This window comes from Alkalihalobacillus phoenicis, assembly GCF_047302405.1.
Lineage (GTDB): Bacteria > Bacillota > Bacilli > Bacillales > Bacillaceae_D > Alkalihalobacillus.
In genome coordinates this window covers 3633299-3748641 of record NZ_CP154853.1, presented here as the reverse complement: position 1 = coordinate 3748641, position 115343 = coordinate 3633299, and the positions used below count along the sequence as shown (strand labels likewise).

Sequence of the window (115343 nt, the reverse complement as noted above, 5' to 3'; positions counted from 1 at the left end):
TTTGATTGGGAAGAATCCTATTATGGAGGAAGTTCTTTAAAGGTTTTTGGAGAGCTTTCTAAAAAGAATGCAACCCATATCCAATTATACAAAACGAACTTATTAGTAGAAAAAGATACGGAAATTGCGGTTACTTATAAAACATTAGCGCAAGATCCTAATTTTAAAGTGGGGATTAGTTTTACTGACGCTCCAGATCAGTTTGAATTTTTTGATGTAAAGAAGAAAAGTAAAGGAAAATGGACGACTGATCATGTGAAGTTGAAGCCATTTAAAGGCAAAAATATCGCTACGATCTCTTTATTTTTTGAGAGTAAAAAGGAACTAAAAGATTATCAGCTAAATATTGGTGAGTTGAAAGTGATGAATAAGAATGAAGGAGGAAATAAACCTGCTAGACCAAGTCAGTTAAAAATTAGTGACGTTACATTTAATGATGGTTTATATGCAAATATTGCTTTGCAATGGCAGTTGAGAGAACGAGATGTTCATCATTACGAAATCTACCGTCACTATGAAACAGGAGAAAAGGAATTTATAGGAGCTATACCGAACTCCGTTTTCTTTATTCCAGATTTGAAGCGAGAAGGGAAGGAAAACCAAACGACACTTGAAGTTGTAACAGTCAATAAGCACTTTGTTCGGAGTGAACGTGGACAAAGAGTTGTCTTGGATTGGCCTGATTATCCTGCCCCAAAGGCTAATTTTTCGGTGAGTAAATCAGTTGCTGCACCAGGAGAAGAAATTCAATTCTTTAATATGTCCTCTGAAGTGACGGAATCAGTTGAGTGGGTTTTTGAAGGAGGATCTCCTTCAGCTAGTACAGAAATGAGCCCGATTGTCACTTATGAGGATGAAGGAACGTTTCCAGTAAAATTGATTGCTAGAAACAGTGAAGGTGAAGATATTCTACTAAAAGAAGATTATATGACGATTTCTGAAGAGGCAAAAAATCTAACCAACCTTGCATTAAATCAAACGGCTACAGCGAGTGGAGAGTGTGCTCCAAGTGAGGGGCCTAGTAACGCTGTGGATGGTAAGGTAACGGATAATAGTAAGTGGTGTGCGATAGGATTAAACCATTGGCTAACGATAGATTTAGGAGAAACTCATCGTTTGGCAGAGTTTATTATTAAGCATGCCGAAGCTGGTGGGGAACCTTCTGCTTTTAATACTCGATCTTATTCAATAGAAGTAAGTGATGATGCAGAAAGTTGGAGGGAAATAGTGGTGATGACAAATAATACTAAAGCGATTAGTGAGCATCGAATCCCTCTTACAGAAGCAAGATATGTTCGATTATCGATTCAACAGCCAACTCAAGGTGGGGATCAAGCTACAAGGATTTATGAGTTTGAAGTTCATGGTTTTTAGAGACGTTTATAAATGGGTGTAGTGAATTTTTTAATGTCAATTTTAAAGTTTTCATGTGTTTATTAAAGGACTTGGATGAAACGTATTCCAAGTCTTTTTTTTCTTTATATGATAGTTGATAAGAGTAATGTAAGCGATTTCTAATTATGGGAGGGGCGAAGTGAATGAAGAAACTTCCAAGTGGATTTCTGTGGGGGGCTGCGTCATCTGCACCTCAGTTTGAAGGAGCAGGAAATGAAGGAGGAAAAGGCAATAACGTTTGGGATTACTGGTTTCAAGAAGAACCAAAAAAGTTTTATCAACAACTAGGGCCAAAAGAGACGTCCAGTTTTTATCATCAATATAAAGAAGATATTTTATTGATGAAGGAAATTGGTTTTAATTCATTTAGAACATCGATTTCATGGTCGAGACTAATCCCAAAGCGAGGGAAGGTAAATCAAGAGGCTATTATTTTCTATCGAGAAGTTTTAAAAAGGCTAATAGAAAATGGGATAGAGCCCATTATTAATTTGTATCACTTTGATATGCCTTATCGACTTCATATAAAAGGTGGCTGGGAGAACCAAGAAGTTGTGGAAGAGTTTATAGAGTATGCGACTGTCGCATTTGAGAATTTTGGCGACTTAGTAAAAAAGTGGGTAACTTTTAACGAGCCGATAGTACCCATTGAAATGGGTTACTTAAATAATATGCATTTACCAGCCATATTTGATTTTACCCGTGCATTTCAAACGGGTTTTCATACACAACTTGCTCATGCTGGAGCTGTTAAGACTTTTAAAGAAGGAAACTTTCAAGGCGAAATAGGCATTATTTTGAATTTAACACCTAGTTACCCTCGTAGTCAGTCTAAAGAGGATCAAGAGGCAGCCTTTTGGGCCGATATTATTTTTAATCGTAGCTTTTTAGATCCGAGTGTACATGGTACATACCCTCCTGAACTTTTACTCTTGATGGAAAATGAGGGAATTAACATTGTTTATACAGAGGAGCAGTTAGAGTTAATAAAAGGACAGCGAGTGGATTTTCTTGGTGTAAATTATTATCAGCCTAGAAGAGTGCAATCAGGAGATGTTCATTCAACATCTGTAAATTTATTTAACAAATACTTTCAACCATACCACTGGGAAGAAGCAAAAATGAATCCACATCGTGGTTGGGAGATTTATGAAAAAGGTTTATATGATATTGCGATAAACATAAGAGATTATTATTTCAACATTCCTTGGTTTGTTGCAGAAAATGGGATAGGGGTGGAGGGTGAAGAAGCTTTTATGAGTGAAGAAAGTGTCGTACAAGATGATTATCGAATTGAATTTATGACCAATCATCTTAATTGGCTTCAACAAGCGATAGAAGAAGGAGCAAATTGTTACGGATATCATGTATGGACCTTCATTGATAATTGGTCTTGGCTCAATGAATATAAAAATAGATATGGTTTAGTGAGGTTAGATTTAGAAACAAAGAAACGTCATAAAAAGAAAAGTGCCTATTGGTTTAAAGCTTTAGCACAATCCAATCAACTACCGGAAACATGGTGATATGATGAAGTATTTATTAACAACTGATATCGGTGGTACTTTTACAAAATTAGCGCTTATTTCAGTTGATGGTCAACTAAGAGAGAAAGTGGAAATCAAAACACCAAGAACTTTTCTGAAGTTTGCTCAATTGCTCATTGATTATTATGAACAGCATAAAAAAGCATATCCGATAATGGGAGTAGCAATAAGTAGTCCTGGCAGTGTTACAAAAGAAGGGGAGGTCTATGGATATAGCTCTGTTCCTTTTATTCATGAACAAAATATGAAGGTTTATTTTGAAACCAAGCTGAGGTTACCTGTCACAATCGAAAATGATGCTAATTGTGCAGCTCTTGCGGAAATGTGGAACGGGGCTGCTGAAGGGGTAAACACATATGCTTGTATCGTATGTGGGACTGGTGTTGGTGGGGCTTTTATTATGGATAAAAAGCTTTATCGAGGTGCTCATTTACATGGTGGAGAATTTGGATACATGATTTTATCACGTAATGAAAAGACAGGGCATCGTCAGACGTGGAGTGAATTAGGTTCTTCATCTGCCATTGTTAGCAGATTACAGCAAGTAGAAACTACAGAGAAATGGACAGGTCCTTTAGTATTTCAACAAGCTGAGAATAATGAAGAGGCTAAGAAGTCGTTAGACGTATTTTTTCAAACACTAGCTATTGGAATCTTTAATATTCAATACATGTTAGATCCAGAGAAAGTATTAATCGGTGGAGGGATTACGAGACAACCTACATTTTTAAGCCGTTTGAACGTTTATTTAAATGAATTATATGTAGAAAAACCTTATGCAGAGGTACGGGCTTCTGTATCCCTATGTCACTATTTAGATCAGGCTCAGTTATTTGGTGCTGCTTATGTATGGTTTGAGGAAGTAGAGGGGGGAATAAAGTGAATCGACTAGGTGGATTTTTTACTGAAGCGAGCTCTTGGATTTGGAAAATTATGCAGCTAAATCTCATCTGGATAGTACATATTTTTTTAGGTGGCATTATTTTGGGGGTATTTCCAGCAACGATAGCGATGTTTTCGATAACGAGAAGATGGCTCAATGATGGTTTAGATGAGCCTCTTTGGCGCAATTTTCATTCTTATTACCGGAAGAACTTCTGGAAGGGAAATGGTTTAGGTTGGATTTACTCTTTTATCGGTGGATTTTTATTATTTGACCTTTACTTAGTGACTCAAATTAGAGGGTTTGTTGCCTTATTTAGTACGATGGTGATTTTACTTTTACTAATCGTCTATCTTTTCTCTTTTCTTTATTTCTTTTCCTACTATGTCCATTTTAAGCATACGTTTAAAAGTTATTTGATTCAGCCTTTTATTATTACGTTAATTAGTCTAAAACAAAACGTACTCATTGCGATTGGCTTAATAACGATCGGTTATTTAATTTATCAACTTCCAGGATTAATTCCATTTGTTGTAGGGGTCATGCCAGCATACTGGGTAATGAAGATTTCATTAAATCATTTTCAAAAGATGGAACTTAAAATGGAATAATTTGAACGGAGGAATATCATTATGGTTAAAAAAACAGCACATATCATCTCCCATTCCCATTGGGATCGTGAGTGGTATATGTCATTAGAAGAACATCGATATTATTTAGTCAAACTCTTTGATGATTTATTAGATACGTTAAAGAAGGATGCTAGTTTTTATAGTTTTCATTTGGATGGCCAAACGATTATGGTAGATGATTATTTGAAAGTCCGTCCACATAAAGAAGAAGAAGTAAAAAAATATATACAAGAAGGAAGGTTAGTTATTGGTCCTTGGTATATTTTACAAGATGCCTTTTTGACGAGTTCTGAAGCGAATGTAAGAAATCTACTCTATGGTATGAAAGAGACGCGGGTTTTAGGGCAAGAAGCAGTGATTGGTTATTTTCCAGATACTTTTGGTATTTATGGTCAAGCACCGCAACTTATGAAACAAGCTAATATTGAGGTTACGGCATTTGGAAGAGGTGTTACGCCTACAGGATTTAATAATCAAGTTTTTCATAGTGATGATTATTCTTCTCCTTATTCTGAAATGATTTGGGAGGCTCCAGATGGCTCGAGTGTGTTAGGGATTTTATTTGCTAATTGGTACTCGAACGGAAATGAGGTGCCCATCGATGCGAAGGAAGCAAAACAGTTCTGGAACCAAAAGTTAGGAGATGCGAGTAAGTTTGCTTCGACTTCCCAACTATTATTTATGAATGGATGTGACCATCAGCCTCTTCAGAAGGATATTACGAAAGCGATAGAGAGAGCAAATGAGTTATTTACTGATGTCACGTTTAAACACTCTAATTTTTATGAGTATATCGAAGCTTTGAAAACTGAATTGCCAAAAGAATTACAAACGATTCAAGGTGAACTTAGGAATCAAAAAACAGATGGTTGGTCTACTTTGGTAAATACAGCTTCGGCTAGAATTTATTTAAAACAAGCGAATGATCGTTGCCAAATTTTATTAGAAAAAGTAGTGGAGCCGCTGGGTCTCTTAACAAAAGATCATGCTTTTCATCGTGATTTTGTCGAGTATTATTGGAAATTATTAATGGAAAATCACCCTCATGATAGTATCTGTGGTTGTAGTGTCGATGAAGTTCATCGTGAAATGGTGACCCGTTTTGAAAAAGTGGAAAAAGGGGCATTGAAGTTTGTTGAAGAACAAGCACGCGAAATAGCGACGAATATTCAGACCGTTCATGAACATAAATCAGCTATACCTCTTGTTATTCTCCATACGAGTGGTAATAGCACAAGCCATGTCATTACAAAAAAGGTGGCGATTAAAAAGATTTATTTCGATGAAGTGAACTTCAAGGATATTCCAGAAACCTTAAAAGCAGATTCGCTTCCTTTTTTTCAGATTGAACTCGCAGATAAAACCACCTTACCAGTGTCAGTAAAGGATCTTGGCGTGAATTTTGGCTATGAGCTGCCAATGGATAAGTTTAGAAAGCCTTATTATGCTCGAGAGATTGAAGTGAGCTTTTTATTAGAGTCTCCTATTCAAATGGGTTATGAAGTTTGTTACTTAGTACCGAATAATAAGCAAGTAAAGGTTGATGGAGAAGGTAAGGGAATTTGGAATGCTCAAGCAAATAAGTTAGAAAATGAGCGACTTAGTGTGATGATTCATGAGGATGGCACGTACTCAATTGATGATAAACAAACGAACTATCAGTATCGTCAGTTAGGTGTTTATGAGGACATAGGTGATATTGGGAATGAGTATATGTTTAAAGCATCTGGTGATGGCAAGAAGGAACGAACAAAAGGCAAAGCGACTTCGATTCAAGTTCTAGAAGATAATATAAACCGAGCATCGATCGTTATTCATTCAACCCTATCTGTTCCAATTGAAGCGGATAAGCAACTAGAGACTGAGCGAGCAAATTTAGTTTGGCACCCGGAACGACAGTCTCAAAGAAAAGAGGAAAAGACGGAGCTTGCTCTTGAGACTATATTGACTTTGGAGCGGAGAGCAACAGGTTTGAAGGTGAAAGTGACGATTCATAATACAGCAAAAGATCATCGCTTGCGGGCTTTGTTTCCAGTAGGTGAAGGGAATCGCGACCATTATGCAGATAGTATATTTGAAATAGTGAAACGACCGAATCAACCTGAAGAAATGTGGTCTAATCCCACTTTTGATCAACATATGCAACGATTTGTCAGTTTAGATGATAAAAAGAAAGGGTTAACGATTGCAACAAAAGGATTACATGAATATGAAATTATCGAAAATGGTACGATCGCCGTCACATTGTTAAGGTCTGTTGGTGAACTAGGTGATTGGGGTGTGTTTGAGACACCAGAAGCTCAGTGTCTGGGAAGGAATGAGGCAGAATTTATGATTATTCCTCATCAAGGTGATGTGCTATCTTCTAACGCATACAAGACAGCTTATCAATATCCATTGTTACCAACAGTGCTTCAAATTGAGCAAAATGAAGGGGGACAACCACCGGAGAAAAGCCTATTTGAATGGACTGGCGAAGGTTTAGTATTAACAACAAATAAGCCTTCAGAAGATTTAAAAGGCACCGTGCTTCGATGGGTCAATGTGCTAGATACGGATCAGGTATTAAACCTAAAAATGAGTGAAGCACAAGGAATCTATCGTTCTACTATTTTAGAAGAAAAAAAGGAGCGAATAGCTCAAAATTCAGTAGATTTAATCATAAAAGCCAAAGAGATTATCACTTTATTTATTGAATACTAGACTAAAAAAAGTGAAGGAGAATGGATGATGAATGTGAACCCGAATAATATTCCTCTTTCTTTTCAAAAAATCATTGCTAGGGTGAATGAAGCTTTTCCCGAGGATAGAGAGATACAAAAACTATTTAAACAGTGTTTTTTAAATACGTATCAAACTACGATTAAACAAGATGAAGAAGGAACGTTTGTCATTACTGGTGATATACCTGCCATGTGGTTACGAGATTCGTCGGCACAAGTAAGACCTTATTTAATTTTAGCGAAAGAAGATCCAAACGTAGCCAAAATGTTAAAGCAAGTAATCGAACGACAATGGAAGTACATTTTACTCGATCCTTATGCGAATGCATTTAATCAAGAAGAGAATGGCAAAGGGCATCAGGATGATCAGACTACTATGAATCCGTGGATTTGGGAAAGAAAATATGAAATTGATTCATTATGTTATCCAATCCAACTGACTTATTTGTATTGGAGGGCGACTGGTGATCAATCAATCTTAAATGAAAAATTAACGGAAGTATTGCAAATGATTTATAACGTATGGAAAGTAGAACAAGAACACGAGGATAAATCCCCATACTCATTTGAACGAGAGAACTGCCGTGTTTCAGATACGCTTTTACGTGAGGGAAAGGGAGGCTACTCGGTCAAAACAGGCATGACATGGTCAGGGTTCCGTCCTAGTGATGATGCATGCTTATATGGGTATCTTGTCCCAGCGAATATGTTTGCTGTAGTCGCACTTAATTACGCTCACGAAATGCTTTTGGAAATGAAGGAAATGGACTTGGCTAATAAAATGAAGCAATTATCGAAAGAGATTCAAACAGGGATTGAAAGTTATGCTAAGGTGAATCATCCTATCTTTGGAGAGATGTATGCCTACGAAACAGACGGTGAGCAGAATTTCAACCTAATGGATGATGCTAATGTGCCGAGCCTTTTATCGATCCCTTACTTGGGTTATACAGATAGGACTGATTTAACCTATCAAAATACGAGGAACTTTATTTTGAGTCGTCATAATCCTTATTATTATGAAGGAACTGAGGCAGAAGGGATTGGGAGTCCACATACACCTGATCATTATATTTGGCCAATTGCCTTAGCTATACAAGGAATGACCTCTACCTCTCAAACAGAAAAGAAAAGAATTTTGGAGTTATTTAAGAAAACCCATGGTGCCACTTATTATATGCATGAAGGCTTTGACGCGGATCGCCCTCATGAGTTTACTCGTTCATGGTTTGCTTGGGCAAATTCCATGTTTAGTGAATTTATTTTAAGTGAAATCGGCATTTATGTACCTGGTAGTCCACTTAAGAAAGAAACAAATGTAGAGTTCTACAGTTAGGGGGCCCTGATGTTTTATCGAATAGAAAAACTAGAAAATAGAATAAACGAACTTGACCGGTTACGTTATCGTGATATAAAAATGGTAAACTCGTTTTCGACTTTTGAGCCAATGAGAGGCGAGGAGAACCTTCTTCCTGAAGGTTATTCTGATCAAAAGATGAGTGTAAATAGTAATTGGTCTGGAAGAGACCGTTATTTATGGCTTCATACGACATTATGTATTCCAGAAAAGTGGCTCGGGAAAAAGAGTGTTTTATTTTTAGATTTAGGACGTACAGGAGGAGGGAATAACTCTGGGTTTGAGTCACTCCTGTATGTGAACAAAAAGCCTTTTCAAGGGGTAGATTCTAATCATCGAGAGGTTATTTTACCGCAGATAGAGAGTGAGAATATAGAGATTGACATTCAGCTATGGTCTGGTTTAGAAGGTGGAGGTCAGCCGAGTGAACAGCATTATCTGATAAAAGAAGCGTGGTATGGGTGGTTAGATGAAAAAATGGATGAGCTCTATTTTAAATCTAAAGCTCTATTAGAATCGATCAAGATTCAGAATCCTCACGATTCAACACGTTCCAAACTTCTTTCTATCCTCAATCGAGCTTTTAATAAATTAGATTGGTCGATGCCAGGGAATAATGCTTTTTATCAAACAGCCTATGACGCATTAGAAGTTCTTCATAATGGATTGAATGAAATTCCGAAGCATTCCGATGTGACTGTGCATACGATCGGTCATTCTCATATTGATTTAGCTTGGTTATGGAGAACAAAGCATACGAAGGAAAAAGCGAAACGGACGTTTTCGACCGTTTTAAGATTAATGGAGCTTTATCCAGACTATGTTTATTTACAAAGCCAACCGCAAATATATGAATGGGTCAAAGACGATGACCCTGAATTATTTGCAGCGATTAAAAAGAAAGTGGCTGAAGGGCAATGGGAAGTCGAAGGAGCGATGTGGGTAGAGGCAGATTGTAATATTCCTTCTGGTGAATCCTTTGTAAGACAATTGTTATATGGTAAGAAGTTTTTTCAGAAGGAATTTGGTAAAACCAATCGGACCCTTTGGCTTCCAGATGTGTTTGGATATAGTTGGTCGCTTCCCCAAATTTTACGTAAGTCAGGAATCGATACGTTTATGACAACGAAAATAAGTTGGAACCAGTATAATAGGATGCCCCATGATACCTTTCAATGGAGAGGGATTGATGGCACCGAAATTCTTACTCATTTTATTACAACTCCAGAGCCAGGGAGGCCGGAAGATTCTTGGTTTTATACTTATAATGGCTTAATCACAGCAGAAACCGTAAATGGGATTTGGGAAAAGTATCGTGATAAAGACCTTAATCAAGATTTGCTGCTAGCTTACGGTTATGGTGATGGCGGTGGTGGCGTCAATAGAGAGATGCTAGAGATGAAAAGACAATTTGATCTCATGCCAAACATGGCCAATGTTCAGTCGACAAATGCAGATGCTTACTTTAATTTGTTACATGAGAATGTATCGGCAACAGATGACTATGTACATACATGGGACGGGGAATTGTATTTAGAATATCACCGCGGAACTTATACAAGCCAAGCTAAAATGAAACAAATGAACCGACGTTTGGAGTGGGGATATCGAGAAGCAGAACTAAGTGCCGTATGGAATGGCATTCTAAATGAATGGACTCAGTACCCATCTAGTTTAATAGAAAAGGGATGGAAGCTCATTTTATTAAATCAATTCCATGACATTATTCCGGGCTCATCGATTACAGAAGTTTATGAGGATGCCCATCAAGATTATGAACAAGCCGATAAAATTAAAGATAAAATATTATTCAAGCACCAAGAGGAAAGTGTTGAGTCATCAGATACAGATTGGACCTATTTCCATCCAAATCAATATGAAACGCCAACTCTTGTCGTTGTTCCACCTAATGATAAAAAACAAGCTGACTTTTATCGCTTGAATGGAGAAGTAGTAAAATCTCAGAAATTAGCTAGTGGAGAAGACCTTGTGCTTGTTGAGAAAAGCCGACCTTTCGCTTACCAATCTTTTGAAGGGGTAAAAGATATAAAGGAGCAAGCTAAGGCATTAAGTGAGGTTCATTTAGAAATGGGAAGTTGGATTACGCCCCATTATGCGATAAAGTGGAATCAAGATGGACAATTAACAAGTATTTATGATAAAGCAGAAAAACGTGAAATGATTAAAGCTGGGCAGCAAGCGAATGTGTTTAAATTGTATGAAGATAAGCCACTTGCTCACGATGCATGGGACATTGATTTATTTTACCAAGAAAAATCTACTACTATTCATACGCTTATGGGGTGTAAAATAGTAGATAATGGACAATTAAGAACAACCATTCAATTTAATTGGAAGAGTGAGCATGTGGAGGTCGAGCAATATATACATTGTTATCTTCATACAAAAAGAATTGACTTTGAAACAAAAGTCAATTGGAAGGCTCGTCAACAGCTATTAAAAGTAGAATTCCCGGTTAATATCCGTTCTACAGAAGCGATTTATGATATCCAATTTGGGAATGTAAAGCGCCCTACACATTGGAATACGTCTTGGGATATGGCCAGATTTGAATCTGTCGGTCATAAGTGGGCCGCATTAGCTGAAACGAATTACGGAATTAGTTTAATGAATGATAGTAAGTATGGTTATTCAATTAAAGATCATACGTTAGCTCTGTCTTTATTAAAAGGAGCACTCCATCCGGATCCATTAGCAGATCTAGGGGTGCATCATTTTGTTTATTCGATTTATCCTTTTGCAGGCGTAGCGAGTAAGCATCAAGTTGAAAAAGAAGCGGTCTATTTAAATACTAAATTAATGGCCTATTCAGGCAAAGTAAAAAAGGAATATGAACCGTTGTTTTTATCTGTTTCAAACGACCAAGTGGTGATTGATACCGTCAAGAAATCAGAAGAACGTGATTCTGTTATTATCCGATTACATGAAATGGAAGGCTCTCAAATCGAGGTAGCACTAGAAAGTTCATTTGAAATAGATAAGTGGAGAGAAGTCAATCTATTAGAAGATGAGTTTTATTCAGCGTTTGCTGTGGAACCTTTAGTCCTTTCTTTTTCTCCTTATGAAATCAAAACAATTGAAATGAAGCTTATGAAATAAAAAAGGCAGAGACTAATTTGATTAGTCTCTGTTGCTGTTATCACGATTGGTAGGAGTGAAATAAATGAAAACGCATTCAATGTTAAAAAAACTAAGTGGAAGAATGTTTTATCGTGTATTTTTAACATACTCTACGATTATATTTGTTGCGATGGCCATCCTATTTGTTTTTCTTTCTGAATATTATTCTGATTTTATTATTCAGCGAGAGGTAGATAAACAAGAGACAATCGTGAATCAGATTAAAAATGAAATAAATGAAAAGCACCAATTTGTGAATCAAGGTATACGCCAGCTGTATTTAGAAGAAAGGTTAATTGAAGACTTGGCTTTTGCTCTACAGCATGATTACCAAGAATACATAGGCTATCGATTAGATAAGTTTTCCAATAGTGATTCATTTGTGCCTTATAATTTTGATATTTATGTAAAAAATTACTTTTCAATCGATCCAGATGTAGTGGCTCTTGAAATCCGAAATGAAAGTCTAGGGACAGAGTATATTTATTTATATAATCATAGTAAATGGCACCAAACAAAATTCAATAGCGATATTGAGATGAACATAATTGAACAGCACCATAATAATGTTTATATTGTTGAGGAACAAATAAATGATCCGGTATCACTAGAAAGACTCGGAAATGTCTCTGTGTATTTTACATATGAAAATTTAAATCGGTTATTATCTTTACGAGAAGATAATGTGCAAGGAATGGTGTTTATAACGGATCAAGATATGAATTTATACTATTCAAATAATCAAATACCAATAGGGATTATAGAGCAGTTAAATTATAGTTCCACCCAGACTCAAATCAAATTAGATGAAGTGTATTATGTTCATTCTTCCATTGAAACGACGAGCGGACTGATGGTTACCGCGATTATTCCTAAAAGTGAAATGGTCCCCTTATTAACGTATAGGTTAACTATTTTATCGCTTATATTGCTTTTAACTTTTTTTGCTATCGCACTACCATATTTTTCATTAAGAGGTTACTCCAAAAGGGTTAATCTAATCGTCGATAAAATGAGAGAGGTTCAAGCTGGAGATTTAAAAGTGAGAATAGAGACAAAAAAGTATGACGATGATCTTACCATTATTTCAGATACATTTAATGAAACATTAGAAGAATTAAATGAATATATAAATAAAGTTTATTTTTCTAAACTAAAGCAAAAAGAAGCGGAACTGGCTAATCTACAAGCACAAATTAATCCTCATTTTTTATATAACACATTAGAGGCAATTAGAATGAAGTCACTAGCAGAAGGCGGGAAAAGTTCGGCTGAAATGATTGTGCAGCTAGCCACACTATTTAGGTATTCATTAAAAGCCGCTGATTTAGTTACGATTAAAGAGGAGCAAAATCATGCTCATCAATATATTGAGTTATTTAAAAGTCGGTTTAAGAATCAATTAAAAAGTGATTTTCATATAGATGACAAACTTAAAAACTATTATGTGCCACCATTTATTTTACAACCACTTATTGAAAATTTCTTGTTACATGGTTTTCGAAGAGGGAGTGAAGAGAATCGGCTAATTGTCACTCTTGATGAAAATGATGGTGTACTTAGTATGGAGATCTCAGATAATGGTAAGGGTATTGAACGAGAAAAGCTACTTGAAATAAGAAAGCGATTGGAAAGGGTCGAAGGTTCATCAAGCTCGATTGGTTTAGGAAATGTCCATCAAAGAATTCGACTGAAATATGGGGCGAGTTATGGTGTTAGTATTGAAAGTACACTTGATATGGGGACAATTGTAAAAGTAAGATTACCAATTGTAAGTGAGGTGTTATTTGATGATAAGAGTGATGTTAGTGGATGACGAGCCTCTTATTCTAGAAGGACTAACCAATATAATAGATTGGGAATCTTTAGGGTATGAGGTTGTAGCGACAGCTAGAGACGGTCAGGAAGCTTTAGAAATGGCAAATGATATAGTGTTTGATGTTCTAATAACAGATATTAGAATGCCTGAATTAACAGGATTAGAGTTGATAGAGGAAATAAATAAAAAAAGAAGATATGTAAAAACGATGATTTTATCAGGGTATCAAGAATTTGACTTGGTCAAGGAAGGTCTAAAGCTAGGGATTGAAAATTACTTACTTAAGCCGATTAAAGAAGAAGAGTTAGTGTCGTCTCTTGCACACATAAAAGAGAAAATAAATAAAGTTGCTCTAGAGGAACAATCAACACTTGTATTGCGGGATCATGTTATTTGGAGATGGATTGTAGGGAAGATAGAGTATGAGGAATTTATAGAGAGAATATCACTTTATCCTGAGCTACAATTAAGGTTACCTTTTCGGTTTGGACTGATTAAGTTAGCGTGGGAAGGGCAAAACGATCACTTTTTGTACTCATTACAAGTGAGAATTGAAAAGGAGACAAAAGCGGTTGCAGTTATTACACCATCAGGAAATATCTTTTTGATTTGGCATGGACAATCGACTCAAGGGGAATGGGAATTTGTTAAAAAGCAACTATTATTATTGTTAAAATCATTATCGGTGAGTGAAACACCCATTTTTGTTTATAGTCGAATAATAGAAGCGATGGAACTCGTGCAACAAGCTTATCGTGATTTAGATATGAGAAGTGAATTGAAAATGCTGCTCCCGGATAAGGAGTATGGTATTACGGATAAACTGTATTTAAATGGAAACGGGGAGGCTCCTTCTAGTCATAATGAATTAGAAAGTTATTTAAAGCCTGAAATGTTGGAGCATTTAGCGAACAGGCGATATGATGTCGTAAGGTTGACAATGGATGAATTATTGATGAGTTTAGAATGCGAAAAAAGTCCATTAGTTATGAAAAGTGTTTTATTAGAATTCTTCTTTCAACTAAAGAATAAATTACTTATTTCTATGGAGTATAATCAGTATATTCAAATGACTTATCAGATTATATATATCCAGTCACGTCAAGAAGCTATGAAAATAATTGACCAATGCTTTCAGCTATTGGATCAAGAATCTTCTCAAGAAAGTGCTGAATTTAGTCCGATCATTCACACGATTGTTACTTATGTTCATCAGAATTATGCGGAAGATATGTCATTAAAAACATTAGGAAATTCGTTTCATATTAATCCTATTTATTTAGGTCAGTTGTTTCAAAAGGAAGTAAATAGTTCATTTACAAAATACTTGAATAAGTTAAGGATTGAGCGTGCGAAAAAGTTATTAATGAATTCCTATGAAAAGGCAGGGCATATTGGGAAAAAAGTAGGTTATACAGACGCCACCTATTTCTATAAGCAATTTAAAAAATTTGAGCATATGACACCCTCTGAATGGCGAAAACAAAATATACATCATTAATGATAGTGGAATAAAAAGCGGCATGATTCTTAGAACGGATTGAATCATGTCGTTTCTTTATGTTTATTACTCAACTTTCGCTGAGTATGATTGACTCTTAACCGTTGATAGAGATTGATTTTAGGGCGATATCATACTCAAATTGACTTTACATGGACGGTTCAATCGTTGACAGTCTGAACACATCTCTTCGTAGGCTGTTGAAGGAAACTGTGCAGTAAAATGAAGAGCTCCGGCTGTCGCTCCCAAAACCATACTCCGCGTCCTGCGGGAACCTTGCGAGCCTCCTCGGCACACCTGCGGGGTCTCGCTCCACGGTTTATTCCCGCGGGAGTCTCCGTATGGTTTTGTCCGCTAAGTGTAGGGGAGATGCTTGATGAGATGGCCATTCTCAATCAGCTATTTTTAACGCAGAAGGACCTTTTTCTTCACTTTGTTGGTTATGGAACTAAATAGGGAGTTACCACCTATTTTTTCCTAAGTCTGTAGTCATCAAAAGACAGGATAAACAAGCTCGATCATCTAGCTAATGTACAGAGCATCCACAGTGATTTGTTTACAACTGTAACGGAATGAGTCATGGAAGGAGAAAAATCATTCTCAAGCTAATGTACGTTGAAGTCATGACTGTTTTTTTGTTCAATGAGAAAACTGAACCTAGATTCGATTCCATGATCTAGCGGACAAACAGACACGGAGACTCCCGCAGGAATAAACCGTCCAATGAGACCCCGCAAGCGTGAACGCTGAGGAGGCTCATGAGGTTCCTGCAGGACGCGGAGTGTCTGTTTGGGAGCGACCGCCGGAGGGCAGCCTATTATTTTTTTCTTGATGCGCAGTTTATCCGTTTTGTGTGATAGTACGTTCTCGCTTTTCAAACGTGTCAAGGGCATTTGTTTAAGAGCTTCCCTTTCGCTCTGCCAACTAGTTGAACGGATTTTCTTGATGCGAAAGTTGAGTTTATTAGTTAAAAAGAAAAGGTGGGAAGTGGGTGACAAAGCTTTAGAGAATACCAATGTTGTGATGATTTCCTCTCGTGTGACAACATGTATTTATTTTGACCAGTAAATCTAAGATATCTCAACTATTCTTGTTGTAAGGGTTTTCATATAATTAGATTAATAAGAGAATAGACAGGTTGGAAGGAGGAGAAGGATGACACGTTTTAAACAATTTGGAAAAAATATTTACAATAACCGTATATGGTTACTGATGGTATTACCGGGACTTATCTGGTTCATTGTCTTAAAATATATCCCTATGTTTGGTCAAGTGATCGCTTTTAAAGACTTTAGGTTTCATCCGGATGGATTTTTTGCCAGTGTCTACCATAGTGAATGGGTTGGCTTTGAGAACTTTAACTTTTTATTTAGTACAAATGATGCGTATGTTATTACGAGAAATACCGTATTGTACAACTTAGTTTTTATTGTTTTAGGTTTAATTTTAGCTGTCGCAGTTGCAATTATATTAAGTGAACTTACGAAACAAAAGCTTGCTAAAATTTATCAAACGGGCATGTTATTCCCACACTTCTTATCATGGGTCGTTGTTAGTTACTTTGTCTTTGCTTTTCTAAGTGTTGATAGAGGTTTATTTAATAGTGTTTTAGAGTTCTTTAATATAGATGCCGTTTCATGGTATAACGAACCATCCTATTGGCCTTATTTTATTGTCGCGATTAGCCAATGGAAAGGTGTGGGTTTTAGTAGCATTGTTTATTTGGCGGCTATCGTCAGTATTGATCGAAACTATTACGAAGCGGCCATGATTGATGGGGCAAATAAATGGCAACAAATTCGCCATGTGACAATCCCAATGATTATGCCACTTATCGTCATTTTAACGATTTTAAATATCGGTAGTATTTTTAGTGCGGATTTTGGTCTGTTTTACCAAATACCGAGAGACTCGGGTCCACTTTATTCTGTGACAAATGTTATTGATACTTATGTATATAGAGGGCTTATGACCATGGGAGACATTGGGATGAGTACAGCTGCGGGACTATATCAGGCGACAGTCGGATTTGTCTTAATCATCGTAACTAATTATGTGGTTAGAAAAATTGATGAGGATAACGCTTTATTTTAGGTGATTGGATCCGGTTTAAGAGTGACAACGATATTTATTGAAAATAGTTTGAACGCTCTTATAAAAAGTTAGATAACGCTTAGTGGAAGGGATGTGATTATATGAAAACTCCACCTAATATACCTAAAAGAAAAGTGAAAAATATAAGTTTTAAGTCAAAAAAAACCCCCACATATAATCCGTTTGGATTTACAGGAAAAACTAGTGTGTTTATGCACTTGCTGTTAGGAACATTTGCTTTCTTATGTGTGTTTCCATTTTTATATGTAATCATAATCTCGCTGACGAACGAGCAGTCGTTAGCTACATATGGCTATCAGATTATTCCAAAAGAATGGAGCTTTGATGCCTATCAATATTTGTGGCAAATTAGGTCGCAGATTTTTCAAGCATATGGGGTCACCATTTTTGTCACCGTTGTCGGAACAATTATTAGTGTGTCTTTAATTGCTTTATATGCCTATGCGATTTCAAGAAAACAATTTATTTATCGAAAGCAGTTTACCTTTATCGCTTTTTTTACGATGTTGTTCAGTGGCGGGATGGTGCCTTTTTATATCGTAATGACCCAGTTTTTGGGATTGAAAAATTCCATTTGGGCACTTATTCTTCCAATGGCTGTTAATGCTTTTTATATCATTATTATGAGAACTTTCTTTATGCGTACTGTGCCTGAGGCGATACTTGATTCAGCTCGTATTGATGGAGCTGGAGAATTTAGAATATTTCTAACGATTGTTTTGCCGCTTTCCGTGCCGGGAATTGCGACTATTGCTCTTTTTAGTACGCTTGCTTATTGGAATGATTGGTTTAATGCCTTGCTGTTTATCGACAGCCCTAATTTAGTTCCATTGCAATCTTTATTAATGAGGATTGAAAGCAACTTAGACTTTATTCGTCAGAACGCGATGATATCCAATCAGAATAGTGCAATATTGGCGTCTATCCCACAAGATTCAGCTAGAATGGCGATGGTTGTGATTGCCACTTTGCCAATTGCTTTATCTTATCCTTTCTTTCAAAAGTATTTTATTAAAGGCTTAACAATAGGAGGCGTCAAAGAATAATATTTTTCAAACAAGGAGGAAAAATGAGTTTATAGAATTATCTATTCTTCCTTTTTTGATATAAAGCATATAACGATAATGAAATGGGGGATGTTCATGAAAAGGTTTTGGTTATTAGTTGTAGTATTCATGATGACTGGTATTTTGCTAGCTTGTAGTAATGAGAACACAGAAGGAAATGCTTCAGATGCTAAAAATGATGGTTCTGAAGTAACAAACGATGAACATGTAACATTAGTTTGGTATTTAATTGGGAGTCCACAACAGGACGTTGATTTGGTTATGGAGAAAGTCAATGAGTATACCACTGAAAAAATTAATGCCTCAATTGATTTGAAACTACTTGATTGGGGGGAATTTGATGAAAGAATGCAAATTATTACAACCTCAGGAGAAGCGTATGATATCGCCTTTACAAGTTCGTGGGCAAATAACTATTCCTTAAATGCTAGACGAGGAGCCTTTTTAAGTTTAAACGAATTGCTTGATGAATACGGGAAGGAAATGAAGGAACTAATTGACCCGGCCTTTTTAGAAGGGGCTCAAATTGATGGAGAACTTTATGCGATTCCAACGAATAAGGAAGTTGGACAACAAGCTGTTCTTTCATTTAATAATGAACTTGTAGAGAAGCACGGTCTAGATATTTCGACAGTCCGATCCCTTGAAGATTTAGAACCGTTATTAGCGGTTATTAAAGAGGAAGAGGCAGACGTTACACCAATCGCAACATTTGATGCTTATCTTCCATTTGATTCAATTCTACAAGAAGAAATGCCGTTTGCTTTTCGTTTAGAAGGAAATACAGAAGAAGTCATTAATAAATATGAAGAAGAAGTCACTTTAAATACTTTAAAAACGATGCATGAATATTATCAAAAAGGATATATTCGCCCAGATGCAGCTACGAGTACAGATTCTTGGCCTTTGGAAACGCCTAATTGGTTTGTGCGAAAAGAACTTTATCAACCATATGCAGAATCTATTTGGACAAGATCAGCTGGTTATGAAATTGTAACAAGTGAGTTACACGAGCCTTATGTATTTAATAATTCAGTTACAGGATCGATGCAAGCTATATCAGCCACATCCAAAAACCCTGAGAGAGCGATGATGTTTTTAGATTTATTAAATTCAGATCCTTATTTAAGAAATTTAATAGATAAAGGAATCGAGGGAGTTCACTACGAGGTAAATGAAGACGGAACCATTACAGATTTGCCTGCTCGAGTAGAAAGTTATAATATGCCTAGCTTTGCGATTGGAAATCAATTAATTTTGAAACTTTACGAAGATGACCCAGCCGATAAATGGGAAGCTTTTGAGGAGTTTAATCAAAATTCAGTTCCATCACCGGTATTAGGATTTTATTTTGATTCTAATCCAGTACGAACTGAAATAGCGGCTATTGCCAATGTTACAAGTGAATTTTCACCAGCATTACTTAAAGGAGCAGTGAATCCAGAGCAGTATATTCCGGCCTTTAATGAAAAGCTATATGAAGCGGGTATGCAAAAAGTGTTAGATGAAATTCAACAACAGTATGATACATGGAAAGAAAGTCAGTAATTAAAATCGCCAGGGTGGAATAACCTTTACAAAATGATGAAGATAAAGGTGTCTCAAAAGGTTGCAGAGCCTTTTGGGCATCTTCTTTTCTTAAAGGGGAGGGAAATTATAGTGCTGTACGGTGCAATTGAGGCTGGAGGAACTAAGTTTGTGTGTGCCATTGTAGATGAAGCAGGTTGCGTTCATTCTGAAGTCAGTTTGCCAACAAGAGACCCTGAATTAACTTTAGCTGATGTAGCTCATTTCTTCCGTGAATTTTCACTTACCTCTATTAGTATTGGTAGCTTTGGTCCAATAGAGTTAGATTTGCATAAAGCCAATTATGGAGAAATATTAAATAGTCCAAAAATGTTATGGAAAAATTTTAATATCTATAGGGCCTTAAAAACTCTCTTTAATATTCCAATTTTTCTAGATACGGATGTTAATATGGCTGCTTTAGGAGAGTATTATTGGGGGGCTGCTAAGAATAAAGACAGCTGCTTGTATATAACGGTTGGAACAGGTATTGGGGCTGGGTTTGTGCAAAGAGGTGAAACGTTTAAAGGAAGATCGCACCCTGAAATGGGACATATCTTTGTACCAAGACATAATAGTGACTTATTTGGAGGAAGTTGTCCGTATCATCAAGATTGCTTAGAAGGTTTAGCGTCAGGTAGTGCGATTGAAGCGAGATATGGAAAGAAAGGCAATGAACTTCAAGACAATGGGGAAGTTTGGGATTTAGAAGCATACTATATGGCCAAGGCAATTGTTAATTATAGTTTAATTCTTGCACCAGAAATCATTATTTTGGGAGGCGGAGTTTTAAAACAATCGACATTGATTCCGTTAATAAGAAGTAATGTAAATAAAATGTTGAACAAGTATATCAGTATTAATTGTATGGAAGAGTATATTGTTTCACCACAATTGAATGATAAGCAAGCGATATTAGGGGCGTTGGCATTGGGGACAAAATAATAGTTTTGATTATTTACTGAATATTCAGTGAAGTGGAGGTAAATTCTTATGAGAGAACCGTTATTTTTAGAACCGATCTTTCATGAACGTATTTGGGGTGGGGAAAAGTTAAAAAGCGAATTTGGATACGCCATTCCTACTAATAAAACAGGTGAATGTTGGGCCATTTCAGCACACCCGAATGGGCCATGTCCAATTAAAAATGGGAAGCTAGAAGGTCATACTCTTAATCAAGTGTGGGAAAGCCATCGGAAATTATTTGGATATGAGGAGGGTGAGCAGTTTCCTTTGCTCGTAAAAATCCTTGATGCTACAGAGGATCTATCAGTCCAAGTTCATCCAAATGACAATTATGCTTCTATTTATGAAAACGGTCAATTAGGAAAGAATGAATGTTGGTATATCATTGATTGTGAAGAAAATGCTGAAATTATATTTGGTCATAATGCGAGTTCAAGAGAAGAGTTAATAGAACTGATTAATCAGGAAGATTGGAATGCGCTGTTGAGGAGAGTAAAAGTAAAGCCTGGAGATTTCTTTGTTGTACCAAGTGGAACGATTCACGCGATTGGAGCAGGAATCACGATTTTAGAAATTCAGCAGAATTCAGATCTGACCTATCGAGTTTATGATTATAACCGTACGGACGATAAGGGCAATAGACGCGAAGTACATATCGACCAATCTATTGTGGTGACAACAGTACCACACCAAGATATGCAACGTAAGCAAGAAGTCATTAGAAAAAATGGACTTACACAAGTTTGTCTTGAGCAAGGAGACTATTTTACAGTCTATCATTGGGAGTTATTCGGAGATTTTTCCGGTAAGATTGATAATAAATATTTACTTGTGAGTGTACTAGACGGAGAAGCTACTTTAATCGTGGAAGGAAGCACATATGAAATAACTAAAGGAGCCCATTTTATCCTGCCAACGACACTATCAAACTATCAATTAAAGGGAGAAGCGGAAATGATTGTTTCACATACTTAATCTGAATGTAGAGGCTGGGACAAAACCCTTAAAAAAGAGTTAGATGACTAGAAATGACGGTCATCTAACTTTTTTAATGGAAATTACTTATTTTATATTACAAAAGGAATGAGAAGACTTATCCTCTTTCTTAGCGGAGCATGATTTTCGGGAGCGGTGAATAGAGTGCTACCCACTACGATCCCAATAAATGTTACCTGTCTTTCGTATCATAGGAGTTTTTTGTCCCTATCTCCACTCAAAGATTTTAATTAAACATTTATTTAACTGCTCAATATCCGAGTTTCGTATTAACCTTCTATCAACTTACTTATTTTTTCATTCCGACTCAGTTGCTCATGACTATCAGCTAAATCATATTTCTTTAACAAATGAAATAATTCATTTAACGCGACTTGGCTCCGTTCCGTTTCCAAATAAGCGGTACACTTTTGATAAAGAGCGGATGGTAAAAACTGTTGCTGAGAAGCTAATTTTGCTTTTACATCTTCTAATGGGTGATCGAGCTTACAAGAACTCATTTTCTCTCCTCCTTTACAGTTTGATTTTCTAAGACAATTCTTTCTGGGTGCGAGTAAATATTAAAAGAGCCGTTCCGTATAAATCCAATGGCGGTGATGTTCAGATCCTCTGCAAGCTTAATCGCTAAATCGGTGGGCGCTGATTTCGATAATACGATTCCAACTCCTATTTTAGCGGCTTTTGTTAAAATTTCAGAAGAGATTCGTCCACTAAACACAAGGATTTTATCCTTGACCGAAATTTGATTTAATAAGGAATAACCAAATAGTTTATCGAGGGCATTGTGACGACCAATGTCGGTGCGACTGACTATTAACTCGTTGCTAGAGCAAAGGGCTGCATTATGAACCCCACCTGTTTGTTTGAAAACAACACTTTCAGATTGCATTTTTTTCATAAGTTGGATACACTGTTCGGCTGTTATCTTCGTTTTTGACATCGATGTTTTAGCTGTTCTGACATCGTTTTGAAAATAAAATTGGCGACTTTTCCCGCAGCATGAGCCAATAAATCGTTTGGAGAATGTCTGTTGGCTAACAAATTTATCTTGAATTAATTCGATGTGAGCGAAGCCAGCCCCAATATCAAGCTTAAAATCTTTAATTTCTTTTCGGAAACGGATGACGCCTTCAGAAGCCAAAAAGCCGATGACGAGTTCTTCTAAATGGAATGGGCTACATACCATCGTTGCAAACTCCTCTCCGTTTATCATAATGGTTAAAGGGAATTCAATGACGATTTCGTCTTCTGTTTCTATAAATTGCTTGTTTTGATATTTGATGATCGACCTTTTGAGACTTAATGACTCCTCCATTTAAATCTACCCACTCTCTGTCAAATGATTGATTTTATCTAAACACAATCTTGTGATGGTGACAAGTGGTATCAAAACGAATGAGATGATTGATAAAAGTTCTTTAAAAAGCGTAAATTATATTGAAAATGGTTACAAAACAAGTTATGATTTAGGGAAGAAGCATTCATAAATTTGTAACATTTAAGTGCAGGAATAGCGACCCTGTTGCCTGGCTTGAATCGTTACATACTGAAAGCGATTTCTATTGGGATTTAAGTAGCGTTCCCTGCTTAAAACTAATCGTCGCCACTTTTAAGGATCTATAGCTTATTTAGCTATATTCTTTAAAAGTGACGACGATTTTTTTATTATGACATGAGGAGGAAAAAGAAAGTGAGTGAACAAGTAAAAAAGACAAAGAATAGGTGGCTGATTGCTCTTGCTGCTGTCGGTATCCATATTTCTATCGGTTCCGTTTATGCTTGGAGTGTCTTTACAAACCCACTACATGACCAGTTTGGTTGGGGGTTGAGCTCTATTTCTTTAACATTTAGTATTGCTATCTTATTTTTAGGTCTTTCAGCAGCATTTATGGGTCATTTTGTAGAGAAGTATGGTCCAAAAATTTCAGGGATTGTATCAGCTAGTTTCTTTGGAGTAGGGATGATAGGATCTGGTTTTGCAACAGCGATGGAATCGTTATGGCTCTTATATGTCTGTTACGGGGTTTTAGGAGGAATTGGTTTAGGTGTTGGTTATATTACACCAGTATCAACCTTAGTAAAGTGGTTCCCAGACCGTCGTGGATTAGCTACAGGTCTTGCGATTATGGGATTTGGTTTTGCCGCAATGATTGCAAGTCCTATTATGGGATCGTTAATTGATTCAGTTGGGATTTCATCGACTTTTTACACATTAGGTGCGGTTTATTTTGTGATTATGATCTGTGCGGCTCTTTACTTAGAGCGTCCACCTGAAGGGTATATGAGCGAGTTTGCAGCAGGGGGAACAAATGTGAAGCCTGACCTTGCCCAGTTAACAGCAAATGAGGCGGTAAAAACAAGACGTTTCTGGTTTTTATGGGTGATGCTTTTTATCAACGTAACCTGTGGAATTGCGATCTTAGCGGTTGCTTCACCAATGGCCCAGGAGCTTGCGGGGTTATCAGCAGCAGCGGCAGCTACAATGGTTGGAGTTATGGGTGTCTTTAATGGTCTTGGTCGTATCGGTTGGGCCACAGTATCTGATTATATCGGTCGTCCGGCCGTTTATACGACATTCTTCGCGATTCAAATTGGAGCATTCTTTATCTTACCAAGCATTACAGCAGCAATCGTGTTCCAAGTGATTTTAATTTTAATCATGACCTGTTATGGTGGAGGATTTGCCTCGATCCCAGCGTATATTGGTGATATTTTCGGTACGAAACAGCTTGGAGCGATTCACGGCTACATTTTAACAGCTTGGGCAGCAGCAGGACTTGTTGGTCCAACAGTTGCCAGCTGGATTCGTGAAACAACCAATAGTTATGCGGGAACACTTTACATTTTCGGTGCCATGTTTATAGTTGCATTAATTGTTTCTCTTGTGATAAGAATTGATATAAAGAAATTAAAAGAGGCGAATAATTCAAAGCAGTTGGCTAGCTAAAAACTGGATGAACGTTTGAATGAGCCATAATCTTTGAGCGAGGGTGAATAATGAATAAATACGAAGCTGAATTCAGTAATCTTGTTCGTGCTTTTCGTAAAAAACATATGGGAAAAGGACCGAGTAAGATAAACACAACGTTCTGTAAACACTGGGCGATCTGTGAAATGGAGGGAAATCTTTCACCTGTGGAGAAGTTTATTGCATCCGCAGATGAAGGTAAACAAATGCTTCGAGCGGCTAGAACTGAAATGGTCAAAGATATGTATCGGAAAAACAGACCATTTGAAATGGAAGAGTTATTACAAAGTAACTTAGTGGACCTCTTTGTTGATATTGATATTGAACGTGACTTTGGAATGTCTATCTTTGTCTTTGACGAGAACATTGAAGAGAAGTTTAACAATAAGAAATAAAATTGGTTCGGGCACTTGGTAGCGCTCCTGCAAAAGGCTAAACCATCGTTTATCTACTAAGGCTCGTTTATTAGTTGAACGGTGGTTTTTTGTCTTTGTAGGAGCATAAGCCAGTACATTATGAATACGAGTCATCATATGCTTGTATTAAGTAGAAATTTTTTTGAGGAGTGATTTGTTATGGGGAAAACAAAACATACAGGCCCAATTAAATTACCGAAAACCCTTACACCTGATTTATGGGTTAGTAAGGTTCCGTTTGGTCTTGGGAAAGTAAAACCACATCATATTCGTGAAACGATGAAGGTCGTTTGGCATAATAAAGATAACTTAAATTACGCAAAGAACATTATTACAAAAGGGGTTTGTGATGGCTGTGCACTAGGTGTTTCTGGACTTTATGACCAAACTCTAGCAGGGCCGCACGTTTGTACGACGAGATTAAATGTTCTACGTTTAAATACAATGCCAGCGATGAAAGAAGAAATCGTTCACGCGGACATTGATGAATTAAGAAAGTATACAAGTGCCGAGCTCCGTGAGTTAGGCCGTATTCCATATCCTCTAATCCGCCGTCCTGGAGAGCGTAAATTCTCTCGTATTGATTGGGATGAAGCGATGGATATGATTGCTGATAAGATGAAAAAATTAGATCCAAAAAATTATAGCTTTTTCTTAACATCAAGAGGAATTACAAATGAATCTTATTATGTAGCAGCAAAAGTATCTCGCTTCCTTGGAACGAATAATATTGATAATGCCTCAAGGATTTGTCACTCTCCGTCCAAAACGGCATTAAAACGGTCGCTTGGGATTGGGGCATCAAGCTGTAACTATAAAGATTGGATTGGCTCTGACGTGATTGTTTTCTGGGGCTCGGTTGCAGCCAATAACCAGCCTGTTTCAACAAAATATATGTACGCAGCTAAACGAAAAGGGACAAAAATTATTTGTATTAACCCATATCGTGAGCCGGCTATGGAAAACTATTGGATTCCATCAGTGGGAGAATCGGCGTTATTCGGAACAAAGCTTGCTGATGACTTCTACCAAGTAAACATTGGTGGCGATATTGCGTTTATGCATGGAATTATGAAGCATTGGTTTGAAATGGAAGAAGAGGAGCACGGTTCAGCGGTTGATCATGACTTCGTTCAAAAGCATGTCAATGGTTATGATGAATTAAAACAAAAGGTAAATGAACAATCTTGGGATGAAATCGTCGAGTCTTCTGGTGTAACAAAAGACCGTATCGGAGAGCTAGCACTGTTACTTGCGAAGAGCAAATCTGGAATTTTTGTTTGGTCTTTAGGTTTAACAATGCATACATTTGCTTCCGATAATATTTCACAAGTAGCTAATCTTGCTCAACTACGTGGTTTCTTAGGGCGTGAGCATACAGGAGTAATGCCAATCCGCGGTCACTCAAGTGTTCAAGGAAGTGGAGAAATGGGAGCTGACCCATTCGTATTACCTGGTGGAGATTTTGATGAGAAAAATATTGAACGGATTGAAAAGCTATGGAATTTTGAGCTTCCTAAATGGCAAGGGGATGTTTTAGGTGTTTCCCTAGAGAACTGTTTATTACCGGAGGATAATGAGCGCAAAGTGAAAATGTATTATTTATCCGGCGGTAATTTCTTAGAAACAATGCCTGATCCAAAGTTTATTGAAAAAGCTCTTTCAGAACTCGAAATCCGTGTCCATCAAGACATTATTTTTAATACATCTACCCTTGTCGATGCAAAAGAAGCGGTCATCGTGTTACCAGCGAAAACACGTTATGAGCAAGATGGTGGTGGAACGTCCACTTCAACAGAGCGTATGGTTTATTTCTCTCCAAAAATTGAGGGAAATAAGCAAGAAATTGAAGAAGCACGTTCGGAGTGGAAAATTTATATCGACTTAGCGAAGCGAGTTAAACCAGAAACAGCTCATCTAGTCGACTTCAAGGATGGCCAAGCGATCCGTGAAGAAATGGCGAAAGCAAACCCGAATTACGAGGGCGTTCAACATTTGAAAAAACAAGGTGATGTCTTCCAATGGGGGGGAGCTTGGTTATGTGAGGATGGCATTTGCCCAACTCCAGATGGAAAAGGAACATTAATTCCTGTTGATATTCCAAACTTAAATAAAGTATCGGGTGATTTCTATGTAACAACGAGACGTGGAAAGCAATTCAACTCAATGGTTTACAGTGAAAAAGATGGTTTTAACGATGCCGAGCGTTATGATGTCTTATTAAATGCAGAGGATGCAAAAGATTTAAGCATCACAGAGCGTGAATTAGTCGTTGTTTACAATCAGCATGGTGTATTTACTGGTAAAGCTCGTTTTGTTGATATTGCCCGTGGCAACCTAGAAGTTCACTTCCCAGAAGGAAACTTCCTATTACCAAAAGGGGTTTATGAGAAGTTGGCTAAAATCCCAAGCTATAATGTCGCCGTTAAATTAGAAAAAGCAGAACGGTTCAATGCCCGTAAAGATATTCAGTATTTAGAGAAAAAAGTAGATGACTTAGAAATGACAGCTGAATAAGGATAAATCTGATGGAGTTACTGATAAGGTTGAATATCTTATCAGTAGCTTTTTTTACATGTTTAAAAAGCAGAGATAAGCTGCGTTTATCAGGTCATTTTTATCACCTGATAGGACACTCTAATCGATGAAATCTCTTAACAAAAAATTTTAATTGACATCCAATAGTCTGAAAATTATAATGAAATCGAAAGCGCTTTCGAAAGTAGGTTTGAATGAATATGACAACAATTTATGATATTGCTAAAAAGACAGGATTTTCGATCACGACTGTATCAAGAGCTTTAAATAATTATACAGATGTCAGTGAAAAAACGAAAAAAATCATCTTAGATGCTGTAGAGGAGATGGGGTATTACCCAAATTCAATTGCTCGATCATTAACGACCAAAAAATCTTGGGCAATTGGAGTTATTTTTGCAGAAGATCTCGGGTTAGGCATAAAGCATCCATTTTTTAATGGCGTCATTGAAGGATTTAAAAAATATGTTGAACGATTTGGTTACGATATTATCTTTTTAAGCAAAAAGGTTGGAGGAGAAACGAAAAGTTATATTGATCATGCTCTCCACCGTGGTGTTGATGGAGTCGTAGTCTTTAGTTCACATTATGATGATCGTGAAGTGAATAAATTAATAGACTCTGCTCTTCCTAGTGTTGTACTTGATTTACACAGTAATAATACGAGTGTTGTTTATAGCAATAATTATCAAGGGAGTGAATTAGTCGTCGATTACTTACATTCACTTGGACATCGAAAAATTGCCCATATTTGTGGACACAAAACTACATTTGCTGGTACTGAAAGATCTAAAGGGTTCTTTAATAGTGTAGAACGATTGCAATTACAAATTCCTAGTGATTATGTTGTTGATGGCGGATTTTTCTCTTATGAAGGAGGCTATCAAGCAATGAAAAAACTCCTTGCTTTAAAAGAGAAGCCGACAGCTGTATATGTTGCAGGAGATACAATGGCAATTGGCGCAATGCGCGCGATTCAAGATGAAGGGTTAAACGTTCCTGATGATATTTCAATTGTTGGTTTTGATGATATTGAATTGGCAAAGTACGTATCACCAGCCTTAACGACGGTGAAACAGGACATGGACTTACTTGGTGAAAGTGCGGCAGAAGTATTAATCAAACAAATGAATGAAAAGAATAAAGCCTATTCCGCTGTTAAGATTCCAGTTGAACTCATTAAGAGACATTCAACAGGACCTGTTAAGCATCATAATCATTAGAGGATTGTATCCATTGTGAGATGGATACAAACTTGTCATTAAGGGTGAAAGCGGTTTAGATTTTAAATCATATTAAAAAAAGGGATGCTTCAAGATTAGGGGAGGTGAGAAATTAAAAGTAAACATTTAGGTTAGAGCATTTGTGAAAGCGTTTTAAATTGATTTCGGACTATTATAATCGGTTACACCATTTTTTTTTACTCCTTATCGAAAGCGGTTTCGGAAAATTATAAAATAGTGGGGGTTTTGTAAAATGAGAAAATTAACCTTATTGTTCATTGCACTTTCCGCTTGCCTTGTATTTGTTGCCTGCAGTAGTTCTAGCGGTGGAAGCAAAGATAAGCTTGTTATTTGGTCCTTTACAGATGAATTAGAAAACCAAGGGGCGATTGCAGCGTACGAAGAGAAGTTTGGAGTTGAAGTGGAATTAACGATTATCCCAATAGAAGATTATCCAACAAGATTAAGACCTGTTTTAGAGAGCGGACAAGGGGCACCAGATGTCTTTACTGGAGAACTTGCGTTTATTAAAGATTGGGTCGAACAAGAATATTGGGAAAATCTCTCTCAAGAGCCTTACAATGTGGAGGATTTTAAAGAAGATTACGTTGAATACGTGTTCGAATTAGGAAGAAATTCACATGGAGAAATAAAAGCGGTATCATGGCAAACGACTCCTGGTGGAATCTTTTATAGAAGGAGTATTGCCCAAGAAGTGCTAGGAACAGATGATCCAAATGAGGTTGGACATATGTTTACGACGATGGATGGTTTATATGAAGTCGGAGACAAAATGAAAGCAGCTGGTTATCGTTTATTTCCAGATGAGGGGGCCATTCGGTGGTTTGCTCAAGGGCAAAACCCTGAAGCATGGGTGAATGAGAATGATGAATTGATTATGACTGAAGGCCGCATGAATCATTTTGATTATGCGAAAGAACTACGTGAAAAGGACTTAACGGCTTTTGCTCCAGAATGGTCACCTGCTTGGTTTGCCGCAATGGATGGACCAATTAATTATAATGCTGGCTGGGATGAAGTCGATGAAAATAATACAAATGAAGTAGAAGTCTTTGCGTATGCATTGCCAACATGGGGTCTTCACAGTGTGTTGAAAGAAAATACAGAAGAAACCATTGGAGATTGGGCTTTAACAAATGGACCTAACCCTTATTTCTGGGGCGGAACATGGTTAGGGATTTATACGAACTCTGATAAAAAAGAAGAGGCGTGGGACTTCATTCAAATGATGACCCATGACGATGAATTTTTAACGGAATGGGCTTTAGAAACTGGGGATGTTTTATCATATTTACCTGTCACAGAAAAGATCAAAGATGACTTTAGCGAAGAGTTTTTAGGAGGACAAAATAACTATACCTTTTTCTTAGAAGAAGCTCAGTCGATCAACCCTGGAATTGTCACTAGATACGATCAACAAATGGATACACTCTTCGGAAACGCAGTGTCTGAATATGTAGAAGGATCAAAAACAAAAGAAGAGGCAATTCAAGAGTTTTATAATTTAGTTCGAAACGCTTATCCACATATTACAACACCGGATCAGCAATAGAGTTTGTATCATTTGGCCTACTCAACCAGCTGCATGCCCTACGCGTTCCGTAGGGCATGCAGCTCACGGAGTAAGCTAACTAATGTAACCATATTTTACTGAGTAGACCGTTTTTCAGTGGCCCCTTTACTAGTATTGCAGGAGTCTCTGTATGCTATTTGAAAGAGCTGCTTTCTTGTTTTTTATACTAGGTTGCACTTAAAAAAGCATGAATGTTTTCTATGAAAGAAATTCTTCTTATTCAAGCATCAGCTTAAATAAGAACGGAGAAGGTGTTTATATGAAAAGAATTGACTACTATGGGTATTTGTTTATATTACCATTCTTTCTTGTTTTTGCGACGTTTAGTATCTACCCTATTGTTCTAACTTTTTATTATAGTTTTACGAATTATTCTGGTATGGGTACACCCGAATTTATTGGAATTGCTAATTATTTAAGGTTGTTTACGGATACGTATTTTGTCCAAGCCTTTTTTAATACGATCTATATTTGGGGAATTAACTTTTTCTTTCAGATTATTATCGCTTTATTACTTGCCATTTTGTTTTCGGATATTCGTTTAAAGTTGAGAGGATTAGGATTATTTAGAGCCGTCTTTTATTTACCTAATTTGATTACGATAGCTTCTGTTGCCCTCTTATTTGGGATTTTACTTGGATGGCATCATGGTACAATCAATCATTTATTGCTTCAGTTAGGCATTATATCTGAACCGATTAATTGGCTTAATAATCCAACGACAGCAAGATGGTCAGTTGCCTTAATCGGTGCATGGATGTGGTTTGGTCATACATTTATTATTTTGATGGCAGGTATTTCAGGTATTTCAAAAGATTATTATGAATCTGCTCTTATTGATGGTGCTAATCGTTTCCAAACGTTTACGAATATCACGATTCCTTTACTGAAACCCATCTTGCTCTACGTTTTGATTACCTCTTTAATTGGTGGATTACAAATCTTTGACCTGCCAATGCTTATTACCGATGGATTAGGCTCACCAGAGGGGTCACTGAATACGATGGTTTTATATTTGTATAATCAAGCTTTCCGTTACAACAATTTTGGGTACGCTGCAGCGGTCGCATATGGATTATTTGTGATAACGGTCTTTTTCTCGTTTGTTACATTTAAATCCATGTATCGTAATAGTACAAAGAAGGGGTGAGAAATAAATGACAAAACAAGTAGTCGTAAAAGGTGTGATTTATGCCGCATTAATATTGCTTGCGATTATAAGTCTCATCCCTTTTTATATGATGATTATTAATGCGACGAGAACGAACGGGGAAATATTGCAGCAAGGATTTACGCTAATACCTAGTGGAGCATTAAAGGAAAATTATGATTTGCTTTTAAGTTATATGAATGTTTGGAGAGGTTTTTCGAATAGTTTGATTGTGGCTGTCAGTGTGACGATTTTGAATTCTTATTTCTCCGCACTAACGGCTTATGGTTTTGCTATTTATAATTTTAAAGGGAAAAACGTCCTCTTTATCACAATATTAGTTTTAATGATGGTTCCAGGCCAATTAGGATTAATCGGATTCTATGATTTAATCAAAACAATGGGATTCTTAGATTCCTATGTTCCATTAATTGTACCCTCTATTGCCGCACCATTTGTTGTCTTCTTCATGAGGCAATTTCTTGTTTCAACATTGCACATATCTCTAATTGAAGCCGCACGAATTGATGGAGCAAGTGAACTGCATATTTTTCATCGAATTGCGATGCCAATAATGATGCCTGCTATTGCGACAATGGCCATCTTTACTTTTATTGGTTCGTGGAATAATTACATTCTTCCACTTGTTGTGTTATTCAGCCCAGAAAAATATACTTTGCCTGTTATGATGGGAGCTTTAAGGGGTTCACAAGTGGCTCAAAATTTAGGGGCTATGTACTTAGGAATTGCCATATCTGTTGTACCTATTATGATCGCATTTCTATTTCTATCAAAATACATTATTAGTAGTATTTCAGCAGGAGCTGTTAAAGAATAATAGAAGAGGTGTTTACAATTGTCACAATTTGAAAAGAACTTTATTTTTGGAACCGCGACTTCCTCCTATCAAATTGAGGGGGCCTTTAATGAAGGAGGGCGAACTCTATCCATTTGGGATACATTTTCGAGAAAAAGAGGAAAGGTATTAAATGGGGATACGGGTGATCGAGCTTGTGAACACTATTATCGTTATGAAGAGGATATAAATCTTATTAAAGAACTTGGGGTTGACTCTTATCGTTTTTCCATCGCTTGGCCAAGAATCTTTCCTGAACAAGGATTGTACAATGAAGAAGGAATGAATTTTTATAAATCATTGTTAAAAAAATTATGCGAGGCTGGGATTAAACCAGTCGCGACTTTATATCATTGGGATTTACCAATGTGGGCACAAGATAAAGGTGGCTGGGTGAATAGAGAATCTGTCGCTTGGTTTTTGGAGTATGCAATGAAATGTTTTGAGGAATTAGATGAATATGTTTTTACTTGGATCACTCATAATGAGCCTTGGTGTGCTAGTTTTTTAAGTTATCATTTAGGAGTTCATGCCCCTGGACATACAAATATAGAAGAAGGATTAAAGGCAGCTCATCATATTTTACTCTCACATGGAGAGGCAGTGAAGGTGTTTAAAAATAAACTTGAGCTGGAAACTCCAATTGGGATTACCCTTAATTTGGCCCCGGTCTATCCAGCATCTGATACATTTAACGATCGAATAGCTGCTAATAATGCGGATGGCTACACAAATCGGTGGTTTTTAGATCCACTCTTTAAAGGTGCTTACCCACTAGATATGGTCAATTTATTCTCTAAACATGTGCATGATTTTCAATTTATTCAAGAAGGAGATTTAGAGACCATTTCTATTGATTGTGACTTTTTCGGCATTAATTATTACGCTCGCGAGTTAGTCGAGTATAATAGTTTATCCACAACCTTATCCTCTTCTGCTTTTTCAGATTTCAAAAAAACAGGAATGGGGTGGGATGTTTCACCTAAAGAGTTTAAAGAACTTATTGGCCGATTAAGAAAAGAGTATACAGACTTACCAATTTATATTACGGAAAATGGGGCTGCCTATGATGATGTTCTCGAGTCTGACGGACGTGTTCATGATAGAGAGCGTACCAATTATATAGAGCAACACTTAATGGCGGTTCAAGAATTAAATGATGAGGGAATGAATATCGCGGGGTACTATCTTTGGTCTTTATTCGATAATTTTGAGTGGGCGTTTGGTTATGAGAAGCGTTTTGGGATTATTTATGTTGACTTTGAAACGCAAAATCGATATTGGAAGGACAGTGCCTTACGTTATAAAGACATCGTAAAAAGGCGTTCATTAATATAAATGTTTGAACGAGGTTTGTCTCAATAGCCTAAAAAATAAAAGTGTACGAGAAGGAAATCCCTTCTCGTACACTTTTTTTAGTTGTGGAAAAATATAGAAGGAAAATATCTACATAAAATGCCAAATGTAGGGGAGATTGAAAACAAGTCATACATTTATTTACTGGAAGGAGTGATTAAATTTGGAAGGGAAAGAACCGAAATCTACGATGTCAAGGAGACGTTTTATTCGTAATTCAGGATTAGTTGCGGGAGGTTTAGTCGGTGGTGGAGTGATTGGTGGATTAATTGGTGCCAATACGAGAACCGGAGAGCAAGCGGTTAATCCTGAAACGGGTGGTGCCCAAACAGGGAAGGTTATTAATTTTCAACAAGCCCCTCTTTATTTTTCAAACATGGAAAGGTTTGCTGTACTTGAAGCCGCTTGTGAACGAATTTTTCCAGAAGATCAAAATGGGCCAGGTGCGATTAGCTTAGGCGTTCCTTTTTTTATTGACCATCAGCTTGCTGGGGCGTGGGGATACAATGCAAAAGAATATATGCAAGGTCCGTTTTACCCTGGTTCAGAATTCCAAGGGTATCAAACCGCTTTGTTGAGACATGAGGTTTTTGATGAGGGCATTACCGCAATTGAAACATACAGTCATACTCACTATGACGGAGCTAAGTTTGTCGATTTAGATGATGAACAAAAAGATGACGTGTTGAGTCAGTTTGCAGATGGAGAAGTGGAAATGCATGGTGTCACTTCGACCACATTTTTTAGATTACTAAGAGCAGCTACACTAGAAGGTGTATACGCAGATCCAGCCTATGGTGGAAATAAGAATATGCAAGGATGGAGAATGAAAGGGTTCCCAGGTCATCAAATGAGTTTTTTAAATCAAATTGAATCTGAGGAATTTATTGAGATTGAACCTAACAGTTTGCGTAATTATACAGACCATCATTAATTAAGTTAGAGGAGGCTTTAGTAAATGGCGACAGAGTTACCGAAAAAAGAGGCAGTTATTGTTGGGATGGGTTGGACGGGTAGTATCATTGCTGCTGAGTTAGCGAAAGCTGGAGTAGAAGTTGTCGGTTTAGAAAGAGGAAAAGAAAGAGGATTAAAAGATTATTATGTTGTCCATGATGAACTACGTTATGCGATTCGTTATGATCTAATGCAGGACTTGTCAAAGGAGACAATCACCTTTAGACATGATTTAGATGAACGAGCCTTGCCAATGCGACAAATGGGTTCTTTCTTATTAGGGGAAGGTTCAGGTGGTTCAGGTGTTCACTGGAATGGGCAGACGTATCGGTTTTTGCCCTATGATTTTCAAATTCGGACCCAAACGATTGAAAAATATGGGGAAGAGAAAGTCAATCAATTAAACTTACAGCTACAAGATTGGGGCATTACCTACGAGGAGCTTGAACCGTATTTTTATGAATTTGAAAAGGCGGCAGGTATTAGTGGTGAAGCAAATCCTATAGGTCCAGAAAGAATGGATGAGTATCCCAATCCTCCCATGAAAGAAACACCGATTACAGCGAAATTTAAACAAGCGACCGAAAATTTAGGCTATCATCCATTCCATGTGCCTTCATCGAATATGAGCCAAACATATGAAAATCAATATGGGGCTACTTTATCTGCTTGCCAATATTGTGGGTATTGTGAACGTTTTGGATGTGAGTATGGAGCGAAAGGGGACCCGACAGTAGCGGTCATTCCTTTTGCTAAAGAGACAGGGAATTTTGAAATTCGTCATTTTGCTAATGTGACAGAGGTTATACATGAAGGTGGAAAGGCAACTGGGGTTCGATACATTGATGTGAAAACGAAAGAGGAATTCATTCAACCAGCAGATATCGTCATATTGTCGGGTTATGTGATGACCAATACAAGACTGCTGCTTACTTCGAATTTAGGACGTCCTTATAATCCGGAAACAGGAGCAGGAGTGATTGGTAAAAATTATTGTTATCAATTATTGCCTGGTGTAACTGGTTTTTTTGATGAAGAAAGGTTTAATACCTTCATGGGAGCTGGTGCATTAGGGGCTTGTATTGATGATTTTAATGGTGATAATTTTGACCATGCAGATTTGGATTTCATTCATGGCGGAAACATCGCCTGTACGCAAACAGGAGCAAGGCCGATTGCTTCGAACAATGTCCCAGCAGGTACTCGTAGCTGGGGAAGTGAGTTTAAAGAATTATCGATTAATTATTACACTAGATCGATCAGTATTTCTGCACAAGGAGCCTCGATGCCTGTTCGTGAAAACTATTTAGACTTAGATCCTACTTATAAGGATGCATATGGATTGCCGTTATTACGGATGACATATAACTTCACGGAGCAAGATCGTAATCTTTATCATTATATTGGTGAAAGATTGGATGAAATTATGCTGGAGATGGGAGCATCCCAAATTTCTGAAAGATCGAATTTAGAAAACTATGATATCGTCCCTTATCAAACGACCCATAATACAGGAGGGGTTATTATGGGGGATGATCCGGATACATCAGCGGTCAATAATTATTTGCAAATGTGGGATGCAGAAAATGTCTTTGTAGTAGGAGCATCCGCTTTTGCACATAATAGTGGGTATAATCCAACAGGGACCGTTGGTGCACTGGCCTATCGTGCAGTGGAGGGAATGTTGAAATACCGTGAAGAGGGCGGAAACTTAGTTTAAAAAAGGAGGAAATAAGATGGGGATTCCTAATATCGGAATACCGGGTTTAATAATCATTTTAGTGATTACATTAATTATCTTTGGGCCTAAAAAGTTACCAGAAATCGGGGCGGCGTTCGGACAAACTTTATCTGAATTCAAACGTTCAGCTAACAGTATTATGTCTGATGACAGTTCATCAACAGAAATGAATAAAGAGAAAGATACAAAGGAAAATCAGTAGCTGGAACAAGATAAAAAAAGGGATGATTTTATGCGGGGTGAACAAGTTGAAGCTCAGCAATCACTTGTTGAACATTTAACAGATTTACGGAAGGCAGTTCTTTATTCGGCTATTTTCTTCGTACTGTGTTTTATTGGGATTTTATTGTATATCAATAAGGTAATCCCTTTCATTACAAATGATCATAAACTAGTGATGCTCGGACCTTTAGATGTGATTCGATTTTATACAGGGATTGCTGGAAGTCTTAGCCTCGGGCTTTCCGCTCCTTTTATCGGTTATCAAATATGGAAATTTGCCAAACCAGCGTTAACGGAGCAAGAGAGCAAAACCGCTTTAACCTTTATTCCAAGTTTATTTATTAGTTTTATTTTAGGGTTATCCTTTGGGGTACTAGTCATTTTCCCAACCGTCTACTCCTTTTTAATGGGGTTAGGAGTAAAAAACTTTGAAATAATGATTACGGCCAAGGAGTATTTCTCTTTTTTGATGATGACAACGATTCCGTTAGGTTTCTTATTTGAAGTTCCATTGTTGATGATGTTTTTAACAGCGATTGGGGTCGTGACACCTGATAAACTAAAAGAAGTAAGGAAGTACGGTTATGTTTTGATGGCTGTCGTTTCGGCTCTCATTACACCACCAGATTTTATCTCACAACTAATCGTGTTAGTCCCGTTAATGTTGCTATATGAAATAGGCGTTATTTTATCAAAAGTGATGTATAAGAAGCGGATGCGAGCAATGGAAAATGAGAAAACATTGGTTGTGGAATAAGGAATTTAAATTTAAGTTAGTAAATCCAACAAGGCCACTCAAAAGGTTAAATAAACTTTTGAGTGGCCTTATTATGGTTAGGGGTACGTCTGACCTCAGTACCTTTTTAAATTCGTTCTTCCTTTTCTATAGTTGGAGCAAGAATATGAACGGTTTCTGGGTATTTGATGCCCATGCCGGTGTTTAAGCATATTACTTTTTCATCGGGTTTGATCCAACCGGAAGAGGTTAGTTTTTTCACTGTTGCAAAAGTAGCGGCCCCCTCAGGACAAACGAAAGCTCCTTCAAGTTTGGCAATTTGGTTTTGTTCAGCTAAAATTTCTTCATCATTAATTGCAACGGCTGTTCCATTTGTCTCATAAATCGCTTCGAGAATAAGAAAATCACCAAGTGCTTTTGGCACGTTAATTCCAAAGGCAGCTGTTTGAGAGTCTGGCCAAAATTCAGCTTCCCTCTTATTTTCTTCAAACGCTTTAACGATGGGGGCACAGCCAGTGGCTTGGGTAGCAACTAGTCGTGGGAATTTATCCTTTTTGACCCAACCAAGTTCCATTAACTCTTTTATAGCTTTGTAAATTCCAATTAATCCAACTCCACCACCGGTTGGGTAAACGATAACATCGGGAAGCTCCCAATTCAGTTGCTCGGCCATTTCTAAGCCCATCGTTTTCTTCCCTTCAATACGGTAAGGCTCCTTAAGAGTGGAGACATCAAACCAGTCTTTTCCTTGAACAGAGTTGGCGACGACTTTTCCGGCATCGCTTATCACGCCATCAATTAAATAAAGGCTGGCTCCAGAGATAAATACCTCGCTACGGGTAATAAGAGGGGCGTCGAGTGGCATGACTACATGACTTTTAATACCAGCTCTTGCTGCATAGAGAGACCAGGCTGCTCCGGCATTACCGTTTGTAGGCATCGCAATTTCTTGAATTCCTAACTCTTTAGCTTTGGAAACTCCAACAGCTGAACCACGTGCTTTAAAGGAACCTGTTGGAATAAGACCTTCATCCTTCATCCAAAGATTTGTTAGACCGTATTTCTCACCAAGCTTGTCCATTTTTATTAATGGAGTCATCCCTTCACCAAGACTAACGATATTCTCCGCAGATTTAACGGGCAGTAGCTCGTGATAACGCCACAGATTTGGTTCCCTTTCTAATAGGTCATCTTTGGTAAGTGAATCTTTTAATTTAGTGTAATCATAACTAACAAGTAGAGGAGAACCGCAAACGCATAAATTTTTTGGCTCATCGACAGAAAAGGTATGAGCACATTTTGGACAAAACAGGTGTGAAACATAACTGAAACTCATAAGGTACCTCCTTTATATAAAGAAAATTCTTACTATTTGTTTTAGGGTAATAAGTAGAATAAAGTATGGATATCACATATTTATAAAAAAAGCATCCCAGTAAAGAGTTAACCTTATGCTAATAGGAAGGGTAAGGTTTGTCAATGAATAAGAATGGAGCTTCTAACAGGCGTAGCTAGATTGATAAAAAGCGAAGCCTGTTTGGTCAGAAGCGAGAAAAAGTGTAGTTGGTGCACTCCGCCAGCTGCATACCCTACGCGTTCCGCGGGTGAGTCGGGAGCCTCCTCGTTAAACTGCGGGGTCTCCCGTTCCTCACAAATCCCGCAGGAGTCTCCGGGTATTCCGCTGGCTCCGTTTTGGTTAACTAAAAACGATAGGTCCAAATAATAATGAACACATTTTGATTGATTTTCTTAATCAGAAGTATGAGCCCTACTTTTTGGTGACCTTCCTAAAGTGTGGTGGCGATTTTTCTCGAGCTTCTAACGGAAGTAGCTAGATTGAATAAAAAGCGAAATCCGTTTGGTCAGAAGCGAGAAAAAATACAGAGCGGCTGTTGAAGACGCTTTTTGTCTTCATAAAGACGACCGATTTTTCTCGAGCTTCTAACGGAAGTAGCTAGATTGAATATGTAGTAAAATAAAAAGACGATACCGATTGGTTGATGAGAAATATGGAAACGTGTTTGCATAAAGAAATAAATATTAAAGAAGAACGTACTCCGATGATTGAGGAAATGGTTAAACTGTTTGTCAAATTGTTGTTAACTATAAATAGAGAAATAAAGCTGTGTTTTTGAGTTTAAATTAAACCACAGTTTTTTCTTACTTAGCCGTATCTAATCGTTATCCTTTTTCGTTTATTACAGTAAGGGGATAAAAGAAAGGAGGTAATGAAATGGCGAAAGCTTGGCTTAAAATGGAGGAAGAAAACAGTACAGGGAAAATAGAAGAATTTGAACGAAAAATTCAATTACTATACCCAAACCTCTTTCAATATTGTTTGCGGTTAACGAATTCAAAATGGGATGCGGAAGAATTATTGCAAAATACACTCGTCAAAGTATTAAAATCGCTTAACGATAAAGAATTAACCTATGCTTATTTAGCAAAAATTGCCTCACATACTTGGATTGATAGTTGGCGAAAGCGAAAAATAGAGGTGGAGCATAATGTAGATCTTACGCAAATCAAACAAACAGAAAAAGTCGATTATATGGAAGTAGAAGCTGCTTTAGAAAAATTAGCGTACGAATTAACGAATAGGCAACAAGCATTAATTCTTTTGGTTGATGTCTTTCAGTGTACGCTCGCTGAAGTTTCTGACATGTTTCAAACGAGTGAAGGAGCAATTAAATCTGCCCTACATCGGGCGAGAAAAAGACTTGATAAACTTTCAAAAAAGGAAGCCGTTCAAAGAAAAACATCGGCTCTAAGAGTTCAAGCACTATTAGAGGCTGTACGGACACAGGATTTAGCCTCCATTGTATTGTTAGGAACAGAAGAAGAAAGTTATTTACAAATGGTTCACAATCATCAACAGCACAAGCGTATGTTTCAAGCGAAACCACAGCTACGAGACCAGCAAGAACCTACATTATTAGCGGCTTAATTTAGGAGGGACAAAGATGAGTTCTTATATTCCACATGTAATAGAGCAAACTCAATCAGGTGAAAGAGGCTATGATATTTACTCACGTTTGTTAAAGGATCGTATCGTATTTCTTGGATCGGCAATTGATGATCAGGTGGCTAACAGTGTTGTCGCCCAGCTCTTATTTCTCGCTTCTGATAATCAAGATAAGGACATTTCCTTATATATCAATAGCCCAGGAGGTTCGATAACAGCAGGGATGGCGATATATGATACGATGCAATATATTAAACCAAATGTCAGTACGATTTGTACGGGAATGGCAGCTTCAATGGGGGCTTTTTTACTCATTGCCGGACAAAAAGGAAAACGGTATGCCCTTCCAAATTCGGAAGTCATGATCCATCAGCCGAGCGGTGGGGCACAAGGGCAAGCTACCGATATCGAAATCTCAGCAAGACGTATATTAAGAGCAAAACAGCAGATGAACGAAATTATCGCGGAAAGAACCGGGCAACCTCTTGAGAAAATAGAGCAAGACAGCGATAGAGATTATTTTATGACGGCGAATGAAGCTTTAACGTACGGAATCGTGGATAAAATTATTGAAGCGAAATGATTTTGTAATATCGGTTAATAAGATTGCTTAAATGAAAGAATATATTTTAAGATAAAGAAACCATTTTCGAGTCTAATGGTTTCTTTATCTAGGTTAAAAAAATTAAAGTTAAAGTTTAATCGGCTTATAGGCCAGAGCTTTATCGACTATTTCTTCTGAGGTTAAGCCATCTTCCCAGAAAATATAATCAGTTATTTTAGGATCCAGCACTGCCTCTGTTAATGTTTCAATCCAAAAGTCCATCTGATGTTCACCAACACTAAGGTTGTTTATAATCTTCTCAACTAATTCAATTAACTCAGTTCTTGATAGCTCACCGGATTTTATCTGTTTGTAGGACATTGCCCTTTTGACAATGTTTTCTGGAGTATTGTCAGTCAAAAACAACACTTCTGCATTTGGATAAGGTACTTTTGTTTGAAACTCTTTCATTAAATCTTCATACGGTTGAGCTGCTTTTTGCCGATACCCAATCTCTTTGGCTAGTTTTAAAATTTGTTTTTTGTTGATTCTCCTACTCATTTCGAATTCATCCTTTCCTTTATCTTAATTAACATAAATCACTTCCAAAGTTACAGTGTATATGGATGGTTCTATCCCATTTTTTAAGATCCCTTTTTTCAAAAAGAAAAAGTTAGGTTTGATATCGTTAGAATTGTACAATAGTGATAAAAAGGTGGTAAAGAGATGGCAAAACATTATGAAGAAACTATCCGTCAACCTAAAAAAATACTAACTCCGGCATCTGGTTTTCTAAAGAATTATACCCATACTCTAAACCCTTATGTTGGTTGTTCTTTTGCTTGCTCTTATTGTTATGTGCGAAAGAGTCCAGTTGGGGTTTTTCGTGGTCAAGAATGGGGGACATGGGTTGATATTAAGGAGGTTTCTAAAGAGAAAATTAAAAGAGAAATTGTAAATCTAAGAAAAAGAGGTAAGGGAGTGACGATTTTTATGTCGTCTAGTACCGACCCATATCAGCCAACTGAATATACACAAGAGGTCACGAGACGTCTGTTAGAGGGGATGGTTGAAGAACCACCTGATTTTTTATTTATTCAAACGAGAAGCCCACTTATTACGAGAGACATCGATCTTTATAAACAGTTAAAGGGAAGGTTTAGAATTAGTATGACGATCGAGACTGATCAAGAAGCCGTTCGCAAACGTTTCACACCGAGTGCTCCACCGATCCAAGCCCGAATGAAGGCGTTAGAAGAATTAAAAGCAAACCAATTACCGATTCAAGTAGCCGTTTCACCTATCCTGCCATTTAGTGAACAATTTCCAGAAAAACTGGCCTCGTTAGTGGAGCAAATTGTTTTAGATGATTATGTAAGTGGTGATGGTAGTGGTGGAAGAAGAACGGAGCTGTTGAAAGTGAAGGAGCTTTACCAAGAGGACGAGCTTAATATTTGGTATCAGAAAGAACTACACAAAGAAGTTTTGAAAAAGATGAAGAATGCTTTTAGTGAAGAGTGCATTTACCTTAGTCAAGACGGTTTTAAACCATTTGTATAAAGGATGATAAACTCAATTAAGAAAATTTGCACTTTGTTTACGATTATTGGAGTGTTTATCACTCCAAATCGGCTTCCCCTAACGGTGTCATTAGTCCATCGATGCTTTTTTGATTTTTCTCTTTTCGATATTTGATTAATCCATCCTCTCCTTTTTGATCGGCCCATTTGACTAAAGTTTCTCTGTCTCCTTCATATCCATAAAATGGGACTCCAAATCCACAAGAAGTTTTAACTAGTTCGATTTTCAATTTAATGATTTGCCTCGCCCCATGTAAGAGGTCAAAATTTGTTGATAAGGTCTCCCAGTCCGGTGAAGTCGGTAAAATGGTTTCTCCTTTTCCGTATAATCTTAAAATCATTGGAGCTCCTTCAAATGCAATGAACATGATCGTCAGCCGACCGTTTTCATTAAGATGAGCACTAGTTTCATTGCCACTACCCGTTAAATCCATATAAGCCACTTCTGATTCAGATAAAATACAAAAGGAATTGTAACCTTTAGGAGATACATTGACATGTCCTTTTGGATCGGTAGGAGCGGAGGCGACAAAAAATAGCTTTTGTTTTTTTATAAAATCTTGATGGGGAGGTAATAAATGTGGAAAATTCTTCGCCATATTCTCATCATCCTTTTAAAAAAATTTATACAGAAACATATTCTTTTTTTAAAGTGAAATCCCTTTGTAAGAGAAATTTTATTTTGTGTGCTACGGGAATCGAGATTGGTTACAGTCGTCTCAAAACACGAAATTCATTACGTATATCACTACGAACGTAATTTATTTCATAATGATATTGTGGTAAGAAGAAAAGTAATTCATCGGAAAAGGTAGAATGATGCAGGAATTATATAAAAGGTGTAGAAAGAAATTAATAGAGAGAAATAAGGAGAAATTCAAACTCAAATAATCTTTTTTTAAATGTTAGTGTATTTAAAACGTTCGTATAAAATACACTAATTAAAAAGAAGGGACTATTACATAAAAGGATTGATTAAAAAGGGGGAGTAAGAAATGGTGAAAGAGGTAGTCATTGTCGATGCAGTTAGGACGCCGATTGGGCGATATAAGGGAGGGCTTAAAAATGTCCGTCCTGATGATTTAGGGGCGATCGTGATTAAAGCGTTAGTAGAAAGGAACCCCGAGTTAAATCCAAATGAGATTGAAGAGGTGATTTTTGGGAATGCCAATGGGGCAGGTGAAGATAATCGAAATGTTGCCAGAATGTCTGCACTATTAGCTGGCTTACCGGTGGAAGTAGGTGGAACGACATTAAACCGTCTGTGCGGTTCTGGCTTAGATGCAGTCAATTATGCGGCCCGTTCGATTGCAGTAGGAGATGGGGATGTTTTCATTGCAGGAGGTACAGAGAGTATGACTCGTGCTCCATTTGTCACTGGGAAGTCTGAAAGCGATTACCCCCGTGGCAATATGACGATGTATGATACGACTATTGGATGGAGATTTATTAACCCTGCCCTAGATGAAATGTATGGGACAGACTCTATGCCGCAAACGGCGGAAAATGTCGCTGAGCAATTTAACATTAGTCGCAAAGAGCAAGATGCCTTTGCTTACCAAAGCCAACAAAGAGCTAAACAAGCAATGGAGGAAGGTAAGTTTGCGAATGAAATCGTACCTGTTTCGATCAAAGACCGTAAAGGAAATGTAACGGTTATTCATCAAGATGAACATCCAAGACCAGAAACGAGCTTAGAAAAGTTAGGCACCTTAAAACCACTTTTTCGTGATGGGACGGTTACTGCCGGGAACGCATCAGGGGTTAATGATGGAGCCGCCGCCTTATTAATGATGAGTGCAGAAAAGGCAAAGGAGCTCGGACTGAAACCTTTAGTGAAATATAAAGCCTCCGCTGTTGCGGGAATTGAACCAAGAATTATGGGTGTTGGTCCAATCTATGCGACGAGAAAAGCATTAAGTCGTGCTCGTCTAACGATCCAAGATTTGGGGTTAGTAGAATTAAATGAAGCCTTTGCATCTCAATCATTAGAATGTATCAAGCAGCTTGAGCTTGACCAAGAGATAGTTAATGTGAACGGAGGAGCAATTGCTTATGGTCACCCATTGGGAGCGAGTGGAGCCCGTATTTTAACGTCTTTAATTTATGAAATGAAAAAACGTCATGTTCAAAATGGACTGGCGACGATGTGTATCGGAGTCGGCCAAGGGATTGCAACGATTGTCGAAAACATCGATTAAATGAGTTTAGAAAGGAGCGTATGCTTTTATGGGAAAAGTGCTTTATGAAGAGAAAAATCAAATAGCTTATGTAACAATAAACCGGCCAGAAGCGTTAAATTGTTTTGACTATGAAACTCTCGTACAGTTGCAGAAGATTGTAGAGGGGCTTCATATTAATAAAGAAGTTCGTGTTGTCATTTTTACAGGTGCGGGGGAAAGGGCTTTTAGTGCCGGGGCTGATCTAAAAGAAAGAAAGACATTAAATCAAACAGAAGTTAAACGTAATGTGAAAGCAATTCGAGATGTTTTTTCAGCGATCGCGGCTCTGCCACAACCAACGATCGCCGGGATTAATGGTTATGCTCTTGGTGGAGGCTTTGAGTTAGCTCTTGCTTGCGATTTTCGTTATGCGGTTCCAGCTGCGAAAATCGGCTTAACAGAAGTGAGCTGGGCCATTATCCCAGGAGCTGGGGGTACTCAACGGCTATCAAGATTAATCGGTCCATCAAAAGCGATGGAACTCATTTTAACAGCTAAAAAAATTGAAGCAAAAGAGGCATATGCTTTAGGTATTCTAAATGGGGTTGCTGAAAGTTCTCAGCTGATTACAACTTGTGAGGAGCTAGCCAGTGCCATTACTGCAAACGGCCCTATAGCTGTTCAACAAGCAAAATATGCGATTTTACATGGCAGTGAAGTTAGCTTACAGTCTGGTTTAGCTCTCGAAGAAAAAGCTTATGAAGTGATTATCCCAACTAAAGATCGAATGGAAGCCTTGGAGGCCTTTATTGAAAAAAGGAAACCGAATTTTAAAGGAGAATAATCAATTTTTGCTGAACAATTTAGCTGAATTTGCCCTATCAAAATTTCAAAATGGCTTTGAGGAATAAGTTCTCAGAGCCATTTTGTTTAGAGTCAAAAGTACATATTTTATTAATTTTCGGATTCTAATTCAGCTTTATATTCTTTTCCTTTATCTTTATACGTATCGATCGTCATTCTAATGACTTCTAAATCTTTGTCGGTGAGCTCACGTACGACTTTCCCAGGTGATCCCATCACCATCGTACGAGGCGGGATTTTCTTGCCTGGTGGAATGAGGGCATTTGCTCCAATAAAAGCTGATTCTCCAATCTCAGCTCCATCCAATACGGTCGCTCCCATCCCAATAAGAGCACCGGTCCGAATCGTGCATCCATGAAGGATAACATTATGACCAATTGAAACCTCGTCTTCTAAAATCGTTGGAAAACCTTCGTAATTATGAACCGTACTATTTTCTTGAATATTACATCGATCACCAATACGGATGGGGGCTTCGTCTCCTCTAATAACTGTATTGAACCAAATACTAGATTCTTTTCCAATTGTGACATCACCAATCACATGGCAACCCGGAGCAATAAAAGCGCTTTCATCAATTGTTGGTTTTGTTCCACGGTAACGATAAATCATAATAACCCTCCTAAACTATTTTATAAGACAATCTTAATATAACATTTTTAAGACGAACGTTGTTATTTCCTATACTAATTTCATCCTTTTTTGCTTATGAAGTTATGAACTATGAATATTTAAATCGGTATGAGGTATGTACACTAGGTATCAACCTCTTTTTGAAGACAATATCTAAGGTACTAAACTATTTCTGCTAAATTCCACAAGTGACGAGGGGGAAATCCCCTGCCGCTTTATAGAATCTCACATATATTGCTAGTACATCGGTAGATTATTTCTATCGATGAAATATTAATATAGAGGGGGAAAAATGATGTGTAAAAATCATTATGGCAGTGGCAGTAAGTGGGATAATGAGCCGATTCGTGTAGAGTTTGATCCATTTACAAGGCAGTATCACCCAAAAGGGAATAGTAATGTTCTTGGAGCAAATATGTCGAAGGTATTAGGTGTTCAAGGTGGTAAACGACCTAATCTTGACTGTACAGAGTTATCTTTTAAATATAAAGAAAAAGAAAGTAGTGGAGCGTTTCGTGCTCTAAACATTGATTATGTCGAATGTACTCCTGTAGCTGATGAATCCGATAATGACAATGATAATGGCAATAACGGTTGGGTTTGCTGTAAACGAGTTTCACCTTCAGTCTAGCAACCTTAATGGAAGAACACGCGAAGCTAAGTGAATATTTTCTGCCAACTAAGTGAATTGGGTATAAAGTATCATCTACAAACTCCGATATAAGTTATAAAGCTTATGATTAGGAGATTTGTCATGAGAAACTTCTATATTATTACACTTTTATTTTCTGTTACTAGTTTAATAGCGTGTTCAAACCAAGAAGTAGTAGAGGTTCAAATAGAAGCATCCCCTGCGACGGTTGCAGCTGAAGTATGGGAATATCAAGCTCAGGTGATAGATTGGTTTCTACCGGTAGAACATTCAAAAGAACGGGTGGAAGAGATTACTCATATTATGCTTCATTTCACGAATAACGCCTCAAGAAATACAGCCAACCCTTATGATTTGGACGAAATTTATCAGTTGTTTATTGAGTATGAAGTATCTGCTCATTATATGATTGATCGAGATGGGGATGTGTATATGTTAGTTCCAGAAGACCGAGTCGCCTTTCATGCGGGACAAGGAACGTTGGAGGCTTATCCTGAATATGAGAATCAACTTAATGAATATTCAATTGGGATTGAGCTATTAGGAATTGGGACAAAGGAAGAAATGGTTTCGATAATGACAGATGAACAATATGAGCAACTCTCTCCTGAAACGATTGGTTTTACGATGTCTCAATATCGTTCATTGAATGAATTATTAGCCGATATTTATCAAAGAAATTCTGAGATTAAGCGCGATCGAATCCACTTAATTGGACATGATGAATACGCACCAGAACGGAAATTTGACCCAGGTTCTTTATTTGAGTGGGAACAAATTCAGTTTTAGACTAGTGATTTAGGGTAGAACCGCCACTATCCTTTTTTGATAGTTTTAAACAAGTGTTTCCTCTTTTAGTTTCACTTAGTAAAGTACAAAAAGCTGGCAGCTTAATATAAGTTGCTAGCTTTTTGTTTTGTTGTTGTGAGGTTGTGAAGCTGAACGAATTGGTAATAAAAAATGAGTTTGTTGAGAATTACGTTGCGAATGGATAAGTAATGAAAAATGCCGAATGACAAGATTAGAGTGCGAATAGTAGAGGATAGGTAATGAAAAAACAGTTTGGCGAGGGTTAGGGTGCGAATAACAGAGAATAAGTAATGAAACTTGAGAATGGTGAGGATTAGGGTACGAATAATAGAGGATAGGTAACGAAAAAGGAGTTTGGTAAGAATTAGGGTGCGAAAAACCGGAGATATGTAATGAAACTCACGTAAATGCAAATTTAGGGTACGAAAAACAAGAGGCTCATAGATTGATAATGACAATTAGTGGTCTATTTAAACAGAGTGAGAGCCAGCAAATTAACTAAGTAATTTGCTGGCTCGTTTCTTTTTCTCTATGCACATCAAAAGAATGTGTTCCAATTTCAGCACCGTTTACAAATAGAGTTAAGCGATGTTTACCTGGATAATGTTTTCTCGTCGAAAGGTCTTTAAAGGAATGTTTGCGGGTATATTTATGCTTCCCGGGTTTGAAGCTTTTTTCGGTTAACTGAAATAGTTTACGGGAGCTCTTGCCAGTCTTTTTAACAAAATCGATAGCAAATTCAATTCTTAATTTTATAGGGTGCTCGGAATGGTTGTTAACATTGAATGAAAACGGAAGAATTTCACCAATATGAACATCATTAGGTACAAAAAAATCAGTTACTTCAATATCGTTGCTCAAATGGAAACCAAAAAGGGTAAGGATGTTTGGGTCTGCTTTTTTTAGTAACGTTCGGCAGCCATGCTTTAAAATCCAATCGGTTCGCTCATTGTGACCGTACCATTCTTTAGCCAGTTTCTTTACTAGTTCCGGATGATCCTTTGAAATGTCATTTAAATGATTCGCTACGCTTTTGCGGACATAGAGACTCTCATCCTCTTTTAATCCCGTTAAAATCGGCAGCACTGGTGTCGGATCGGCTTTTAGCTGATGTAACGGTTTAGCCCAAGGAAGTCTTGGTCTAGCTCCTTCACTGGCAAGCCTACGGACGTGTTCATTTTCATCCAATGCCCATTTGGCCATCACCTCGAGCATTTCCTCTGGTCTTTGCTCAATATAAGGACGTACTGCAAACTCTGAACTTGAGTAAGGAGTAAAGGCTTTTAAGGCTTGAACAGATAAATCCCAATTATTTAAACCATACACTTCAACAAAGTCAGGGAAAAACAAATAACCAAAGCCTTTACATGAAGGGGCTATTTCCATTAAATAATTGATGGCGTCTGCGTATGAGGGGGTTGTATGATCAATTGCTTTTGAGATCTGCCTGATTCTTTGTTTTAATTCAAGCTCGTTCCAATTTGAATCAAAAACAAAATCATAAAAAGTTTGCTCGGAAAAATCAGGATAAATGGATTTTAGTTGCTTTGTAAAAGGAGCTAAATACTCCTTCGTATAAAGGTTCTTTAAAGGTTCCATAGTTACTCCTTTTAGTTAATGTCATTCGTTTTATTATAGAACGTATATTCGTATTAAGCAAATAGGATAGAAAAAAGCTCGAGAATTTTTTCTCGAGCAGTTAAGAATATCGTTTTCTTTTAAAAGGCGCCATTACCGCCCCCACTACCGCCAGCTCCTGAACCGCCCCCAGTATAAGAACTGCTTCCACCACTACTATCAACATTCAATGCATCACTAGAACGTCGGGTCGTTTGGGAGATCATTGCCCCGAGGTAAGCGTAAGCAAGAATGTCGCCATGGCTATAAAGTGTGTTAGAAGTTGCAGTAGTAGTTCCTTGATTTTTGAACGTTTCGACGAGCTTATCATTTGTTTTCATAAATTTTTTATTTTTGGTCCCAAGGTTATAAATAATCGCTTGTTTGAGCTTATCGGGCTCCCAATCTGACCACTGTTCTTGCGGAGTTTGCAAAAATTGTTCCTGGAATTGCTTCCACTCATAGACAATTTCCTCGCCAAGGACGGTTTTTGCTGAATAAAAGATACTAAAGAAGATAAAGTAAAGCGAGAGAAATAATGTGATGATAAAAGCTAATGCCATCCCGTTCATCGGAAACATGACTAATAATGGCAAGGTGCTAAGACCGACAATAAGAGAAAAAATTCGTGTCTTACTTTTGGAATCAATTAATGGATGTACTTTTGTTTCTTCTTTTACGGCTTTTATCCAATTTTGATAATCCTTCATAAACGATTCACGGTTTTTAGTGTTTTTTGAATAGGAATCCATCTCGGAAAGAGCGAAGGTTTCCCCATTACCGATTGTTTTAAATAGCCAATCGACAAAGGCTTTTTCTTGTTTTAATAAGTCTTCCGTCTGAATCAGAGTAAATTGTCCTTCTTTTTCCTCGCGCACGGCCCCTTTTCGAACTAGGTCTAATAATGTAGCCGCAATCGCTTCAGGAGGGAGCTGACTATAGTTCGTAAAGTAGATCGTTGCTGGTAAACTTAAAACTTCTTTCGGATGTTCCTTTGTTTGGGCGTACTGCACATGCATCTCGTTTATGGTTTTCTTTTTAATAATGTACGCATAAAGAAGTAAGCTAATCGCGATCGCTATCATAATCGGTAAATAATAGCTGGAAAAAGCAAAGAGGTTTTCTTGGCTCTCTTTCTTTTTTTCCGCTGCGATCATTAAGGCCTCTTTTTCATTTAGAAAGTCTTCTCTCACTGTGTTTGAAGAGGTTGCAGAAGCTGATGGAAAAAGAGCTGAATCAAAGGCAACGTATACACTACCGTCTTCATTTGCATCAATTGTACCTAATTCAAATAGGACCGAACCATTTGTTTGAATGGTTTCTTTTTCAAATGCTTTATCTGTTCCGTAAGCAAGTACATCGCTTGTCTCATTAGGTGGGTAAACAGAGATGGTAAAATTAGTGTAAGGTGTCTCGTTATGTTCATCAAAAAACGCCCATGCAAATGTCGCCAAATCCGCATAAACATCTACAGCACCGATGATCGTATAAGTTAAAGTGAAAGTAACTGTTTCGTGCTCGCCACTACGATAGATTCGATATTGACTAGCGTCTTGTTCAACTGTTAAAGGTCGTTCCCCCTCGAAGGCTTCAAAATTAGCAATGGTCGTTTCTTTGGCAGGAATAAGCTGACGTATCATTCCATTAAAATCATCATCAAATTCATATATAAACGTTTCTTCTACATAAACTTCACCGTTTTCCTGTAAGTAGACATCGATATGACTATCTGTAATCGTAAAATCAATGGCTAAAGCACTTGTTGGAAAGATTATCATGAGCAAGGGGATTAATAATAATAGCAACCAATTTCTGCGCATTTATGTCACCGTCCTTTGTGTTTCATAATAACTATACGATTTAAGCAACCAAAAAGTTTCATCTGCACTTAAAAAGACGTCCCCTTTAATCGTTAAAAAGAGCTATGCTATAATGTGATTGATGTTCATAGTTTGGGAAGTTTTTCAAAAAAATATGTAACTTTTGGGAGTTTGTTATCGTATGAAAGAAAGAATTTTATTTGAGAAAGAGGAGAGCAGATGTTAGAACGTATTCAAGACCCAAGTCAAAAGATCTCACCTGATGCGGTCAAGGTTTGGAGAATTTCAGCTTTGGTCCAGCATATTATTAGCATTCTCGTGTTAGCTGTTATTCTTTTTTTACAGCAATACTTTGAATGGTTTGATTGGATTGGTTATGTTGCAATTGGTTTATTAGTGATTGATGTGTTATATGGTATTTTTGCTGTGTTTATTAGACCGACATTGCTGCAACGAACGTGGCGTTATGAAGTCGACGAGGATTTTATTCAATTAAAATTTGGAGTGTTTACGAAACGACACTACATCATTCCGATGGTGAAAGTGCAATATGTAAATACAAATCAAGGTCCATTGTTAAGGTATTACCATCTATCAACATTAACAGTTGGGACAACCGCTTCTACTCATGAAATTCCAGCGATTCCAGAGCAAACAGCTCAGGCGTTACGTGGAAAAATTGCTTCATTTGCTGATCTTGGGGAATCCGAGCAAGAGTGGGAAGAAGAGGAGTTGAATCACGATGAGGAGAGATGAACCCTCTCAAGGACAAACAAATCAAGGCCAGCGTTTGCATCCTCTGTGGATTCCGTTTTCTATCTTAAAATCGATTAAAGAATTGTTAATCCCGATTATCCTTTTCTTTTTTGTGAACGCGGGGGAACCCTCTATGTTTACCCGAATTGCTCAAATTGGAGTGGGGTTAATTTTCTTGTATATGCTCATTTCGTTAATTTTTAAATGGATAAATTTTAGATATAGTTTTAGTGGTGATGAATTAAGAGTAAATGAAGGACGATTTATTCGTAAGAAAAGATTTGTTCAATTGGAAAGAATTCAAGGTGTGCAAATGAATACGCATTTTTTGCAGCGTCCGTTTGGTTTAACGACGGTTACCTTGGATACAGCGGCAAGTTCAAGTGACTCTTCAATTAAGCTTGAATGTATCAAACGTGAAGATGCCTTATGGGTGAAAGATTATATTGCCACATATCGTGAAAAGCAGAAAGAAGTTCACGTAGACGAAAGAAGCGATGAATGGTCTGAGGAGCCTATTTTGCAGGATGACAAGAAGCTCCACTATCAAATTAGACCAAAAGAAATAGTGTTTGCGGCCTTTACGTCGATGAGCGTCTTAGCTTTAGTCCCGATTTTATTTGGTTTTTTAGCTCAGTTAAGTGATGTTTTGTCGATTGATGAGTATGTAAGTGAAGCTTATCAATTTATTAGTCAAACGTGGACCTTTATTTTATTTGCCATTTTAGTGTTACTTGTAATTTCTCTGCTCTTCGGTTTAATTACGACTTTTTTAACGTACGGAAATTATCAAGTTGAGACAAATGAGGAACGAATATTTGTAAAAAAAGGGGTACTGTCTCAAACGGAGTGGACGATCGCTAAAAATAAAGTCCAAGCAGTTAAATTTACGAAAACCTTTTTGCGGCGCTGGTTTGGTATTGTCGGGGTGGAGCTCGTCTGTGCCGGTGCATATGGAGATGAAAAGGTAGAATCAACGATGTTATTTCCATTTATCTCAGAAAAACGAGCCAGAGCCATGCTACCGGAAGTGCTTCCTACTTTTAAGATAGAAGAAGGAATGAGGAAGTTACCGAAGCAAGCTTTATTTGTTAAGTTAATGAGACCGAGTTACTTTTGGTTGATTGCAAGTGCTGTGTTGTTTTATTTCTGGATCGAACGTTGGTATTTATCACCGATATTGTTAGTGCTAATTATTTTCTTAAGATATATTGATTATCGTCATAGTGGACATGGGCTGTTCCATCCCTTTATACAAATGAGGTCAGGTGCCTTTTCTGTTGAAATGGTGATTGCTGAAAAGAAAAAGATTGAAGAGGTGGGAATTTCTCAATCCAAATTGCAAAAGTTATTTGGTCTATCTACACTTACAATTGCAACACGCGGAACACCAGTTCATTTTTCATCGATTCAAGATGTTCCCCTTGAGGAGGCATATGAGTATTATGATTGGTATCAAAAAAGGCTAAAAAAGCAAGTTGAGATAGAACAATGCCCGATTCAATCAGAGTAAACCAAAGTAAGTAGTGGGACTTTCCAAAAATGACTTTGGGAAGTCTTTTTTGTTTGAACTTTGATAAGAGCCTTTGGTAAGGTCACTAAAAAACGATCTACATTCTAAAATGTAGTAACATTAGTTAGTCTACTCCGCCAGCTCCATACCCTACGCGTTCCGCGGGTGAATCGGGAGCCTCCTCGCTCGCTGCGGGGTCTCCCGTATTTCACTTATCCCGCAGGAGTCTTCGGGTATTGCGCTGGCTCCGTTTTGGTTCATGAAAAAACGTTTGTTGCTATGGTTGACGCTCTAATGAATAACCTCATTTCCTAGGATGCTTTCTCGTCAAGGATAAGCAGGGGACTTTTTCAGTGGCCACTCCTTTTGTGAATCATAGACATTACTAATGGCTAAAGATAGGCCCTGTAAAATGGCGAATAAGGGAATTCCATTACTAATTCGAAGTAATAGGTAATGAAATTTAGGAAAAGTGGGAATTCCATTACCAATCCGGAGTAATAGGTAATGAAATTTAGGAAAAGTGGGAATTCCATTACCAATTCGAAGTAATAGGTAATGAAATTTAGGAAAAGTGGGGATTCCATTACTAATTCGGAGTAATAGGTAATGGAATATAGAAAAAGCGAGGGTTTTATTACTAATTCGGAGTAATAGGTAATGGAAATTAGGAAAAGAGAGTATTCCATTACGAATCCGAAGTAATAGGTAATGAAATTTAGGAAAAGTGGGGATTCCATTACTAATTCGGAGTAATAGGTAATGAAAAACCGAAAAAGCAAGGATTCCATTACTAATCGCCAGTAATAGGTAATGAAATTCAGAAAAAGCGAGGATTCTATTACTAATGGTCAGCAATAACCAAAGTACACACTTCACTTTGCATTAAAAGTTACCATTAACCTTTCTTATTTGAACTCCATATAATTATTTAATAAAATAGGTGGGTTCAGCCTTAAAGTTGGGCTTTTAAGGCTTCGATTTCGAATTTATGTTAGGATAGAAAAAGATAAAATGAAGATGTTTAAATGAGTGGAAGGCACTTATATAAAATGAAAAAATTTATAAAGGATGATCGGTTATGATTACGTTAAAGTCAAAACGAGAAATGGCTCTTATGCACGAGGCAGGAAAGTTACTCGCTAATTGCCATAAAGAAATTGCTAAACTCATTCAGCCTGGCATCACAACAATGGAAATTGATGAGTTTGTCGAAAAATATTTAGCGGAGCATGGGGCAACGCCTGAACAAAAAGGGTATCAAGGTTATAAGTATGCGACTTGTGCGTCTGTAAATGATGAGATTTGTCATGGCTTTCCTCGCAAAAAAATGCTGAAGAAAGGTGATATTGTTACGATTGATATGGTCGTTAATTTAAATGGAGCTCTAGCTGATTCAGCTTGGACTTATGCAGTCGGTGAAATTACCGAAGAGAACCAAAAGCTCTTAGACGTAACAAGAAAGGCATTGGATTTAGCGATTGAGCAAGCGGTTGTTGGCAATCGGACTGGAGATATTGGTCATGCGATTCAATCCTATGTCGAAGCAGAAGGGTTTTCAGTGGTAAGAGACTTCACAGGACATGGAATCGGGCCGACCTTGCATGAAGAGCCACAAATTCTTCATTACGGACAGCCGGGAAAAGGGTTACGTCTAAAAGAAGGAATGGTTATCACAATCGAACCGATGGTGAATGTAGGAAAATGGCAAAGTAAAATGGATAGCAACGGCTGGACAGCAAGAACAACAGATGGGAAACGTTCAGCCCAGTACGAGCATACCTTAGCGATTACAAAAGAAGGTCCCATTATTTTAACGGAACAATAGTTAAATATATTATAAAGAACCAGCCATTTGAGTCGCATTTGCTACGATTAATGGCTGGTTCTTTGTCGGCGTTTCTAAGTCGGAGTATCTCTTCAAAACAGAACTACCCCTTGCGATTTATTTTTTCAATAATTTCATGTAAATCATCTGGTTTATAAAATTCAACAGGTGAGACCCCTTTTTCAAATTGAATAGCTTCGGCTTCGACTAAAAGCACGTAACGACCATTTAATTTTGCTAGATGGAGGTTCTCGCCAAAATCGGCAAGGAGGGCCTTTATCTCTGTTTCGCCAAGCTTCATCTTAATTTCCGCTTCAGGAGTTTGTTCGACGATATGAGCTGAAGCTTCCATTACCTGATGGGTATCAAGCCTTTCGCTAATTTCTCTTTTTTCACTCGCTTCCCAAATTTCTAATTCATGCTCGAACTTCTGCCGTTCTTCGTGATTGTCGGAAAAACTTTCGGTTACATGCTCTTGAACGATATTTAAAACTTGGGACTTGATAATGGTTGGCATTGCATCACCATATTCAACATACTTTAAAAAATCCTCAAAATAACGAGCGTGTGAAGCTTGATGAATCTTCACCTCTGCTTCTTCAATCATGCCTTCTTCAGGCATAAAAGGATATTGAATCGACTTCATGTTCTTGGTGGTAATGGCATGTTCCACTTTTCGAATGAGAGAGGCTTCATCTGAAATAGTGGCTACTTTTGGTTCAAAATCACATTTCATAATAAAAACGAAAGCATCATCATAAAATTTTCGTGGAACAGCGGTTGCTACTAAAAAGGCACCACCCCGAACGGCACTCGTTTCAAGATAGATTCGGACAAATTTCTCAGAGACTTCTTGAAAGTCCATCTTTGATTCGGCTGTTCGTGCACGATAAAAAAGATTGTAGTTCGGATTGGATGTTAATTCATGACCAGGTTCGGTCACAAAACGACCGATCTTGGTTGGGACTTGGTCTGATTTAGGGTGACGCTCCACTTTTCGATTGACGATTTTTTTGAGTTCGCCATCTAAAAAATCTTTTAACTGACTTTGCTCAAATTCAGCTTTATTTAATGTTTGAAAATGTTTATAAAGCTTATTCGTCTGCTCACCTTGTCCATCAATTTGCACGACATAAAAAGATAAAAATTGTATCTCAAAATCCAAATGAATCCCCATCCTTTATTAGCATAAACGTATCATTTTACGATTTTTTCAGTATAGAAGCTGGGGCGTGTTTCGTCAATTCTTAGTAAAATCGTCTCCCCATTATTTTGACTTTCTCTTATCAATTTTGGTATCTTTTTCTTATTGAGTATTTGCTATGAAGGGGAGGCGTTCGAAATGATGAAGAAATGGATGGTGGCTCTGGCTGCTTGTATGTTAATCATGTTCGTTACAGCTTGTGGACAAGCCGAAAATAATAATGAAGGTGAAGAAGTAACAGGTGAAGGGAACGAAGCCAACGAAGAGGTTTCAACTGTTGTACCTGAAGGCCAACAGCCGATCGTGACAATGGAGATGGAAAATGGCGAGGAAGTGGTCATTGAACTTTACCCAGATGTCGCACCTAAAACAGTCGATAACTTTGTTAACCTTGTACAAGATGGTTTTTATGATGGTCTTACATTTCATCGTGTCATTCCTGGATTTATGATTCAAGGAGGCGATCCTGACGGTAACGGTTCGGGTGGACCTGGTCATACAATCGAAGGAGAATTTAGTAGCAACGGTTTTGAGAACGATTTAAAACATGACCCTGGCGTGCTCTCTATGGCACGTAGTCAGCATCCTGATTCAGCTGGATCGCAATTTTTTATTATGGTTGAAACCTCGCCTCATTTAGACGGTGATTATGCAGGCTTTGGGAGGGTCACTGAAGGTATGGATGTTGTTAATAAAATTGTCGCGGTTGAAACAGACAGTCGCTATATGCCGGTTCAAGGGCAAGAGCAAGTAATTAAGCAAATGACCGTTGAATTTGTTGAAGTGGAATAAAGGCAATAAGTAGTTCCTTGGTACATTTTTTGTAGCAAGGGCTCTTTTTTATATCTTAATAAAAGGAAATATCGCTTGACAGTAATTTGGAAATTATATTATTCTAATGAAGAATAAATATGATGAAAGGGACAGGTACCTTATACGATGAAGTTTTAATCCTATTTTTAGAACATTATTTGTGAGTTTAAAAACAAATTGATGAACTAGATAGGGTTAGTCTGTCCATTTTTAAGGTAATGTCTTTTTATTTGAATGAACTACATAAGTAAGTTTTTTTAAGCTTCTTTGGATTTTGCTGTTCATAAAACCTTGAAAATTTTGGAATTTGAATGATAACCCTCTCTAGAGATCTAGGGAGGTTTTTTGATGTTATTTTTAGAAATAGGTCACTTAGAAAAAAGCTATGGTGAGCGTTTATTGTTAGAGATAGAGCTGCTTCAAGTTTATAAAGGAGATAAAATAGGCGTTGTAGGTAAAAATGGGGAAGGTAAATCGAGTTTATTAAAAATCATTGTTGGGGAGTTGGAACCAGATAAAGGAGCCGTTCAAATGGACCATGCCTTTGCTTATATCCCCCAGCTTGAAGCAGTACCAGAGTTGGAGTCAGAAGTATTTCAGAAAGAAAAAATACGCTGGTCTGTTCCGAACAACCCTTCTGAAACCCTTAGTGGAGGAGAGATAACAAGGAAGAAGATTGCTGAGGCATTCGCCAAGGAACCGAATGTGTTAATTGCAGATGAGCCGACGAGTCATTTAGATATGCAAGGAATCGAGGAATTAGAAAATCATTTTAAAAAATTTAAAGGGGCGTTGATAATCATTTCCCACGATCGACAACTGTTGAACACGATCTGCACAAAAATTTGGGAGATTGCCGATGGAAAGGTACGTGTTTTTGAGGGGAATTACGAGGCCCATTTGGAGCAGAAAGAACAACAGAAAGAGAGAAAACAGTTTGAATATATTGAGTACGAAAAAGAAAAAAGAAGGCTTGAAGATGCGGCTAAAGCTCAAAGTCAGAAGTCAAAATCATTAAAGAAGGCTCCTTCTCGGATGGGTAATTCAGAAGCGAGGCTTCATAAAAGAAGTGTTGGAAAGAAGAAAGCTAAACTGGATAGAGGCGTAAAAGCGATTCAAACAAGATTAGAACAATTAGAGAAAAAGGAAAAGCCAAAGGTGGAGGAGCCTCTCCAATTTGATTTAAGTTCTGTTTCCTTCGTTCATAGTAAAAATGTCATTCAATTTGATGAGGTTGAAGGTAAGGCTGGCGATAGACTGTTATTCAATCGACTTAATGGAACCATAAAACCTGGAGCAAAAGTAGCGATTATAGGTGGAAATGGCTCAGGAAAATCAACCTTATTAAAAATGATATTCGCACGTGAAAATGGGATTCAGCTATCAAAAGTAGCCGAACTCGCCTTTTTTTATCAAAAGCTTGAACATTTAAATCCCAATCAAACGATTTTAGAAAATGTCCAGGAAACGAGTGACTATCCAGAGTCTTTCATTCGGACTGTGCTGGCACGCTTGCTTTTTAAAAGAGACGATGTTCATAAAAAGGTGTATATGTTAAGTGGGGGAGAAAGGGTCAAAACCTCGCTAGCAAAAGTATTCTTAAGCAAGGCGAATGTTCTATTATTAGATGAACCGACCAATTATTTGGATTTACCAACTAAAGAAGCTCTCGCTGAAGTGTTAAAGGCATATCCTGGCACCATTCTTTTTGTCAGTCACGATCGCTATTTTATTAATGAGTTAGCGAGTGACAAATTAACGATAGATAATGGAATCGCTCAGCTAGAATCAAGAAATAAACAAACTCATTCAATAATGAATCAAAGCACTGAAGATAAACTTCGATTGGAATTAGAAATAACGGAAACGCTAAGCAAATTATCGGTTGTGCTTAATGAGGATGAGAAAGCTAAGCTCGAGCAACGCTTTCAACAGCTGCTAAGGCAAAAGAAAGAATGGGGGTAATAGGCTGCGGAGATTCAATTTGGAGCAGACGAGCGTATTGAAAAATTAATCTAGTTGATTCAATTGAATAGCTGTAAAAAACAACCGACAGTAAAGTCTAGAATAGACTGTCGGTTGTTTCATTCTTCACTTAATTCCAATCAATATCGATTTCTTTGACGCCGTTAAATTCGACCTCGAGATCAAAATCAACAACTTGGTCCTCAGTTATGTTAAAGTGCTCTAAAACGAGGCTAATAATGTCTTCATTGCTCATATCTGAATGTAAGGAAAGAGATGTTAACAAATCTTCAATCACAGGCCTAGCTTCTTCTCCCGTTAAATTTTCACCATCGGCTTGATATTTTGCTTCGATGCCATTTCTTTCTTCTTCATATTCAATATCAATCAATTCATTATTTTCGGTTGTATCGATTTCGAGGCTAAAGTCTGTAATTGCTCTGTCAGATTCAGGAGTGGTCTCATTTACTTCTTCATCGGAAGACTGCTCTCCATCAGGTTCGGTCATATCGGTTTCTGGGTCCCCTATTGGCTCATTGGGTATCTCTTCATTTGTTGTATTACAAGCAGCTAAAGTAAGCAGAATAAGTAATAGTGTGGCATAGACTAATCGTTTTAACATATGTATTCCTCCCAAGACTTTGTTTTTTGTTAGCTTGATATGGAAGTATACCCAGTTTTGCTAAAATTAATCTTAAATGGACTCTGTTGAGTTCCTCGTCAATAAAAAAGACCACTCAAAAGGCCGGGTAACCTTGTGAGATAGTCTTAATTCTACTATTATTTAAAGATTAAGAATAAAGAGTGTAAGTCCGTTTTATTGCTTATTAAATCTTGCAGGGTGTATTTTTCTAAAACGTGTAAAAAGGCTTGTAGAGCTTCGGATAAAATTGGTTTTAATTGGCACGCGGGGCTTATAATACATTGGTTTTGCTCATGATTAAAGCATTCAATTAGGTCAAGACTTTCTGTACTTTTAATCACAGCTCCTAAAGTAATTTGTTCGGGTGGGATAGCCAATTTAATGGACCCTTTTTTACGGTCAATGATTTCAAGATATCCAGTCACTTCAAGCTCACGAGCAACCTTTTTAATTTGACTAGTTGGAAGGTTGTAAGTTGTAGCAATTTCTTTCATTGTGACAATGGCCGTTACGTCCATTTGACTGCCTAAATATATTAACGTTCTGAGTGCATAATCAGATTTAGTAGTTAGTTGCATCGTATTCACCTCTATTTTGTAAGCTTTTTGAGAAGGTGACTTAACATAAGGTGTTGCTGTTTGATTGAATCCGATCAAATTGTCTAAAAAGCTTGTTATCATTACTATACTATAATTTCTTTTTTATATGGATATAAAAGTAAAAAATAGGGCTAATTTTTTCTATAAACGAGAATTTTCGAAATATAGATAGTTGGTTGATGGTAATATGTAGGTGGAGGTGGTTTTATATGTCATTTCAATTTACAGCCATTGATCATGTTCAACTTGCAGCCCCTAAAGATTGTGAAGGAGCAGCACGAAAATTTTTTGTCGAACTGCTCGGAATGGAAGAAATCGAAAAGCCAGTAGAATTAAAAAAGAATGGCGGAATTTGGGTCACGGCGGGGAATGTTCAACTTCATATCGGTGTAGAATCAGATTTTAAACCAGCCAAAAAAGCTCATCCAGCCCTTTGTGTCTCCTCGTTATCAGCTTTACAAAAACATCTAGAGCTTCATCATATTCCTTTTCAAAACGATGATAAAATTCCTGGAGTCGCAAGGTGCTTTATCTATGATCCATTTGGTAACCGCATCGAATTAATTGATGAAAAAAAGTAAAGCAAATTCGGAGCTGTTTAATGCAGCTCTTTTGTTTTGTAAATAAAAAGGAGCTTGTAAAATAAAAAAACAGCTTTCTTTCCAATTTATTTAGCAATTGTTAAACTAGGATAAGGGATTATAGATAATGTAAGAAAGACTAGTCTAGTAAGAGTGAAAGGTGTACATAATTTAATGAGACATAAACGAATTTTATTGATGGTATCGGTCGAAGCCGAACGTGAAGCGATAAAAAAAGCAATTGGTGAGCCAACCTTTATTGACGTTGAAGTGATGGGGGTTGGGCCCACTTTAGCAGCTGCTACTACAACAAAGATCTTAATGCAACATACTTATGATTTAGTATTGAATCTAGGGATAGCAGGTGGTTTTAAAGGACGAGCTCCAGTTGGTTCTATTGTTGTATCAACTCAAATGGTCGCTGCTGATCTAGGCTCAGAATCACCAGATGGGTTTCTCCCAGTTGAGCAGCTGAATTTAGGTGTGTCCATCATTGAAGCAGAACAAACGGTAAGTCGAAAACTTTTAGAGGCTCTCACTAAGAAGGGGGTATCCAGTTTTAATGGACAAATTTTGACGTTGAGTACCGTGACTGGGACGAATAAAACAACTGAGCAACTAATGGAACGTTTTCCAGAGGCGAAAGCGGAAGCGATGGAAGGGTTTGGTGTCGCTACAGCAGCTAGGCTCTTTGAGATACCTGTAATCGAAGTCCGGACGATTTCTAATGAGGTGGGTCCAAGAAATCGTGAGGCATGGAAGTTAAAAGAAGCATTGAGCTTATTAGAAGTAGTGAGTGAAACATTATTGGAGGTTGTACAATGACAAAAATTGCATTCTCACCTTGTCCAAATGATACGTTTATTTTTCATGCAGCCGTATTTGGCCATGTCGATGCACCAAAGCTGGAAGTAACCTATGCCGATATTGATAAAACCAATTATTGGGCAGCAAATCATGAAGGCCCGGAAATCATGAAAATTTCTTATGCAGCACTTCCCTGGGTGTTAGAACATTATCGCCTTATTCCATGTGGAGGAGCATTAGGACGTGGCTGTGGCCCTCTTGTGTTATCCAAAGAAAAAGGAAAAAGTCCTAACGAGTTATCAGGAAAAAGTGTAGCGGTTCCTAGTGATCGTTCCACAGCATATTTACTTTTTCGACTTTGGGTGAAGCAACAAGTAGAAGGCGGTGTTGGTGAAATCATCGTAATGCCTTTTGATGAAATTATGCCAGCTGTACAAAAGGGAGAAGTAGATGCTGGTTTAGTTATTCATGAGGCACGTTTTACCTATCAAAATTATGACTTGGAACTTGTTGAAGATTTAGGGAGTTGGTGGGAAGCCGATACAGGGTTACCAATACCACTAGGTGCGATTATTGCTAAAAGAGGATTAAATCATCAAGAGATTAGTAAATGGGTGAGATCCTCAGTTGAATATGCATGGCGAAATCCGGAGGCATCTAAACAATATGTGTTAGAGCATGCTCAGGAAATGTCTGAAGAAGTGGCCCATTCACATATTGAGCTTTATGTGAATGAATTTTCAGCAAGCCTAGGTGAAGATGGATATGCCGCGGTTGAGTCCTTATTAGGAAGGGCGATGGAGGAAGGGCTTGTTCCGGAGTTTGACTTAAAAGAACTACGTGATTAACAGAGCATTATTGAGAAAGGCTGTCTCAAAAGGGTCATTTGACCTTTTTGAGTGGCCTTTTTTTGTTGATAGGGGATTGGTAATGAAGGAAGTTGATTTTGGGGATTACGATACGAATAGAGAGTGATAGGTAATGAAACTGCTGAATTGTGCGGATTAGGGTGTGAAAAGAGGGTAATAAGTAATGAAGTATCTGAATTGTAATGATTAGGGTATGAAAAAAGGATAATAGGTAATGAAACTCCTAAATTGCACGGATTACGGTACGAATAGAGGGTAAAAGTTAATGAAAGCAAAGCGAAAAAAGACTCTCAAAATGGTTTTAGGAGTCTTTTTTCTCACTTCTAGGCAAACGCCCTCCGCTTTTTATTAATCTAGTTACGGAAGGCAGAAGCTCGGGAAAAATCCGCCCATCCTTAGGAAGTCAAAGAGCGACTTCCAAGGCTGTTCTAGATTTTTCCTCGCTTCTAACCGCCTTCCTCCGCTTTTTAAGATTTATGTTCTTGGATGAATGCTTCGACTTTTTCCTTGACGAGTTTAATGTTGTCGATTTTATTTTGATAACAGGCTTCACTTAAATCGACCGGATATTCTTCAGGGTGAAGGGTACGTTTATACTCATCCCACAGTAAGTGTAATTGGCTTTCTGTGTAGCTGCGTATTTTTTGTAGTGATGGCAATTCATATACAAACTTCCCGTCTTTGAAAATAATCTCATGCAAATCAATCGCATCAAAATGACGTACATATTTGCTAATAAACGTATGAACCGGATGGAACATATGCAGGACTTCTTCGTTTTCAGGGTTCTCATGTTCGAGGGCAATATAATCTCCCTCTGATTTTTTCGTATAACGGTTGATAATTCGGTACACTCTTTTTAGTCCTGGTGTCGTTACTTTTTCCGGATTTCCACTAATTTTGATCGTGTCTAACATCGTTTCATTCTCATCTTCTATTGAGACGAGCTTATAAACAGCACCTAAGGCTGGCTGATCGTAGGCAGTAATTAACTTTGTGCCGATTCCCCAAATGTCAATTTGAGCTCCTTGTTGTTTGAGGTTCATAATCGTTGATTCGTCTAAGTCATTTGATGCGACGATTTTGGCATTGGGATAACCGGCTTCATCTAACATTTTCCTTACTTTTTTAGAAAGGAAGGCCAAATCTCCGCTATCGAGTCGAACCCCTTTGAAGTTAATTTTATCACCAAGTTCATTGGCTACTTTGATCGCATTCGGTACGCCTGATTTTAAGGTGTTATATGTATCAACCAAAAAGACACAGTCTTTATGACGACGAGCGTACTTATGGAAAGCGGTATATTCATCACGATACGCTTGGATCATCGAGTGGGCGTGTGTTCCGGCAATAGGAATATTAAACATTTTTCCGGCTCGAACATTTGAAGTAGCATCAAACCCTCCAATAATCGCGGCACGAGTCCCCCAAATGGCGGCATCCATTTCTTGAGCACGTCTTGTGCCGAACTCCATCGCTGTTGCATCACCAAGAACATGTTTAATACGAGCTGCCTTTGTGGCAATCAATGTTTGGTAATTAACGATATTTAAAATCGCTGTTTCAATGAGCTGAGCTTCTACTAAAGGGGCTTCAATACGAATTAAAGGCTCATTGCCAAAGACGATTTCTCCTTCTTTCATGGAACGAACTGTACCAGTGAATCGAACGGTTTTTAAATAATCGAGAAAATCTTCTTTATATCCACAATCATCACGTAAGTAGTTAATATCAAACTCACTAAAGTGAAAGTTTTGAAGGAAATCAACAACTCGTTCCAATCCAGCAAAAACAGCATAACCATTACCGAAAGGAAGCTTACGGAAAAAAAGTTCAAAGACCGCTTTCCTTTCATGAACATTGTCTTCCCAATAGGTTTCGGCCATATTAATTTGGTATAAATCAGTGTGTAAAGCTAAACTATCATCTAAATATTGCTTTTTCATTCTGGAACCTCCATTTGTTTAAACCATTTAAGAAGCTTACGGTTTAATTACCTTTGCTCCTAAACTATTCTCGAAATGGCGCAAGGCCCATTCATGACCTTGTGCATCAAAGCTTGCAACGGCATTTTCATAAATAATGACTTCAAATCCTTTATTATAAGCATCCACTGCCGTATGAAGAACGCAAATATCGGTACAAACTCCAACTAAATGAACCTCTGTAATGCCTCTTTCACGTAAGACAATTTCTAAATTTGTCCCAGCAAAGGCAGAATATCTTGTTTTGTCTATCCATTTAACATGAGGCAATTGTCGAAATTGTTCATATACCTTTGCTAACTTTCCGTATAAAGCTCGTCCTTCTGTCCCTTTTATATTATGGGCAGGAAAAAGTTTGGATTCTGGATGGAACGGATCGTCTTGTTGATGGCAATCAATAGCAAAGATCGTGAAATCACCTTGCTCAATAAATGTTTTGGTTATTTCAGTAATGGCATTTTCAATGGCTTGACCAGGTTCTCCACAAGTAAGAGCCCCGTCTGTTTGCACAAAGTCATTTGTATAATCGATATTAATGAGTGCTTTCGTCATTTATGATACCCCCTTATTGTATGGTTCATTGCCTCCTTTTATTATAATCCCTTTAAGCAAGTAAAATAAAGGAAGAGCTAGTAGGTGGTTTTAAAGCGATAGGGTGAAGGGAATAGTAGAGAATTGGTTACGGAGTGAAGCAAATATAATTAAAAAACTTATGCTTAAAAAAGTTGAGCAACGCTGTCAAACTGGATATGGCCGTGGTAGATGTGTAAAAAAAGCCGAGTAAAGCCGTCGAACCGCAGTTGGATATGAAATAAACAAAAAAGTGATGGCTCCACCTAAATCTGTTTTGAATATATTCTCTCCTTCTTCAACCGAATTAGCTACTTTTTTTATATTTTCTAAAGGGAAGGTTGGGAATCTTGACATCATATTAAAATATGATATTGTAGGTATACGGGGTATATGTATAAAAGAAACGAGGTGGAGCTATGAGCGAACACTCTGCGAAGAAGACGGTACAGCCAAATAAGCAACAATTACTAAATCGGCTTAAGCGCATTGAAGGGCAAGTCCGAGGCATTCATAGTATGGTTGAATCGGATCGTTATTGCGTTGATATTTTAAATCAAATTGCAGCAGTGCAAGCGGCTCTAAATAAAGTCTCTGTTGCTTTGACAGAAGATCATACCCATCATTGTGTATCAAAAGCGATTCAAGAAGGCAATGGTGAAGAAGCAATTGATGAATTAATGACAGTCGTAAAAAGAATGATTCGTTAAAAAGTAGAGGAATTTTTTTTAGAAGTCTGAATAAACATAAAGAGACATAGGAGGAAGATTAGATGAAAGAAGTATTGAATGTTGAAGGCATGTCATGTGGTCATTGTGTAAAAGCGGTGGAAAGCAATGTTGGCGAATTAAGCGGTGTTTCCCAAGTGAGCGTCGATTTATCGAATGGAAAAGTGGAAGTACAGTTTGATGCTGATAAAGTAACGTTGGCTCAAATTACCGAAACAATTGAAGAGCAAGGATATGACGTAAAATAAATCGATGAGGCCTCTTTGTTTATACATACAAAGGGGCCTCATTGTGTAGTTACGGGGGTGTAGTGTTTGTCTGTACAAAAGGAGATGACCCTTCAGATTGAGGGGATGACTTGTGCAGCATGTGCAATTCGAATTGAAAAAGCTCTTTCTCGAATCGAAGGGGTTTTTTCAGCAAATGTGAACTACGCTTTAGAAAGATCGACAGTCACGTATAACCCCAAAGTGGTGGGGAGTCAACGTTTTGCTGAAGTTATCAAAAAGTTAGGTTATCATGCACTTAATAAAGAGGAAGAAAAGGAAAAAGAAGCTCTAAAGTTAAAAGCCTATAAAAATCAATTAAGGTTATTTTCGTTTTCACTTTTTTTAACACTTCCTTTGTTTTGGACAATGATTACCCATTTTCATTTCTTGTCGATTTTGTACATTCCACAAATTTTAACCGATCCTTTTGTCCAGTTTATGTTAGCAACACCTGTCCAATTTATCGTGGGAGCCCCATTCTATGTCGGGGCGTATCATGCATTAAGAAGTAAAAGTGCCAATATGGATGTTCTTGTTGCGCTAGGGACGAGTGCGGCTTATTTGTATAGTGTTTATCTCATGTTTGAAGCAAGAATAAATGGACATGTAGGGATGGTCGAACTATATTTTGAAGCAAGTGCTGTCATTATTACATTAGTGATGCTTGGGAAGCTTTTTGAATTAAAAGCAAAAGGTCGAACAAGTCAAGCGATTAAACAGCTCCTACGTTTACAAGCAAAAAATGCCCTTGTTATACGAAATGGTCAAGAACAAATTGTTAAATTAGAAGAAGTGATCGAAAACGATCTCGTATTAATACGTCCTGGAGAGAAAATACCGGTGGATGGGACGATTGAATCCGGGAGCACGGTTGTTGATGAATCGGTCATTACTGGTGAAAGCTTACCAGTTGAAAAGAAAGTCGGAGATACGGTCATTGGAGCTACTATTAATATCAATGGTGCAATAAAAGTGAGGGCGGTGCGAATTGGCGAGGATTCTGCTTTAGCTCAAATCGTTAAAGTGGTAGAGGAAGCACAAGGTTCAAAAGCAAACATTCAAAGATTAGCGGATCGGATTGCTGGAATTTTTGTCCCAATAGTCATTATGATAGCTTTGCTCGTTTTTACGATTTGGTATTTTTTCGTGATGCCTGGACAGTTAGCTTCTGCTCTTATCCCTGCGATTTCGATTTTAGTGATCGCTTGTCCTTGTGCATTGGGACTAGCAACCCCGACATCGATTATGGCTGGGTCGGGACGCGCAGCTGAGTTTGGACTTTTATTTAAAGGTGGAGAGCATTTAGAAAACACACAATCAATTGATACGGTTGTATTGGACAAGACGGGGACGATAACAAAAGGGGAACCAACTTTAACAGATGTTATCGCTTTTAATCACTATCCGCGAAATCAATTATTAAAAATAGCAGCAGCTGCGGAAAAGAATTCTGAACATCCATTAGCAAAGGCCATTGTCACGGCTGCTAAAGCTCAGAAGCTTCTTATCGAGGAACCGGACTTTTTTGAAGCGATACCAGGTGGTGGGGTTAGAGCAAATCATGGCGGCAAGGAGATTTTAATAGGGACTCGTCGCTTTTTTGATAGGGAAGGTATTGATAGAGAAAAGGCGGAGCTGAAGTTAATAGAGTTAGAAGAACAAGGGAAATCAGCTATTTTATTAGCGTGCAATCGCCGCTTAATTGGGCTATTGGCTGTTGCTGATATTATAAAGCCAGGTTCAAAAGGGGCTATTAACCGTTTACGTAAACGAGGAATAAATGTCCTTATGTTAACGGGCGACAATGAAAAAACAGCTAAAATGATTGCTAAACAAGTAGGGATTGACCAAGTGATTGCCGAGGTTTTACCAGAACAGAAAAGCGAAATAATTAAAAAGCTACAACAGCAAGGTCAAAAGGTGGCGATGGTTGGCGACGGCATTAATGATGCCCCCGCTTTAGTCGTAGCCGATGTTGGAATGGCGATTGGAACTGGAACAGACATTGCCATTGAAGCAGCGGATATTGCTTTAATGAAAGATGATTTACACTCAGTGGCTGATGCCCTTTCCATTAGTCATATAACGATGCGAAACATTAAACAAAATTTGTTTTTTGCTTTTATTTATAATTTTATTGGGATTCCAATCGCAGCTTTTGGTTTACTAGCTCCTTGGTTAGCGGGAGCAGCGATGGCATTTAGCTCTGTCTCGGTTGTATTAAATGCTTTAAGACTACAAAAGCTCCGTATTCATAAGTGAGACTTCTAAGAAGCTGATGATTTGTAAAAATTTGTTTTTAAAGTCTAGCGATTTTCGTTATAATAAAAGAAATATCGAGCGTACTAGAGGTGAGTGGATTGAGAGAGGAACAAGAGGATACCGTCTTACTTGAACAAGAAAGCTTGGATGCAATCAAAAAAGAACACGTTCAAAAATCGAGTGAGCCCAAAAAAGGGTTCAATCATTTTCTTCTCCATAAAACCCCGTACATCCTCTTTGCTTTAGCCATCTTATTATTCGGAGGCTATCACTTTCTAGTAAAATAAATCAGAAAGGAGTTGTACCTATATAAGTCAAATAGACTTTGTAGGTGGCAACTCTTTTTTTACATGTGAAAAGAGTATTCAAAATGACATATGGGCTTATGCCCATGAATGGTTTCACTGTTTTCTTTTAGAGTTCTCATAGATATTCACCATGTTCATGAGCGATTTTGAGATTGCCCTTTCTTCTCTTGACAGAAAACTAGGTGATAAATTATGGTTATGAACAATGTAGTGGCGAAAGGGGTAGTACGTATGAGTGATTTATTTTTAAAAGCAGTAGAACAAAGACGAACGGTTCGAGTTGTCGAAAAGGATTCACCGATTTCGGACGAAAGAATTATTGAGGTTGTTTCAACAGTTGTTAAGCATTCACCGACAGCTTTTAACTCTCAAAGTAGCACTGTGGCGATTTTATTTGGGGAACAGCACGATACATTTTGGCAAATGATCAAAGACATATTAGAATCAAGTCTTTCGCGAGAACAATTTGAAATAACAGAAAAGAAATTAAATGGAATTCAATCAGGTTATGGCACGGTCCTCTTTTTTGATGATGAAGAAATAACAAATGCCTATGAAAAAGAAAAGCCGAAATTTAAAGGGAAATTTACTGCTTGGTCTGAACAATCATCTGGAATGCAACAATTGGCTGTCTGGACAGCATTAGAGCAAGAAGGTTTAGCTGCATCGATTCAGCATTATAATCCGCTTGTTGATGAAAAAATGAAAGAGAAATGGGACATTCCAACAAATTGGCGGCTGATTGCCCAAATGCCATTTGGAGTCGCAGCCGAGAACCTAGTGGAAAAAAGGTTCTTACCCATTGAAGAGCGAGTGAAAGTTTTTAGGTAATGTAGCTTAAGTACGGCTAACGGGAAACTCGAACTTAACATCAGAGCCGGATCCAATCTAATTTTAGATAAGCATAGCTTTTAATTGACAATAATAATCTTTCTCAATTATGATAGGGAGAGATTATGAGCTTTTGGGAGAGGGGTCTTGTTATGTTTTTTCAAAATAAAAATATTCTTGTTAAAGAGGGTACATCCAACTTAGTGGTCGAGCGATTTAGCGGTGAAGGGGTTATCGAACAGCAACCAGGTTTTATTGATATGTCCGTTCTTGTAAAAAAGCAGCGCCGTGGCGATGAAGAAGTGATTGTAGTGATTCGTTGGGAATCAGAACAAGACTGGAAAAACTGGGAAAAAAGCGATATTCATCTTGAAGGGCATCGTCAAAGCCGTGGTAAACCAAAACCAGAGCATATTATTGAGATGAGTCAAAATCTATATGAAGTAAAAGTTTTCAAAACAGCTAGATAATGAGTACATATAACCATCAAACTTCACAACATTATGTGAATTTTGATGGTTTTTTCATTTTTTCCCACTTATTAAAATAAGAATGAGTACTTACGTTTATACTGAGTATAAGAAAAAGCGGGGAGGCTCTCAAAATTGCTTGATTATATATTACTTCTAGTAGGATTTGTTGTACTAATCGGAGGAGCAAACTATTTTGTGAATGGTGCGTCCACTATGGCTAAATATTTATCGATTTCTCCACTCGTCATTGGATTAACGATTGTTGCCTTTGGGACAAGTGCACCAGAGGTTATCATTGGTGTACTTGCGGCTTTGAGAGGAAGTTCAGAAATGGCGATCGGTAATGTTGTTGGTAGTAATTTGTTCAATATGACCTTTATCGTTGGGGTTATGGCAATTATTAGTCCATTAGCGGTCCAAGATAATACGATTCGTAAGGAAATTCCGTTTACGTTACTTGCCAGTGTTTCTTTGCTTATCTTTATGAATGATAGAGGGTTACATTCAGGAGCGATGAATGTGATTACCCGAAGTGAAGGGATTATCTTTTTAATTCTTTTTGCTGTGTTTTTATACTATATATTGGAGGTTATTCGTAAAGAACGGATTCAAGATAAAGGAAAACGAGCGAAAGTTCCTCGTGAAGAAAAGAAGTGGGGAAAAGCGATTGGTATTTCTATCTTAGGTTTAATGGCCATTTTACTTGGAGGAGAATTTGTCGTTTCAAGTAGCTCAGCGATTGCACTTGACCTTGGTATGAGCGAAACATTGGTTGGATTAACAATTGTAGCAATTGGAACTTCAGCCCCAGAATTAGTGACAGCTATTATTGCTGCGATAAAAAAAGAGAGCGATATTGCCTTAGGAAATATCGTCGGCAGTGGTGTCTTTAATATTTTATTTGTGCTCGGAGTTGCGGCCACTATAACCCCACTAGCAGTTGATCCTAGAGTGATTCTTGATGTGATTATTTTAATTATTTTTACGATCATTTTACTTGTCTTTTCTCGGACTAAATATATTATTGGAAAAGGTGAAGGCAGCATTTTAGTGCTCATTTATATCGTTTATTTAATTTATATTATCATTCGAAACTAAGATTGGATGGTCTAATTATAAAAATAGATAATAAATATGTAGTAAGTTCCCTTGTCCAACTTAATGTTTTCTTTACAAGACATTAACCATTTGTTTACTTTTGTCATTTACAATAAACAATGTATGAGGGATTTTAATTTTGGGGTTAGGAGTCGATTGGATTGGAGAGCGGAGTGCAAGTTGTAGAATGGGTTCAGTACTTAATTCTCGGTTTAATTCAAGGAATCACAGAACCGATTCCTGTCTCATCAAGTGGTCATCTCGTGTTGGTACAATATTTTCTCGGTTTAGAAAGCAAAGGATTAACTTTTGAAGTATTCGTAAACTTCGCCTCATTATTTGCCGTTATTTTTATTTATCGTAAAGATCTAATTCGTTTAATTGGTGGGGCATTAAAATATATTCAAACAAAAAGCCCAGAACATGAAAATGATTTTCGTTTTTGGGTGTATCTGGTTATTGCGACCGTTCCAGCAGCGATTGCGGGTTTATTGTTAGAAGATTGGATTTCAACGCAATCAGGAAGAATCAGTATCATTGCGGCCGCTTTATTAATAACAGGTGTTGCTCTTTTTATCATTCGAAAACTTAAAGGGACAAAAACGGAATCACAAATGACATTAAAAGCCGTTATTATCGTGGGATTGGCTCAAATGGTTGCCTTAATGCCAGGAATTAGCCGTTCAGGGGCAACGATTGTCGCAGCGTTGGGACTAGGTTGGACAAGGGAGCTTGCGTTACGTTTTTCTTTCTTTTTATACATTCCAGTGAGTTTGGGTAGTGGGATTTTAGCATTAAACGATGTTTTTAATGACCCTTATTTTTCTGATAAAGCTTTTGGATATGGGATTGCCTTTGTGGCTTCATTATTCGCTTCTTATTTTGCTTTAAAAATCTTTATTAATATTATGAAGAGCGGGAAATTAATTTATTTCTCCATTTATTGTTTCGTCGTTGGGTTCGGAGTACTTGGGTATTTGGCATTTAGTTAATCTGATGGGCGGGATGAATGGCAATGCCAGTTATCAGGTGATTGCATTGGAAGTTATGTGATACGACGCGAAATGTGGGATATAAGATGAGCGGTGAGTCGTAAAGCGGAGGATACGACGCGAAATGTGGGATATAAGATGAGCGGTGAGTCGTAAAGCGGAGGATACGACGCGAAATGTGAGATACAAAGTGAGCGGTGAGTCGCAAAGCGGAGGATACGACGCGAAATGTGAGATACAAAGTGAGCGGCGAGTCGCAAAGCGGAGGATACGACGCGAAATGTGGGATATAAGATGAGCGGTGAGTCGTAAAGCGGAGGATACAACGCGAAATGTGGGATACAAAGTGAGCGGTGAGTCGTAAAGCGGAGGATACAACGCGAAATGTGGGATACAAAGTGAGCGGCGAGTCGCAAAGCGGAGGATACAACGCGAAATGTGGGATACAAAGTGAGCAGCGAGTCGCAAAGCTGAGGATACGACGCGAAATGTGAGATACAGAGTGAGCGGCGAGTCGTAAATCACCAAATATGACGCAAACTGTGGAACTTAACTTAGGAATCTTGTCGCTAGAATGTGCTTTTGGCACATTCTATGTTCTGAGCAGAAGAACTTTATATTTCAATGAAAAATCCTGTGTGCACATACAGGATTTTAACATGTCTCAAACTAGCGAAATCTTTCAAAAAATATTAATCAGTAACAACTCGAATTTGGATTCCATTGGGGTCAATGAGTGATAATTCTCCTTGCTTAACGTGATAGTTGATATTTTGCGATTGAAGATGTTGCTCGAATTGATTCATTTCTTCTTTTGTTGGAAGGACGATCGTATAATAGTCGAGCCCTACTGCAGCAGCAGGTCTTAATGGTGCTCGCTCACCTGCCCAACGATTGACGGCAATGTGGTGGTGATAGCCGCCAGCAGACATAAAGACAGCCCCCATTCTACTCATATCTAAGGTAACATCAAATCCAATGATCTTTCTGTAAAATTGAACAGACTCTCTTACTGAATGAGCATGGAAATGGACGTGTCCAAGCTTAGTAGTAGATGGTAAGCTCTGAAGTTGGTCATGAAGAACGAGGTCAAGCATGGACTGAGCATCAACAGGCTTTGTTGTCATTATATAATGGCCATCCTCATTTTTTTTCCAGTTCTCCTTAGGACGGTCTACATACACTTCAATGCCATTTTGGTCAGGATCGGATAAATAAAAGGCTTCACTGACTAAATGGTCTCCTGAACCAAGAGGGATCTTATAAGAGAGAATATTTTTTACTAATAAACCAAGCTCTTCTCGAGAAGGTAGCAAAAGAGCGAAGTGGTAAAGACCGGCCGTACGATTAGGTGGAAGGACTTTTGCGTCATCAATTTCATGAAGAATAAGCAAAGGGTTCTTCTCATCGACTGTAAGATAAGCTTTGTTTGCCTCTTGTTTTAACAGCTTAAAACCAATGACTTTCTCATAAAATTCAATGGAACGTTCTAGTTTACTTACTTTAATTTGAAATTCGCCTAGCTTGATTGCTGGGTGAAGGGTATATGGCATTGAAAATCACCTCTATTAGTTTTTCTTAATCAAAGTATGCCTGAACTCGACTAAGTTGGAAAGTACGCACAAAAAGGTGTTATAGTATAAAAAAGTATACTATTAGAGAGTAGAGGTGAGGAGCATGTCAGCATCTTGTAAAGCAGATACAGCGTTAGAGGTTTTAGTTGGGAAGTGGACTCATAAAATATTGTATCAGCTGATCCAAAATGAAACGATGCGGTTTAATGAATTAAAAAGAGCTATTCCAGGTATTACTCAAAAAATGCTCACGTCACAACTTCGAAATTTAGAGGAACAGGATATCGTGACTAGAAAGGTGTATGCAGAAGTACCTCCTAAAGTAGAATATTCATTAACAGAATATGCCCAATCACTCATACCGATTTTAGAAGCAATGGATGAATGGGGTCAAAGGCATACACGCCACTTAGAAAAATTAAAAACAGATAATGGAAATTGATTTAAGGGTAATCAGGATTAGAGCTTGATTGCTTTTTTAATTCAGGTTAATTGAAAAAAGTACATGAAAGGAGTAGTCAGCTTTTTTGTACTTTTTTTCTGGGTACGATACACTAAAGGGAGAAATAGAAAAAAACATTGACAGAAAGGGCGATAATTGTGGAGAGAAACAAAAAGATTCAATTAATTGCACTTGATATGGATGGAACATTGCTCAATACCAATCATGAAATTTCGGAGGGAAATCAAAAAGCAATTCAAGCCGCAAAAGAGTTAGGGGTTCATATCATCTTAAGTACAGGTCGTTCTCTTTTAACAAGCAAGGAATATAAAGAGGCTCTAAAGTTGGATTCTTATCACATCACTGTGAATGGGAGTGAAATTTGGAATCCCGCTGGTGATATCATGGAAAGAGCGACCCTTACGCATGAAGATATTGAACATTTGTATGGATTAATGAATGCTCATAGTACCAATTATTGGGCCGTGACCGAGCATAAAGTATGGAGAAATGAGTTCCCAGAGCAATCAGCTGACCATTCTTGGTTAAAATTCGGATTTCATTTTGAAAACGAAGAGGTTCGAGATGCTCTTTTAGAAGAGCTGAACAAGCGTGGGGGATATGAAATTAGTAATTCCCATCCATTAAATCTTGAAGTAAACAAGATCGGCATTAACAAAGCAAACGCCATTAAAAAAGTTTGTGAAAAATTGGGTATCACGATGGATGAAGTTATGGCATGCGGAGATAGTTTAAATGATTTAGCGATGATAAAAGAAGCCGGCTACGGCATCGCGATGGGCAATGCTCAAGATGTAGTGAAAGAAGCGGCCGATTGGGTCACATCGAGTAATAATGAAGACGGAGTCGCCAAAGCGATTGAACAATTTGTATTAAGTAAGTGAAATATTTTGCTGAAGATTGAATAACTGAATGGAATAAAAAAGTGTTAATGGAGCCGGAGTAAATGGAGTTTATAAAACTGCATCTACTTCGGTTTTTTTGTGTTCAAAGTAAAAGCAAAAGAGGAGAGAGGTGTATATTTTGAATAGTGATTCGTAGTGAGAATAGTCGATTTTCTTAATTAAGGTACGAAAAACGAGCAACAGGTAATGAAAGTCACGGCTAGCCAAAATTAGAGTACAAATCCGCCTGTCATCAGCCGACGTGAGGGGCATTGCTAATGGGAGAAGCAAAAAATATCTTCAAGTTCTAAGTAAATTAAGAGAAAACGTGGGAAATCACCGTTTTTTGGTGAAAGTTGTCAATTCAAAGCATATTTATGGGGAAAAATTGGAACCCTTAATAAGGTATCAAAATACTGGAGATGTTCTGGGTTTCTCTATACATATAATGAGCAGGTGGATTTGGATGTTTTTTTAATACCGTCCAAAGTTCGAAAGCATCTGTACGGAGGAGGTATTTACGTTTTGGAGATTAATGAATTATTAGGCTCTGGTCTTGTCTTGCTTTTATTGTTTTTTGTTGGTTATTTTGGGACGAAATTTAGAATCCCAAGTGTCATTCTTTTTATTTTATTAGGTATTGTATTAGGTGGTTTGTTAACGGATAATCATTTATTACATTTTGCTGGTGAGATAGGGATTGTATTATTGTTTTTTATGCTTGGAATGGAGTTCCCGATAAAGCAGCTTTTAACGGTTGCGAAAAAGGTGTTAGGACCAGGTGTATTAGATGTCGTTCTTAGTTTTGGTGTTACGGTTTTAATTAGTGCTTTAATGGGTCTTGATTTTCTCTCGTCATTTATTGTAGGAGCGGTTGTATATGCGACTAGCTCATCGATTACAGCAAAATTATTAGAAAGCTCCAATCGAATGGGAAATCCAGAATCAGAATTGATGTTAGGTATCCTTATCTTTGAGGATTTAGTCGCCCCGATTATGGTAGCCATATTAGTTGGGCTTACATCAGGGCAGGCTGTCTCATTGGCTTCAATGTCTTGGTTAGTCGTAAAAGTGATCGCTTTAGTAGCAGGAGCGATATTAATTGGCCGCTCTGTTTTTGTCCATTTAGGTCCTTTCTTTAGACGGCACGTAAATGGGGATGGTATTATTTTATTTGTAACAGGGATTGCCTTAGCTTATGGCGGACTTGCTCTATATTTAGGTTTATCAGAGGTGTTAGGGGCGTTTTTAGCGGGAATTATGATGGCTGAAGTGAGAAGAACTCATGAGATTGAGCAAATTGTCGTTCGGTCACGTGATTTATTAATGCCACTCTTTTTCTTATATTTTGGAACAACGATTCAATTTAATGAAGGAGTTCCTATGCTTGGCTTATTATTCGTCATATTGATTTGGTCGATTTTAGCTAAATTGCTGGTCGGTGTAATAGGTGGTCGTTGGTATGGCTTGTCGAAACGTGTCTCATTGCGGGCTGGGCTATCCTTGACCCCAAGAGGGGAGTTTTCGATTATAATTGCGGCACTAGCTTCTGTATCATTAAAAGCTTTTAGCAGTGTCTTTATATTAGCCTCTGCTATGATCGGAATTGCCTTGTTTCAATTTGCCCCCGATATATCTAAGAAAATTTACGGAGAGCCGAGTTCTAAGGATGGGGTAGAAGTCTCTCAATAAAGGAAAAGTGAGTGATGAATATGAGCTCGATGAGAAACATTGATTTAAATCAATTAAAAGCGGTCAAAGATGAAATGACTAGATTTTTAATGGCCTATAAGTTTGCATTAGATGAAATGGGAACGAAGATCAATATTTTGCAGCAGGAGTTTGAATACATTCACGAATATAACCCAATTGAACATACGAAATCTCGTTTAAAAGAACCAGAGAGTATTTTGAAAAAAGTGATGCGAAAAAATCAATCCTTTTCGATAGAAAATATAAAGGAAAACATTCAAGATATTGCAGGCATTCGAATTACTTGTTCCTTTATTTCGGATATTTATGTAGTTGCTGATATGTTAAAAAGGCAAAAAGACATTGTCGTACTGGAAACAAAGGACTACATAAAAAATCCAAAGCCGAATGGCTATCAAAGCTTGCATCTTATTTTGCAAGTACCGGTTTATATGTCTGATCGGGAGGAGCTTGTAAGTGTAGAAGTACAAATTCGAACGATTGCGATGGACTTTTGGGCAAGTCTCGAACATAAAATTTATTATAAGTTTAATAAAGAAATTCCTGTACAGTTATCGGATGAGTTGAAAACAGCGGCCACGACTGCCGCAGCTCTCGATCGTAAAATGGAGCAGTTACATAAAGAGGTTTCTGAAATAAAGAAGTTAGATGGAGATGAAAGTTTAAACCATTTGCTAGATATTTTTGGAGTTGAAGGACAGAGGCTACAAATCCCAAATGATCTAATTAAAAAGTTGGAAGGTATAACAGAAGGAAAAAAATAAATAAAAAAGCCTAAGCCAGAATCAAACAACGATTTGTTGCTTGAAAATAGCTTAGGCTTTTATTAATTAGACTTAAAGGGACTACGGTTATGTTCATACGTTAAAAATTCGCAAAAGACATTAATCGCTTGTTGTGGCTCTTCTTCCAATGAGCGAATGTATCGTTTTTTTACATCTTCCATTACATTGGAGCTTTTTTCAATTCGATTCTTCATATATGCAATACCTGTACGGTGTACCTCTTTAGTTTTAATTGAAGACTCTTTTAATAGAGCAAAGCCTAAAGCTCCCAAAATGGCATAAAGGACGATAGGAATCATCTTTGGTGCTGTATCAGGAACAATTGCTACTAAAAAGAAAATGTTAATAATCGAAAATCCAATTAAGGGGAAGGAGACAAAGCTAAAGCCAAGGCTCTTCTTTAACATTGGAGCGATATGTTCTTGAATCTCTTGAATTTCTTTTTGGATAAATTCAGGTGCTTGCCTGATTGAAAAAGGATTCATGGTATTCCTCCTCAACTCACAAGAAATGATCTTCCTACTCCTAGTATAAAGTACAATACCCACTTAGGACAAATGAAACACACAAGAAATTGTCTAAATTTTAATTAAATATCTTTTGGTCCTGTCGTTCTTTTGATAAAGAAAGTTAAAATCAAGGCAACGATCGCAAATATAAGACCTACTTTAAAGGCAGCCTGCACACCGGCTGTTAAGCTCATAGCAAAATCATTTAATGTAGGCTCACCAGTAACATGGTCTATTAGATAATTACTTCTTCCATTTGACATAATGCTGATAAACAAGGCAACGCCAATTGCACCTGCTACTTGCTGAAGAGTATTTAAGATCGCTGTTCCATGAGGATAATATTTTCTTGGTAATTCATTTAAACCATTTGTTTGAGCAGGCATCATAATCATTGAAATCGAGGCCATTAATAAACAATGGTAAATGACAAACAGATAGACCGGTGTAGTCGTCGTAATCGTCGTAAATAAAAATAAGACAATTACGAGTAATGCAGCTCCAGGTCTAACTAAAAATTTTGGTCCGAACTTATCAAATAATCTTCCCATAATCGGTGACATTAATCCGTTCAGAAGACCCCCTGGTAACAAAGCTAAACCAGCTGCGAAAGCTGTAAGTGCCATTGCTCCTTGTAAAAACATAGGAATTAATATCATCGTTGAAAACATTGACATCATCACAATGATGAGGAGAATCGTCGTGAGCGAAAACATAGGTGATTTGAAAGCACGAACGTCTAACATCGGTTCTTCCATCTTTAATTGCTTCCAAACAAACAAAATAAGGGAGAGAACCCCGATGATAATCGTGCCATATACTTCTGGATTCGCCCAACCACCAGTTCCTTCTCCGGCACTACTAAATCCAAAGACAATTCCACCAAAGCCTAAAGTGGAAAGAATTATTGAAATAATATCTACTTTTGGTTTCGTTACATCGGTTACATTTTTTAAGAAAATGAAGGCGAAAATAATCGAAAAGAGGGCAAAAGGTATAACGGAAAAAAATAACCATCGCCAGTTTAACGCTTCAAGAATAACTCCTGATAGGGTGGGTCCGAGTGCTGGTGCAAACATGATAACTAAACCCATCGTTCCCATTGCTGCTCCACGTTTTTCAGGTGGATAAAGAACTAAAATTGTATTCATCATTATCGGTAGCAATAATCCGGTTCCACTTGCTTGAATTAATCGGCCAATCAATAACGTGGTAAAATTGGGGGCAATACCACTAATTATCGTTCCAATAGTAAATAAAACCATGGCGCCAATAAACATTTGTCTCGTTGTAAACCAAGAGATTAGTAAAGCCGATACCGGAATTAAAATCCCGACAACTAACATAAATCCAGTCGATAACCATTGAATCGTCGCTTCGCCAACTTGGAATTCCTCCATAAGCTTTGTTAAGGCAACGTTTAATAAGGTCTCGTTCAAAATCGCAAAGAAAGCACCAATAATAAGAGCAATCATAATCGGAGCTCGTTTGATATCCGGTCGCTCTTTAAATTTTATATCTTCAGTTGTTCCAGTATTCACAATGTTCCTCCTCCACTAAAGTGGTTCTTTAGTATTAATCGAATCATGCACTGTTTGATTATGGCTTGAAATGAATGGGGCAAGTCATTTTTTAGCATAACCATAAAGGTGTATTTATCCTCAAATATTTGCTTCCAAGATAAGTAAGCTTTTAACAGTCTAGATAATGATAATGAGTTATGAAGAAAGCGTCAATTATTTGAACTTGAGTAAGGGTTTATATTTAAAAAGAAAAGAGACTGGTAACATTTTACTCGTTTTGTCCCAGCCTTGGTTAATTAATTATTTATTTAAACTCGTCATTGTCCAGTTGGCAACAGTCTCCTCCTAATTTATATATTTTAAGAATTTTCGAATAAAAAACTTGATTTGTGTATTTTTTATTAAGTGCTCAACTTTCGCAGAGTATGATTGACTCTTAACCGTTGATAGAGATTGATTTTAGGGCGGTACCATACTCAAATTGACTTTACATGAACGACTCAATCGTTGACAGTCTGAACACATCTCTTCGTTTGCTGTTGAAGGAAACTGTTCACTAAAATGAGGCGCCTCGGCGTGCGCTACCAAACAGACACCAGACATGGGAGTGATTTATGCTCTACTTGTTTCATGCCCTCCGGCGGTCGCTCCCAAACAGACACTCCGCGTCCTGCCGGAACCTCATGAGCCTCCTCAGCACGCTTGCGGGGTCTCATTGGACGGTTTATTCCTGCGGGAGTCTCCGTGTCTGTTTGTCCGCTAGATACTGGAATCGAATCTAGGTTCGGTTTTCTCATTGAATAAAAAAACAGTCATTACTTCAAAGTACATTAGCCAAATCAGTGTTGATGCTCTGTACGTTAGCTAGATGATCGAGCTTGTTTCGATTTGAATCATGTCTTTTCATGACGGCAGACTCAGGAAAAAAATAGGTGGCAACGACCTATTTAGTTCCATAACCAACAAAGTGAAGAAGAAGGTCCTTCTGCGTTAGAAATAGCTGATTGAGAATGGCCATATCATCAAGCCTATCCCCTACACTTAGCGGACAAAACCATACGGAGACTCCCGCAGGAATAAACCGTGGAGCGAGACCCCACAGGTGTACCGAGGAGGCTCGCCAGGTTCCTGCAGGACGCGGAGTATGGTTTTGGGAGCGACCGCCGGAGGGCAGCCTATTATTTTTTTCTTAATGCACAGTTTATCCGTTTGGTGTGATAGTGCGTTCTCGCTTTTCAAACGTGTCAAGGGCATTTGTTTAAGAGCTTCCCTTTCGCTCTGCCAACTAGTTGAACGGATTTTCTCGATGCGAAAGGTGAGTTAAGTGGTATAGAGTTTTCTTTATTTCTCTATACGCAATTTTAAAAAAACGGGATAAATATACTAGAACATTAGTAATAAATCTGAAAGAAGTGTCGATATAATAAAGAGGAGCTTTCTGACTCGTGATCGAAACGAAAAGGGGTATAAAGATGAGTTTATTCAATCGAAAAAAACTAAAACATGCCAATGACCGAAGTGCAGAATGGTTAAAACAATTAAATTCCATTGAACTAAATGAAGATGCTATGAAATACTTTAAGGTTTATCAAAGCTTAAGCTATTTAGGGGTTAATGAAACGGATATGCGGATACTTCGTTGGTTAAAGCCATTTGTAGAAGAACAACTCGATGAAATTACGGAACGTTTTTATTCGATTATTATCGAGCAAGAGAATTTACTAGAAATTATTGAAAGGCATAGTACGGTCGAGCGCTTAAAGGAAACGTTAAAAATCCATATTTTAGAGCTGTTTAGTGAAGACATTGATGCTAAATTTGTGGAAAAGCGTTCACGGATTGCGAAAGCTCATGTACGGGTTGGTTTGGAAAGTAAATGGTATGTGGCTGCCTATAATCAATTACTAATCATGTTTACAAAATTGGTGGAGGAACAGCGTCATAATGGTTTAGATTCTGTCAGAGCACTAACCACGATTTATCGCATTATTAATTTTGAGCAGCAACTCGTATTAGAAGAGTATGAAAAAGAAAATCAACGACTACACGAGTTGGAAAAAAGGGAAAAAAATCAAATCATTGAAAAATTAAATGAGCACGCCACAGCTTTGGCAAGCGTTTCGACGGAAAGTGAATATGCCGTAAAAGAACTCGCAACTCAAGCTGGAGCCGTTGGTGGATTAGCGAAACAGGGAGCCGAATTGGCGAACAATGCAGAGGGACATGCTACTAACGGGAAAGAGCAAATGACTAAACAAGCTAACAATATGGAAACGGTTATGACTAGTATTGAAGAAATTGCGAATGGCTCACAGCGTTTGACCACTTTTGCAGCAGAAGTCCATAATGTCATTGATATCGTCGAAAGAATCGCCGAACAAACAAATCTGTTGGCGTTAAACGCGTCCATTGAAGCGGCCCGTGCCGGAGAATATGGAAAAGGTTTCGCCGTCGTTGCGGATGAGATTAGAAAACTATCAGAACAAACGAAAAGCACAACGAGTAATGTATCTGAACTCATTACAAGAACAAATGAACAAATTGAAACGGTATCAGAGCGTGTGTTTGAAGTACGATCTGTCGTTGGGAGCGGCAGGGAGGGTATGAAAGAAACTGAGCAGTCCTTCGATGAAATTTGGACTGCCATGAAGAAGTTAAAAGAACAAAATGGACGAATGGAAAAAGAGTTAGAGAGCCTTGTAACAGCCGTAGGAGAAATAGACAAAGCCTCGACAGAAGTTTCCAGCTCTGCAAAAGAATTAGAATTACTCGGTGAGCACTAATATAGTCCGAAAAGAAAATGAACACTTAAAAGTGGATGTCCGTTAGGGTGTCCCTTTTTAGAATGTAGAAAAAAAGAGGTTAGCGAACATTTTCGCTAACCTCCTCGTGATCACTTATCCGTTAACAATCGTCCCGCCATTAATATGAAGCACTTGTCCAGATACGTAAGAAGAATCTTCCGAGGCTAAATAAACATAGGCAGCTGCTAGTTCAGCTGGCTGTCCTGGTCTTCCCATTGGCGTATCGACACCGAATTTAGCGACATCAGATGCGGGGAAGGAGGCTGGAATTAATGGCGTCCAAATTGGTCCAGGAGCAATGGCATTAACTCGAATTCCGGTTGATACGATACTCTCGGAAAGAGAGCGTGTTAAAGAAACAATCGCTCCTTTTGTTGCCGAGTAATCGATTAACACTGGATTTCCTTTATAGGCGGTAATAGAAGCTGTGTTGATGATTGTACTACCCTTTTTTAAATGGGGCATGGCGGCTTGAATAAAATAAAAGTAAGCAAAGAAGTTGGTTTGAAAGGTTCGATGAAGCTGTTCAGATGAGATTTGTTCGATTTTTGTTTGGTAATGTTGTTCAGCTGCGTTATTTACAAGGATGTCAAGTTGTCCAAAAGTATCGATGGTTTTTTGAACGGCTTGATGACAAAAAGATTCATCGCCGACATCTCCACTAATCAGTTCACATCTACTCCCTTTGGCTTCCACGATCTTTTTCGTTTCCACGGCATCTTCATGTTCATCAAGATAGACTATTACAACTGAAGCCCCTTCTTTTGCATAGGCAATCGCGACTGCTCGTCCAATACCGCTATCACCGCCCGTAATTAAGGCGATTTTATTTTGAAGTTTTCCACTTCCTACATAATTAAGATTATCGAATATTGGTTTAGGGTTCATCTCGGATTCATATCCGGGTTGTCTTTGTGTTTGTCCTGGTTGCCCTGAAGTTTGCATTTGACTAAAATCTTGTTTACTCATAAAATCGCTCCCTTATATGATGATGGACGGTATGATTCTTTCATTTCCCGATTTTCTTAAAAGAAAACAACCACCATTAAGCATAAGTAGTTTCTCTTTACTAGAAGTAAATTATTCCTTTTTGAATGAAAACGTTCTATTCAATAAAAATTTAAAACATGAAGAAAATAATTAATTGTAAGCGTTTATAAAAACTGTCTATTATGAGTAAAGCTTGATTTGTTATGGTATAATCTTTACGGAACAGTTGGATAATGATCCTTATATTAAGGGTTAATGGATAGAAAGGGTGTGTGAGCGTTATGTCAAAACAACAAATCGGTGTTATTGGTTTAGCTGTAATGGGCAAAAATCTCGCTTTAAATATTGAGAGTCGCGGCTACTCTGTATCTGTTTTTAATCGTTCATTTGATAAAACAGAAGAATTTTTAAAAAATGAAGCAGAGGGTAAAAATTTTAAAGGGGCAAAAACGATTGAGGAATTTGTGCAATCACTAGAGTCTCCTCGTAAAATTTTATTAATGGTTAAGGCGGGAGCTGCAACAGATGCAACGATTGAATCGTTAAAACCATTCCTTGAAAAAGGAGATATCCTTATCGATGGTGGTAATACTTATTATGAGGATACGATTCGTCGTAATAAAGAATTAGAAGAAGCAGGCCTTCATTTTATTGGGACAGGTGTTTCCGGTGGGGAAGAAGGAGCTCTTAAAGGACCTTCAATTATGCCTGGTGGACAAGAGGAAGCTTACAAGTTGGTAGAGCCAATCTTAACCGCTATTTCAGCAAAAGTTGACGGCGAACCTTGCTCGACTTATATTGGGCCAAACGGAGCTGGTCATTATGTTAAAATGGTACATAATGGTATCGAATATGGCGACATGCAACTTATATCTGAAGCCTATTTTATTCTAAAGAACTTATTAGGCTTAGAGGCGAACGAGCTTCATGAAGTTTTTGCTGAATGGAATAAAGGTGAGTTAGACAGCTACTTAATTGAGATTACAGCTGATATTTTTACAAAAGTAGATGAGGAAACAGGTAAACCACTTGTTGATGTTATTTTAGATACAGCTGGTCAAAAAGGAACAGGAAAATGGACAAGTAAGTCAGCCCTTGATTTAGGTGTTCCATTACCAGTTATTACGGAATCGGTCTTCGCACGTTTTATTTCAGCAATGAAAGAAGAGCGTGTGAAAGCGAGTAAAGTATTGTCTGGACCTGAGGTTAAACCTTTTGCTGGTGACAAGAAGACCGTTATTGAAGCGGTTCGTAAAGCTCTTTATATGAGTAAAATTGTTTCATATGCACAAGGTTTTGCTCAAATGAAAGCAGCATCTGAAGAAAATGATTGGAATTTACGTTACGGCGATATCGCGATGATTTTCCGTGGTGGTTGTATTATTAGAGCTCAGTTTTTACAAAAAATTAAAGAAGCATACGATAATGAGGCTAACTTAGCGAATCTATTATTGGATCCGTACTTTAAAGAAATTGTAGAAAACTATCAAGGTTCATTACGTGAAGTATTAGGATTAGCGATTCAGTCTGGTATTCCGGTACCTGCTTTCTCAAGTGCACTTGCTTATTATGATAGCTATCGCACTGAGACGTTACCAGCTAACTTATTACAAGCTCAACGTGACTACTTTGGAGCACATACGTATCAACGTATTGATAAAGAAGGCGTTTTCCACACAGAATGGTTTGAAAAATAAAAGCAATATCAATCCACTCTTTTCTATGTGATTAGGAAAGGGTGGTTTTTTTGACCTTGATTTATCTATTAAGTAGGTCGGACGGTTTGGTACAATATTTTATGAATCGTAGGATATGCCGAACGATATATTCTGAATATATTGTCATAACATGGCGATTAGTGTTATGATTGATAAGTTGATGAAAAATTATAAATTGATATTACAAAGATAGACAATATTTTTGAAAAAATCAGAAAAAAATGTTGTTATTAGTAAGTTTATAATATATTCGAAAATGATAAAAATACCCATATTTTCTAGGCATAAGTCCTAGCAATCGACTGAGAATGGAAATTCATTAGGGATAATTAATGTTTATACTAGGGTTAGTAGAAAAGAAGAGAGGTGAGTGAGTGATGAAAAATAAGAAACTAATCGCAGCGTTTGTTATTGGTGCTGTACTAATCGGAGCTGGAGTCTTAGCAGACCCATCAGCTTTAGCAGTAGACAGCTTAGTCATTAATATCTTACCACATGCTCATTAATTATAAGTGAATACGCACGAGATGAAAAAGACTATTTCACAAGGTTATTCGACCTTTGAGTGGTCTTTTTTTGTTAGGAAGAGTATTGTTCGAAAGGTTGGTTAATGAAACGGTTGGATAGGGGAAATTAGGATGCGAATCTAGGCCATTATTGAGGGGCTGTGGACAAAAAGAAGCCCTTACTATACTTTAGTAAGAACTTCTTTTACTTGTTGTTCGGCAATATTGACTAACTCATCTTTCTTTTCTAGTCGAAATAGGACGATGGCTTGTTCAATCAGTTCTTTTCCTTGGTTTGTTTTATCTTCGACTAATAGACAATACCCTTTATGATACGTACATTCACCTAAAAGATATAGTAATCCATTTTGAATACAAAGTTTTCTTCCCTTATCAGCTAATTCTATCGCATGTTTAAAGTTTTTTAATACTGCTTCTGCAATGGCGTAATTATATAATAGACGAACTTTAATTCGAGGGTTTAGGTCTGGAATATGGTTTGTTTGCTGTAAAGCGCGCTCATAATAATCAATGGACAGTTTAACTTCTCCTTTTAATTCATGAACCGCTGCGATAGAGTTGAGAATTTGAATTTCCTCTTGAGAATAACTCCCTTTTCCGTTATAGGTTAATTCTAAAGCTTGAAATAATAGTTTGAGAGCGAGAGTGTAGTCTTTGAAAACGTAAGCAATGGCTACACCTTTATGCCATAAAATAAATTGTTTCATATCAGGGCTATCAAATAACGGTTTACCTTCTTCGGCTAAAATCAGTTTATAAACTTCTTGATATTTTCTGTCCACGGTGTTTCGTCTAATCTCTTGAATAAAATCTTGAATATAGTCATATTGCGGATTGTCACCTGCTTGAAAAAAATGATTCATATCGACACCGAGTCGTTTAGAGATGGAATGGAGTGTGGTCGATAGTGGGATGAATTTTCCAGCTTCAATATTACTTATTTGTGCCTGTGTACAAATTCCTTCCGCTAATTCACATTGAGTAAGGCCTTTGAGAGAGCGGTAAAACTTAATGTTCTTACCTATCGTATCGATGTTAATTGAAATCACCCTCTTTAGTCAGTTTCTTAAATAAGTAAAGTCTTGTCATCTATAGTCATTTTACCATAATGATAGAGGCACTAACATTATTTGGAGTTTTACAATAATTATAATATTTACTATACATTTTTTGGACTAATATGTCATGGATGATTGGGCCTATCTATTCGAGTGATTTTGTCATATTTTTTATATCAAAATCATGGGAAGTGAGAAAGGGGAACCTGATAAGTATAGCTTAAAAAAAAGCTCAAAAGCTATTATCAGGAGCTTTTGAGCTTTTTTTGATGGTTTTTTCCACATGTTATTTAACTAAGTGCTTTTTTATTATCTAACGTTTGGTGAAAGACTTCGGTTTGACCATTGTGAATATTATAATAGACAACCAATAGTGCTGGAGTTAAATCAACGTCATCAAAGGAAGTTAAATAGCTCTGTAGATGAAATGGAACTTGCTCGATCACGGTATGTTTGTATAACTCATTTTCACTTAAGTTTAATTCGACAAATTTTGGCCCGAATTTTTCAGGAGTGGCGATAATTTCGTCGATGAGCTTTCGTTTCTCTTGTTTTTCGGTCTTATTTGACCACCATGTTTTTCGTGGTTTTTGCTTATGGTTACGTAAATAATCATATTTTAGTAGAGATTTAATTACTTCTAAATCTTTTACTTCTTTGTATTCTAAAAATTGTTCTAACCGCTTAAAGAGATCTTCTAATTGATGGCCAATTCGACTCCACCCTTGTTTGTCCCAAAAAGCCCCAAATTCTTGAAAGAAATCAAAAGGCGTATGAAATGTATTTTTCACTAAAAAATGTATTGTTTCATCCATACGATGATTGTTCCAATATTTCTCTAAAACATCCTCAACTTGTTTAATTTGAATCATGTCATCAAATGAAAGTACATTATTTTTTACAATTTCATAAGGGGAATGATCCATATAAACATAACCATATTGTTTAGCGTTAATACGTAGACCTGTTCCGCGTAACATTTTGAGAAAGCCTAATTGTAATTCCTCTGGTCTAAGGGCAAAGACATCATTAAATGTTTTTTTGAAGCTATCATAATCTTCATCAGGCAATCCAGCAATTAAATCAAGATGTTGATCAATTTTTCCTCCATCACGGACCATCGTGACGGTTCGTGTTAGTTTGTCAAAGTTCTGCTTTCTTTTAACGAGCTCATTTGTATGATCATTTGTTGATTGTACTCCGATTTCAAATCGAAACAATCCTTTTGGGGCATTGTCATTTAAAAATTGAATGACTTCTGGTCGCATAATATCGGCTGTGATTTCAAATTGAAAAACGGTTCCAGGCAAGTGTTCATCTATTAAGAACTGAAACATTTCCATTGCATAGCTGCGACTAATATTAAAGGTTCTATCGACAAATTTAATCGTTTTGGCTCCGTTTTGCATTAAATAACGAATGTCGTCCTTTATTTTTTCGCGGTCAAAGTAACGAACGCCGACTTCAATTGATGATAAACAAAATTGACAACTGAACGGGCAGCCACGACTAGTTTCAATATAAACAACTCTTTTAGAAAGCGATTCTTTGTCTTCTTCAAATCGAAACGGTGAAGGAAGGTCTTTTAGATTTACTTTATTGACTTGCGGGTTTATTTTGATTTCGTTATCGATTGTACGATAAGCAATTCCTCCAATACGATTAAACTGCTTATCTTGATGTAATTCATCGAGTAATTGTTTAAACGTTTGTTCCCCTTCTCCGATAATAATGATGTCGACATTATGTAACCGTTCCATCCAATGCTTTGTATCATAAGTTACTTCTGGACCACCTAAAACAATGACAATAGAAGGATCCACTTTTTTCAAAATCTCGACGACTTTAATTGTCTCTTCAATATTCCAAATATAGCAACTAAAGCCGATAATTTTTGGCTTTTTTTGAATTAAATCACTGGCTATATTAATGACAGGATCGTTAATTGTATATTCAGCAAGTTGAACTTTGTAATCTGGTTCGGAATAAGCTTTTAAGTAACGAATAGATAAACTAGTATGGATGTATTTGGCATTTAAGGTACTTAAGATAATGTTCATTGTTTACACCCCTTTTTTATTCTTTATAAAGTAAAGGATTAACTATTTAAAATTCATCGTGTGGTGAGTATAGTTATTCCTTTATCGCAATCACTATATTCTCGAAATGAATTTAAACAAGCAAAAAAGAGAGCTAATAAGTTGAGGGAGCTCTCTTTGTATATAAATGTTCATCAATTAATATAATGATGTTTAGGTCATGTGGATTATGTTGGTGAGAATAAAATGTTCTAATCATCATTTCAAATGTTCTATTTCTATACCCATGTTTCTCCCCAAGATTGGATTGCCTCAATCACAGGTTTAAGGGCAAGGCCTTTTTGGGTAAGCTCATATTCAATTCGAACTGGCTTTTCTGGATAAACATTTCGTTTAACAACATTTAACTTTTCCAGTTCTTTCATACGTTCTGTTAAAATTCGATCACTCATTTCAGGGATCTGTTCTTTTATTTCTTTAAATCGTTTTGGACCATCAAGTAATACTCGAATAATCAAGCCAGTCCATTTTTTTCCTAGTAGTTCAATAGCAAGCTCATATTTAGGGCACATTTGACTATAATCCATTTTTTTCACCTCGATCATGTTTAGTTTACCACAAATTAGAGTTATAAAGAAATAAGTGAGAAAATGAAAGGAGGAAGTGAAGTATGGCTAAATTTTCAATTTCTTATTATAGTCTCAACTTTCGCATTGAGAAAATCCGTTCAACGAGTTGGCAGAAGGGAAACTCTTAAACAAATGCCCTTGACACGTTTGAAAAGAGAGAACGTACTATCACACAAAACGGATAAACTGTGCATTAAGAAAAAATAGACAATGCTCTTCTTCGGCGGTCGCTCCCAAACAGACATGGTTTTGGTAGCGACAGCCGAAGCTCTTCATTTTAGTGAACAGTTTCCTTCAACAGCCTACGAAGAGATGTGTTCAGACTGTCAACGATTGAACCGTCCATGTAAAGTCAATTTGAGTATGGTATCGCCCTAAAATCAATCTCTATCAACGGTTAAGAGCCAATCATACTCTGCGAAAGTTGAGTTATAGTGTATAGAATCATGGTTATAATAGGGCAAGAGACGACTAATATTGTACTTGCTTTGTATGTGCATAAGTTCTAAAAGTCATGCTATACTACTATTCGTAGACAAGGAAGGTGAACAAGCATGAAGATGTCAAATAAGGCATTATTTATAGCGATTACGTCGGTTGTTGTTTTATATGGAATTTTATATTGGATAATTGGAGATATTGTGACTAGGTAGGAAGTTTTTCGAGAAGCTTCCTTTTTATTTTTGTTTTCGACAAAAAAAGTTGCCCATTTCCCAGGGAATATGTCATTTCCGCTGTCGTGCTGCAGATGTTTTGTCGAATGAATTTATCTTAGCATATTCCTCCAGCTTCCTCCCGCAGGAATCACAGATACGGTCGTAATTAAAAGTCATTTGGATAACTATATATTGAACATCAAAAAAGCTTGTCGACTCTCTCTTTTACGAGATCTTGTCGACAAGCTGGGCTCATTATTAATAACGAACTTTTTTTGATTAAGTTAAGATGTGTGATAAGAACATTGTGGCCGTTCCAAAATAAATGAGTAAAGAAAAAATATCATTCAAAGTGGTGATGAGTGGCCCAGAAGCGACTGCAGGGTCAACTCCGACACGATAAAGTATGAGTGGAATAATCGTTCCGGCCATCGTTCCAATAATTAAAGAAAAGAATAAGGAAACTCCAACAACCGCACCGAATAATAGGTCAGCTTGCCAAATAGCTCCAATCGTTGTAATTAAGGCTGCACATGTTACCCCGATAATTAAACTAACACGTAGCTCACGAAAGATTAATTTTGTGACGACTTTTTTATTCATTTCAGAAGTGACAATCCCTCTGACCACGACGGCTAATGATTGAGTACCGGTGTTACCAGTCATCCCGGCAATCATCGGCATAAAGAAGATAAGAGCGACTAATTGTTCAAGTGTTTCTTCAAAGAAGTTTAAAATACTCCCAGAGACTAATCCGATAAATAAAAGCAAAATGAGCCAAGGTAAGCGTCTAACAGAAGCCGTAATGGCCTTTGTATTGAAATCGATATCTTTACCTGAAGCAGAAAGCTTTTCGATATCTTCATTGGCTTCACGAATAACGACGTCAAAGGCATCATCAACGGTAATAATTCCTTGTAAGACATTATTGTGGTCAACAACCGGTACGGCGATAAAATCGTAACGTTCAATGATTCGAGCGACCTCTTCTTGATCCGTCTCAACATTAACCGCTACAACACGACTAAACATTAAATCTTCAATGATTTCATCGGTATTTGCTATTAACAAGTCGCGGTATGAGACAACTCCTACTAATTGTTTTTCATCATTTATGACGTATAAATAATAGATGTTTTCTGAGAAGCTCGCATATTCCTTTAGTTTATCGACCGCTTGCCTAACAGTGTAATGAGCGTTAATCCAAACAAATTGGTTATTCATCAATCCACCAGCTGTATCAGCAGGGTAGCTCATTAAGGATTGTAGTTTTTCTGAATCCTCTTTACGCATTACGTCGAGGAACTCTTGGATTTTATCTAAGGATAATTCATTTAATAAATCCGCTAGATCATCATTGTCCATTAAATTCATTACTTTAGAAGAACGTTCAATTCCGAGCTTATGCAAGATTTCAATTTGCATTTCATAATCAAGCTCTTGGATAAGATCGGCAATTTGTGAAGGTGTTAAAAAAAGTAAGAATTTATGATGATGTTTTTCAGGTAGCCCACGATATAGCTGGGCGAAATCATATGGGTGTAATTCTTCCAATAATAGTTGAAAGGAACTTCTTTTTCCTTCCCTTAAATATTTTATGACTAATACTAGTAGTTGATCTTCTGTCATATTTACAGACATAGAAGCCACCTCTTTTCATTTCAGGATACCTATCTTACTCTAACTAAAAAAGGGCATAAAGTAAATTACTCATCCCACATTTTTTATCGATCTTTTTACCGTGTTAAAAATAGGATATCCGATTTGTGTCCGGAATAATTATAGAGGGACAAATTAGCATGGAGGGTTAAGGCCTAATAACCTTTTACCCTACAAATATACAAATGAAACGGGTAGAAAATAGATGAATGCATTTGACAATGAGAATCAATATCATTTAAAATGGTTTTAAGTTATTTGATAATCATTTTCAATTACAAATTATCAATTTAGCTACGTCCGTTAGAAGTTCGAGAAAAATCGGTCAGCCCTGCCCACAGGACGTGGGTACAAGGCGTTGCGACAGGACGTCGCGAACTTAGCGTTGTTCCTTAGTGTTCTCACTTCTGACCAAACGGACTTCGCTTTTTAAATAAAGGAGGGAAAACAATGTCATCCTTATTAATTGTCGGTGGTGATCGTCTAGGAACGATCCCTAAGAAACTAGAAACATTAGGTTTTGAAGAGATCATTCATTTTAGTGGTAGAAAAACACAAACTGTCAAAAAAGAAATTCCGTGTCATGTTGATCTTATCTTAGTGCTAACGGATTTTATAAATCATAATTTAACATCAGCTTTAAAGAAAAGAGCCTCTGAACAAAATGTGCCGATTTGTTATGCCAAGCGATCGTGGTGTTCTATTTATCAAGCGATTGGCAAATGTGAATTGCAATGCTCGGACACTTCAGGTTGTCCATGGAAAAAGTAATCATTAAAGGGAAGTAAACTACATAAAAAGTCAGAACAATTTGTCATTTGTGTGGTTTGGTGTTTTACTCGTTGAAACTGATGTTACTCTCTTGTGATTTGATTAAATTTAGTTAAGGAAATTTTGATACAAGTCTTGGGCGTATTGGTCCCCTTTTTGAATGTTAAAAATTGAAAGGCTGTGTTAAAAAACCTCCTCTGATATGAAAAGCCGGTCACATTTTACAACGAGTGAAATGTGACCGGCTTTTGTTGATTCGATTGTTGCATTATAGGTCTGTTTAGAAAAAGAAGCGATTTAAAATTCCTAATAATACTAAGACCCCTAACACCACCCAAAATATCTTTCCAAATTTAAAGCGTCTAAATGACTTCTTCTGCCAACGATTAGGATTAAAGCTGACTTCATTCGGATCCGTATAGGTTTGATAGCGTTGATACGGCTTGACCCCGATTAAGATCAAAGGAATGACCAACGCTCCTCCAATCGCACCAAAGATATGGGCATAAATATTAATGTTCGGATTTACGAATGTCATCACTAAACCGATCACTAAAATCGTCATAATCATTTGTGAGCTCGTTTGGTCGATGAGATCTTTTCGGTTTAAGACAATGTAGAAATAGGCACCAAATAATCCGAAAATTGCTCCAGAAGCTCCTAAGTGTGCATAGTAATCAAGACCGCCAACATAGTACGTCGCGATATTGGCAATGATCCCTGATGATAAATAAAGCAAGATAAACCTGAACTTGCCAAGCATTTGTTCAAGTGGTGGACCAAATAAAATAAGAGAGACTGAATTAAAGATGACATGCATAAATCCGACATGCATAAAGATTGGTGTTATGAGGCGCCAGTAATCGCCATTGTGAACAGCCAAATTGAGACCGACTCCGTGATAATAGATCCATTCGCCACCTGGTAAGAGATTAATCCAAAAAAAGATGAGCACGTGGATGGCCACTAAAATTGTGATGATGGGGTAGTTCCTTTTAAAAGTTTCGAAGTTTTCCGTTCGAATAAACATCGTCTTCCTCCTATTAACATTCGCTATTATGATGTAGTATATCAAAAATAGTGAAGATTAAGCTTATGATAAGCTTATGTAAAAAGAATGTATAATACGATTAAAGATAATGATGAAAATAAGCAGGGAAATGTTTGAATGAAGGAAATGAGGTTTTTAAGATGATTATCGGTACAGGGATTGATATTGTAGAATTATCAAGGATCAAAGCAGCGATGCAAAAAAATGAGCGATTTGTAGAGCGGATTTTAACAGAAGAGGAACAAAATAAATTTGTCACTTTAACGACAAAAAGAAAAATAGAATATTTAGCTGGAAGGTTTGCTGCTAAGGAAGCTTTTGTTAAGGCGGCAGATACTTCTTACGGCTGGAAGGATATAGAGATATTAAATGATTCAAATGGAAAGCCTTATTTAAATGCATCCTTTAATGGAGTGGTTCATGTCTCAATATCTCATAGTGAATCTTATGCGATTTCTCATGTAATTATTGAACGCGCCTCAAGCTAGTCTGCATATTCATCGAGGTTGTCTCATATAGTTGTAATGCGGATGGGAGAGTAGGGAAAATTCTCTGCTTTGGCATCAAATGAGACAAAGGGGTGAAAGCATGAAGAAGGTAAGTTGGTTTGTCATTATGAGTTTGTTAATAGCTGTAATCCTGGTCGGGTGTGGGGAAAAATCTCAGCAAGACATCATAACGGACCTTGAAAACAAAATGTCGGACATGGCAGGCTACAAGTCACAAGCTACGATGACATTGCAGACAGGAAAGGAACCACAAACGTATGAAGTAGAAGTATGGCACCAAGCAGAAAGTTATTATCGCGTGGCACTAAACAACGATAATAAGGATCAAAGCCAAATCATTCTTCGTAATGATGAAGGAGTGTTTGTTTTAACACCTGCATTGAATAAGAGTTTCCGTTTCCAAAGTGATTGGCCGAAAAATAGTAGTCAAGTCTATCTTTATGAATCATTAGTCCATGATATTTTGCTTGATCCAGAGCGTACTTTTACTGCAACAGAAGATCATTACATTTTTACAACCAATACGAACTATCAAAATAAGAATTTGAACACACAGGAAGTAACACTGAATAAGAAGGATTTATCTCCGGTACAGGTGAAAATTATGAACACTGATTTAGAAGTGCTCGTTCAACTTGATTTTACAGGTTTTGAGCTTGATCCAAGCTTCAATATAGAAGAGGATTTTGACATGAAGCGTAATATGACGGCCGCCCAGATGAATGACGTTCCAGCGATGTCTGAAGAAGTGGAGCCGATGATGGCTTACTTCCCAATGTATACTCCTGAAGGTGTGTCGGTTGAAACATCGGAAAAAGTTCAGTCTGAAAATGGTGAACGTTATATTATTAAATACTCCGGAGAAAAATCATATACGCTTATTCAAGAACAAACTCAAGTGGTCCCAGCGATGGTACCAATGAATGTAACTACCGGTATTCCGGTTGATTTAGGTTATACAGTAGGGGTTATGACAGAAGAATCTCTAATGTGGTCTTATAACGGAGTCGATTTTGTATTAGCATCCACTGAACTGGAGCAACAAGAGATGATTGAAATTGCTCAATCCGTTTATGGCTCTGAAGAAAAATAAAATATCACAGTTTCTCAAGACTCAGCTTACATTTATAGCTGAGTCTTTTTATGTTTTTAAGTTTCATAAAATGGAATGAAATGTTCATACTACAAATAGAATTAAATCGATTCCAATGTTTGGATATCACTTTTGTTGCATTGACAAGCTAATCGCTCAAAATCATAATAAATATATTAAAGTATTATTAGTTGGATGGTGTGAAATGTGAGTAGTCAAAATAACTTTTTTCGAGATACTTGGGCGGAAATTAACTTAGATGCAATTGAAGCCAACATTAAAGCAGTTAAAGAGTTTTATCAATTTAAAGAAATGAACATTATGGCTGTAGTGAAAGCGAATGGATACGGGCACGGTGCGATTGATGTGGCTGAAACCGCATTAACGGCTGGGGCTAGCCATCTAGCTGTAGCGATTTTAGATGAAGCATTAGAATTGAGACGAGCAGGAATTACAGCTCCTATTTTGGTGATGGGCAGAATCCGTCCAAGTGATGCGGAAGTTGCTCAAAAGAATGATATTACGATTACGGTTTTTCAACTTGATTGGATTGAGCAAGCAAAGCCTTTATTAATAGAGGACCAAAATCCGCTTAAGGTTCATATTAAGCTTGATACAGGCATGGGACGTATCGGTTTACGAACACAAGATGAATTAATGATTCTTTCAGAGCAATTAAATGAAATTAAGGCACTTGAATTGGATGGGGTGTTTACTCATTTTGCGACGGCAGATGAGTTGAATACGGACTATTTTATGAAGCAGTATGAGCGTTTTGAACAAATGTTAGAAAGGCTGAAGGAACGACATATTTCTATTCCACACATTCATTGTGGAAATAGCGCTACGGGTTTGCGGTATCCGAATAAAACGTTTAATATGTTCCGTTTTGGCATTTCAATGTATGGCCTTACTCCTTCAATTGATATAAAAGATCAATTACCTATTAAGCTTCAACAAGCGTTTGCTTTAAAAACGAAGCTATCTCATGTCAAAGAGCTAGAGGCGGGAGAGAGCATAAGCTATGGGGCGACATATACGACCAAAAGTAAGGAATGGATTGGCACGTTGCCAATTGGCTATGCAGATGGTTGGATTCGAAAAAATAGCACAAATGGAGGTTTTGTTTTAATAGGAAATGAAAAAGCCCCATTTGTAGGAAGAGTTTGTATGGATCAATGTATGATCAGGTTGCCTTATAAAATGGATGTTGATACAGAAGTTACTTTAATTTCGTTTGAAGACGAATTATCGATGGATGTAGTTGCGACTCGTTTAGAAACGATCAATTATGAAATTCCTTGTGTGATAACCGACAGAATTCCAAGAGTTTACATGAAAAATGGTAAATGTGAAAGAATAAAAACAAAATATGACAATATATCTCAAGAAATTTTCTGACAGTTTCCAAAAGTGCTTTGCAATTCAATAGGGTCAATGGTATGATTAATTTTGGATAAGATGTACGTATAAATGATAATATACATTGATATATGTAAATAAAAAGTCGTTGTTGAATGTCGGGGGTGGATCTTAATGCCGGATAAAAAGATGAAGGAAATTGTCGTTAATTTACCACAACATTTGTTAAACGAGGTGGACAGTGTGATCAAGCAAGAAGGTGCTAATTACAGCGAATTTATGTCTCAAGCATCAAAGCTGTATTTACGTGAACGAAAAAAACGCCAAATTCGAGAGACGATGCAGCAAGGTTATATGGAAATGGCCAAAATAAACCTTCATATTGCATCGGAAGCTTTTCTTGCCGAGGAGGAAGCAGAGAGTACTCTTGATCGCTTAGTGAGTGGGGTGTAGCCTTTGATTGTAAAAAGAGGCGACGTTTACTTTGCGGATCTCTCACCAGTTGTCGGTTCTGAACAAGGTGGTGTTCGTCCGGTACTCGTCATACAAAATGATATTGGTAATCGATTTAGTCCGACGGTCATTGTTGCGGCTATTACCGCCCAAATTCAAAAGGCAAAGCTTCCGACGCATGTTGAAATCAGCGCAAAGAGGTATGGTTTTGACCGAGATTCGGTTATTTTATTAGAGCAAGTTCGAACAATAGATAAGCAACGATTAACGGATAAGATTACCCATTTAGATGACGATATGATGAATCGTGTAAATGAGGCGTTATTCATTAGCTTAGGTCTTATTGATTTTTAAAAAAGATTTTCAATAACGAAACTCCGTTCATAGAAACGGGGTTTTTATTATTTTGGAGAACTAATGGCTAATAGTTGACAAAAAGTATGGAGAATTGTGTTTTTTGAACAGGATTTTTAGGAGAAAAGGTCGTACTTACTCTCATATACGAAAATTTTGCATGGTTTTGGATTTCGTGGAATAATAATATTAGCTGATTAAAGTCTGGAGGAACATATATGCAATCCTATATTGTATCGTCTTTGTTAGAAAATCGAGAAACTATATTAGAGAGGTGGGGGCAAGAACTCCAAGATATTAAACAAGAAGAATATCTGCAATCGATCTCTGATTCAACTTATGAAAATATGAATGCCGAATTTATGGATTTTCTATTAAAGAGGTTAGAGTTTGATAGTAAGCAGGCAAATGAAAAGGTAAGTAAGTTTACAGATAAATATATACTGAATGGATGGCCACTCGCTTATTTTACAAAGGGATTACAAGCTTTCCGTCGTGTACTCCTTAGTATCTTAACAGAGCAAGAATCGGATGTAAGTGCTCTAATGGAAAAATTTAATGAGATTGATGAATGGTGTGATGGGGTCGTTAATCAATTGGTTCATGATTACACTGGTTCATGGCAAGATGTTTTTGAGATGCAAAAAGTGTCTTTGATGGAACTTTCGGCACCGTTGATTCCAGTATTTGAGGATATTACAGTCATGCCGTTAATTGGAACAATTGATACAGCTCGAGCAAAACTTATTATGGAAAATTTACTTGAAGGGATTATTAACCACCGATCACAAGTGGTACTAATTGATATAACAGGTGTACCTGTCGTTGATACAATGGTTGCACATCATATTATTCAAGCGTCTGAAGCGGTTAGACTTGTTGGAGCTCGATGCATTTTAGTAGGGATTCGTCCTGAAATCGCTCAAACGATTGTGAATTTAGGGATTGATTTGACGAAATTCCCTACTAAAAGCACTCTTCGTAAAGGAATGGAAACAGCATTAGAGCTAACAAATAAAAAGATCGTCAAGTTATAAGGGGAGGTAATTATGAGAATTCCGATTTTGAAACTAAAACAATATTTATTAATTAGTATTCAAGTCGAACTAGATGACCAAACGGCATTGCAATTCCAAGAGGACTTATTAAATAAAATTCATGAAGAAGAATCAATTGGAGTAGTCATTGATTTAACTTCTGTTGATATGATCGATTCATTTATTGCAAAAGTTCTTGGAGATGTAGTCGACATGTCTAATATGATGGGGGCTCGTGTAGTGTTAACGGGAATTCAACCATCAGTAGCTATTACCTTAATTGATATGGGAATTAAATTAGAGGATGTACCAACTGCGCTCGATTTGGAACAGGGCCTTGCTAAATTGCAAATGGAACTGGAGGTATAATCATGAAAACCGAATCCTGTGTAGAGGTAAAAAATGAATGGGGGATCGTCGCAGCAAGACAAGCTGGACGAACGCTCTCTAAAGAGATTGGATTTGGAACAGTGGACCAAGCTCGAATCACAACGGCGATATCAGAATTAGCTCGTAACATCTATCTATACGCAGATGAAGGGCAGATTTGTTTAGAGACGGTTGAAAAGCCGTTTAAGATGGGCATAAGAAAAGGTATTCAAATTATTTCAAAAGATTCAGGACCAGGCATTGCTGATATTAGACAAGTGATGGTCGACGGCTTTTCAACTTCAAGTGGATTGGGAGCAGGATTACCAGGAGTGAGAAGATTGATGGACGAGTTTGATATTGAATCGAATGTAGGGGAAGGAACGACGATTCGTGCGACTAAATGGCTCCGATAGGAGAGTGTTAAATTGAGTGACAAGACGATAAATATTGAACAACGCTATAAAAAAATAGTAGAGACATTCTTAGATAATAAAAGTGAACTAGGATTATATCAAGCACAACAATTTAGCAAATTGCTACTCGCGGATCAAGTGTCACCAGAAGAGTTTATTGACATTCATCGTGCTGTTCTGGATGACCTTTTTCCTTCCATTCCGGATGAAGTGCAAGATTCTTTTGATTTGTTGCTTGAAGTTATGATGAGTTATGGGCTTGTTTATCGGGAGCATCAAATTCTTAAACATCGCCAGCAAGAGCTAGAATCAGAAATTGAAGTGGCGGCGAGCATGCAACAGACGTTATTACCAAAAGAAGTTCCCGAAATTTCACAATTGGACATAGGGGTCATTTCTATTCCTGCCAAGAAGATGAGTGGAGATTATTATCATTTTGTTCAAGGTGGGGAAAATACGATTGGAATTGCGATTGCGGATATCATTGGGAAAGGTGTACCAGCCGCCCTTTGTATGTCCATGATTAAGTATGCGATGGATGGTTTGCCGAAAAGAAGGTTAAATCCAGCACCATTGCTAGAAAGTTTAAATCATGTTGTCGAACAAAATGTGGATGACAGCATGTTTATTACGATGATGTATGGCGAATACAATACAGCTACAAATCGATTTCAGTATGCTGGTGCGGGTCATGAACCTGGGTTTCTTTATCGTGTAAAAGAAGATATTTTTGAAGATCTATATGCTAAAGGTTTAGCTTTAGGTATTTCTAAAGTAAATAAATTTAAGGAATATCACCGTGAAATTGAAGTAGGTGATTTTATCGTTCTTTTATCAGATGGTGTAACCGAATCGGTTATTAATAATGAATTTATTGAACGAGAAGAATTGACGCGTTTAATGCGTGGGTATATGAACGGTTCTGCACAAGAAATGGTTGATGGGATTTATACGGAATTAGAAAAAGCACAAGATTTTAATTTAAGAGACGACTTCACCTTAATTGTTATCAAAAGAATGGTTTAACCTAAATCAAAAATGGGTATTGCATTTATTAGTTATTTCAATAGCGAACGATTTAAAAGGGGGAAGCGAAAATGAATTTAGAAATTAAACATTCATTAAAGAGTTCAAATCATGAAGTGCTTCATTTAATTGGAGAGATAGATGCCTTCACGGCACCGAAGTTAAAGGAGACATTATTTCCTCTTGTGGAAAAAGAGGGATTGCTCGTGAAAGTAGACTTAAGTGAAGTGAATTATATAGATAGTACGGGATTAGGGATATTTGTAGGTGCTTATAAAGCATCACATAATTCGAACAGTAAGTTACAGCTAATTGGTTTAAATGAAAGAGTGTATCGATTATTTTCGATAACTGGGCTTGATGAAATAATTGACATTGTACCTGAGAAGAAGGAGGGAGCAAGATGAGTAATCATCAAGTAGACCACATCGAGATGCAAGTGCCTGCGAAATCAGAATATATCGGGGTTGTTCGTTTGACGCTTTCTGGTGTCGCTAATCGACTAGGTTTTTCTTATGATGATATTGAAGATATGAAGATTGCGATTGCTGAAGCATGTACGAATGTAGTAAATCATGCCTATGAAGGTGATGGAATAATCAATATTTCTTATCGGATATATGAAAATGAAAAGATAGAAATAATTGTTTCAGATAAGGGACAAAGTTTTGATGTGAACAAGGTACATGAAAAGTTAGGCCCTATCGATGCGAAAAAACCAGTGACGGAACTGAAAGAGGGAGGTCTTGGATTATATCTCATTAATACTTTGATGGATAAAGTAGAAATTCATGAAGAGTCAGGTGTCGTTGTGATAATGACAAAATTCATGCAAGGGGATGAGGTGGAACAACATGTCAATGGATTCCCATCCGCGCGAACAGAACAAAGATAAGGTCTATCAATGGATTAAGCAATATCAGCAGAATGGAGACGTCCATGTTCAGACAGAGATTGTGAAACATTATGAAGGTCTTGTCCGTTCGCTTGCTAGAAAGTTTTCAAAAGGGAAAGAATATGATGAAGATTTAGTGCAAGTCGGTATGCTTGGGCTTTTAGCTGCTATTAAGCGCTATGATGAGGAATTCGGTCGTAGTTTTGAATCGTTTGCAGTCCCGACTATTGTTGGAGAAATTAAACGTTTTATACGTGATAAGACGTGGAGTGTTCATGTTCCTAGGCGTATTAAAGAGCTCGGACCGAAAATTAAAAAAGCGGTCGATGAGTTAACGACATCCTTGCAACGTTCTCCGCTTGTTCATGAAATTGCTGGACATCTAGAAGTGACGGAGGAAGAAGTTCTAGAAACGATGGAAATGAGCAAGAGCTATCAAGCGTTATCTGTGAACCGTTCACTAGAAGCCGATCAAGAAGGTGGAGAAGTTACGATCTTAGATTTGGTCGGTAATGATGATGATGGTTATGATAAAACGGATAAAAAGTTATTGTTAGAAAAGGCTTTTGAAGTATTGAGTGAACGTGAAAAGCAGATTTTACAATGTACGTACTATGAGAACTTAAGTCAAAAGGAGACCGGTGAACGATTAGAGATTTCACAAATGCATGTATCCCGCCTGCAAAGACGCGCGATTGAGAAGCTCCGTGAATCAATTCGGATTGAACCGTCGGAAATACTATAATGATTACTTTTTATGAGAATAAAAACTTAGAGGTAGCTGCCTTTCAGCAAGCTAAAGAAAATATGGCTTACTGCGGTGATGGTCATCTAGTCATAACAGAAGAAGATTATGCAGTATGTGCAGTAGTTGATGGTCTAGGAAGTGGTAAGGGAGCATTTGAATCAGCTGATGTGGTGATTAAAGAAGTAGAGCGAAATCATCATCTTTCTCCAAATGATATTGTGAATGCTTGTAATAAACGTTTACTTGGGAAGCGAGGGGCTGTCATAACCTTAATGAAAATTGACTTTAAACATAATGTTGTTTATTACAGTAATTATGGGAATGTCAGTTTTGTTCTTTATTACCCTGATGGAAAAATGATTCAGCCTATTCCAAAACGAGGTTATTTATCAGGTCGTCATGAGCGTATAGAACTTGACCGTTACCCTTATGAAGAAGGCAGTACATTTATGGTTTATACAGATGGTGTCAAAAAGCCTCCAACAAAGGATCGGTTAGTTGGGTTGAATAAAGTAAAAGAAGAAGCAAAAGCTTTATTCGGTGGTGCTATATTTGCACAAGATGATGTTACATTACTTATCGGTAAATTACACTAGACCTTCTATTTGGAAGGTTTTTTGTTTTGTTGAAATTGGTTGCGTGGGGCCATGCATATATTATGAACAGAAATTATGCTATGATAGAAGTATCCATTTTTTGGCGAAAAGGTGTGGTTAAGAATGAATGAAGAGCTTCAGAAAAAGATGATTGGACAAATAGTTGAGGAAGTATCCGTACAATCAAAATATGTACATAATTTAATTAAACTTGTTGATGAAGGTAATACGGTACCATTTATTGCGAGGTATCGAAAGGAATTAACGGGTGGCTTAGACGAGGTTCAAATTCGAACGATTGTAGAGAAATGGCAATATATGAATCAATTGGAGTCGAGGAAAGAAGAAGTGATTCGTCTTATTGATGAGCAAGAAAAGCTTACTCCAGAACTTCAAAAGCAAATATCAAAAGCGAAGAAATTGCAAGAAATTGAAGATTTATACCGACCATATAAACAAAAGCGTCGTACAAAGGCAACGGTCGCAAAAGAAAAAGGACTTGAACCTTTTGCGAAGTGGTTATTTGAGTTACCGAGTCGTGGTTCAATCGATGAGGAAGCCAAAAATTATTTAAGTGACGAGCATGAACTGAACGAGATTCATGAAGTAATTGCAGGTGCGAATGATATTATAGCAGAGTGGATTTCTGATGAGCCTGATTTCCGTAAATCGATTCGGTTAATCGGTTTACAAGATGGCAAGGTACAGTCATCTGTTAAAGATGAGGAGTCGGACGAAAAGAAGGTTTTTGAGATGTATTATGAATATGAAGAGCCAGTCCGCTCTATAGTGCCACATCGAGTGTTGGCATTAAATCGAGGTGAAAGTGAAGGGATTTTACGAGTTAAGATTAGTTTGCCGGTTGAGAGGATCTTAAAGCATTTACAACAAAAAATTATTTTTAAGTCGACTATTGCGAACGATATTTTAAGTGAAGCGATTGCCGATGGATATAAGCGGTTAATCGAACCTTCGATTGAACGCGAGTTAAGACAGGAATTGACGAGTAAAGCAGAAGAGCAAGCGATTCATATTTTTGCTGAAAACTTAAAGCATTTATTGTTGCAACCACCTATTAAAGAGAAAATTGTGCTTGGAGTTGATCCAGCTTACCGTACGGGATGTAAATTAGCGGTTGTTGATGCTACAGGGAAGGTTTTAGACATAGCGGTTATTTATCCTACTCCGCCAAGAAATGAGGTCGACCGGGCCAAAGAGGTAGTTAAACAACTAATTAGCAAACATCATGTAAATATGATTGCGATCGGTAATGGGACAGCTTCTCGTGAATCCGAACTATTTATAGCTGATGTGATCAAAGAGTTGCCTGAGTCCATTTATTATTTAATCGTTAATGAGGCAGGAGCAAGTGTCTATTCAGCTTCTGATTTGGGGCGTGCGGAGTTCCCGGATTTAAAAGTAGAAGAGAGAAGTGCGGTTTCAATCGCTCGTAGAATTCAAGATCCGTTAGCTGAGTTGGTGAAAATCGATCCGAAATCAGTAGGGGTTGGTCAATACCAACATGACGTTTCACAGAAAAAATTAAATGAGTCACTTACTTTTATTGTTGAAACGGTTGTGAACCAAGTAGGGGTTAATGTGAATACGGCATCCATTTCCTTATTGCAATATGTAGCCGGTCTTTCAAAGGCTGTAGCAACTAATATCGTTAAAAAAAGAGAAGAAGAGGGACGGTTCCTTAATCGAAAACAATTGAAAAAAATTCCGAGATTAGGGGCGAAAACATACGAACAGTGTATTGGTTTTTTAAGAATTCCATCTGCTGAAAACCCGCTTGACCAAACGGCTATTCACCCAGAAGCTTATAAGGCAACTGAGCAATTATTAAATAAGCTAAATTTAAATGCGTCTGATATTGGCTCAAGTCATTTAAAAGATGAGTTAGATAAAGTGAATATTCATCAATTGGCAGACGAACTTGATATGGGGATTCCGACCATTCAAGATATTATTGATAGTTTAATTCGACCATCGAGAGATCCGCGTGACCAAGTGACAAAACCACTTTTAAAACAAGGAGTTATGCAATTAGAAGATTTGACAGTCGGTATGGAGCTGCAAGGGACAATACGAAATGTCGTCGACTTCGGAGCGTTTGTTGATGTAGGAGTGAAGCAAGACGGCCTTGTGCATATTTCTAAAATAGCTAACCGTTTTGTCAAGCATCCGTTAGAGGTTGTATCAGTTGGAGAAATTGTGACTGTATGGGTTGATAGTGTTGATGTAAAAAAAGGTCGTGTTGCCTTAACGATGCTACAACCAGAAAAACAACTCGTAGGAAGTTAAATGTTTTTTAAACTAAAAAAGAACCCTTCATATGAAGAGGGTTCTTTTTGGTATTAGAAAAGTGAAAGTTAGCACTGATTCTGATTGTGAAGGGGGGACTAATTTGAAATCTAATGCTATGTTTGGTCATCCCCTATTTTTAGACTTGTTCTTCGATAGATACTTAAATTTATTGGAGTGGAACTTTTTTGGAGTAAAATAGAGGGCTTAATAAGGGAATACAGAATTAACGGTTTGTAAGTTAATTAGAATGTATATTTTTATCTCGGTTCGAACTTTTTTGTTGGTAATAAAACCAGCACTGATTTAAAATTTTGATTTGATATTCATTTTTCTCTGCGTACGCACGTTGTAATTGATTCATTAACCACGAGGGCATAATCGCCAACTCCTTATTTTATGTGTTAATATATTTAATATATGCATGGATGTTTGTCAATGTTGTATGAATTTTAAAGGTAAGGGTGAATATTTGTGGAGCAGGAGGTTTTACAAAAGCTTGTTGAGGATATTTCAAAGCAATCATTTGGGAGGCACTTTTTACATGAAGCTAGGTTCAACCCTCGGCTACGGACAACAGGAGGCCGGTATCTTTTAAGAACGCATGATATTGAGTTCAATCCTAAACAATACGATTTATTTGGCATGGATGCATTAATCGGGATTATTAAGCACGAGCTTTGTCATTATCATTTACATATACAAGGGAAAGGGTATATGCATAAAGATGATGATTTTAAGCAATTACTTAAAGAGGTTGGAGGATCAAGATATTGTGAAAGAATACCTGAGAGTCAAAACCGTATTCTTATAGAGGTGGTTTATCAATGTCAGTCATGTCGACTTATTTATAAAAGAAAGAGAAGAATTAATACGAATAAATATGTTTGTGGCAAGTGTTCGGGGAAATTAAAAAAAATTAATAAAAAATAGTTGATCAAATAATAACCCTGTGATATATTATAGAAGTCGCTAAGACAGCGGTGAAAAATTACATAAAAATGTTGAACGTTTCATCATTATATGTTAAGATGTTTAAGTTGTATTATTCCACAGTAGCTCAGTGGTAGAGCAATCGGCTGTTAACCAATCGGTCGTAGGTTCGAGTCCTACCTGTGGAGCCACGGAGAAGTACCCAAGTGGCTGAAGGGGCGCCCCTGCTAAGGGTGTAGGTCGCGCGAGCGGCGCGAGGGTTCAAATCCCTCCTTCTCCGCCATTTATATGGCCCGTTGGTCAAGTGGTTAAGACACCGCCCTTTCACGGCGGTAACACGGGTTCGAATCCCGTACGGGTCATTGTTTTATTTAATTAGAGTTTAGTTGTATTGAGATGTGTTATGAATAAGTCAAATCAGCGAAAACTCGAAACCTATTTTTGAAGTGTTGTGGAACTTTTAAAAGCTGTTATCAAAGAGAAGTTGGAAGTTCGAGGGTAGGGAGTGTTCGAGAGAAGGAACGTATATCGGTACGTGACTGAAGGAGAATCATGAACTAGACGAAGAAATTTGAAACTTATCTGAAGGTAAAGATGGAGGATTAGCTCAGCTGGGAGAGCACCTGCCTTACAAGCAGGGGGTCGGCGGTTCGAACCCGTCATCCTCCACCATTAATTTTATTTGGTCCGGTAGTTCAGTTGGTTAGAATGCCTGCCTGTCACGCAGGAGGTCGCGGGTTCGAGTCCCGTCCGGACCGCCAGTTTACTCTTTCGCGGGTGTGGCGGAATTGGCAGACGCGCTAGACTTAGGATCTAGTGTCTTATGACGTGGGGGTTCAAGTCCCTTCACCCGCATTATATTTTATACATTCACGCGGTTGTGGCGGAATGGCAGACGCGCTAGGTTGAGGGCCTAGTGGGAGTTAAATCCCGTGGAAGTTCGAGTCTTCTCAACCGCACCATAAAGCGTTTGTTTTAAAACAATTATTGACTTGAAAGATATTTATTGCGGGAAGTGGCTCAGCTTGGTAGAGCACCTGGTTTGGGACCAGGGGGTCGCAGGTTCAAATCCTGTCTTCCCGACCATTCTAATTTTAAATCGCGGGTGTAGTTTAGTGGTAAAACCTCAGCCTTCCAAGCTGATGTCGTGAGTTCGATTCTCATCACCCGCTCCAAATTAATATTTTGGTGGAACGTGCTTTTTTTTATGCCTTTTAAGGGGCCTGTAGCTCAGCTGGTTAGAGCGCACGCCTGATAAGCGTGAGGTCGGTGGTTCGAGTCCACTCAGGCCCACCATAATATTTTAAAAAAAGTCTTGACAGAACGAAATGTTTTGTATAAGATAGAAAAGTCGCCAATGAGCGAAACGAGTTCTTTGAAAACTGAACAAAAGCCAAGCGAATTAAAGAGATACAAGGTATCTCGTCAATGTTAGTCATTGAGAAATCAATGCAAAATGGAACTTCAGTGAAAGCTGAAGCTAGCCAGCAAAAATGAGCGAATCAGCTTATCCTTTAACGGAGAGTTTGATCCTGGCTCAGGACGAACGCTGGCGGCGTGCCTAATACATGCAAGTCGAGCGAATCAAAGGGAGCTTGCTCCCAGAGGTTAGCGGCGGACGGGTGAGTAACACGTGGGCAACCTGCCCTGTAGACTGGGATAACATCGAGAAATCGGTGCTAATACCGGATAATCAAAGGAATCACATGGTTTCTTTGTAAAAGATGGCTCCGGCTATCACTACGGGATGGGCCCGCGGCGCATTAGCTAGTTGGTAAGGTAATGGCTTACCAAGGCGACGATGCGTAGCCGACCTGAGAGGGTGATCGGCCACACTGGGACTGAGACACGGCCCAGACTCCTACGGGAGGCAGCAGTAGGGAATCTTCCGCAATGGACGAAAGTCTGACGGAGCAACGCCGCGTGAGTGATGAAGGTTTTCGGATCGTAAAGCTCTGTTGTTAGGGAAGAACAAGTGCCGTTCGAATAGGTCGGCACCTTGACGGTACCTAACCAGAAAGCCACGGCTAACTACGTGCCAGCAGCCGCGGTAATACGTAGGTGGCAAGCGTTGTCCGGAATTATTGGGCGTAAAGCGCGCGCAGGCGGTCTTTTAAGTCTGATGTGAAATATCGGGGCTCAACCCCGAGGGGTCATTGGAAACTGGGAGACTTGAGTACAGAAGAGGAGAGTGGAATTCCACGTGTAGCGGTGAAATGCGTAGATATGTGGAGGAACACCAGTGGCGAAGGCGACTCTCTGGTCTGTAACTGACGCTGAGGCGCGAAAGCGTGGGGAGCAAACAGGATTAGATACCCTGGTAGTCCACGCCGTAAACGATGAGTGCTAGGTGTTAGGGGTTTCGATGCCCTTAGTGCCGAAGTTAACACATTAAGCACTCCGCCTGGGGAGTACGGCCGCAAGGCTGAAACTCAAAGGAATTGACGGGGGCCCGCACAAGCAGTGGAGCATGTGGTTTAATTCGAAGCAACGCGAAGAACCTTACCAGGTCTTGACATCCTTTGACCACTCTAGAGATAGAGCTTTCCCCTTCGGGGGACAAAGTGACAGGTGGTGCATGGTTGTCGTCAGCTCGTGTCGTGAGATGTTGGGTTAAGTCCCGCAACGAGCGCAACCCTTGATCTTAGTTGCCAGCATTAAGTTGGGCACTCTAAGGTGACTGCCGGTGACAAACCGGAGGAAGGTGGGGATGACGTCAAATCATCATGCCCCTTATGACCTGGGCTACACACGTGCTACAATGGATGGTACAAAGGGCAGCAAAACCGCGAGGTCGAGCCAATCCCATAAAGCCATTCTCAGTTCGGATTGTAGGCTGCAACTCGCCTACATGAAGCCGGAATTGCTAGTAATCGCGGATCAGCATGCCGCGGTGAATACGTTCCCGGGCCTTGTACACACCGCCCGTCACACCACGAGAGTTTGTAACACCCGAAGTCGGTGGGGTAACCTTTTGGAGCCAGCCGCCTAAGGTGGGACAGATGATTGGGGTGAAGTCGTAACAAGGTAGCCGTATCGGAAGGTGCGGCTGGATCACCTCCTTTCTATGGAGTATTTAACTCTAGTCGACGAACAACTTCGGTTGTTTGCGCTTTGGTCCTTTTGTTCAGTTTTGAATGAACTTTGATTCATTCTTATATAACTAAGGTGAATGGTTTATTCCCGAAGTTTTATTAGAAGTTATATATGGGCCTGTAGCTCAGCTGGTTAGAGCGCACGCCTGATAAGCGTGAGGTCGGTGGTTCGAGTCCACTCAGGCCCACCATATATACTCATCCTAATAAGTGATAAGTGATGCTTATTTTTTGTCTGGAAAAGTAGTTTAATAACTAAGAAAAGGGCAAAAGAAATAGGATTATCATTTACAAATAAAGGGCAGAGAGAACCGAGTAGTTCGAGGAAACGAATGACCGAAAGATTGGAATGTATCTTGATACATGACATGATGGAGGGAGTGAAGTTGACGAAGAAATACGAAGGTTATCTGAAGTCATATTGGGGCCTTAGCTCAGCTGGGAGAGCGCCTGCTTTGCACGCAGGAGGTCAGCGGTTCGATCCCGCTAGGCTCCACCAATTTTACACAAAACGACAAAGAAAATCGAAATCATCGATTATCTAAGTCTGTTGGCAAGAAGCAACAAGGAGTTCGAGGACATGAAATTCTGGAGACTCGGAGCGTGCTTTAGCACGTGAGAATCGAAAGAATGAAATGGACGAAGAAATCCGCCGTTGATTCGCAGTCAAATGGTTCTTTGAAAACTAGATAATAAGATAAACATGATTAATTCATCGGAGTCTATAACGATAGACGAACGAGAATGTCAAGAATTCATATCAAACCTTTGATAATACGACCAACGAGATTCGATTCATCGAAAATCGGAAGTCAAATTTGGCCAAAAGCAACGGTAAATTTATTTTTACGTTGATTTGCAGCCAAAATGGTTAAGTTAGAAAGGGCGCACGGTGAATGCCTTGGCACTAGGAGCCGAAGAAGGACGCGACGAACGGCGAAACGCCTCGGGGAGCTGTAAGTAAGCTTTGAACCGGGGATATCCGAATGGGGGAACCCACCATCTTTAATAGGATGGTATCCATATCTGAATACATAGGGTATGAGAAGGCAGACCTGGGGAACTGAAACATCTAAGTACCCAGAGGAAGAGAAAGCAAATGCGATTTCCTGAGTAGCGGCGAGCGAAACGGAATCAGCCCAAACCAAGAGGCTTGCCTCTTGGGGTTGTAGGACACTCTATACGGAGTCAAAAAGAAACGAAGTAGGTGAAGCGACCTGGAAAGGTCCGTCGAAGAGGGTAACAACCCCGTAGCCGAAACTTCGTTTCCTCCAGAGTGGATCCTGAGTACGGCGGGACACGTGAAACCCCGTCGGAATCCGGGAGGACCATCTCCCAAGGCTAAATACTCCCTAGTGACCGATAGTGAACCAGTACCGTGAGGGAAAGGTGAAAAGCACCCCGGAAGGGGAGTGAAAGAGATCCTGAAACCGTGTGCCTACAACTAGTTGGAGCCCGTTAATGGGTGACAGCGTGCCTTTTGTAGAATGAACCGGCGAGTTACGATGTCGTGCAAGGTTAAGCTGATAAAGCGGAGCCGTAGCGAAAGCGAGTCTGAATAGGGCGAATGAGTACGCCGTCGTAGACCCGAAACCGTGTGATCTACCCATGTCCAGGGTGAAGTTCAGGTAACACTGAATGGAGGCCCGAACCCACGCATGTTGAAAAATGCGGGGATGAGGTGTGGGTAGGGGTGAAATGCCAATCGAACTCGGAAATAGCTGGTTCTCCCCGAAATAGCTTTAGGGCTAGCCTCGAGGTGAGAGTATTGGAGGTAGAGCACTGATTGGACTAGGGGTCCCCACAGGATTACCGAATTCAGTCAAACTCCGAATGCCAATTACTTATCCTCGGGAGTCAGACTGCGAGTGCTAAGATCCGTAGTCAAGAGGGAAACAGCCCAGACCATCAGCTAAGGTCCCCAAGTATACGTTAAGTGGAAAAGGATGTGGAGTTGCTTAGACAACCAGGATGTTGGCTTAGAAGCAGCCACCATTTAAAGAGTGCGTAATAGCTCACTGGTCGAGTGACTCTGCGCCGAAAATGTACCGGGGCTAAACGTATCACCGAAGCTATGGATTTACACCTTCAGGTGTAAGTGGTAGGGGAGCGTTCTAAATGCAGCGAAGTCAGATCGTGAGGACTGGTGGAGCGTTTAGAAGTGAGAATGCCGGTATGAGTAGCGAAAAGAGGGGTGAGAATCCCCTCCGTCGAAAGCCCAAGGTTTCCTGAGGAAGGCTCGTCCGCTCAGGGTTAGTCGGGACCTAAGCCGAGGCTGAAAAGCGTAGGCGATGGACAACAGGTTGAAATTCCTGTACCACCTCCTCACCGTTTGAGTAATGGGGGGACGCAGAAAGATAGGGTAAGCGCACTGATGGATATGTGCGTCCAAGCAGTTAGGCTGAGAAGTAGGCAAATCCGCTTCTCGCGAAGGCTGAGCTGTGATGGCGAGGGAAATTTAGTACCGAAGTTCCTGATTCTACACTGCCAAGAAAAGCCTCTAGCGAGGTGAGAGGTGCCCGTACCGTAAACCGACACAGGTAGGCGAGAAGAGAATTCTAAGACGCTCGGGAGAACTCTCGTTAAGGAACTCGGCAAAATGACCCCGTAACTTCGGGAGAAGGGGTGCTCTATTAAGGTGAATAGCCTGAGAGAGCCGCAGTGAAAAGATCCAAGCGACTGTTTAGCAAAAACACAGGTCTCTGCGAAGCCGCAAGGCGAAGTATAGGGGCTGACACCTGCCCGGTGCTGGAAGGTTAAGAGGAGGGGTTATCCCTTACGGGAGAAGCTCTGAATTGAAGCCCCAGTAAACGGCGGCCGTAACTATAACGGTCCTAAGGTAGCGAAATTCCTTGTCGGGTAAGTTCCGACCCGCACGAATGGTGTAACGATTTGGATACTGTCTCAACGAGAGACCCGGTGAAATTATAGTACCTGTGAAGATGCAGGTTACCCGCGACAGGACGGAAAGACCCCATGGAGCTTTACTGTAGCTTGATATTGGATGTTGGTACAGTTTGTACAGGATAGGTAGGAGCCTTGGAAGCCGGAGCGCTAGCTTCGGTGGAGGCGTCGGTGGGATACTACCCTGACTGTGCTGACATTCTAACCTCGGACCGTGATCCGGTTCAGGGACAGTGTCAGGTGGGCAGTTTGACTGGGGCGGTCGCCTCCTAAACAGTAACGGAGGCGCCCAAAGGTTCCCTCAGAATGGTTGGAAATCATTCGTAGAGTGCAAAGGCAAAAGGGAGCTTGACTGCGAGACCTACAAGTCGAGCAGGGACGAAAGTCGGGCTTAGTGATCCGGTGGTTCCGCATGGAAGGGCCATCGCTCAACGGATAAAAGCTACCCTGGGGATAACAGGCTTATCTCCCCCAAGAGTCCACATCGACGGGGAGGTTTGGCACCTCGATGTCGGCTCATCGCATCCTGGGGCTGAAGTAGGTCCCAAGGGTTGGGCTGTTCGCCCATTAAAGCGGTACGCGAGCTGGGTTCAGAACGTCGTGAGACAGTTCGGTCCCTATCCGTCGCGGGCGCAGGAAATTTGAGAGGAGCTGTCCTTAGTACGAGAGGACCGGGATGGACACACCGCTGGTGTACCAGTTGTTCCGCCAGGAGCATCGCTGGGTAGCTACGTGTGGAAGGGATAAGTGCTGAAAGCATCTAAGCATGAAGCCCCCCTCAAGATGAGATTTCCCATGGAGTTAATCCAGTAAGACCCCTTAGAGATGATGAGGTTGATAGGTCTGGTGTGGAAGCGTGGCGACACGTGGAGCTGACAGATACTAATCGGTCGAGGACTTATCCATTATTATTCTTGACATCATGTTTTTATCGATTATCTAGTTTTGAGAGAATCCTCTCCATAGTTTGGTGGCGATAGCGAAGAGGTCACACCCGTTCCCATGCCGAACACGGCCGTTAAGCTCTTCAGCGCCGATGGTAGTTGGGGGATTCCCCCTGCAAGAGTAGGACGTTGCCAAGCGATAAAGCACATTCCAATAGGAGTGTGCTTTTTTATATGCATAAAGAGAACGCTCAGGCGGTGAAGAGCTCTGGCCCGTAGGGGCAGCAGCTGCGGAGGATAGGCTTCAAAAAGAGAAACCTCATGAAACCCATCATTGAAAAGGCCTCATGAATCAACCAGGAGTCGGGCGCAAGACGAATCGGTTGTCTTCGTGCCACATCGTGAGAAACATCGAGGAAAAAGCGACATGCCCCGCTTCCCTGAAGAAGAGAATCGAAGAGGCAGTAGGACGTTGCCAGGCAGATAAAGCACATTCCAAGAGGAATGTGCTTTTTAATTTGCATAAAGAGAACGCTCAGGCGGTGAAGAGCTCTGGCCCGTAGGGGCAGCATCTACGGAGGATAGGCTTCAAAAAGAAAACCTCGTGAAATTCTTCATGAAAAAGCCTCATGAATCAAGCAGGGAGCGGGCGTGAGACGAATCGGTTGTCTTCGTGCGACCTCGTGAAAAGCTTCGAGGAAAAGCGACATGCCTTGCTTCCCTGAAGAAGAGAATCGAAGAGACAGTAGGACGTTGCCAAGCGATAAAGCACATTCCAATAGGAGTGTGCTTTTTAATATGCATAAAAAGAAAGCTCAGGAAATAACGTGGTCGGGACAAAACTACCTAAAAATAAGTTGGATGACTATAATGACAGTCATCCAACTTTTCTTATTGAAGATTTTACATTTTTCATATCAGAGCAGGTTTTTGTCTTAGCCTCTTTTAACATGCCTAAATGTTAAATATAAGAGAGAATAATTTTAAGTACATAATAAAGGTCTAGTAGCTAGAGAGTGAAATAAAAAGTAACCAGGTCGGAAGGTCTGGTAACTGTCAAAACAGGTCATGAAATACAGTGAAATATAGTAGTAATATATTATTTTAGTATAAATATATTTATATGTTATTTACTAGATATGTATTATCGTTTATTCTAACATCGCAGCTATTGATTATTTTGAATATTCATAAAATATATACTAGAAGTCATCTAATATTCATTTTTAAAGACACTATTGATTATTACTAGGTCTCTCCTCTTAATTTTATGATTATTTACACACCCAATGTTTATAAAAAATTTGGAGGTGATACTTCGACGCGTATCTTCCTATTCTTTGAGCTTGATGTATTCGAAAAATTGAATTGATTTTTAGTATTATTTTCTATGACTCTATTAATTTCAATAAATAATAAGGAGGAAAATAATTTGAAAAAGCTATTTAGTAAAGTGGTGGCGAGTGCTGCTCTATTGTTTTCTATAACCTTAACGACTACATCAGTATCTGCTGAGGAAGAAAAGAAGCAATATTTGATTGGTTTTGAAAATCAAATCGAGGTATCAGAGTTTATAGAAAGCAGTGAAAAAGTAGATGGAGAAATGTCGATATTAGCAGAAGTGAATAATGAAAAAGTGGAAATGGAGCTTTTATATGAATTTGATTCAATTCCTGTTGTTTCGGTGGAGCTAAGTCCTGAAGATTTAGCTGAATTAAAAGCTGATTCGTCTATTTCTTTTATTGAAGAAGATCTTGAAGTTTCTATTGCTAATCAAACAACCCCTTGGGGGATTACCCGTGTACAAGCACCTTTTGCTCATAGTATTGGTTTAACTGGTTGGGGAGTAAAAGTGGCCGTTCTTGATACAGGAATTGCTACACATCCAGATTTAAACATTAGAGGAGGAGTGAGCTTTGTTCCAGGGGAGCCAACTTATCAAGATGGGAATGGACATGGAACCCATGTTGCTGGAACAATAGCAGCATTGAATAATTCCATTGGTGTCATCGGTGTTGCTCCAAATGCAGAACTTTATGCAGTAAAAGTGTTAGGTGCTAACGGAAATGGATCGGTCAGTTCTATTGCTCAAGGTCTTCAATGGAGTGCAGAGAACGGAATGGATATTGCCAATTTAAGCCTTGGTAGTCCAATGGGTAGCCCAACACTAGAATTAGCGGTTAATCAAGCAACTGCTGCGGGAGTACTTGTGGTAGCAGCTACAGGAAATAATGGATCTGGAACAGTTTCTTATCCAGCTCGTTATGCTAATGCACTTGCTGTTGGTGCAACTGATCAAAATAACAATCGTGCAAGTTTCTCTCAGTATGGGACAGGCTTAGATATTGTAGCACCTGGTGTGGGTGTGCAAAGCACATATTTGCAAAATCAATACGCAAGTCTTAGTGGTACCTCAATGGCCACTCCTCACGTAGCTGGAGTGGCAGCACTTGTGAAAGAGAAAAATCCAACATGGTCAAATATAGAGATCAGACAGCATTTATCCAATACTGCTACACCACTTGGAAATCCAACTCAATATGGTAGTGGTTTAGTTAATGCAGAGGAAGCCGTAAGATAAGTTACAAAAAGATGTGAATTTGTAAACATACATATTCACATCTTTTCTTTTATATAATAGTTTAGAATCTAATAGAATAAAAATTATAAATATTTATGATATTATAAAATTATAGCAATTTTTAAGGGGGATATCTTATATTTATTTGATTAAATTAAAAAGGTAGGTACATATAATGAAAAAGCTATTGTTAACAGGCTTTGAGCCATTCCTTGACTTCTCAAT

At 38.1% G+C, this 115343-nt stretch carries 97 protein-coding genes, 12 tRNA genes and 3 rRNA genes (2 of these 112 running past the window's edge); 89 read left to right on the top strand and 23 right to left on the bottom strand.

Annotated elements, in window-relative coordinates; translation table 11 throughout:
- The 14 genes from AA0017_RS17550 to manA all read left to right on the top strand — a co-directional run.
- Window positions 1–1374, top strand: partial view of an endo-beta-N-acetylglucosaminidase gene (locus AA0017_RS17550; protein ID WP_413376555.1) — the 3' portion only. The gene continues 1296 nt to the left of window position 1, outside the view; 1374 of the gene's 2670 nt are visible here — the last part of the coding sequence; its start codon lies off the left edge, out of view; its stop codon occupies window positions 1372–1374.
- A gap of 164 nt (window positions 1375–1538) precedes the next feature.
- On the top strand, window positions 1539–2921 hold the full coding sequence (locus AA0017_RS17545) for a glycoside hydrolase family 1 protein (RefSeq protein ID WP_413376553.1): 1383 nt from the start codon (window positions 1539–1541) through the stop codon (window positions 2919–2921).
- A 4-nt stretch (window positions 2922–2925) separates the two neighbouring features.
- Window positions 2926–3825, top strand: coding sequence for an ROK family protein (locus tag AA0017_RS17540; RefSeq protein ID WP_413376551.1), 900 nt, complete (start codon window positions 2926–2928; stop codon window positions 3823–3825).
- Window positions 3822–4436 (top strand): YesL family protein, encoded by a 615-nt coding sequence (locus AA0017_RS17535; RefSeq protein WP_413376549.1) that lies wholly within the window; start codon window positions 3822–3824, stop codon window positions 4434–4436. The genes AA0017_RS17540 and AA0017_RS17535 overlap by 4 nt, the downstream gene beginning before the upstream one ends.
- Window positions 4437–4457: 21 nt before the next feature.
- Window positions 4458–7160: an alpha-mannosidase gene (locus AA0017_RS17530; RefSeq protein WP_413376547.1), complete on the top strand. Its 2703-nt coding sequence runs from the start codon at window positions 4458–4460 to the stop codon at window positions 7158–7160.
- 27 nt (window positions 7161–7187) lie between these two features.
- Window positions 7188–8516 (top strand): glycoside hydrolase family 125 protein, encoded by a 1329-nt coding sequence (locus AA0017_RS17525; RefSeq protein ID WP_413376545.1) that lies wholly within the window; start codon window positions 7188–7190, stop codon window positions 8514–8516.
- A 9-nt stretch (window positions 8517–8525) separates the two neighbouring features.
- The gene (locus tag AA0017_RS17520; protein ID WP_413376543.1) at window positions 8526–11657 is read left to right on the top strand and encodes an alpha-mannosidase; all 3132 of its coding nucleotides are present in this window, start codon (window positions 8526–8528) and stop codon (window positions 11655–11657) included.
- A 64-nt stretch (window positions 11658–11721) separates the two neighbouring features.
- Complete coding sequence (locus tag AA0017_RS17515) at window positions 11722–13494, top strand: sensor histidine kinase (RefSeq protein WP_413376541.1); 1773 nt, start codon at window positions 11722–11724, stop codon at window positions 13492–13494.
- A complete protein-coding gene (locus AA0017_RS17510) occupies window positions 13469–14998 on the top strand; it encodes a response regulator (protein ID WP_413376539.1) in 1530 nt (509 codons plus the stop codon). Before AA0017_RS17515 ends, AA0017_RS17510 begins: the two co-directional genes overlap by 26 nt.
- 1155 nt (window positions 14999–16153) lie before the next feature.
- Window positions 16154–17092, top strand: a complete 939-nt coding sequence (locus AA0017_RS17505; protein ID WP_413376537.1) for an ABC transporter permease — start codon at window positions 16154–16156, stop codon at window positions 17090–17092.
- Window positions 17093–17193: 101 nt separating this feature from the next.
- A complete protein-coding gene (locus tag AA0017_RS17500; protein WP_413376535.1) occupies window positions 17194–18159 on the top strand; it encodes a carbohydrate ABC transporter permease in 966 nt (321 codons plus the stop codon).
- Between the two features lie 96 nt (window positions 18160–18255).
- A complete protein-coding gene (locus AA0017_RS17495) occupies window positions 18256–19728 on the top strand; it encodes an ABC transporter substrate-binding protein (protein WP_413376533.1) in 1473 nt (490 codons plus the stop codon).
- Between the two features lie 111 nt (window positions 19729–19839).
- Complete coding sequence (locus AA0017_RS17490; RefSeq protein ID WP_413376531.1) at window positions 19840–20691, top strand: ROK family protein; 852 nt, start codon at window positions 19840–19842, stop codon at window positions 20689–20691.
- A gap of 48 nt (window positions 20692–20739) precedes the next feature.
- On the top strand, window positions 20740–21687 hold the full coding sequence (gene manA / locus AA0017_RS17485) for a mannose-6-phosphate isomerase, class I (RefSeq protein WP_413376529.1): 948 nt from the start codon (window positions 20740–20742) through the stop codon (window positions 21685–21687).
- A 290-nt stretch (window positions 21688–21977) separates the two neighbouring features.
- Here manA and AA0017_RS17480 read toward each other — a convergent pair whose 3' ends face one another.
- On the bottom strand, window positions 21978–22208 hold the full coding sequence (locus tag AA0017_RS17480) for a hypothetical protein (RefSeq protein WP_413376526.1): 231 nt from the start codon (window positions 22206–22208) through the stop codon (window positions 21978–21980).
- Window positions 22205–23023, bottom strand: a complete 819-nt coding sequence (gene fdhD / locus AA0017_RS17475) for a formate dehydrogenase accessory sulfurtransferase FdhD (protein WP_413376524.1) — start codon at window positions 23021–23023, stop codon at window positions 22205–22207. Before fdhD ends, AA0017_RS17480 begins: the two co-directional genes overlap by 4 nt.
- Window positions 23024–23398: 375 nt before the next feature.
- On the opposite strand from fdhD, the gene AA0017_RS17470 reads away from it, so the two are divergent.
- The 12 genes from AA0017_RS17470 to tatC all read left to right on the top strand — a co-directional run bounded on the left by AA0017_RS17470 (window position 23399) and on the right by tatC (window position 37483).
- On the top strand, window positions 23399–24655 hold the full coding sequence (locus tag AA0017_RS17470; RefSeq protein WP_413376523.1) for an OFA family MFS transporter: 1257 nt from the start codon (window positions 23399–23401) through the stop codon (window positions 24653–24655).
- 50 nt (window positions 24656–24705) lie between these two features.
- Window positions 24706–25071, top strand: coding sequence for a DUF2294 domain-containing protein (locus AA0017_RS17465; protein WP_413376521.1), 366 nt, complete (start codon window positions 24706–24708; stop codon window positions 25069–25071).
- A 180-nt stretch (window positions 25072–25251) separates the two neighbouring features.
- Window positions 25252–27609: an FdhF/YdeP family oxidoreductase gene (locus AA0017_RS17460; protein ID WP_413376519.1), complete on the top strand. Its 2358-nt coding sequence runs from the start codon at window positions 25252–25254 to the stop codon at window positions 27607–27609.
- Between the two features lie 221 nt (window positions 27610–27830).
- Window positions 27831–28853, top strand: coding sequence for a LacI family DNA-binding transcriptional regulator (locus tag AA0017_RS17455; protein WP_413382682.1), 1023 nt, complete (start codon window positions 27831–27833; stop codon window positions 28851–28853).
- 253 nt (window positions 28854–29106) lie between these two features.
- The gene (locus AA0017_RS17450) at window positions 29107–30426 is read left to right on the top strand and encodes an ABC transporter substrate-binding protein (RefSeq protein ID WP_413376517.1); all 1320 of its coding nucleotides are present in this window, start codon (window positions 29107–29109) and stop codon (window positions 30424–30426) included.
- Window positions 30427–30706: 280 nt separating this feature from the next.
- Window positions 30707–31597: a carbohydrate ABC transporter permease gene (locus tag AA0017_RS17445; protein ID WP_413376515.1), complete on the top strand. Its 891-nt coding sequence runs from the start codon at window positions 30707–30709 to the stop codon at window positions 31595–31597.
- Window positions 31598–31604: 7 nt separating this feature from the next.
- Window positions 31605–32435 carry a carbohydrate ABC transporter permease gene (locus AA0017_RS17440; RefSeq protein WP_413376513.1) on the top strand — a complete coding sequence of 277 codons (831 nt, stop codon included), beginning with the start codon at window positions 31605–31607 and terminating at the stop codon, window positions 32433–32435.
- Window positions 32436–32453: 18 nt separating this feature from the next.
- Window positions 32454–33791: a GH1 family beta-glucosidase gene (locus AA0017_RS17435; protein WP_413376511.1), complete on the top strand. Its 1338-nt coding sequence runs from the start codon at window positions 32454–32456 to the stop codon at window positions 33789–33791.
- Window positions 33792–33972: 181 nt separating this feature from the next.
- Window positions 33973–34743 carry a gluconate 2-dehydrogenase subunit 3 family protein gene (locus tag AA0017_RS17430; protein ID WP_413376509.1) on the top strand — a complete coding sequence of 257 codons (771 nt, stop codon included), beginning with the start codon at window positions 33973–33975 and terminating at the stop codon, window positions 34741–34743.
- 24 nt (window positions 34744–34767) lie between these two features.
- On the top strand, window positions 34768–36483 hold the full coding sequence (locus tag AA0017_RS17425; RefSeq protein ID WP_413376507.1) for a GMC family oxidoreductase: 1716 nt from the start codon (window positions 34768–34770) through the stop codon (window positions 36481–36483).
- 16 nt (window positions 36484–36499) lie between these two features.
- Entirely contained in the window at window positions 36500–36706 is a 207-nt protein-coding gene (gene tatA / locus AA0017_RS17420) for a twin-arginine translocase TatA/TatE family subunit (RefSeq protein ID WP_413376505.1), read from the top strand.
- A 30-nt stretch (window positions 36707–36736) separates the two neighbouring features.
- Window positions 36737–37483: a twin-arginine translocase subunit TatC gene (gene tatC, locus AA0017_RS17415; protein ID WP_413376503.1), complete on the top strand. Its 747-nt coding sequence runs from the start codon at window positions 36737–36739 to the stop codon at window positions 37481–37483.
- 106 nt (window positions 37484–37589) lie between these two features.
- Here tatC and AA0017_RS17410 read toward each other — a convergent pair whose 3' ends face one another.
- A complete protein-coding gene (locus tag AA0017_RS17410; protein WP_413376501.1) occupies window positions 37590–38798 on the bottom strand; it encodes a threonine synthase in 1209 nt (402 codons plus the stop codon).
- A gap of 897 nt (window positions 38799–39695) precedes the next feature.
- Between AA0017_RS17410 and AA0017_RS17405 the strand changes: the two genes are divergently transcribed.
- Both AA0017_RS17405 and clpP read left to right on the top strand, forming a co-directional pair.
- Entirely contained in the window at window positions 39696–40409 is a 714-nt protein-coding gene (locus AA0017_RS17405; RefSeq protein WP_413376499.1) for an RNA polymerase sigma factor, read from the top strand.
- Between the two features lie 16 nt (window positions 40410–40425).
- Window positions 40426–41010, top strand: a complete 585-nt coding sequence (gene clpP / locus AA0017_RS17400) for an ATP-dependent Clp endopeptidase proteolytic subunit ClpP (protein ID WP_413376497.1) — start codon at window positions 40426–40428, stop codon at window positions 41008–41010.
- Window positions 41011–41118: 108 nt separating this feature from the next.
- Here the strand turns inward: clpP and AA0017_RS17395 are convergent, their stop codons facing one another.
- On the bottom strand, window positions 41119–41532 hold the full coding sequence (locus tag AA0017_RS17395) for an e9imm peptide (protein WP_413376495.1): 414 nt from the start codon (window positions 41530–41532) through the stop codon (window positions 41119–41121).
- A 165-nt stretch (window positions 41533–41697) separates the two neighbouring features.
- On the opposite strand from AA0017_RS17395, the gene AA0017_RS17390 reads away from it, so the two are divergent.
- Window positions 41698–42531, top strand: a complete 834-nt coding sequence (locus tag AA0017_RS17390) for a radical SAM protein (RefSeq protein WP_413376493.1) — start codon at window positions 41698–41700, stop codon at window positions 42529–42531.
- Between the two features lie 58 nt (window positions 42532–42589).
- Here the strand turns inward: AA0017_RS17390 and AA0017_RS17385 are convergent, their stop codons facing one another.
- On the bottom strand, window positions 42590–43150 hold the full coding sequence (locus AA0017_RS17385) for a pyridoxamine 5'-phosphate oxidase family protein (RefSeq protein ID WP_413376491.1): 561 nt from the start codon (window positions 43148–43150) through the stop codon (window positions 42590–42592).
- Window positions 43151–43549: 399 nt separating this feature from the next.
- On the opposite strand from AA0017_RS17385, the gene AA0017_RS17380 reads away from it, so the two are divergent.
- Window positions 43550–44752 carry an acetyl-CoA C-acyltransferase gene (locus AA0017_RS17380; protein ID WP_413382679.1) on the top strand — a complete coding sequence of 401 codons (1203 nt, stop codon included), beginning with the start codon at window positions 43550–43552 and terminating at the stop codon, window positions 44750–44752.
- Window positions 44753–44780: 28 nt separating this feature from the next.
- Window positions 44781–45557, top strand: a complete 777-nt coding sequence (locus AA0017_RS17375; protein ID WP_413376489.1) for an enoyl-CoA hydratase-related protein — start codon at window positions 44781–44783, stop codon at window positions 45555–45557.
- Between the two features lie 110 nt (window positions 45558–45667).
- Here the strand turns inward: AA0017_RS17375 and AA0017_RS17370 are convergent, their stop codons facing one another.
- Entirely contained in the window at window positions 45668–46189 is a 522-nt protein-coding gene (locus AA0017_RS17370) for a gamma carbonic anhydrase family protein (RefSeq protein WP_413376487.1), read from the bottom strand.
- Window positions 46190–46505: 316 nt separating this feature from the next.
- Between AA0017_RS17370 and AA0017_RS17365 the strand changes: the two genes are divergently transcribed.
- Window positions 46506–46841: a hypothetical protein gene (locus AA0017_RS17365; protein ID WP_413376485.1), complete on the top strand. Its 336-nt coding sequence runs from the start codon at window positions 46506–46508 to the stop codon at window positions 46839–46841.
- Between the two features lie 123 nt (window positions 46842–46964).
- On the top strand, window positions 46965–47651 hold the full coding sequence (locus AA0017_RS17360) for an N-acetylmuramoyl-L-alanine amidase (RefSeq protein ID WP_413376483.1): 687 nt from the start codon (window positions 46965–46967) through the stop codon (window positions 47649–47651).
- 519 nt (window positions 47652–48170) lie between these two features.
- Here AA0017_RS17360 and AA0017_RS17355 read toward each other — a convergent pair.
- Window positions 48171–49271 carry a DNA alkylation repair protein gene (locus tag AA0017_RS17355; protein WP_413376481.1) on the bottom strand — a complete coding sequence of 367 codons (1101 nt, stop codon included), beginning with the start codon at window positions 49269–49271 and terminating at the stop codon, window positions 48171–48173.
- 119 nt (window positions 49272–49390) lie between these two features.
- Entirely contained in the window at window positions 49391–51109 is a 1719-nt protein-coding gene (locus AA0017_RS17350; protein ID WP_413376479.1) for a DUF2207 domain-containing protein, read from the bottom strand.
- 219 nt (window positions 51110–51328) lie between these two features.
- On the opposite strand from AA0017_RS17350, the gene AA0017_RS17345 reads away from it, so the two are divergent.
- The 3 genes from AA0017_RS17345 (at window position 51329) to map (ending at window position 55206) form a co-directional block, all read left to right on the top strand.
- Entirely contained in the window at window positions 51329–51865 is a 537-nt protein-coding gene (locus AA0017_RS17345; RefSeq protein WP_413376477.1) for a PH domain-containing protein, read from the top strand.
- Window positions 51852–53378, top strand: a complete 1527-nt coding sequence (locus tag AA0017_RS17340) for a PH domain-containing protein (protein ID WP_413376475.1) — start codon at window positions 51852–51854, stop codon at window positions 53376–53378. The genes AA0017_RS17345 and AA0017_RS17340 overlap by 14 nt, the downstream gene beginning before the upstream one ends.
- A gap of 1081 nt (window positions 53379–54459) precedes the next feature.
- The gene (gene map, locus AA0017_RS17335; RefSeq protein WP_413376473.1) at window positions 54460–55206 is read left to right on the top strand and encodes a type I methionyl aminopeptidase; all 747 of its coding nucleotides are present in this window, start codon (window positions 54460–54462) and stop codon (window positions 55204–55206) included.
- 103 nt (window positions 55207–55309) lie between these two features.
- Here map and AA0017_RS17330 read toward each other — a convergent pair whose 3' ends face one another.
- A complete protein-coding gene (locus tag AA0017_RS17330) occupies window positions 55310–56371 on the bottom strand; it encodes a DUF3900 domain-containing protein (protein ID WP_413376471.1) in 1062 nt (353 codons plus the stop codon).
- A 177-nt stretch (window positions 56372–56548) separates the two neighbouring features.
- On the opposite strand from AA0017_RS17330, the gene AA0017_RS17325 reads away from it, so the two are divergent.
- Window positions 56549–57202, top strand: coding sequence for a peptidylprolyl isomerase (locus tag AA0017_RS17325; protein WP_413376469.1), 654 nt, complete (start codon window positions 56549–56551; stop codon window positions 57200–57202).
- Window positions 57203–57571: 369 nt separating this feature from the next.
- The gene (gene abc-f, locus AA0017_RS17320) at window positions 57572–59188 is read left to right on the top strand and encodes a ribosomal protection-like ABC-F family protein (protein WP_413376467.1); all 1617 of its coding nucleotides are present in this window, start codon (window positions 57572–57574) and stop codon (window positions 59186–59188) included.
- 130 nt (window positions 59189–59318) lie between these two features.
- Here the strand turns inward: abc-f and AA0017_RS17315 are convergent, their stop codons facing one another.
- Window positions 59319–59810, bottom strand: a complete 492-nt coding sequence (locus tag AA0017_RS17315; RefSeq protein WP_413376465.1) for a YusW family protein — start codon at window positions 59808–59810, stop codon at window positions 59319–59321.
- 158 nt (window positions 59811–59968) lie between these two features.
- On the bottom strand, window positions 59969–60409 hold the full coding sequence (locus AA0017_RS17310; RefSeq protein WP_413376463.1) for an Rrf2 family transcriptional regulator: 441 nt from the start codon (window positions 60407–60409) through the stop codon (window positions 59969–59971).
- 230 nt (window positions 60410–60639) lie between these two features.
- On the opposite strand from AA0017_RS17310, the gene AA0017_RS17305 reads away from it, so the two are divergent.
- From AA0017_RS17305 to AA0017_RS17295, 3 genes are all read left to right on the top strand, one after another.
- A complete protein-coding gene (locus tag AA0017_RS17305; protein WP_413376461.1) occupies window positions 60640–61011 on the top strand; it encodes a VOC family protein in 372 nt (123 codons plus the stop codon).
- 174 nt (window positions 61012–61185) lie between these two features.
- The gene (locus tag AA0017_RS17300; protein WP_413376459.1) at window positions 61186–61836 is read left to right on the top strand and encodes a futalosine hydrolase; all 651 of its coding nucleotides are present in this window, start codon (window positions 61186–61188) and stop codon (window positions 61834–61836) included.
- Window positions 61833–62666, top strand: coding sequence for a 1,4-dihydroxy-6-naphthoate synthase (locus AA0017_RS17295; protein WP_413376457.1), 834 nt, complete (start codon window positions 61833–61835; stop codon window positions 62664–62666). Before AA0017_RS17300 ends, AA0017_RS17295 begins: the two co-directional genes overlap by 4 nt.
- 488 nt (window positions 62667–63154) lie before the next feature.
- On the opposite strand, the gene AA0017_RS17290 is transcribed toward AA0017_RS17295, so the two are convergent.
- Together AA0017_RS17290 and AA0017_RS17285 are read right to left on the bottom strand one after the other, a co-directional pair.
- Complete coding sequence (locus tag AA0017_RS17290; RefSeq protein WP_413376455.1) at window positions 63155–64633, bottom strand: nicotinate phosphoribosyltransferase; 1479 nt, start codon at window positions 64631–64633, stop codon at window positions 63155–63157.
- 36 nt (window positions 64634–64669) lie between these two features.
- Complete coding sequence (locus AA0017_RS17285) at window positions 64670–65224, bottom strand: cysteine hydrolase family protein (RefSeq protein WP_413376453.1); 555 nt, start codon at window positions 65222–65224, stop codon at window positions 64670–64672.
- 437 nt (window positions 65225–65661) lie between these two features.
- Here AA0017_RS17285 and AA0017_RS17280 point away from each other — a divergent pair, with 437 nt between their 5' ends.
- From AA0017_RS17280 to AA0017_RS17245, 8 genes are all read left to right on the top strand, one after another.
- Complete coding sequence (locus AA0017_RS17280) at window positions 65662–65952, top strand: metal-sensitive transcriptional regulator (protein WP_413376451.1); 291 nt, start codon at window positions 65662–65664, stop codon at window positions 65950–65952.
- A gap of 62 nt (window positions 65953–66014) precedes the next feature.
- The gene (gene copZ, locus AA0017_RS17275) at window positions 66015–66218 is read left to right on the top strand and encodes a copper chaperone CopZ (RefSeq protein ID WP_003322472.1); all 204 of its coding nucleotides are present in this window, start codon (window positions 66015–66017) and stop codon (window positions 66216–66218) included.
- Window positions 66219–66284: 66 nt separating this feature from the next.
- Entirely contained in the window at window positions 66285–68501 is a 2217-nt protein-coding gene (locus AA0017_RS17270) for a heavy metal translocating P-type ATPase (protein ID WP_413376449.1), read from the top strand.
- Between the two features lie 98 nt (window positions 68502–68599).
- Window positions 68600–68788, top strand: a complete 189-nt coding sequence (locus tag AA0017_RS17265; protein ID WP_413376447.1) for a hypothetical protein — start codon at window positions 68600–68602, stop codon at window positions 68786–68788.
- Window positions 68789–69040: 252 nt separating this feature from the next.
- The gene (locus tag AA0017_RS17260) at window positions 69041–69640 is read left to right on the top strand and encodes a nitroreductase family protein (RefSeq protein ID WP_413376445.1); all 600 of its coding nucleotides are present in this window, start codon (window positions 69041–69043) and stop codon (window positions 69638–69640) included.
- Window positions 69641–69792: 152 nt separating this feature from the next.
- Window positions 69793–70110: an antibiotic biosynthesis monooxygenase gene (locus AA0017_RS17255; protein ID WP_413376443.1), complete on the top strand. Its 318-nt coding sequence runs from the start codon at window positions 69793–69795 to the stop codon at window positions 70108–70110.
- Between the two features lie 135 nt (window positions 70111–70245).
- Entirely contained in the window at window positions 70246–71211 is a 966-nt protein-coding gene (locus AA0017_RS17250; protein ID WP_413376441.1) for a calcium/sodium antiporter, read from the top strand.
- 161 nt (window positions 71212–71372) lie between these two features.
- Window positions 71373–72203 carry an undecaprenyl-diphosphate phosphatase gene (locus tag AA0017_RS17245; protein WP_413376439.1) on the top strand — a complete coding sequence of 277 codons (831 nt, stop codon included), beginning with the start codon at window positions 71373–71375 and terminating at the stop codon, window positions 72201–72203.
- Between the two features lie 692 nt (window positions 72204–72895).
- Here the strand turns inward: AA0017_RS17245 and AA0017_RS17240 are convergent.
- Window positions 72896–73756: a VOC family protein gene (locus tag AA0017_RS17240; protein WP_413376437.1), complete on the bottom strand. Its 861-nt coding sequence runs from the start codon at window positions 73754–73756 to the stop codon at window positions 72896–72898.
- A gap of 124 nt (window positions 73757–73880) precedes the next feature.
- Between AA0017_RS17240 and AA0017_RS17235 the strand changes: the two genes are divergently transcribed.
- From AA0017_RS17235 to AA0017_RS17220, 4 genes are all read left to right on the top strand, one after another.
- Entirely contained in the window at window positions 73881–74219 is a 339-nt protein-coding gene (locus AA0017_RS17235) for a winged helix-turn-helix transcriptional regulator (RefSeq protein ID WP_413376435.1), read from the top strand.
- Window positions 74220–74371: 152 nt separating this feature from the next.
- Window positions 74372–75124, top strand: coding sequence for a Cof-type HAD-IIB family hydrolase (locus tag AA0017_RS17230; RefSeq protein WP_413382676.1), 753 nt, complete (start codon window positions 74372–74374; stop codon window positions 75122–75124).
- A gap of 525 nt (window positions 75125–75649) precedes the next feature.
- Window positions 75650–76816 carry a cation:proton antiporter gene (locus AA0017_RS17225; protein WP_413376434.1) on the top strand — a complete coding sequence of 389 codons (1167 nt, stop codon included), beginning with the start codon at window positions 75650–75652 and terminating at the stop codon, window positions 76814–76816.
- Window positions 76817–76836: 20 nt separating this feature from the next.
- Window positions 76837–77601 (top strand): GTP pyrophosphokinase family protein, encoded by a 765-nt coding sequence (locus tag AA0017_RS17220; RefSeq protein WP_413382673.1) that lies wholly within the window; start codon window positions 76837–76839, stop codon window positions 77599–77601.
- A 62-nt stretch (window positions 77602–77663) separates the two neighbouring features.
- On the opposite strand, the gene AA0017_RS17215 is transcribed toward AA0017_RS17220, so the two are convergent.
- Complete coding sequence (locus tag AA0017_RS17215; protein WP_003322460.1) at window positions 77664–78107, bottom strand: YwnF family protein; 444 nt, start codon at window positions 78105–78107, stop codon at window positions 77664–77666.
- Window positions 78108–78211: 104 nt separating this feature from the next.
- On the bottom strand, window positions 78212–79606 hold the full coding sequence (locus tag AA0017_RS17210; RefSeq protein WP_413382669.1) for an MDR family MFS transporter: 1395 nt from the start codon (window positions 79604–79606) through the stop codon (window positions 78212–78214).
- Between the two features lie 1520 nt (window positions 79607–81126).
- Here AA0017_RS17210 and AA0017_RS17205 point away from each other — a divergent pair.
- A complete protein-coding gene (locus AA0017_RS17205; protein WP_413376431.1) occupies window positions 81127–82437 on the top strand; it encodes a protoglobin domain-containing protein in 1311 nt (436 codons plus the stop codon).
- 114 nt (window positions 82438–82551) lie between these two features.
- On the opposite strand, the gene AA0017_RS17200 is transcribed toward AA0017_RS17205, so the two are convergent.
- Window positions 82552–83427 (bottom strand): SDR family oxidoreductase, encoded by an 876-nt coding sequence (locus AA0017_RS17200; protein ID WP_413376429.1) that lies wholly within the window; start codon window positions 83425–83427, stop codon window positions 82552–82554.
- Window positions 83428–83729: 302 nt separating this feature from the next.
- Between AA0017_RS17200 and gndA the strand changes: the two genes are divergently transcribed.
- Together gndA and AA0017_RS17190 are read left to right on the top strand one after the other, a co-directional pair.
- Window positions 83730–85145 (top strand): NADP-dependent phosphogluconate dehydrogenase, encoded by a 1416-nt coding sequence (gene gndA, locus AA0017_RS17195; protein WP_413376427.1) that lies wholly within the window; start codon window positions 83730–83732, stop codon window positions 85143–85145.
- A gap of 398 nt (window positions 85146–85543) precedes the next feature.
- Window positions 85544–85672 carry a hypothetical protein gene (locus AA0017_RS17190; RefSeq protein ID WP_413376425.1) on the top strand — a complete coding sequence of 43 codons (129 nt, stop codon included), beginning with the start codon at window positions 85544–85546 and terminating at the stop codon, window positions 85670–85672.
- Between the two features lie 182 nt (window positions 85673–85854).
- On the opposite strand, the gene AA0017_RS17185 is transcribed toward AA0017_RS17190, so the two are convergent.
- The 4 genes from AA0017_RS17185 to mgtE form a co-directional block, all read right to left on the bottom strand.
- On the bottom strand, window positions 85855–86742 hold the full coding sequence (locus AA0017_RS17185; protein ID WP_413376423.1) for a helix-turn-helix domain-containing protein: 888 nt from the start codon (window positions 86740–86742) through the stop codon (window positions 85855–85857).
- A 299-nt stretch (window positions 86743–87041) separates the two neighbouring features.
- Window positions 87042–88811: a B12-binding domain-containing radical SAM protein gene (locus AA0017_RS17180; RefSeq protein ID WP_413376421.1), complete on the bottom strand. Its 1770-nt coding sequence runs from the start codon at window positions 88809–88811 to the stop codon at window positions 87042–87044.
- Window positions 88812–89068: 257 nt separating this feature from the next.
- A complete protein-coding gene (locus AA0017_RS17175; RefSeq protein ID WP_413376419.1) occupies window positions 89069–89377 on the bottom strand; it encodes a winged helix-turn-helix transcriptional regulator in 309 nt (102 codons plus the stop codon).
- A gap of 977 nt (window positions 89378–90354) precedes the next feature.
- Entirely contained in the window at window positions 90355–91716 is a 1362-nt protein-coding gene (gene mgtE / locus AA0017_RS17170; protein ID WP_413376417.1) for a magnesium transporter, read from the bottom strand.
- A gap of 468 nt (window positions 91717–92184) precedes the next feature.
- On the opposite strand from mgtE, the gene AA0017_RS17165 reads away from it, so the two are divergent.
- Window positions 92185–92505, top strand: coding sequence for a DUF2325 domain-containing protein (locus AA0017_RS17165; protein WP_413376415.1), 321 nt, complete (start codon window positions 92185–92187; stop codon window positions 92503–92505).
- 280 nt (window positions 92506–92785) lie between these two features.
- Here AA0017_RS17165 and AA0017_RS17160 read toward each other — a convergent pair whose 3' ends face one another.
- Window positions 92786–93535 carry a rhomboid family intramembrane serine protease gene (locus tag AA0017_RS17160; protein WP_413376413.1) on the bottom strand — a complete coding sequence of 250 codons (750 nt, stop codon included), beginning with the start codon at window positions 93533–93535 and terminating at the stop codon, window positions 92786–92788.
- A 161-nt stretch (window positions 93536–93696) separates the two neighbouring features.
- Between AA0017_RS17160 and acpS the strand changes: the two genes are divergently transcribed.
- The 14 genes from acpS to AA0017_RS17090 all read left to right on the top strand — a co-directional run bounded on the left by acpS (window position 93697) and on the right by AA0017_RS17090 (window position 104721).
- Complete coding sequence (acpS, locus tag AA0017_RS17155; RefSeq protein WP_413382666.1) at window positions 93697–94044, top strand: holo-ACP synthase; 348 nt, start codon at window positions 93697–93699, stop codon at window positions 94042–94044.
- A 100-nt stretch (window positions 94045–94144) separates the two neighbouring features.
- Window positions 94145–95158, top strand: coding sequence for a LolA family protein (locus tag AA0017_RS17150; protein ID WP_413376411.1), 1014 nt, complete (start codon window positions 94145–94147; stop codon window positions 95156–95158).
- Window positions 95159–95365: 207 nt separating this feature from the next.
- Window positions 95366–96559, top strand: coding sequence for an alanine racemase (gene alr, locus AA0017_RS17145; RefSeq protein WP_413376410.1), 1194 nt, complete (start codon window positions 95366–95368; stop codon window positions 96557–96559).
- A 135-nt stretch (window positions 96560–96694) separates the two neighbouring features.
- The gene (locus tag AA0017_RS17140) at window positions 96695–96973 is read left to right on the top strand and encodes a CopG family ribbon-helix-helix protein (RefSeq protein WP_004427159.1); all 279 of its coding nucleotides are present in this window, start codon (window positions 96695–96697) and stop codon (window positions 96971–96973) included.
- Window positions 96974–96976: 3 nt separating this feature from the next.
- Window positions 96977–97327, top strand: a complete 351-nt coding sequence (locus tag AA0017_RS17135) for a type II toxin-antitoxin system PemK/MazF family toxin (protein WP_004427158.1) — start codon at window positions 96977–96979, stop codon at window positions 97325–97327.
- A gap of 218 nt (window positions 97328–97545) precedes the next feature.
- On the top strand, window positions 97546–98364 hold the full coding sequence (locus AA0017_RS17130; protein WP_413376407.1) for an RsbT co-antagonist protein RsbRA: 819 nt from the start codon (window positions 97546–97548) through the stop codon (window positions 98362–98364).
- 12 nt (window positions 98365–98376) lie between these two features.
- Entirely contained in the window at window positions 98377–98733 is a 357-nt protein-coding gene (locus tag AA0017_RS17125; protein WP_413376405.1) for an STAS domain-containing protein, read from the top strand.
- Between the two features lie 2 nt (window positions 98734–98735).
- Window positions 98736–99149 (top strand): anti-sigma regulatory factor, encoded by a 414-nt coding sequence (locus AA0017_RS17120; protein ID WP_413376404.1) that lies wholly within the window; start codon window positions 98736–98738, stop codon window positions 99147–99149.
- A 12-nt stretch (window positions 99150–99161) separates the two neighbouring features.
- Window positions 99162–100175: a PP2C family protein-serine/threonine phosphatase gene (locus AA0017_RS17115; RefSeq protein WP_413376402.1), complete on the top strand. Its 1014-nt coding sequence runs from the start codon at window positions 99162–99164 to the stop codon at window positions 100173–100175.
- Between the two features lie 71 nt (window positions 100176–100246).
- Window positions 100247–100582: an STAS domain-containing protein gene (locus AA0017_RS17110; protein ID WP_413376400.1), complete on the top strand. Its 336-nt coding sequence runs from the start codon at window positions 100247–100249 to the stop codon at window positions 100580–100582.
- Complete coding sequence (rsbW, locus tag AA0017_RS17105; RefSeq protein WP_004427148.1) at window positions 100579–101070, top strand: anti-sigma B factor RsbW; 492 nt, start codon at window positions 100579–100581, stop codon at window positions 101068–101070. Before AA0017_RS17110 ends, rsbW begins: the two co-directional genes overlap by 4 nt.
- Window positions 101030–101815 carry an RNA polymerase sigma factor SigB gene (gene sigB, locus AA0017_RS17100; RefSeq protein WP_413376397.1) on the top strand — a complete coding sequence of 262 codons (786 nt, stop codon included), beginning with the start codon at window positions 101030–101032 and terminating at the stop codon, window positions 101813–101815. Before rsbW ends, sigB begins: the two co-directional genes overlap by 41 nt.
- Complete coding sequence (locus AA0017_RS17095) at window positions 101815–102414, top strand: SpoIIE family protein phosphatase (protein ID WP_413376395.1); 600 nt, start codon at window positions 101815–101817, stop codon at window positions 102412–102414. The genes sigB and AA0017_RS17095 overlap by 1 nt, the downstream gene beginning before the upstream one ends.
- A 123-nt stretch (window positions 102415–102537) precedes the next feature.
- Window positions 102538–104721: a Tex family protein gene (locus tag AA0017_RS17090; RefSeq protein WP_413376393.1), complete on the top strand. Its 2184-nt coding sequence runs from the start codon at window positions 102538–102540 to the stop codon at window positions 104719–104721.
- Between the two features lie 241 nt (window positions 104722–104962).
- Here AA0017_RS17090 and cmpA read toward each other — a convergent pair whose 3' ends face one another.
- Entirely contained in the window at window positions 104963–105100 is a 138-nt protein-coding gene (cmpA, locus tag AA0017_RS17085) for a cortex morphogenetic protein CmpA (RefSeq protein WP_413376391.1), read from the bottom strand.
- 95 nt (window positions 105101–105195) lie between these two features.
- On the opposite strand from cmpA, the gene AA0017_RS17080 reads away from it, so the two are divergent.
- The 18 genes from AA0017_RS17080 to AA0017_RS16995 form a co-directional block, all read left to right on the top strand.
- Window positions 105196–105654: a SprT family protein gene (locus AA0017_RS17080; RefSeq protein ID WP_413376389.1), complete on the top strand. Its 459-nt coding sequence runs from the start codon at window positions 105196–105198 to the stop codon at window positions 105652–105654.
- 116 nt (window positions 105655–105770) lie between these two features.
- Window positions 105771–105845, top strand: a tRNA-Asn gene (locus tag AA0017_RS17075).
- A 1-nt stretch (window position 105846) separates the two neighbouring features.
- Window positions 105847–105937, top strand: a tRNA-Ser gene (locus AA0017_RS17070).
- A gap of 7 nt (window positions 105938–105944) precedes the next feature.
- Window positions 105945–106016, top strand: a tRNA-Glu gene (locus tag AA0017_RS17065).
- Window positions 106017–106250: 234 nt separating this feature from the next.
- Window positions 106251–106326 (top strand) — tRNA-Val (locus AA0017_RS17060).
- 12 nt (window positions 106327–106338) lie between these two features.
- Window positions 106339–106415 (top strand) — tRNA-Asp (locus AA0017_RS17055).
- A 12-nt stretch (window positions 106416–106427) separates the two neighbouring features.
- Window positions 106428–106509: transfer RNA gene (locus AA0017_RS17050), tRNA-Leu, on the top strand.
- Window positions 106510–106528: 19 nt separating this feature from the next.
- Window positions 106529–106616 (top strand) — tRNA-Leu (locus tag AA0017_RS17045).
- Window positions 106617–106663: 47 nt separating this feature from the next.
- Window positions 106664–106740 (top strand) — tRNA-Pro (locus tag AA0017_RS17040).
- 15 nt (window positions 106741–106755) lie between these two features.
- Window positions 106756–106829, top strand: a tRNA-Gly gene (locus AA0017_RS17035).
- A 44-nt stretch (window positions 106830–106873) separates the two neighbouring features.
- Window positions 106874–106950: transfer RNA gene (locus tag AA0017_RS17030), tRNA-Ile, on the top strand.
- A gap of 218 nt (window positions 106951–107168) precedes the next feature.
- Window positions 107169–108719, top strand: a 16S ribosomal RNA gene (locus tag AA0017_RS17025).
- Between the two features lie 144 nt (window positions 108720–108863).
- Window positions 108864–108940: transfer RNA gene (locus AA0017_RS17020), tRNA-Ile, on the top strand.
- A gap of 232 nt (window positions 108941–109172) precedes the next feature.
- Window positions 109173–109248, top strand: a tRNA-Ala gene (locus AA0017_RS17015).
- A 370-nt stretch (window positions 109249–109618) separates the two neighbouring features.
- Window positions 109619–112559, top strand: a 23S ribosomal RNA gene (locus AA0017_RS17010).
- A gap of 60 nt (window positions 112560–112619) precedes the next feature.
- Window positions 112620–112735: ribosomal RNA gene (rrf, locus tag AA0017_RS17005) — 5S ribosomal RNA — on the top strand.
- Together the 16S, 23S and 5S rRNA genes with 12 tRNA genes alongside form the textbook arrangement of a ribosomal RNA operon.
- Before the next feature lie 1234 nt (window positions 112736–113969).
- Window positions 113970–115118 carry a S8 family peptidase gene (locus tag AA0017_RS17000; RefSeq protein ID WP_413376387.1) on the top strand — a complete coding sequence of 383 codons (1149 nt, stop codon included), beginning with the start codon at window positions 113970–113972 and terminating at the stop codon, window positions 115116–115118.
- 175 nt (window positions 115119–115293) lie between these two features.
- Window positions 115294–115343, top strand: partial view of a pyroglutamyl-peptidase I gene (locus AA0017_RS16995; RefSeq protein ID WP_413376385.1) — the beginning only. It continues 559 nt past the right edge of the window; only the first 50 of its 609 coding nucleotides appear in the window; it begins with the start codon at window positions 115294–115296; the stop codon falls past the right edge of the window.

Coding starts and splice junctions, on each gene's coding strand:
- AA0017_RS17545 (WP_413376553.1), top strand. CDS start 1,539: ATGAAGAAACTTCCAAGTGGATTTCTGTGGGGGGCTGCGTCATCTGCA.
- AA0017_RS17540 (WP_413376551.1), top strand. CDS start 2,926: ATGAAGTATTTATTAACAACTGATATCGGTGGTACTTTTACAAAATTA.
- AA0017_RS17530 (WP_413376547.1), top strand. CDS start 4,458: ATGGTTAAAAAAACAGCACATATCATCTCCCATTCCCATTGGGATCGT.
- AA0017_RS17525 (WP_413376545.1), top strand. CDS start 7,188: ATGAATGTGAACCCGAATAATATTCCTCTTTCTTTTCAAAAAATCATT.
- AA0017_RS17520 (WP_413376543.1), top strand. CDS start 8,526: ATGTTTTATCGAATAGAAAAACTAGAAAATAGAATAAACGAACTTGAC.
- AA0017_RS17515 (WP_413376541.1), top strand. CDS start 11,722: ATGAAAACGCATTCAATGTTAAAAAAACTAAGTGGAAGAATGTTTTAT.
- AA0017_RS17510 (WP_413376539.1), top strand. CDS start 13,469: ATGATAAGAGTGATGTTAGTGGATGACGAGCCTCTTATTCTAGAAGGA.
- AA0017_RS17505 (WP_413376537.1), top strand. CDS start 16,154: ATGACACGTTTTAAACAATTTGGAAAAAATATTTACAATAACCGTATA.
- AA0017_RS17500 (WP_413376535.1), top strand. CDS start 17,194: ATGAAAACTCCACCTAATATACCTAAAAGAAAAGTGAAAAATATAAGT.
- AA0017_RS17495 (WP_413376533.1), top strand. CDS start 18,256: ATGAAAAGGTTTTGGTTATTAGTTGTAGTATTCATGATGACTGGTATT.
- manA (WP_413376529.1), top strand. CDS start 20,740: ATGAGAGAACCGTTATTTTTAGAACCGATCTTTCATGAACGTATTTGG.
- AA0017_RS17480 (WP_413376526.1), bottom strand. CDS start 22,208: ATGAGTTCTTGTAAGCTCGATCACCCATTAGAAGATGTAAAAGCAAAA.
- fdhD (WP_413376524.1), bottom strand. CDS start 23,023: ATGGAGGAGTCATTAAGTCTCAAAAGGTCGATCATCAAATATCAAAAC.
- AA0017_RS17465 (WP_413376521.1), top strand. CDS start 24,706: ATGAATAAATACGAAGCTGAATTCAGTAATCTTGTTCGTGCTTTTCGT.
- AA0017_RS17460 (WP_413376519.1), top strand. CDS start 25,252: ATGGGGAAAACAAAACATACAGGCCCAATTAAATTACCGAAAACCCTT.
- AA0017_RS17455 (WP_413382682.1), top strand. CDS start 27,831: ATGACAACAATTTATGATATTGCTAAAAAGACAGGATTTTCGATCACG.
- AA0017_RS17450 (WP_413376517.1), top strand. CDS start 29,107: ATGAGAAAATTAACCTTATTGTTCATTGCACTTTCCGCTTGCCTTGTA.
- AA0017_RS17445 (WP_413376515.1), top strand. CDS start 30,707: ATGAAAAGAATTGACTACTATGGGTATTTGTTTATATTACCATTCTTT.
- AA0017_RS17440 (WP_413376513.1), top strand. CDS start 31,605: ATGACAAAACAAGTAGTCGTAAAAGGTGTGATTTATGCCGCATTAATA.
- AA0017_RS17425 (WP_413376507.1), top strand. CDS start 34,768: ATGGCGACAGAGTTACCGAAAAAAGAGGCAGTTATTGTTGGGATGGGT.
- tatA (WP_413376505.1), top strand. CDS start 36,500: ATGGGGATTCCTAATATCGGAATACCGGGTTTAATAATCATTTTAGTG.
- tatC (WP_413376503.1), top strand. CDS start 36,737: ATGCGGGGTGAACAAGTTGAAGCTCAGCAATCACTTGTTGAACATTTA.
- AA0017_RS17410 (WP_413376501.1), bottom strand. CDS start 38,798: ATGAGTTTCAGTTATGTTTCACACCTGTTTTGTCCAAAATGTGCTCAT.
- AA0017_RS17405 (WP_413376499.1), top strand. CDS start 39,696: ATGGCGAAAGCTTGGCTTAAAATGGAGGAAGAAAACAGTACAGGGAAA.
- clpP (WP_413376497.1), top strand. CDS start 40,426: ATGAGTTCTTATATTCCACATGTAATAGAGCAAACTCAATCAGGTGAA.
- AA0017_RS17395 (WP_413376495.1), bottom strand. CDS start 41,532: ATGAGTAGGAGAATCAACAAAAAACAAATTTTAAAACTAGCCAAAGAG.
- AA0017_RS17390 (WP_413376493.1), top strand. CDS start 41,698: ATGGCAAAACATTATGAAGAAACTATCCGTCAACCTAAAAAAATACTA.
- AA0017_RS17385 (WP_413376491.1), bottom strand. CDS start 43,150: ATGGCGAAGAATTTTCCACATTTATTACCTCCCCATCAAGATTTTATA.
- AA0017_RS17375 (WP_413376489.1), top strand. CDS start 44,781: ATGGGAAAAGTGCTTTATGAAGAGAAAAATCAAATAGCTTATGTAACA.
- AA0017_RS17370 (WP_413376487.1), bottom strand. CDS start 46,189: ATGATTTATCGTTACCGTGGAACAAAACCAACAATTGATGAAAGCGCT.
- AA0017_RS17365 (WP_413376485.1), top strand. CDS start 46,506: ATGTGTAAAAATCATTATGGCAGTGGCAGTAAGTGGGATAATGAGCCG.
- AA0017_RS17360 (WP_413376483.1), top strand. CDS start 46,965: ATGAGAAACTTCTATATTATTACACTTTTATTTTCTGTTACTAGTTTA.
- AA0017_RS17355 (WP_413376481.1), bottom strand. CDS start 49,271: ATGGAACCTTTAAAGAACCTTTATACGAAGGAGTATTTAGCTCCTTTT.
- AA0017_RS17350 (WP_413376479.1), bottom strand. CDS start 51,109: ATGCGCAGAAATTGGTTGCTATTATTATTAATCCCCTTGCTCATGATA.
- AA0017_RS17345 (WP_413376477.1), top strand. CDS start 51,329: ATGTTAGAACGTATTCAAGACCCAAGTCAAAAGATCTCACCTGATGCG.
- AA0017_RS17340 (WP_413376475.1), top strand. CDS start 51,852: ATGAGGAGAGATGAACCCTCTCAAGGACAAACAAATCAAGGCCAGCGT.
- map (WP_413376473.1), top strand. CDS start 54,460: ATGATTACGTTAAAGTCAAAACGAGAAATGGCTCTTATGCACGAGGCA.
- AA0017_RS17325 (WP_413376469.1), top strand. CDS start 56,549: ATGATGAAGAAATGGATGGTGGCTCTGGCTGCTTGTATGTTAATCATG.
- abc-f (WP_413376467.1), top strand. CDS start 57,572: ATGTTATTTTTAGAAATAGGTCACTTAGAAAAAAGCTATGGTGAGCGT.
- AA0017_RS17315 (WP_413376465.1), bottom strand. CDS start 59,810: ATGTTAAAACGATTAGTCTATGCCACACTATTACTTATTCTGCTTACT.
- AA0017_RS17310 (WP_413376463.1), bottom strand. CDS start 60,409: ATGCAACTAACTACTAAATCTGATTATGCACTCAGAACGTTAATATAT.
- AA0017_RS17305 (WP_413376461.1), top strand. CDS start 60,640: ATGTCATTTCAATTTACAGCCATTGATCATGTTCAACTTGCAGCCCCT.
- AA0017_RS17300 (WP_413376459.1), top strand. CDS start 61,186: ATGAGACATAAACGAATTTTATTGATGGTATCGGTCGAAGCCGAACGT.
- AA0017_RS17295 (WP_413376457.1), top strand. CDS start 61,833: ATGACAAAAATTGCATTCTCACCTTGTCCAAATGATACGTTTATTTTT.
- AA0017_RS17290 (WP_413376455.1), bottom strand. CDS start 64,633: ATGAAAAAGCAATATTTAGATGATAGTTTAGCTTTACACACTGATTTA.
- AA0017_RS17285 (WP_413376453.1), bottom strand. CDS start 65,224: ATGACGAAAGCACTCATTAATATCGATTATACAAATGACTTTGTGCAA.
- AA0017_RS17280 (WP_413376451.1), top strand. CDS start 65,662: ATGAGCGAACACTCTGCGAAGAAGACGGTACAGCCAAATAAGCAACAA.
- copZ (WP_003322472.1), top strand. CDS start 66,015: ATGAAAGAAGTATTGAATGTTGAAGGCATGTCATGTGGTCATTGTGTA.
- AA0017_RS17260 (WP_413376445.1), top strand. CDS start 69,041: ATGAGTGATTTATTTTTAAAAGCAGTAGAACAAAGACGAACGGTTCGA.
- AA0017_RS17255 (WP_413376443.1), top strand. CDS start 69,793: ATGTTTTTTCAAAATAAAAATATTCTTGTTAAAGAGGGTACATCCAAC.
- AA0017_RS17240 (WP_413376437.1), bottom strand. CDS start 73,756: ATGCCATATACCCTTCACCCAGCAATCAAGCTAGGCGAATTTCAAATT.
- AA0017_RS17235 (WP_413376435.1), top strand. CDS start 73,881: ATGTCAGCATCTTGTAAAGCAGATACAGCGTTAGAGGTTTTAGTTGGG.
- AA0017_RS17220 (WP_413382673.1), top strand. CDS start 76,837: ATGAGCTCGATGAGAAACATTGATTTAAATCAATTAAAAGCGGTCAAA.
- AA0017_RS17215 (WP_003322460.1), bottom strand. CDS start 78,107: ATGAATCCTTTTTCAATCAGGCAAGCACCTGAATTTATCCAAAAAGAA.
- AA0017_RS17210 (WP_413382669.1), bottom strand. CDS start 79,606: ATGATTGCTCTTATTATTGGTGCTTTCTTTGCGATTTTGAACGAGACC.
- AA0017_RS17205 (WP_413376431.1), top strand. CDS start 81,127: ATGAGTTTATTCAATCGAAAAAAACTAAAACATGCCAATGACCGAAGT.
- AA0017_RS17200 (WP_413376429.1), bottom strand. CDS start 83,427: ATGAGTAAACAAGATTTTAGTCAAATGCAAACTTCAGGGCAACCAGGA.
- gndA (WP_413376427.1), top strand. CDS start 83,730: ATGTCAAAACAACAAATCGGTGTTATTGGTTTAGCTGTAATGGGCAAA.
- AA0017_RS17190 (WP_413376425.1), top strand. CDS start 85,544: ATGAAAAATAAGAAACTAATCGCAGCGTTTGTTATTGGTGCTGTACTA.
- AA0017_RS17180 (WP_413376421.1), bottom strand. CDS start 88,811: ATGAACATTATCTTAAGTACCTTAAATGCCAAATACATCCATACTAGT.
- AA0017_RS17175 (WP_413376419.1), bottom strand. CDS start 89,377: ATGGATTATAGTCAAATGTGCCCTAAATATGAGCTTGCTATTGAACTA.
- mgtE (WP_413376417.1), bottom strand. CDS start 91,716: ATGTCTGTAAATATGACAGAAGATCAACTACTAGTATTAGTCATAAAA.
- AA0017_RS17165 (WP_413376415.1), top strand. CDS start 92,185: ATGTCATCCTTATTAATTGTCGGTGGTGATCGTCTAGGAACGATCCCT.
- AA0017_RS17160 (WP_413376413.1), bottom strand. CDS start 93,535: ATGTTTATTCGAACGGAAAACTTCGAAACTTTTAAAAGGAACTACCCC.
- acpS (WP_413382666.1), top strand. CDS start 93,697: ATGATTATCGGTACAGGGATTGATATTGTAGAATTATCAAGGATCAAA.
- AA0017_RS17150 (WP_413376411.1), top strand. CDS start 94,145: ATGAAGAAGGTAAGTTGGTTTGTCATTATGAGTTTGTTAATAGCTGTA.
- AA0017_RS17140 (WP_004427159.1), top strand. CDS start 96,695: ATGCCGGATAAAAAGATGAAGGAAATTGTCGTTAATTTACCACAACAT.
- AA0017_RS17130 (WP_413376407.1), top strand. CDS start 97,546: ATGCAATCCTATATTGTATCGTCTTTGTTAGAAAATCGAGAAACTATA.
- AA0017_RS17125 (WP_413376405.1), top strand. CDS start 98,377: ATGAGAATTCCGATTTTGAAACTAAAACAATATTTATTAATTAGTATT.
- AA0017_RS17120 (WP_413376404.1), top strand. CDS start 98,736: ATGAAAACCGAATCCTGTGTAGAGGTAAAAAATGAATGGGGGATCGTC.
- AA0017_RS17110 (WP_413376400.1), top strand. CDS start 100,247: ATGAATTTAGAAATTAAACATTCATTAAAGAGTTCAAATCATGAAGTG.
- rsbW (WP_004427148.1), top strand. CDS start 100,579: ATGAGTAATCATCAAGTAGACCACATCGAGATGCAAGTGCCTGCGAAA.
- sigB (WP_413376397.1), top strand. CDS start 101,030: ATGTCAATGGATTCCCATCCGCGCGAACAGAACAAAGATAAGGTCTAT.
- AA0017_RS17095 (WP_413376395.1), top strand. CDS start 101,815: ATGATTACTTTTTATGAGAATAAAAACTTAGAGGTAGCTGCCTTTCAG.
- AA0017_RS17090 (WP_413376393.1), top strand. CDS start 102,538: ATGAATGAAGAGCTTCAGAAAAAGATGATTGGACAAATAGTTGAGGAA.
- cmpA (WP_413376391.1), bottom strand. CDS start 105,100: ATGCCCTCGTGGTTAATGAATCAATTACAACGTGCGTACGCAGAGAAA.